The 115,343-nt window shown below is 38.8% G+C and carries 96 protein-coding genes, 4 tRNA genes, 3 rRNA genes and 1 riboswitch (2 of these 104 cut by a window edge); of the genes, 53 read left to right on the top strand and 50 right to left on the bottom strand.

Features of this window, described 5'->3' with window-relative positions; translation table 11 throughout:
• The 3 genes from KG732_RS05055 to KG732_RS05045 all read right to left on the bottom strand — a co-directional run.
• Nucleotides 1-312: the beginning of an SLC13 family permease gene (locus tag KG732_RS05055; RefSeq protein ID WP_292892312.1), read on the bottom strand. The gene continues 1,218 nt to the left of window position 1, outside the view; only the first 312 of its 1,530 coding nucleotides appear in the window; its start codon is at nt 310-312; its stop codon lies off the left edge, out of view.
• Entirely contained in the window at nt 312-1,538 is a 1,227-nt protein-coding gene (locus tag KG732_RS05050) for a Glu/Leu/Phe/Val dehydrogenase dimerization domain-containing protein (RefSeq protein ID WP_213521383.1), read from the bottom strand. The genes KG732_RS05055 and KG732_RS05050 overlap by 1 nt, the downstream gene beginning before the upstream one ends.
• A 65-nt stretch (nt 1,539-1,603) precedes the next feature.
• Nucleotides 1,604-2,659: an anhydro-N-acetylmuramic acid kinase gene (locus KG732_RS05045; protein WP_213521382.1), complete on the bottom strand. Its 1,056-nt coding sequence runs from the start codon at nt 2,657-2,659 to the stop codon at nt 1,604-1,606.
• 78 nt (nt 2,660-2,737) lie between these two features.
• Here KG732_RS05045 and KG732_RS05040 point away from each other — a divergent pair, with 78 nt between their 5' ends.
• Nucleotides 2,738-3,880, top strand: coding sequence for an acyl-CoA dehydrogenase (locus tag KG732_RS05040; RefSeq protein ID WP_213521381.1), 1,143 nt, complete (start codon nt 2,738-2,740; stop codon nt 3,878-3,880).
• A gap of 88 nt (nt 3,881-3,968) precedes the next feature.
• Entirely contained in the window at nt 3,969-4,985 is a 1,017-nt protein-coding gene (galE, locus tag KG732_RS05035) for a UDP-glucose 4-epimerase GalE (protein WP_213521380.1), read from the top strand.
• Nucleotides 4,986-5,609: 624 nt separating this feature from the next.
• Here galE and rrf read toward each other — a convergent pair.
• The 6 genes from rrf to KG732_RS05005 form a co-directional block, all read right to left on the bottom strand.
• Nucleotides 5,610-5,718 (bottom strand): 5S ribosomal RNA (rrf, locus tag KG732_RS05030).
• Between the two features lie 77 nt (nt 5,719-5,795).
• A 23S ribosomal RNA gene (locus KG732_RS05025) occupies nt 5,796-8,620 on the bottom strand.
• A 133-nt stretch (nt 8,621-8,753) separates the two neighbouring features.
• A tRNA-Ala gene (locus KG732_RS05020) sits at nt 8,754-8,827 on the bottom strand.
• A gap of 115 nt (nt 8,828-8,942) precedes the next feature.
• A tRNA-Ile gene (locus KG732_RS05015) sits at nt 8,943-9,016 on the bottom strand.
• 128 nt (nt 9,017-9,144) lie between these two features.
• Nucleotides 9,145-10,670: ribosomal RNA gene (locus tag KG732_RS05010) — 16S ribosomal RNA — on the bottom strand.
• Together the 16S, 23S and 5S rRNA genes with 2 tRNA genes alongside form the textbook arrangement of a ribosomal RNA operon.
• An 829-nt stretch (nt 10,671-11,499) precedes the next feature.
• Nucleotides 11,500-12,762 (bottom strand): multidrug effflux MFS transporter, encoded by a 1,263-nt coding sequence (locus tag KG732_RS05005; RefSeq protein WP_300980324.1) that lies wholly within the window; start codon nt 12,760-12,762, stop codon nt 11,500-11,502.
• Between the two features lie 134 nt (nt 12,763-12,896).
• On the opposite strand from KG732_RS05005, the gene KG732_RS05000 reads away from it, so the two are divergent.
• The 6 genes from KG732_RS05000 to KG732_RS04975 all read left to right on the top strand — a co-directional run bounded on the left by KG732_RS05000 (nt 12,897) and on the right by KG732_RS04975 (nt 19,871).
• Entirely contained in the window at nt 12,897-13,595 is a 699-nt protein-coding gene (locus KG732_RS05000) for a selenophosphate synthetase (RefSeq protein WP_213521378.1), read from the top strand.
• Nucleotides 13,595-14,857: a kynureninase gene (gene kynU, locus KG732_RS04995; protein WP_213521377.1), complete on the top strand. Its 1,263-nt coding sequence runs from the start codon at nt 13,595-13,597 to the stop codon at nt 14,855-14,857. The genes KG732_RS05000 and kynU overlap by 1 nt, the downstream gene beginning before the upstream one ends.
• Before the next feature lie 55 nt (nt 14,858-14,912).
• Entirely contained in the window at nt 14,913-16,307 is a 1,395-nt protein-coding gene (locus KG732_RS04990; protein WP_213521376.1) for an NAD(P)/FAD-dependent oxidoreductase, read from the top strand.
• A gap of 763 nt (nt 16,308-17,070) precedes the next feature.
• Complete coding sequence (locus KG732_RS04985) at nt 17,071-17,475, top strand: RidA family protein (RefSeq protein ID WP_213521375.1); 405 nt, start codon at nt 17,071-17,073, stop codon at nt 17,473-17,475.
• Between the two features lie 56 nt (nt 17,476-17,531).
• Nucleotides 17,532-18,512, top strand: a complete 981-nt coding sequence (locus KG732_RS04980; RefSeq protein ID WP_213521374.1) for an isoaspartyl peptidase/L-asparaginase family protein — start codon at nt 17,532-17,534, stop codon at nt 18,510-18,512.
• Between the two features lie 24 nt (nt 18,513-18,536).
• The gene (locus KG732_RS04975; protein ID WP_213521373.1) at nt 18,537-19,871 is read left to right on the top strand and encodes a sugar MFS transporter; all 1,335 of its coding nucleotides are present in this window, start codon (nt 18,537-18,539) and stop codon (nt 19,869-19,871) included.
• Between the two features lie 767 nt (nt 19,872-20,638).
• Here the strand turns inward: KG732_RS04975 and nqrF are convergent.
• From nqrF to KG732_RS04945, 6 genes are read right to left on the bottom strand one after another with little or no spacing between them, the layout of a single operon-like run.
• Nucleotides 20,639-21,925: an NADH:ubiquinone reductase (Na(+)-transporting) subunit F gene (gene nqrF / locus KG732_RS04970; protein WP_213521696.1), complete on the bottom strand. Its 1,287-nt coding sequence runs from the start codon at nt 21,923-21,925 to the stop codon at nt 20,639-20,641.
• 27 nt (nt 21,926-21,952) lie between these two features.
• On the bottom strand, nt 21,953-22,567 hold the full coding sequence (gene nqrE, locus KG732_RS04965; RefSeq protein ID WP_213521372.1) for an NADH:ubiquinone reductase (Na(+)-transporting) subunit E: 615 nt from the start codon (nt 22,565-22,567) through the stop codon (nt 21,953-21,955).
• Between the two features lie 18 nt (nt 22,568-22,585).
• On the bottom strand, nt 22,586-23,287 hold the full coding sequence (locus KG732_RS04960; protein WP_213521371.1) for an NADH:ubiquinone reductase (Na(+)-transporting) subunit D: 702 nt from the start codon (nt 23,285-23,287) through the stop codon (nt 22,586-22,588).
• 43 nt (nt 23,288-23,330) lie between these two features.
• Nucleotides 23,331-24,056 (bottom strand): NADH:ubiquinone reductase (Na(+)-transporting) subunit C, encoded by a 726-nt coding sequence (gene nqrC, locus KG732_RS04955; RefSeq protein ID WP_213521370.1) that lies wholly within the window; start codon nt 24,054-24,056, stop codon nt 23,331-23,333.
• A gap of 2 nt (nt 24,057-24,058) precedes the next feature.
• Nucleotides 24,059-25,234: an NADH:ubiquinone reductase (Na(+)-transporting) subunit B gene (locus KG732_RS04950; RefSeq protein WP_101013196.1), complete on the bottom strand. Its 1,176-nt coding sequence runs from the start codon at nt 25,232-25,234 to the stop codon at nt 24,059-24,061.
• 3 nt (nt 25,235-25,237) lie between these two features.
• Nucleotides 25,238-26,581, bottom strand: a complete 1,344-nt coding sequence (locus tag KG732_RS04945; RefSeq protein WP_213521369.1) for a Na(+)-translocating NADH-quinone reductase subunit A — start codon at nt 26,579-26,581, stop codon at nt 25,238-25,240.
• 184 nt (nt 26,582-26,765) lie between these two features.
• Here KG732_RS04945 and KG732_RS04940 point away from each other — a divergent pair, with 184 nt between their 5' ends.
• From KG732_RS04940 to pruA, 4 genes are all read left to right on the top strand, one after another.
• Nucleotides 26,766-28,025 carry a DUF5103 domain-containing protein gene (locus KG732_RS04940; protein ID WP_292891389.1) on the top strand — a complete coding sequence of 420 codons (1,260 nt, stop codon included), beginning with the start codon at nt 26,766-26,768 and terminating at the stop codon, nt 28,023-28,025.
• A 29-nt stretch (nt 28,026-28,054) separates the two neighbouring features.
• Nucleotides 28,055-29,254: a DUF3667 domain-containing protein gene (locus KG732_RS04935; RefSeq protein ID WP_213521368.1), complete on the top strand. Its 1,200-nt coding sequence runs from the start codon at nt 28,055-28,057 to the stop codon at nt 29,252-29,254.
• A 3-nt stretch (nt 29,255-29,257) separates the two neighbouring features.
• On the top strand, nt 29,258-29,644 hold the full coding sequence (apaG, locus tag KG732_RS04930; RefSeq protein ID WP_213521367.1) for a Co2+/Mg2+ efflux protein ApaG: 387 nt from the start codon (nt 29,258-29,260) through the stop codon (nt 29,642-29,644).
• Between the two features lie 179 nt (nt 29,645-29,823).
• Nucleotides 29,824-31,452, top strand: coding sequence for an L-glutamate gamma-semialdehyde dehydrogenase (pruA, locus tag KG732_RS04925; protein ID WP_213521366.1), 1,629 nt, complete (start codon nt 29,824-29,826; stop codon nt 31,450-31,452).
• A 196-nt stretch (nt 31,453-31,648) separates the two neighbouring features.
• On the opposite strand, the gene KG732_RS04920 is transcribed toward pruA, so the two are convergent.
• Nucleotides 31,649-32,692, bottom strand: coding sequence for an Omp28-related outer membrane protein (locus KG732_RS04920; protein ID WP_213521365.1), 1,044 nt, complete (start codon nt 32,690-32,692; stop codon nt 31,649-31,651).
• 165 nt (nt 32,693-32,857) lie between these two features.
• Here KG732_RS04920 and KG732_RS04915 point away from each other — a divergent pair, with 165 nt between their 5' ends.
• Entirely contained in the window at nt 32,858-33,337 is a 480-nt protein-coding gene (locus KG732_RS04915; protein ID WP_213521364.1) for a TlpA disulfide reductase family protein, read from the top strand.
• A 31-nt stretch (nt 33,338-33,368) separates the two neighbouring features.
• A complete protein-coding gene (locus KG732_RS04910; RefSeq protein ID WP_213521363.1) occupies nt 33,369-35,015 on the top strand; it encodes a DUF6029 family protein in 1,647 nt (548 codons plus the stop codon).
• A gap of 53 nt (nt 35,016-35,068) precedes the next feature.
• Here KG732_RS04910 and rsmG read toward each other — a convergent pair whose 3' ends face one another.
• Nucleotides 35,069-35,710, bottom strand: coding sequence for a 16S rRNA (guanine(527)-N(7))-methyltransferase RsmG (gene rsmG / locus KG732_RS04905; RefSeq protein ID WP_213521362.1), 642 nt, complete (start codon nt 35,708-35,710; stop codon nt 35,069-35,071).
• Between the two features lie 95 nt (nt 35,711-35,805).
• Between rsmG and KG732_RS04900 the strand changes: the two genes are divergently transcribed.
• Nucleotides 35,806-36,993 carry a pyridoxal phosphate-dependent aminotransferase gene (locus KG732_RS04900; RefSeq protein ID WP_213521361.1) on the top strand — a complete coding sequence of 396 codons (1,188 nt, stop codon included), beginning with the start codon at nt 35,806-35,808 and terminating at the stop codon, nt 36,991-36,993.
• Between the two features lie 216 nt (nt 36,994-37,209).
• Here the strand turns inward: KG732_RS04900 and KG732_RS04895 are convergent, their stop codons facing one another.
• The gene (locus tag KG732_RS04895; protein WP_213521360.1) at nt 37,210-38,706 is read right to left on the bottom strand and encodes a TrkH family potassium uptake protein; all 1,497 of its coding nucleotides are present in this window, start codon (nt 38,704-38,706) and stop codon (nt 37,210-37,212) included.
• Nucleotides 38,706-40,055: a Trk system potassium transporter TrkA gene (gene trkA / locus KG732_RS04890; RefSeq protein ID WP_213521359.1), complete on the bottom strand. Its 1,350-nt coding sequence runs from the start codon at nt 40,053-40,055 to the stop codon at nt 38,706-38,708. Before trkA ends, KG732_RS04895 begins: the two co-directional genes overlap by 1 nt.
• 203 nt (nt 40,056-40,258) lie before the next feature.
• Between trkA and ubiE the strand changes: the two genes are divergently transcribed.
• The gene (gene ubiE / locus KG732_RS04885) at nt 40,259-40,993 is read left to right on the top strand and encodes a bifunctional demethylmenaquinone methyltransferase/2-methoxy-6-polyprenyl-1,4-benzoquinol methylase UbiE (protein ID WP_213521358.1); all 735 of its coding nucleotides are present in this window, start codon (nt 40,259-40,261) and stop codon (nt 40,991-40,993) included.
• Between the two features lies 1 nt (nt 40,994).
• Complete coding sequence (locus KG732_RS04880) at nt 40,995-41,696, top strand: porin family protein (protein WP_213521357.1); 702 nt, start codon at nt 40,995-40,997, stop codon at nt 41,694-41,696.
• 216 nt (nt 41,697-41,912) lie between these two features.
• On the opposite strand, the gene KG732_RS04875 is transcribed toward KG732_RS04880, so the two are convergent.
• Nucleotides 41,913-42,641, bottom strand: coding sequence for an RNA methyltransferase (locus KG732_RS04875; protein WP_213521356.1), 729 nt, complete (start codon nt 42,639-42,641; stop codon nt 41,913-41,915).
• Nucleotides 42,642-42,669: 28 nt separating this feature from the next.
• On the opposite strand from KG732_RS04875, the gene KG732_RS04870 reads away from it, so the two are divergent.
• Genes KG732_RS04870 through KG732_RS04855 form a run of 4 tightly spaced genes read left to right on the top strand, consistent with a single transcriptional unit; the run spans nt 42,670 to nt 47,565 of the window.
• Nucleotides 42,670-45,222 carry a BamA/TamA family outer membrane protein gene (locus KG732_RS04870; RefSeq protein ID WP_213521355.1) on the top strand — a complete coding sequence of 851 codons (2,553 nt, stop codon included), beginning with the start codon at nt 42,670-42,672 and terminating at the stop codon, nt 45,220-45,222.
• A 58-nt stretch (nt 45,223-45,280) separates the two neighbouring features.
• Nucleotides 45,281-46,348 (top strand): class II fructose-bisphosphate aldolase, encoded by a 1,068-nt coding sequence (gene fbaA / locus KG732_RS04865; RefSeq protein ID WP_213521354.1) that lies wholly within the window; start codon nt 45,281-45,283, stop codon nt 46,346-46,348.
• A 56-nt stretch (nt 46,349-46,404) separates the two neighbouring features.
• On the top strand, nt 46,405-47,268 hold the full coding sequence (gene accD / locus KG732_RS04860; RefSeq protein ID WP_213521353.1) for an acetyl-CoA carboxylase, carboxyltransferase subunit beta: 864 nt from the start codon (nt 46,405-46,407) through the stop codon (nt 47,266-47,268).
• Between the two features lie 60 nt (nt 47,269-47,328).
• Nucleotides 47,329-47,565, top strand: coding sequence for a hypothetical protein (locus tag KG732_RS04855; RefSeq protein WP_213521352.1), 237 nt, complete (start codon nt 47,329-47,331; stop codon nt 47,563-47,565).
• A 275-nt stretch (nt 47,566-47,840) separates the two neighbouring features.
• Here the strand turns inward: KG732_RS04855 and KG732_RS04850 are convergent, their stop codons facing one another.
• From KG732_RS04850 to KG732_RS04840, 3 genes are all read right to left on the bottom strand, one after another.
• Nucleotides 47,841-48,026 (bottom strand): hypothetical protein, encoded by a 186-nt coding sequence (locus tag KG732_RS04850; RefSeq protein ID WP_213521351.1) that lies wholly within the window; start codon nt 48,024-48,026, stop codon nt 47,841-47,843.
• A gap of 75 nt (nt 48,027-48,101) precedes the next feature.
• Nucleotides 48,102-49,694 (bottom strand): 4Fe-4S binding protein, encoded by a 1,593-nt coding sequence (locus KG732_RS04845; protein ID WP_213521350.1) that lies wholly within the window; start codon nt 49,692-49,694, stop codon nt 48,102-48,104.
• Between the two features lie 24 nt (nt 49,695-49,718).
• The gene (locus tag KG732_RS04840; RefSeq protein WP_213521349.1) at nt 49,719-51,059 is read right to left on the bottom strand and encodes an FAD/NAD(P)-binding oxidoreductase; all 1,341 of its coding nucleotides are present in this window, start codon (nt 51,057-51,059) and stop codon (nt 49,719-49,721) included.
• A gap of 473 nt (nt 51,060-51,532) precedes the next feature.
• Here KG732_RS04840 and KG732_RS04835 point away from each other — a divergent pair, with 473 nt between their 5' ends.
• From KG732_RS04835 to KG732_RS04810, 6 genes are all read left to right on the top strand, one after another.
• Nucleotides 51,533-52,576, top strand: a complete 1,044-nt coding sequence (locus tag KG732_RS04835) for a glycoside hydrolase (protein WP_213521348.1) — start codon at nt 51,533-51,535, stop codon at nt 52,574-52,576.
• Nucleotides 52,577-53,540: 964 nt separating this feature from the next.
• Complete coding sequence (locus KG732_RS04830) at nt 53,541-55,202, top strand: M1 family metallopeptidase (RefSeq protein WP_213521347.1); 1,662 nt, start codon at nt 53,541-53,543, stop codon at nt 55,200-55,202.
• Between the two features lie 126 nt (nt 55,203-55,328).
• The gene (locus tag KG732_RS04825; RefSeq protein WP_213521346.1) at nt 55,329-55,982 is read left to right on the top strand and encodes an HD domain-containing protein; all 654 of its coding nucleotides are present in this window, start codon (nt 55,329-55,331) and stop codon (nt 55,980-55,982) included.
• Nucleotides 55,983-56,009: 27 nt separating this feature from the next.
• Nucleotides 56,010-56,555: a hypothetical protein gene (locus KG732_RS04820; protein WP_213521345.1), complete on the top strand. Its 546-nt coding sequence runs from the start codon at nt 56,010-56,012 to the stop codon at nt 56,553-56,555.
• Nucleotides 56,552-57,358: a tRNA pseudouridine(38-40) synthase TruA gene (locus KG732_RS04815; protein WP_213521344.1), complete on the top strand. Its 807-nt coding sequence runs from the start codon at nt 56,552-56,554 to the stop codon at nt 57,356-57,358. Before KG732_RS04820 ends, KG732_RS04815 begins: the two co-directional genes overlap by 4 nt.
• 83 nt (nt 57,359-57,441) lie before the next feature.
• Complete coding sequence (locus KG732_RS04810; RefSeq protein ID WP_213521343.1) at nt 57,442-58,026, top strand: DUF2911 domain-containing protein; 585 nt, start codon at nt 57,442-57,444, stop codon at nt 58,024-58,026.
• A 108-nt stretch (nt 58,027-58,134) separates the two neighbouring features.
• Here the strand turns inward: KG732_RS04810 and KG732_RS04805 are convergent, their stop codons facing one another.
• From KG732_RS04805 to KG732_RS04780, 6 genes are all read right to left on the bottom strand, one after another.
• Entirely contained in the window at nt 58,135-58,455 is a 321-nt protein-coding gene (locus tag KG732_RS04805; RefSeq protein WP_213521342.1) for a 2Fe-2S iron-sulfur cluster-binding protein, read from the bottom strand.
• Entirely contained in the window at nt 58,455-59,522 is a 1,068-nt protein-coding gene (locus KG732_RS04800) for an NAD(P)/FAD-dependent oxidoreductase (RefSeq protein ID WP_213521689.1), read from the bottom strand. Before KG732_RS04800 ends, KG732_RS04805 begins: the two co-directional genes overlap by 1 nt.
• Nucleotides 59,523-60,190: 668 nt before the next feature.
• Nucleotides 60,191-60,598 carry an Rrf2 family transcriptional regulator gene (locus tag KG732_RS04795; protein WP_213521688.1) on the bottom strand — a complete coding sequence of 136 codons (408 nt, stop codon included), beginning with the start codon at nt 60,596-60,598 and terminating at the stop codon, nt 60,191-60,193.
• A 299-nt stretch (nt 60,599-60,897) separates the two neighbouring features.
• Entirely contained in the window at nt 60,898-61,983 is a 1,086-nt protein-coding gene (locus tag KG732_RS04790) for an aspartate kinase (protein ID WP_300980321.1), read from the bottom strand.
• Nucleotides 61,984-62,006: 23 nt separating this feature from the next.
• Nucleotides 62,007-63,023, bottom strand: a complete 1,017-nt coding sequence (locus KG732_RS04785) for an alpha/beta fold hydrolase (RefSeq protein ID WP_213521340.1) — start codon at nt 63,021-63,023, stop codon at nt 62,007-62,009.
• Nucleotides 63,024-64,316 carry a PLP-dependent transferase gene (locus KG732_RS04780; RefSeq protein ID WP_213521687.1) on the bottom strand — a complete coding sequence of 431 codons (1,293 nt, stop codon included), beginning with the start codon at nt 64,314-64,316 and terminating at the stop codon, nt 63,024-63,026.
• A 294-nt stretch (nt 64,317-64,610) separates the two neighbouring features.
• A riboswitch (SAM riboswitch) is annotated at nt 64,611-64,732 on the bottom strand.
• Nucleotides 64,733-65,396: 664 nt separating this feature from the next.
• Between KG732_RS04780 and metK the strand changes: the two genes are divergently transcribed.
• Nucleotides 65,397-66,659 (top strand): methionine adenosyltransferase, encoded by a 1,263-nt coding sequence (gene metK, locus KG732_RS04775; protein ID WP_213521339.1) that lies wholly within the window; start codon nt 65,397-65,399, stop codon nt 66,657-66,659.
• Nucleotides 66,660-66,858: 199 nt separating this feature from the next.
• Nucleotides 66,859-67,011: a hypothetical protein gene (locus KG732_RS04770; protein ID WP_213521338.1), complete on the top strand. Its 153-nt coding sequence runs from the start codon at nt 66,859-66,861 to the stop codon at nt 67,009-67,011.
• A gap of 298 nt (nt 67,012-67,309) precedes the next feature.
• Here KG732_RS04770 and KG732_RS04765 read toward each other — a convergent pair whose 3' ends face one another.
• The 3 genes from KG732_RS04765 to KG732_RS04755 all read right to left on the bottom strand — a co-directional run bounded on the left by KG732_RS04765 (nt 67,310) and on the right by KG732_RS04755 (nt 73,878).
• The gene (locus KG732_RS04765) at nt 67,310-69,745 is read right to left on the bottom strand and encodes a sodium-translocating pyrophosphatase (RefSeq protein ID WP_213521337.1); all 2,436 of its coding nucleotides are present in this window, start codon (nt 69,743-69,745) and stop codon (nt 67,310-67,312) included.
• 487 nt (nt 69,746-70,232) lie between these two features.
• On the bottom strand, nt 70,233-72,761 hold the full coding sequence (locus KG732_RS04760) for a DUF5686 family protein (RefSeq protein ID WP_213521336.1): 2,529 nt from the start codon (nt 72,759-72,761) through the stop codon (nt 70,233-70,235).
• A 136-nt stretch (nt 72,762-72,897) separates the two neighbouring features.
• Nucleotides 72,898-73,878 carry a pyruvate dehydrogenase complex E1 component subunit beta gene (locus KG732_RS04755; protein ID WP_213521335.1) on the bottom strand — a complete coding sequence of 327 codons (981 nt, stop codon included), beginning with the start codon at nt 73,876-73,878 and terminating at the stop codon, nt 72,898-72,900.
• Nucleotides 73,879-74,170: 292 nt separating this feature from the next.
• On the opposite strand from KG732_RS04755, the gene KG732_RS04750 reads away from it, so the two are divergent.
• The 9 genes from KG732_RS04750 (at nt 74,171) to KG732_RS04710 (ending at nt 83,215) form a co-directional block, all read left to right on the top strand.
• Nucleotides 74,171-74,917: an electron transfer flavoprotein subunit beta/FixA family protein gene (locus tag KG732_RS04750; protein WP_213521334.1), complete on the top strand. Its 747-nt coding sequence runs from the start codon at nt 74,171-74,173 to the stop codon at nt 74,915-74,917.
• A gap of 177 nt (nt 74,918-75,094) precedes the next feature.
• On the top strand, nt 75,095-76,063 hold the full coding sequence (locus KG732_RS04745; RefSeq protein ID WP_213521333.1) for an electron transfer flavoprotein subunit alpha/FixB family protein: 969 nt from the start codon (nt 75,095-75,097) through the stop codon (nt 76,061-76,063).
• Nucleotides 76,064-76,326: 263 nt separating this feature from the next.
• On the top strand, nt 76,327-76,938 hold the full coding sequence (locus KG732_RS04740) for a bifunctional nuclease family protein (RefSeq protein WP_213521332.1): 612 nt from the start codon (nt 76,327-76,329) through the stop codon (nt 76,936-76,938).
• A complete protein-coding gene (locus tag KG732_RS04735) occupies nt 76,886-78,667 on the top strand; it encodes a nucleoside transporter C-terminal domain-containing protein (protein ID WP_300980318.1) in 1,782 nt (593 codons plus the stop codon). The genes KG732_RS04740 and KG732_RS04735 overlap by 53 nt, the downstream gene beginning before the upstream one ends.
• Before the next feature lie 76 nt (nt 78,668-78,743).
• Nucleotides 78,744-79,145, top strand: a complete 402-nt coding sequence (locus tag KG732_RS04730) for a thymidylate synthase (protein ID WP_292890788.1) — start codon at nt 78,744-78,746, stop codon at nt 79,143-79,145.
• A gap of 105 nt (nt 79,146-79,250) precedes the next feature.
• On the top strand, nt 79,251-80,075 hold the full coding sequence (locus tag KG732_RS04725; RefSeq protein ID WP_213521331.1) for a thymidylate synthase: 825 nt from the start codon (nt 79,251-79,253) through the stop codon (nt 80,073-80,075).
• A 342-nt stretch (nt 80,076-80,417) separates the two neighbouring features.
• Complete coding sequence (egtB, locus tag KG732_RS04720; RefSeq protein WP_213521330.1) at nt 80,418-81,584, top strand: ergothioneine biosynthesis protein EgtB; 1,167 nt, start codon at nt 80,418-80,420, stop codon at nt 81,582-81,584.
• The gene (locus KG732_RS04715) at nt 81,581-82,546 is read left to right on the top strand and encodes an L-histidine N(alpha)-methyltransferase (RefSeq protein WP_213521329.1); all 966 of its coding nucleotides are present in this window, start codon (nt 81,581-81,583) and stop codon (nt 82,544-82,546) included. The genes egtB and KG732_RS04715 overlap by 4 nt, the downstream gene beginning before the upstream one ends.
• A 387-nt stretch (nt 82,547-82,933) precedes the next feature.
• The gene (locus KG732_RS04710) at nt 82,934-83,215 is read left to right on the top strand and encodes a DUF427 domain-containing protein (protein WP_213521328.1); all 282 of its coding nucleotides are present in this window, start codon (nt 82,934-82,936) and stop codon (nt 83,213-83,215) included.
• A gap of 100 nt (nt 83,216-83,315) precedes the next feature.
• Here the strand turns inward: KG732_RS04710 and KG732_RS04705 are convergent, their stop codons facing one another.
• Nucleotides 83,316-83,825: a lipocalin family protein gene (locus tag KG732_RS04705; RefSeq protein ID WP_213521327.1), complete on the bottom strand. Its 510-nt coding sequence runs from the start codon at nt 83,823-83,825 to the stop codon at nt 83,316-83,318.
• Nucleotides 83,826-84,155: 330 nt separating this feature from the next.
• Here KG732_RS04705 and rplM point away from each other — a divergent pair, with 330 nt between their 5' ends.
• The 5 genes from rplM to KG732_RS04680 all read left to right on the top strand — a co-directional run bounded on the left by rplM (nt 84,156) and on the right by KG732_RS04680 (nt 88,044).
• A complete protein-coding gene (gene rplM / locus KG732_RS04700; protein WP_213521326.1) occupies nt 84,156-84,611 on the top strand; it encodes a 50S ribosomal protein L13 in 456 nt (151 codons plus the stop codon).
• A 1-nt stretch (nt 84,612) separates the two neighbouring features.
• Entirely contained in the window at nt 84,613-84,999 is a 387-nt protein-coding gene (gene rpsI / locus KG732_RS04695) for a 30S ribosomal protein S9 (RefSeq protein ID WP_213521325.1), read from the top strand.
• A gap of 189 nt (nt 85,000-85,188) precedes the next feature.
• Nucleotides 85,189-85,989: a 30S ribosomal protein S2 gene (rpsB, locus tag KG732_RS04690; protein ID WP_213521324.1), complete on the top strand. Its 801-nt coding sequence runs from the start codon at nt 85,189-85,191 to the stop codon at nt 85,987-85,989.
• 38 nt (nt 85,990-86,027) lie between these two features.
• Entirely contained in the window at nt 86,028-86,993 is a 966-nt protein-coding gene (gene tsf, locus KG732_RS04685) for a translation elongation factor Ts (RefSeq protein WP_213521323.1), read from the top strand.
• 151 nt (nt 86,994-87,144) lie between these two features.
• The gene (locus tag KG732_RS04680) at nt 87,145-88,044 is read left to right on the top strand and encodes a hypothetical protein (protein ID WP_213521322.1); all 900 of its coding nucleotides are present in this window, start codon (nt 87,145-87,147) and stop codon (nt 88,042-88,044) included.
• A gap of 80 nt (nt 88,045-88,124) precedes the next feature.
• Here KG732_RS04680 and KG732_RS04675 read toward each other — a convergent pair whose 3' ends face one another.
• Both KG732_RS04675 and ruvC read right to left on the bottom strand, forming a co-directional pair.
• Nucleotides 88,125-88,628: a rhodanese-like domain-containing protein gene (locus KG732_RS04675; RefSeq protein WP_213521321.1), complete on the bottom strand. Its 504-nt coding sequence runs from the start codon at nt 88,626-88,628 to the stop codon at nt 88,125-88,127.
• A 3-nt stretch (nt 88,629-88,631) separates the two neighbouring features.
• Nucleotides 88,632-89,186 (bottom strand): crossover junction endodeoxyribonuclease RuvC, encoded by a 555-nt coding sequence (gene ruvC, locus KG732_RS04670; protein ID WP_213521320.1) that lies wholly within the window; start codon nt 89,184-89,186, stop codon nt 88,632-88,634.
• Between the two features lie 18 nt (nt 89,187-89,204).
• On the opposite strand from ruvC, the gene KG732_RS04665 reads away from it, so the two are divergent.
• Nucleotides 89,205-90,119: a lysylphosphatidylglycerol synthase domain-containing protein gene (locus KG732_RS04665; RefSeq protein ID WP_213521319.1), complete on the top strand. Its 915-nt coding sequence runs from the start codon at nt 89,205-89,207 to the stop codon at nt 90,117-90,119.
• Complete coding sequence (locus KG732_RS04660; protein ID WP_213521318.1) at nt 90,116-91,258, top strand: glycosyltransferase; 1,143 nt, start codon at nt 90,116-90,118, stop codon at nt 91,256-91,258. The genes KG732_RS04665 and KG732_RS04660 overlap by 4 nt, the downstream gene beginning before the upstream one ends.
• On the opposite strand, the gene KG732_RS04655 is transcribed toward KG732_RS04660, so the two are convergent.
• Both KG732_RS04655 and KG732_RS04650 read right to left on the bottom strand, forming a co-directional pair.
• On the bottom strand, nt 91,230-91,718 hold the full coding sequence (locus KG732_RS04655) for a hypothetical protein (protein ID WP_213521317.1): 489 nt from the start codon (nt 91,716-91,718) through the stop codon (nt 91,230-91,232). The genes KG732_RS04660 and KG732_RS04655 overlap by 29 nt on opposite strands.
• A 20-nt stretch (nt 91,719-91,738) precedes the next feature.
• On the bottom strand, nt 91,739-92,863 hold the full coding sequence (locus KG732_RS04650) for a tetratricopeptide repeat protein (protein ID WP_213521316.1): 1,125 nt from the start codon (nt 92,861-92,863) through the stop codon (nt 91,739-91,741).
• Between the two features lie 52 nt (nt 92,864-92,915).
• Between KG732_RS04650 and KG732_RS04645 the strand changes: the two genes are divergently transcribed.
• Nucleotides 92,916-93,452: a dihydrolipoamide dehydrogenase gene (locus tag KG732_RS04645; RefSeq protein WP_213521315.1), complete on the top strand. Its 537-nt coding sequence runs from the start codon at nt 92,916-92,918 to the stop codon at nt 93,450-93,452.
• Nucleotides 93,453-93,501: 49 nt separating this feature from the next.
• Here the strand turns inward: KG732_RS04645 and KG732_RS04640 are convergent, their stop codons facing one another.
• Nucleotides 93,502-94,317 carry an HAD family hydrolase gene (locus tag KG732_RS04640; RefSeq protein WP_213521314.1) on the bottom strand — a complete coding sequence of 272 codons (816 nt, stop codon included), beginning with the start codon at nt 94,315-94,317 and terminating at the stop codon, nt 93,502-93,504.
• Nucleotides 94,318-94,579: 262 nt separating this feature from the next.
• Here KG732_RS04640 and KG732_RS04635 point away from each other — a divergent pair.
• The 3 genes from KG732_RS04635 to KG732_RS04625 all read left to right on the top strand — a co-directional run bounded on the left by KG732_RS04635 (nt 94,580) and on the right by KG732_RS04625 (nt 96,695).
• Nucleotides 94,580-94,653 (top strand) — tRNA-Asp (locus tag KG732_RS04635).
• A gap of 154 nt (nt 94,654-94,807) precedes the next feature.
• Nucleotides 94,808-95,890, top strand: a complete 1,083-nt coding sequence (locus KG732_RS04630; protein WP_213521313.1) for a heparan-alpha-glucosaminide N-acetyltransferase domain-containing protein — start codon at nt 94,808-94,810, stop codon at nt 95,888-95,890.
• 217 nt (nt 95,891-96,107) lie between these two features.
• The gene (locus tag KG732_RS04625; protein ID WP_213521312.1) at nt 96,108-96,695 is read left to right on the top strand and encodes a DUF6642 family protein; all 588 of its coding nucleotides are present in this window, start codon (nt 96,108-96,110) and stop codon (nt 96,693-96,695) included.
• 309 nt (nt 96,696-97,004) lie between these two features.
• Here the strand turns inward: KG732_RS04625 and KG732_RS04620 are convergent, their stop codons facing one another.
• The 5 genes from KG732_RS04620 to KG732_RS04600 form a co-directional block, all read right to left on the bottom strand.
• A complete protein-coding gene (locus KG732_RS04620) occupies nt 97,005-97,304 on the bottom strand; it encodes a type II toxin-antitoxin system RelE/ParE family toxin (protein ID WP_213521311.1) in 300 nt (99 codons plus the stop codon).
• Nucleotides 97,297-97,548, bottom strand: a complete 252-nt coding sequence (locus tag KG732_RS04615; RefSeq protein WP_213521310.1) for a type II toxin-antitoxin system ParD family antitoxin — start codon at nt 97,546-97,548, stop codon at nt 97,297-97,299. The genes KG732_RS04620 and KG732_RS04615 overlap by 8 nt, the downstream gene beginning before the upstream one ends.
• A 213-nt stretch (nt 97,549-97,761) precedes the next feature.
• Nucleotides 97,762-98,016, bottom strand: a complete 255-nt coding sequence (locus tag KG732_RS04610; RefSeq protein ID WP_292890819.1) for a GIY-YIG nuclease family protein — start codon at nt 98,014-98,016, stop codon at nt 97,762-97,764.
• A 116-nt stretch (nt 98,017-98,132) separates the two neighbouring features.
• Nucleotides 98,133-98,387 (bottom strand): GIY-YIG nuclease family protein, encoded by a 255-nt coding sequence (locus KG732_RS04605; protein WP_292890819.1) that lies wholly within the window; start codon nt 98,385-98,387, stop codon nt 98,133-98,135.
• Between the two features lie 50 nt (nt 98,388-98,437).
• Nucleotides 98,438-98,519: transfer RNA gene (locus tag KG732_RS04600), tRNA-Leu, on the bottom strand.
• Between the two features lie 111 nt (nt 98,520-98,630).
• Between KG732_RS04600 and KG732_RS04595 the strand changes: the two genes are divergently transcribed.
• The 4 genes from KG732_RS04595 to KG732_RS04580 all read left to right on the top strand — a co-directional run bounded on the left by KG732_RS04595 (nt 98,631) and on the right by KG732_RS04580 (nt 104,186).
• Entirely contained in the window at nt 98,631-100,016 is a 1,386-nt protein-coding gene (locus KG732_RS04595) for a dipeptidase (RefSeq protein WP_213521309.1), read from the top strand.
• 449 nt (nt 100,017-100,465) lie between these two features.
• Nucleotides 100,466-100,831 (top strand): BlaI/MecI/CopY family transcriptional regulator, encoded by a 366-nt coding sequence (locus tag KG732_RS04590; RefSeq protein WP_213521308.1) that lies wholly within the window; start codon nt 100,466-100,468, stop codon nt 100,829-100,831.
• A 2-nt stretch (nt 100,832-100,833) separates the two neighbouring features.
• A complete protein-coding gene (locus KG732_RS04585; protein WP_213521307.1) occupies nt 100,834-102,825 on the top strand; it encodes a M56 family metallopeptidase in 1,992 nt (663 codons plus the stop codon).
• 260 nt (nt 102,826-103,085) lie between these two features.
• On the top strand, nt 103,086-104,186 hold the full coding sequence (locus KG732_RS04580; protein ID WP_213521306.1) for a DUF4407 domain-containing protein: 1,101 nt from the start codon (nt 103,086-103,088) through the stop codon (nt 104,184-104,186).
• Nucleotides 104,187-105,032: 846 nt separating this feature from the next.
• On the opposite strand, the gene KG732_RS04575 is transcribed toward KG732_RS04580, so the two are convergent.
• The 7 genes from KG732_RS04575 to KG732_RS04545 all read right to left on the bottom strand — a co-directional run.
• Complete coding sequence (locus KG732_RS04575) at nt 105,033-106,061, bottom strand: App1 family protein (protein ID WP_213521305.1); 1,029 nt, start codon at nt 106,059-106,061, stop codon at nt 105,033-105,035.
• Between the two features lie 65 nt (nt 106,062-106,126).
• Nucleotides 106,127-106,297, bottom strand: coding sequence for a hypothetical protein (locus KG732_RS04570; protein ID WP_213521304.1), 171 nt, complete (start codon nt 106,295-106,297; stop codon nt 106,127-106,129).
• A 79-nt stretch (nt 106,298-106,376) separates the two neighbouring features.
• Nucleotides 106,377-107,201 (bottom strand): metallophosphoesterase family protein, encoded by an 825-nt coding sequence (locus KG732_RS04565; protein WP_213521303.1) that lies wholly within the window; start codon nt 107,199-107,201, stop codon nt 106,377-106,379.
• Nucleotides 107,183-108,535: a sodium:solute symporter gene (locus tag KG732_RS04560; RefSeq protein ID WP_213521302.1), complete on the bottom strand. Its 1,353-nt coding sequence runs from the start codon at nt 108,533-108,535 to the stop codon at nt 107,183-107,185. The genes KG732_RS04565 and KG732_RS04560 overlap by 19 nt, the downstream gene beginning before the upstream one ends.
• 216 nt (nt 108,536-108,751) lie before the next feature.
• Nucleotides 108,752-110,203, bottom strand: a complete 1,452-nt coding sequence (locus tag KG732_RS04555; RefSeq protein WP_213521301.1) for a SusD/RagB family nutrient-binding outer membrane lipoprotein — start codon at nt 110,201-110,203, stop codon at nt 108,752-108,754.
• Nucleotides 110,204-111,838: 1,635 nt separating this feature from the next.
• Complete coding sequence (locus KG732_RS04550; RefSeq protein ID WP_213521300.1) at nt 111,839-115,048, bottom strand: SusC/RagA family TonB-linked outer membrane protein; 3,210 nt, start codon at nt 115,046-115,048, stop codon at nt 111,839-111,841.
• 51 nt (nt 115,049-115,099) lie between these two features.
• A protein-coding gene (locus tag KG732_RS04545; RefSeq protein WP_300980317.1) for a DUF2064 domain-containing protein crosses the window boundary here: on the bottom strand, nt 115,100-115,343 show its final stretch. Its footprint extends 377 nt past the window's final position; 244 of the gene's 621 nt are visible here — the last part of the coding sequence; its start codon lies beyond the right edge, outside the window; the stop codon is at nt 115,100-115,102.

The following is a 115,343-nucleotide window of genomic DNA, read 5'->3' as shown; positions in this document are numbered from 1 at the left end:
TTGAGACACTTCTGCATATACACCACCCATGATATGTTTTCCTAATTCATCAAGAACAGGTTCATGTGTATTTTCGTCGATTTTGTACATGGGATGTGTTAACCCCAATACCAGTACTTGTATGGCTAGTAATCCACCAGATTGTAATGGATAACACTTTAGAGCCATGGCAAGACAGAAGATAAATTCTGCTATAAAAATCCATCCCATCACCGTACCACTCAAAGTAAAGTAACCTAAGACGTTAAAGATTAAAAAAGAGATCATGGTCAACTTGAACCATTTAGGGCTGTTACCTAAGAAATATTTCATCAAACTAGTTGTTTAAGAGCGATTTCAAATGCAGTAGAACTGATTTGTTTTTTAGAGCTATTGTTATTACGTATATGTTGAATGGCATTGCGTATGGTAGTGCTGGTATCGTTAAATATCGCCTCATCTGTCATTTGCACTCTACGTTCCATAAAATAGGCAAAAACTCTTGCCATACCGCAATTAGATATAAAATCAGGTATCAGACTTACCTGCTCATCGGTATGTTCCATGATCGAGCCGAAAAAGATTTCTTTATCTGCAAAAGGCACATTGGCACCACAAGAAATAACTTCTAAACCAGAGAAGATCATTTGATCAATCTGTTCTCGAGAAATCAATCTAGAGGAGGCACATGGCGCAAAAATTTCTGTTTTTATTGTCCAAATGCGATCATTCACTTTTTCAAAAGGAATGAGTTCTTTGGCTCTTAAGTTGTTTCCCTCTTTATGGAGAAACAATTCTGTAATTTCTTCAAAACTAAAGCCGTCTTCATTGATAAGTCCTCCAGCTTGGTCGATTATTCCCACTACCTTTGCTCCCATTTGCGAGAGATAAAAAGCAGCGGCACTTCCTACATTACCAAATCCTTGCACGACAGCGCGTTTTCCTTTTACATCTCCACCGTAAATATCGTAGAAGTGTTTTACCGCTTCTGCTACTCCATATCCAGTGATCATATCGGCCACTGTGTATTTTTTAGAAACATCTGGAGAAAATAACGGGTTTTCAATCACTTTTATTACGCCTTGACGCAACTGTCCAATTCGGTTGATTTTATCGGCCTCTGTAGGTGAAAAATGCCCGTTAAACACGCCTTCTTGTGGGTGCCATACCCCGCAATCTTCTGTCATAGGAATGACTTCGTGGATCTCGTCTACATTGAGGTCTCCACCAGTGCCGTAGTAACTTTTTAGCAAAGGGGAGACTGCTTTATACCAGCGCTCTAAAACACCTTTTTTACGAGAGTCTTTTGGGTCAAAGTTGATTCCAGATTTAGCACCACCTATTGCTGGGCCAGAAACAGTAAACTTAATTTCCATGGTTTTAGCAAGGGAGAGTACTTCATTTTTATCAAGTCCTTTTCTCATCCGAGTACCACCGCCGGCGGCACCACCGCGTAAACTATTGATAACCGTCCATCCTTCAGCATCCGTCTCTGGATCATTCCAGTGAAAAACGATTTCGGGATTGGCGTTTTCATAACGTTTAAGAAGCTCCTTCATAAAAATGGATTAGTTCGCACAAATATAACGCAGCTGCGAGTGGAAAGCTACATTTTTAGAATTTCTTAAGGTACATAAATCTCACCGCTGCAATGATCCCGATTTGCTCCTGTAACACTGGAAAGGCAATTATTCTCATTACGCAGTTTCAAAACTCCCAAAAGCGCAAAAATTAACGCCTCTTTATTTTCTATAATTTCTGGCTCCGGAATTATTATTTTGGCAGTGGTGTGCCTTCTTAAAGAGCATAGTAAATAAGTGTTGAATGCTCCACCTCCGGTAATGAACAAGGTTTTTTCTGGTGGTAACTGTTTTGCAATTTGCACCGCGATATGTTCTGTATAGGTGGCTATGATATCGCAAGTACCTTCTATTTGGTCTAAGATTTGAAAAACATGTGCGTTTACCCATTCCTTTCCTAAAGATTTAGGGGCGCTTTGATGGTAATACGCTAAGGAGTTCAACTCCTCTAACACGCAGGTTTGTATAGTTCCCGCTTTCGCGAAAGCGCCACCTGTATCATACTCCTTACCCAATTTCAAAGCATAATGATTGAGGACAATGTTTACTGGACAAATATCGTAGGCAATACGTTGTGCATTTTGCTCAAAACTCAAGTTGGCAAAACCCCCTAAATTCAAACAATAATCATAACTCCCAAATAACAGTCGATCACCTATAGGAACTAAAGGGGCTCCTTGACCATTTAGAGCAACATCTTGTACCCTGAAATCACAAACTACTCGCTGATTGATAAGTTGGGCAAGCTCGGGAAGATTCCCTATTTGCAAGGTGTAATTTTCTTGAGGTCGATGGAAAATAGTATGTCCATGAGAGCAAACTGCTACTAGGTTATCGATTTTAAAAGAATCTATGAAATAGCGCACTTTTTCTGCAAGGTACCTGGTATATTTTCGATTAAGCTGATCAACCTCTCTTTTATTATAGGTAATAGCGTTGGCAAGCTCTTGCTTCATTCCGGTAGCATATGGGATCGTTAGTGCCTTGTGAATTTGAAAGCTCCAGTTCTCTTTACGTACTAATGTGACGTGCGCTATATCGATGCCGTCTAGAGAGGTGCCTGACATTATTCCTAAAACGTTATAGTACTGGTGATTCATTAGTTAAAGGTGTTGAAAATGGATAAGAATAGCATTAGATTTGCAAAGCGGAAAAATAACTAAAAAATAAAAGAATAAATGGATTTTGGCTTAACAGAAGAGCATCTGATGATAAGAGATGCAGCGAGAGATTTTGCAAAAACAGAACTTTTACCTGGCGTTATAGAAAGAGATACCCATCAACGATTCCCAACCGAGCAGGTTAAAAAAATGGGAGCGCTAGGTTTTCTGGGTATGATGGCATCTCCTCAGTACGGTGGTGGCGGAATGGATACTATTTCCTATGTACTGGTTATGGAAGAACTTTCCAAGATAGACGCTAGTGCTTCTGTAATAGTTTCTGTCAACAATTCCTTGGTATGTTGGGGTCTTGACACCTATGCTAATGAAGCTCAAAAGGAAAAATACCTTACTAAATTAACTACAGGAGAATCTATAGGCGCTTTTTGCCTTTCTGAGCCAGAAGCAGGTAGTGATGCCACTTCTCAAAAAACTACAGCTATAGATAAGGGAGACCATTATGTATTGAACGGTACCAAAAACTGGATCACAAACGGCAACAGCGCAGACTTTTACTTAGTTATTGCTCAAACTGACAAAGAGAAGAAACACAAAGGAATCAATGCCTTTATTGTAGAAAAAGGATGGGACGGATTTGAAGTAGGTGTCAAAGAAGACAAGTTAGGAATACGCGGTAGTGATACCCACTCTTTGATCTTTAATGATGTAAAAGTTCCAAAAGAAAACAGAATAGGCGAAGATGGTTTTGGATTTAAATTTGCGATGAAAACACTTTCTGGTGGTCGTATAGGTATTGCTGCACAAGCATTAGGAATTGCTTCTGGCGCTTATGAATTAGCCAGAGATTATTCTAAAGTGAGAAAGGCCTTTGGTACAGAAATCTGTAACCATCAAGCTATTGCTTTTAAATTAGCCGACATGCATACTAATATTGCTGCTGCACGTCACTTAGTAATGCAAAGCGCCTGGGATAAAGACCAAGGCCGTAACTATGATATGAGCGGTGCGATGGCCAAACTTTTTGCTTCTCAAACAGCAATGGACACCACGATTGAAGCCGTACAAGTTTTTGGTGGTAATGGTTATGTAAAAGAATATCATGTAGAGCGCTTAATGAGAGATGCTAAAATCACTCAGATCTATGAAGGAACTAGTGAAATTCAAAAAATAGTGATCTCTAGAGGCTTACTCAGAGATTAATTAAAACATTAAATAGATCGAAAAGAGCTGCAATTTTGCAGCTCTTTTTGTTTAGCTCCTGTCATAATAAAGTTTATTTTTACTTTCTATGAAAATATTAGTTACAGGTGGTTTAGGGTATATAGGTTCTCACGTTGTTGTAGAACTTCAAGAGCAAGGATATGAAGTCCTAATAATAGATAATTTATCCAATACTTCTTTAAATGTTCTAGATAAGATTACCGCTATAACGACTATCCCACCCGTTTTTGAAAAGGTGGATGTCAGAGATAAAGAGTCACTTGCCACTTTTTTTACCAAACATACTGATATCAAAGGAATCATTCATTTTGCCGCTTCCAAAGCCGTAGGAGAAAGTGTGGAAAACCCATTGTTATATTACGAAAACAATATCAATGCCCTAGTTTATATGCTTCAAAACATCCAAGATCAAGAAACCAGCTTTATTTTTAGCTCTTCCTGTACGGTCTATGGCCAGGCTGATGAATTACCAGTTACCGAAAATGCTCCCATTCAACCAGCTGAATCTCCTTACGGAAACACAAAGCAAATCGGAGAAGAAATTATTAGAGACACTTGTAAAGTAACCCCGCATTTAAATGCGATCGCTTTAAGATATTTTAACCCTATAGGAGCACATAAGAGTGCAAAAATTGGTGAGTTGCCTTTGGGAATTCCGCAAAACCTAGTCCCTTATATTACCCAAACTGCGATAGGATTAAGAGAACAACTCTCTGTTTACGGAAACGACTACCCTACTCGTGATGGAACTGCAGTAAGAGATTACATACATGTAGTAGATCTTGCCAAAGCACATGTGGCAGCTCTTTCTCGATTGATCGAGAAAAAAGGGACAGAAAATTTTGAAGTATTTAATGTGGGAACTGGAACAGGCTCTACCGTATTAGAAGTAATCACTGCTTTTGAAAAAGCAACCGGAAAACCACTGAACTATAAAATAGTAGGGCGCCGTGCTGGAGATGTGGTAGAAGCCTATGCACAAACTGATAAGGCACATCAAGTTCTTGGGTGGAAATCTACTTATTCATTGAAAGAAGCTCTTGCAAGTTCTTGGAAATGGGAACAAGCAGTAAGAGGAAAATAACCTAAAAGCCGTCATTTGCGTTAAAAGACTTCAACAACATAGATCTAAAAATCTCTTGTTTCATATTACGCATCACCGAGCTCTTTTTAAAACACCCCCCATTTGGCCGAATAAGCAGATGACCTATAGAATTCGTGCAACCATGGGTGAATCAGCTCTATCCTGTGCGTATTGTCTGTTAGCTTTAACCTTTGGCTCTTACATTTAAGGACTCTTACATCCTTCATAGAGTCATGAGGCAAGGCCTTCAATTAATTGTTCCCTTGATTTTAAATCGGCTAAAGGGAATGCTTTCTTAAATCCAACAAAAACTTATAACCCTGCTTACTATTTATCACAACACCCATAATTCATAGGCCCAGTTCGTTAAAGTAAAAGCGCTCTCGCTTCCAGATGGTTCTATAACTGCATACAAGTTCTGAAGGCAGATAAATTTTAGGATAACGATTCAAACTGTTATTGTAGAGCAGGTAAACCTGCTAAGGTCATTGCTAATATAAGGTATCGTTGTACCATTTAAGTAGGTGGTTCCTTTTACAGCCTCATTTACAGCAATTCATTTTTGGTTGATGCTTTGATTTATGGCATAAAAAAACCCTCATCCGTTAGGACAAGGGTTTAAAAAGAAGGCGGCGACATACTCTCCCACAAATAGCAGTACCATCTGCGCAAATGGGCTTAACTTCTCTGTTCGGAAAGGTAAGAGGTGAGCCCCATCGCTATAACCACCTTAATGGTTCAGCTGACATAACGTCAACTGTATAAGTTGACATATTGAAAATATAAACAAGTAAATAAAAAAAGGAATGAATACCTAAGCTTACGGGTAATTAGTATCACTCGGCTATGACATTACTGCCTTTACACCTGTGACCTATCAACGTGGTAGTCTCCCACGACCCTTTAAAGAAATCTCATCTTGTGATGGGTTTCGCGCTTATATGCTTTCAGCGCTTATCCCTTCCCGACGTAGCTACCCAGCAATGCTCCTGGCGGAACAACTGGTAGACCAGCGGTCAGTCCAACTCGGTCCTCTCGTACTAAAGTCAGATTCACTCAAATTTCTTGCGCCCACTACAGATAGAGACCGAACTGTCTCACGACGTTCTGAACCCAGCTCGCGTGCCACTTTAATGGGCGAACAGCCCAACCCTTGGGACCTTCTCCAGCCCCAGGATGTGACGAGCCGACATCGAGGTGCCAAACCCCCCCGTCGATGTGAGCTCTTGGGGGAGATCAGCCTGTTATCCCCGGCGTACCTTTTATCCTTTGAGCGATGGCCCTTCCATGCGGAACCACCGGATCACTATGCTCTTGTTTCCAACCTGATCGACCTGTATGTCTCTCAGTCAAGCACCCTTATGCCATTGCACTCTACGCACGGTTACCAAGCGTGCTGAGGGTACCTTTAGAAGCCTCCGTTACTCTTTTGGAGGCGACCACCCCAGTCAAACTACCCACCAAGCAATGTCCCTTGTGAAAGGTTAGATTTCAAATAAGCAAAGGGTGGTATTTCAACAATGACTCCATACTACCTAGCGATAATACTTCGATGTCTCCCACCTATCCTACACATTACTTATCCAAAATCAATACTAAGCTATAGTAAAGGTGCACGGGGTCTTTTCGTCCCGTAGCGGGTAATCGGCATCTTCACCGATACTACAATTTCACCGAGCTCATGGCTGAGACAGTATCCAAATCGTTACACCATTCGTGCAGGTCGGAACTTACCCGACAAGGAATTTCGCTACCTTAGGACCGTTATAGTTACGGCCGCCGTTTACCGGGGCTTCAATTGAGATCTTCGCCGAAGCTAAACCCTCCTCTTAACCTTCCGGCACCGGGCAGGTGTCAGGCCCTATACATCATCTTTCGATTTAGCAGAGCCCTGTGTTTTTGATAAACAGTCGCTTGGATCTTTTCACTGCGCCCTATATAAATATAGGGGACCTTTCTCCCGAAGTTACAGGTCAATTTTGCCTAATTCCTTAGCCATGAATCACTCGAGCACCTTAGAATTCTCATCCCAACCACCTGTGTCGGTTTGCGGTACGGGCTGCTTCACTTGTTTTTCTTGGAAGTTGCTCCTCTAGATTATCCAATCAGTCGTAACCTCATGGTACTATCTCAATCTTAAAAATTGATTCAACGTACTATTCCGTCAGTACGCACTAGATTTACACCTCCGTCACTTTTATTGTGAGCAGGTACAGGAATATTAACCTGTTGTCCATCCACTTCCCCCTTCGGGTACGCGTTAGGACCCGACTAACCCTCAGCTGATTAGCATAGCTGAGGAAACCTTGGTCTTTCGGTGAGGGAGTTTCTCGCTCCCTTTATCGTTACTTATGCCTACATTTTCGTTTCTATACACTCCAACAACTCTCACGAATCATCTTCAACGTACATAGAATGCTCCCCTACCACTCTTTCGAATTCATAGCTTCGGTAGTATGTTTATGCCCGATTATTATCCATGCCGTACCGCTCGACTAGTGAGCTGTTACGCACTCTTTAAATGAATGGCTGCTTCCAAGCCAACATCCTAGCTGTCTATGCAGTACAACCTCGTTTATTCAACTTAACATACATTTTGGGACCTTAGCTGATGATCTGGGTTCTTTCCCTTTCGGACATGGACCTTAGCACCCATGCCCTCACTGCTAACCACTATTTTATAGCATTCGGAGTTTGTCAGGAATTGGTAGGCGGTGAAGCCCCCGCATCCAATCAGTAGCTCTACCTCTATAAAACTTAGTTAACGCTGCACCTAAATGCATTTCGGGGAGTACGAGCTATTTCCGAGTTTGATTGGCCTTTCACCCCTACCCACAGGTCATCCGAAGACTTTTCAACGTCAACCGGTTCGGGCCTCCACTGTATGTTACTACAGCTTCACCCTGCCCATGGGTAGATCACACGGTTTCGCGTCTACCACTGCTAACTATACGCCCTATTCAGACTCGCTTTCGCTACGGCTGCGGATCTGAAATCCTTAACCTTGCTAACAACGGTAACTCGTAGGCTCATTATGCAAAAGGCACGCCGTCACCCCGACTTAACGTCGGGGCTCCGACCGCTTGTAAGCGTATGGTTTCAGGATCTATTTCACTCCCTTATTCAGGGTTCTTTTCACCTTTCCCTCACGGTACTAGTTCACTATCGGTCTCTCAGGAGTATTTAGCCTTAGCGGATGGTCCCGCTTGATTCATACAGGGTTTCACGTGCCCCGCACTACTCAGGATACCGCTATCAATAATGCAACTTACCAGTACAGGACTATCACCCTCTTTGGTTCTTTTTTCCAAAAGATTCCTATTCATTGCACATCAAATATTACGGTCCTACAACCCCAACAATGCCGTAACATCATTGGTTTGGGCTATTCCGCGTTCGCTCGCCACTACTAGCGGAATCACTATTGTTTTCTCTTCCTCTGGCTACTTAGATGTTTCAGTTCACCAGGTTTGCTTCCTTGCGGATGATATATCTTCAATATACCGGGTTGCCCCATTCGGAAATTTGCGGATCAATTCACATGTGCTGATCCCCGCAACTTATCGCAGCTTATCACGTCCTTCATCGCCTCTGAGAGCCTAGGCATTCCCCATACGCCCTTAATTTGCTTATGATATTCAATTTTACCCCCCAACGATAGGGAGTAAAAACCTATTTTATTTTACTATTATAATGTAGAAATTAATCTACGTTACTCGTTTAATCTTTTCAATATGTCAATGAACGTTTGTGTATAAAATACACCTGTGGAGAATATCGGAGTCGAACCGATGACCTCCTGCGTGCAAGGCAGGCGCTCTAGCCAGCTGAGCTAATCCCCCATTTCAGAAATTTAGAAAGTAAATCCAAAATTATGAATATGGAATATCATCCTCAACATCTAAAGTTTCCTAATTATTTTAAATGAACAAATATGGTAAACAACCACATAAAAAGTAGTCTCAGGCAGACTCGAACTGCCGACCTCTACATTATCAGTGTAGCGCTCTAACCAGCTGAGCTATGAGACTCTAAATCATTGAACAAAACCTCGCGGTCTCTCTTAATTGACAATTCTTAATATAAAATAAATAAACACACTAATTAAGTAACTCTTTAAAACATCACTCTTGTAGTTTCATTATTTCAGAAACTCCAGAAAGGAGGTGTTCCAGCCGCACCTTCCGGTACGGCTACCTTGTTACGACTTAGCCCCAGTTACCGGTTTTACCCTAGGCAGCTCCTTGCGGTCACCGACTTCAGGCACCCCCAGCTTCCATGGCTTGACGGGCGGTGTGTACAAGGCCCGGGAACGTATTCACCGCATCATGGCTGATATGCGATTACTAGCGATTCCAGCTTCACGTAGTCGAGTTGCAGACTACGATCCGAACTGAGATAGGGTTTGAAGATTCGCTCCTTCTCACGAAGTGGCTGCTCTCTGTCCCTACCATTGTAGCACGTGTGTGGCCCAGGACGTAAGGGCCGTGATGATTTGACGTCATCCCCACCTTCCTCACGGTTTGCACCGGCAGTCTCACTAGAGTCCCCGACATGACTCGCTGGCAACTAGCAACAGGGGTTGCGCTCGTTATAGGACTTAACCTGACACCTCACGGCACGAGCTGACGACAACCATGCAGCACCTTGCAAATTGTCCGAAGAAAAGTCTATTTCTAAACCTGTCAACCTGCATTTAAGCCCTGGTAAGGTTCCTCGCGTATCATCGAATTAAACCACATGCTCCACCGCTTGTGCGGGCCCCCGTCAATTCCTTTGAGTTTCATTCTTGCGAACGTACTCCCCAGGTGGGTTACTTATCACTTTCGCTTGGCCACTCAGTACTCAATCGTACCGAACAGCTAGTAACCATCGTTTACGGCGTGGACTACCAGGGTATCTAATCCTGTTCGCTACCCACGCTTTCGTCCATCAGCGTCAATATATTGTTAGTGATCTGCCTTCGCAATCGGTATTCTATGTAATATCTAAGCATTTCACCGCTACACTACATATTCTAACCACTTCACAATAATTCAAGACTAACAGTATCAATGGCAGTGCCGGAGTTAAGCCCCTGCATTTCACCACTGACTTATCAGCCCGCCTACGGACCCTTTAAACCCAATGATTCCGGATAACGCTTGCACCCTCCGTATTACCGCGGCTGCTGGCACGGAGTTAGCCGGTGCTTATTCTTACAGTACCGTCAACTCTCTACACGTAAAGAGGTTTCTTCCTGTACAAAAGTAGTTTACAACCCATAGGGCCGTCTTCCTACACGCGGCATGGCTGGATCAGGCTCTCGCCCATTGTCCAATATTCCTCACTGCTGCCTCCCGTAGGAGTCTGGTCCGTGTCTCAGTACCAGTGTGGGGGATCTCCCTCTCAGGACCCCTACCTATCGTAGCCATGGTGAGCCTTTACCTCACCATCTAGCTAATAGGACGCATACTCATCTATTACCGTAACCTTTAATTATCAAATCATGCGACTCAATAATACTATGAGGTGTTAATCCAAATTTCTTCGGGCTATCCCTCAGTAATAGGTAGATTGTATACGCGTTACGCACCCGTGCGCCGGTCGCCATCATCTAGCAAGCTAGATATGCTGCCCCTCGACTTGCATGTGTTAAGCCTGCCGCTAGCGTTCATCCTGAGCCAGGATCAAACTCTTCATCGTCGAATCTTTTTAAAGATCATTTAATATATGATGCTTTTCCAGAAACTACTTAATTAGCATTGTGCTTATCTAAATTTATTATATAACTATCGTTATCACTTAAAGCGATAACTTTAAATTTGTGCTGTCAATCAATATCTCAATGAACATCTTCAAAATCTAAAAACCAAAATCCTACAACAAATCTTCACGATTTGATTGTTGATTTTTCAGCTTTTTTTGAAGAACATTTGCCTCGTTAAACATCTACTTGTTTTCCTAAGCGGGTGCAAATATACAGACACTTTCTCTTACCAACCAAACTTTTTAATGATAAAAAATCAAAATAATTTGAAATAAAAAACAATAAGCTCATTTACAGGTAACTAATTATAAAAAATGTAAAAATGAAACCGATGAAAACCTTCTGAACTAAGATTGTCACGTATCCTTACTTCTTTGTGACTTCATAAGTGTTCCATAAATACCTGTATCTTAAATACATTAAAACAGCCGAAAGCGATAAAAAGTAAGTTATATGTTACCCTTAATTATAGTGATTCCTATTTCTGAAAGCTACTACCCATTTATTCAACCTCATTTATTTATGAATTAAAAGGGTATTGATGCCATTCCAAAATTTAATTTAAGACCGATCTAATCTGTAGGAATGGCCATCTCTATGTATTGAAACTGATTGAATCAATTAAAATTGCTGGTTTTAGGATTTGTAGCGATCATTTCTTAAATGAAAACAATTGTAATAAACCAACTATGAAGAAACTTTACTTCGAGGTTAAAAGGTCTTTAATTAATGCACCTACTAGGAAATGAAAGTAACTCTTTATAACTAGAGGTCTGATAATTGGTCTTCTCTTTTTTTAAACTTGTAAGGGTGCCTTAAGTAGGCTTTCGCGAAAGCGTACCCTTGAGCATAATTTATCCTAAAATATTCTACTGCGATATGAGCTAGCAGCGCACCACCTGAAAGCATGGCAAACAAAGGAACTAAAGAAATGGTTACAAATCGAGAGACATACCAACTGGCAATCGAACCAAAGATCATACTTACCGCACCTACAAAGGCACTAGCACTGCCAGCGCGTTTGGTAAACGGATTCAAAGCAAGAGCCGTAACATTGGGGTTTTGAAAACCTATACACATCATCATCGTAAATAAAATAGGATACACCACCCAAAATACAGGGGTAAAATTCCAAACATAGAACAAGCCAAAACCAGTAATCAACACCAATAACATACTGACCACATAGGTTATTTGAAAGGTAGTAAATCGGGTAAGGGCGAGTCGATTCAACTGACTACCCGCAATGAGTCCAGCTGCATTACTACCAAAGATATAAGCAAAGTTCTCTTGACTCATCTCAAAATAATCCATAAAGATAAAGGGTGCCGCTGCCACATAACCCAACAACATTCCTATTACAAAACCACGAGCGGTAGCAAACACAAAAAAGTCTCTGTGTTTATAGATACCTATATATTCCCGCAACACAGGAATAGGATGTAAACTGGTCGCTCGATTAGGTTTAGCGCTTTCGGGAAGTACAAAAATAACATTGAGCAACATCAACGTAGCAAAACCTGCTAATCCATAAAAAATCATTTCCCAATGATAATGCTCGATCACAAAACCGCCAATGGTGGGCGCTATAATAGGAGCAACTCCCATTATAAGCATTAAAGTAGAGAGCACATCTGCCACCTTTTCTTCATCAAATAAGTCCCTAACTATGGCTTTACTAGCGACCATTCCCGCGCAAGCGCCAAGTGCAGTAAAAAACCTCAAAGTAGCTAGAGAAGTCACATCCCAAGCATAAGCGCTTAAAAGACTAGTGACTATATATAACACCAGTCCAAACATCAAAGGCTTTCTTCTACCGAATCTATCCATTAACGGGCCATAAGCCAACTGTCCTAAACCTATACCTATAAAGTAAGTAGTAAGGGTAATACCTATCGCACTGGTGTCCACATTAAAGTCACCGGCAATTTGTTTAAAAGCGGGTAAGTAGGCGTCTATAGAAAATGGACCTACCGCAATTAAAGTACCTAAAACGAGAATAACACTTACTCTACGCCCTTTACTCATTTTATTTTTTTCCACCCACTTCACTCTCATGCTGCAAAGCTACGTTTTAGCATAATCTTTATTCAGATTATTCACAAAGCTTTACCATTTAATAACCCCTTATAATTTGTATTTTTAAGCCCAATAAATTCTACATGAAAAATATTTTTTTAATTGTTTGTGGCATTGTTATAACGAGTAGCTGTAAAAATGAACCCTCCACTAGTATGAGTAAGGAAATAAGAACTCCTAAAACAACAACCCTTACAAGCGCAGAACGTTTGGCAAATACTGCTGGTATCAAGAACTGGAATGAAATAGAACAAATTAAATTTAGTTTTAACGTAGGCAAGACAGGTAAAACAGTGTTGACCAGAAACTGGACTTGGAACCCTAAGACCAACGATGTACAGTTGATCGCTTTAGAAGACACCATTAAGTACAACCGCAATTCAAAATTAGACAGTCTTCAAATCAGCTCTGATCGTGCTTTTATCAATGATGTGTATTGGTTGATTCCTGAATTTAAATTGGTGTGGGATCAAGGAACAACTTTAACTGAAAAGAAATCTCAAATCGCGCCTATCTCAAAAGACACATTAGACCTGATTACCATAGTTTATGACAATGAACGCGGCTATACTCCAGGAGATGCTTACGATATCTATTATGACGCCAATCACAAATTTAAAGAATGGGTCTACCGCAGAGGGAATGACAGCTCTCCTTCTATGATGACTAGTTTTGAAAAGTTTACAACTATCGAGGGTATTACTTTTGCAACAGATCACCGCTCTCCAGATGGTGCTACTAGCATTAATTTTACTGGCATAGAAATTACTAAAACCAACTAATGATTTTTAAAATAGGCCGTGATTTTGCTTTAGAGTTAGATCGAGAAGATTCCTTGTCTCGCTTTCGCGAAAGCTTCTTTATTCCAAAACATACAGACGGAACCGAATCCATCTATTTATGCGGTAATTCCTTAGGACTGCAACCGCGTCAGACAAAAGCTTATCTCAATCAAGAACTAGATGACTGGGCGAGACTGGGTGTAGAAGGACATTTTCATGCCGCAAATCCGTGGATGCCTTATCATGAGATTTTAACCGAAACTACTGCTCATGTGGTAGGTGCAAAAGCTCACGAAGTAGTTATCATGAATACCTTGACGACTAACCTACATTTAATGATGGTTAGTTTTTATCAACCTAAGGGCAAACGCACTAAAATCATTATCGAGGCCGATGCCTTTCCTAGTGACCGCTATGCGGTAGCTTCTCAGGTACAGTTTCATGGTTATGATGATAAGGAACACCTTATAGAATGGACCCCTAGAGCTGGAGAGCACACTCCAAGAATAGAAGACCTGGAAAAGCTGTTAAAAGAACAAGGCGATAGTATTGCTTTGATCATGGTAGGTGCTGTAAACTATTATACAGGACAGTTTTTTGATCTTAAAAAAATTGCCTCTATAGGACATGCTGCGGGAGCCATGGTAGGCTTTGACTGTGCGCACGGAGCTGGAAATGTAGATTTAGAATTGCACGACTCTGGGGCCGACTTTGCCGTATGGTGTACCTATAAATATATGAACTCTGGACCAGGTAGTTTAGGAGGTTGTTTTGTTCATGAACGTCATGCTAACAATAAAGACTTGCCGCGATTCACCGGTTGGTGGGGTCATAATAAAGACACCCGTTTTAAAATGCGGGACGACTTTGAACCTATATACGGTGCCGAAGGCTGGCAACTATCCAACCCTCCTATATTAAGTATGGTGGCGATAAGGGCTAGTTTAGACTTATTTGCACAAGCAGGTTTTAAAAATTTAAGAGAGAAATCCATACAACTCACCAGCTACTTGGAATATCTAGTAGGCGAATTAGATGGTGATCGCATTTCTGTTATCACCCCTAGCACTCCTAAAGACCGTGGTTGTCAATTATCCCTAGCCGTTAAAAATGCTGATAAATCTCTTTTTGATGCCATCACCGCAAAAGGGGTTATTGCCGACTGGCGAGAACCAGATGTGATTAGAGTAGCACCTGTTCCTTTATATAACAACTATGAAGATTGCTGGAGATTTGTGGATGTGTTGAAAAGCGAGTTGTAAGAGGCTGCTTTTAAAACGTCCTAATACCTAATACTAATTTCTTAGTAATTACAACATGAAAACAACGAATAAAAAAACTAAAGTACTCATCACAGGAGCTGGACTTTGCGGCTCTCTTTTAGGACTGCGACTAGCGCAAAAAGGATATCACGTAGATATACTAGAAAAACGATCCGATATGCGCAAAGCAACTGTAGCTGGTGGTCGTTCTATCAACCTGGCCCTTTCTGATCGCGGTCTGGCTGGATTAAAATTAGTTGGACTTGAAGAAAAAGTACGCAAGCTGTGCATCCCCATGAACGGAAGATTGGTTCACGATATAGAGGGAACTACATTCGCCTCTAATTACAGCGGGCGTGAAGGAGAATATATCAATTCGATCTCCCGAGAAGAGCTCAACAAACTTCTGCTGGACGAAGCTGATCAATACGAGGATGTACAAATAGACTTTGATGATAAGGTCACTTCCGTAGATTTAAAAAATGCCTCCGTCACCTATCAAGATTCAGAAACAAACACAGAGAAAGAATGGAAAGCTGATATCCTTCTAGGAACTGATGGAGCTGGATCTGTGGTGCGCAAAGCGATGATGAAACAACGCGACTTTTTGTTTTCTCAAAGTATGAATTGGTTGCCTCATGGCTATAAAGAGCTCAGCATCCCACCTACTGCAGATGGAAAATGGCGTATAGAAAAAAACTTTTTACACATCTGGCCACGTGGTGGTTTTATGTTGATCGCTTTGCCTAACCTAGACGGTAGCTTTACACTGACGTTATTCATGCAATATGAAGGGGATGGGCCTGCTTTTAATAGCATTACCACGGACCAAGAAATAAAAGACTTTTTCAATACCTACTTTAAGGATGTGGTAGAACACATTCCAGATGTAGTGGAGCAATACCATACCAATCCTGCACCACCATTAGGAACTGTGCGTTGCTCTCCTTGGACAGCTTATGGAACCAGTTTGATAATAGGGGATTCGGCACATGCGATTGTACCCTTTTACGGTCAAGGAATGAATGCTAGTTTTGAAGATGTAGTGGTTTTTGACCAGATGCTCGACCAAAACGAATCTTGGGCCGATGCCTTTACTGCTTTCTCCAAAAAGAGAAAACCAGATGCTGATGCTATAGCAGATCTTGCTCTAGACAATTTTGTAGAGATGAGAGATAGCGTGGCTAATCCTAACTTCCAGTTGAAGCGACAGATTGAAATGCGATTAGAGTCCGCTTTCGCGAAAGCGGAATACCAATCTAAATACTCCTTAGTCACCTTTCCGCAAGAAGGAGTCAGCTACCGAGATGCAATGCTTAAAGGACGTGCACAAGACAAAGCTATATTGTGGTTGCTAGAAAACAAGGAGATCACAACAACCGATGAGTTGGATGTTTTGTTGAGTAAAATTCAAGAAAAGACAAGAGAAGTGCTTTGGCTGAGAGGATAAATGTTAAGGAATATACTCCAAAGGTTTTAAAAACCTTTGAAGTCTGCTGAATCTAATAAAGTAAAAATAGGAAAAATACGACCTTTTAGAACCTGATCAATTTTATCATATTTACAACCAAGGTAATGATGGTATCAACTTGTTCTTAAATGCAGGAAACTATTTATTCCTTTTACAACGATTTGAAAAGTATATTGTTCCAGTCGCTGATATTTATGCATTTGCATTAATGCCTAATCATTTTCATTTTCTAGTTCAAATAAAATCGAATTGTAATTAAAAGAGAGCTTCTCAAGCGTTTGGAAATTTATTTAATAGTTACGCGAAAGCTTTTAATCAGCAACAAAGACGTAGTGGTAGCTTGTTCAGAAGAAAATTTAGAAGAAAGAAAATTGAAAATAAACAATATTTAGAAAACACCTTAATTTACATTCATAATAACCCCGTAAAACATGGTTATTTCGATGACTCTATAGAATACTCATGGACTTCTTATCATGACTATTTATCTAACAAACCAACTTTTATTAACAAGGAAGTTGCTTTGAAGTGGTTTGATGGAGTTGAAGAGTTTAGGGAGGCTCATTGCTAATTAAATTTTAAAAACCTTTGGGGTGTTAACTTTAGGGTGTTAAAACGCAAGCCGAATTAAAAATTATCAACTATTTTCATCGAGAAAAGATTTAGAATGAAATAAACTGCCAAACCCCAAAGGTTTTGGAAATCTTTGGGGTTTGGCTAGTTAAAAGATAAAACAACAACAATGGCAGTATTAAAAGATAAAGCAACACCTAGAGGCAACTACCCACATATCAAACGTGTAGGTGATTTTTTATTTGTTTCAGGAACCAGTAGTCGTAGAGCAGACAATACTTTTGCAGGTGTGGAAGTGGACGAAATGGGAACAACCAATCTAGATATCAAAGCGCAAACCGCAGCGGTTCTGGAAAATATAGATGGGATTTTACAAACGGAAGGCGCCTCCTTAAAAGATGTTGTTGATGTGACTACCTTCTTAGTAAACATGAATGATTTTGGTGGTTACAATACTACCTACGGTGAGTTTTTTGACTATGACGGACCTACCAGAACTACTGTTGCTGTCCACCAATTACCACATCCTCACTTATTGATTGAAATTAAAGCAATGGCTTTTAAGCCACTTTAATATTCCTTTTATAGAGTTTCGAGTTTTTAATTGCTAAAATCGTATTTTTCGAGCTCGTGAACAGACGTAATTTTATAATAAAAAGTACTAAAGCTGGTGTTGCCCTTTCCTTAGGAGCGACATTACTAGCTTGTGTAGACAAATCTCCTTCCACTATGGCCTATAAAAAACAACCCATTGCTATATGCACTTGGGCCTTTACAAAAGCTAATGAAGCTGCTGGAAAAGCCTTAGATAAAGGAGTTACTGCTCTAGACGCTGCCATAATAGGTGTTGCTGTTGAAGAAGAAAACATTAAAAATACAACGGTAGGTAAAGGCGGTGCACCAGATCGCGAAGGCAATGTTACTCTAGACGCTTGTGTCATGGATGCTAATGGCGATTGCGGCGCTGTAGTTTGTGTAGAAAATATCACTAATGTTGCGGCACTTGCAAAAATTGTGATGGAAGAAACGCCCCACGTCATGCTCGCTTCTCAAGGTGCAGAAGAACTGGCATATAAATACGGTTTTCAAAAAGAACAACTGCTTACAGAGTCTTCTGAAAAAGCCTATCGAGCATGGCTCAAAGACAGCGAGTATAAACCTATCATCAATATAGAAAACCACGATACCATAGGCATGTTGTGTATGGATCAAAATGGCGATATAGCTGGTGCTTGTACCACATCTGGCCTTTCTTATAAAATGAAAGGTCGTGTAGGAGACTCACCTATTATAGGAGCTGGATTATTTATAGATAATGAAATAGGCGGCGCAGCAGCTACAGGTATGGGTGAAGAGATCATGAAAAATGTGGGTAGCTTTTTAATTGTCGAGCTCATGCGTCAAGGTAAAAGTCCTCAAGAAGCCTGTGAAGAGGCATTAAATAGAATCGTATCAAAAAATGATCAAATAGAGCACTTTCAAGTAGCCTACATTGCCATGAATAAAGCTGGAGAAACCGGCAGTTATTGCATACATCCTGGGTTTGCTCGAATGGAATATAAAAACTCTGTAAATACTAGAATAGAATCAAAGGCCTATTTAACGTCTTAACATATTTAATTGCACCCCATTTATATGAGTACTAAAAAAGATTATACGTCTGCCTTTGCTTTCTTAACCACCCTTTTCTTTATGTGGGGTTTTATAACGGTATTAGTAGATGCGCTGGTCCCTAGGTTAAAAGATGTGTTTGAATTGAGTTACGGGCAATCTATCATGGTTCAGTTTGCATTTTTTGGTGCGTTTTTTTGCTTTGCCATTCCCTCTAGTTTTTTATTGGAGAAAATAGGCTATCAAAGAGGTATTGTTACCGGTCTGATCGTTATGGGAGTTGCTTGTTGCTTATTCTACCCCGCAGCAAGTTACCGACAGTTTTGGATTTTTATCACGGCCTTCTTCACATTAGCCGCTGGAATTACCTTATTGCAGGTTGCTGCAAACCCTTATGTAACACTTTTGGGTGATGAAAAAACAGCTTCTAGCAGGTTGAACCTATCACAGGCATTTAATAGCTTTGGAACGCTCCTCGCTCCTATAGCTGGCGCATTATTTTTACTGAGTGATAGCGTCATGTCTAGTGAAGGTATTTCAAAATTATCAGAGGCAAATAAAATCACTTATTACGCTGGGGAGGCTTTAACAGTGCAGGAACCCTTTCTTATTATTGCTGGGGTACTCTTTACACTTGCCGCCATATTTGGCTTTACAAAACTACCTTCTCTCTTACAAAAAGCTCCTAAAGACGGCTATTCTAAATTGCTATCTAACAAAAGGTTTTTACTAGGTGTCTTAGGTATATTCATGTATGTAGGAGCAGAAGTCTCTATAGGTAGCTTCTTAGTCAACTATTTTCAGGAGCTGGACGTGATAACGACCATAAAAAATAGTGACTTTTTAAGTAGCTTATCTTCTTTCCTTCTTATAGGGAAAGACATTAGCGAGGTAGATGCTAATGCTATTCTAGGTTCTTTTGTAACCCTTTATTGGGGTGGAGCAATGATAGGAAGGTTTATCGGAGCCTTTTTAATGAGGTTTATAAGCAGTGGTAAACTATTGACGATTTTTGGTATACTCGCTATCACTATGATTTTGATTTCTATAAGCAGTAGTGGCACTACAGCCATGTTTACTATACTGGCAGTAGGTCTATTCAATTCTATCATGTTCCCAACTATATTTAGCCTTGCCTTAGATGGCTTAGACAACTTAAAAGCTCAAGCCTCAGGTCTTCTGGTGATGGGAATAGTTGGTGGTGCGTTTATTCCAAAGTTAGTTGGCACCATAGCAGATGCTTTTGGTACAGACGTTGATGGAAAGGCTACTGGCACAGGTTTAAGCATTGCTTTTCTTGTTCTTTTATTGTGCTACGCCTACATTGCTTACTACGGCTCCACTAAAAGAAATGTGTAACTTAAAACTTAGAAATACTATAAAGTCATTGTACATGCGATGGATTTTTTTGCCCGTTACCCAAGTAGTTGGTTAAAGTATCTAAGTCTATGACACCACTATAGAGACCCTCAATAAGTAGTATTCCTATAAGTTCATGATGCTGTGGCCACGATTTAAACAACAAATGTTAGGTAACTTAAAAAAGTCAATCACCAACAGATGGGTAACATAATTCTTTAAAAGATAATAAGGGATGACTATTACCTAACACCATGGAAAAAGTACATTCCACGCAAAACCCTACATCCTACCGAACATTTATCGAAAATCAAAAAATGGATGCGTATTGAACCAATCGTCTCATAAAATAATGTGGTATAATTTAACGCTAATTGTTAAATAAAAAATCATATAGGTAAGAATATCATTTTAGATCGGTTATCTAGACTGTAGTCGATGATACACGTATTCAACATTAATAAGAGCATGGCCCAATTTAAGCTATCTGAAATCAAACAGCGTGGATATAATAGAGCAGAACATAGAGATATTGTAAGTAGAACAGGGTTGGTGTAGAAGCTATATGCGAAGCTAAAAAAGCCTGATCTTACTAGATCAGGCTTTTCTTATACAACACAGCAGATGCACGAACAGAATAAACTTAAAATGAAACAGTAAAAACAAAAAATCTCATTGAAGCTAGCTTCAATGAGATTTAAATAATAAATTTAATCTTTAATAATCTGTATCGTTTATTTAGGACTACACACAGGATGACGCTCTATCTATCCTCCAAAGTCATCAAAACGTATGTTCTCAGGATCAACTCCAAAGTCCTCTGCCATTTTACCTACAGCATTGTTCATCAAAGGTGGTCCACAAAAATACACTTCTAAGTCTTCAGGAGACTCGTGTTTGTTTAGATATTGATCAATAACCACTTGGTGAATGAATCCAACGAATCCATCACCTTCGGCATCAAGATCTTCTTTTACCTTCCAATTATCATTTTCTGCTGGCTCTGAAAGGGCCAAATAGAATTTAAAGTTAGGAAATTCGCGTTCTAAAGAACGAAAATGCTCAATGTAAAACAATTCTGCCTTGGAACGACCACCATACCAATAAGTCACCTTACGGTTGGTTTTCAATGTTCTAAAAAGCTCGTACAAGTGAGATCGCATAGGTGCCATTCCAGCTCCACCACCTACATATAGCATTTCTGCTTCTGAGTGATTGATGAAAAACTCCCCGTAAGGTCCTGAGACTATTACTTTATCTCCCTTCTTTTGATTAAAAATATAGGAACTGGCAATACCTGGATTAACGTCCATCCATCCGTTCTTTGCTCTATCCCATGGCGGCGTAGCAATACGTACGTTTAACATGATCTCGCGACCTTCTGCAGGGAAAGAAGCCATAGAGTATGCTCTTTCTACTGTTTCAGGATTTTTCATTACTAGTGGCCACAAATTGAACTTCTCCCACTCTGCTTTAAACTTATCTGGAGTATCGTGCTCTTCTGGGTGAGCGGTAATGTCCATATCTTCAAATTTCACTTCGCACTTAGGGATTTCAATTTGAATATATCCACCAGCTTCATAATGCATATCTTCTGGAAGACGAACTACAAACTCTTTAATAAAGGAAGCAACATTGTAATTACGAACTACTTCAGCTTCCCATTTTTTAATACCAAAAACTTCTTCTGGAATTTCAATCTTCATGTCCTGCTTTACTTTCACTTGACAACCAAGTCTCCATCCAGCAGCAATTTCTTTTCTTGTAAAGTGAGGTACTTCAGTAGGCAAAATAGAACCACCACCTTCTGTAACGATACATTTACATTGAACGCATGTTCCACCTCCACCACAAGCAGATGGCAAGAATAATTTGTTATCTCCCAGAGTTCCTAAAAGCGTACTTCCAGAACCTGTAGTAATATCTTTTTCTCCGTTAACGTTAATAGTAACCGGTCCAGAAGGAAGCAATTTAGATTTTGCTCCTAATAAAAGAGATACTAATAATAAAATAAGTGTCAAGAAAATTGCAACACTTGCTAAAACTGTAATCATGTTAGAATCCATAACGATGTTTTCTTTTTAAATTTCTATTCCCATAAAACTCATGAAACCTAAAGCCATAAGTCCGGTGATGATAAATGTTATTCCTAGTCCGCGCAGTGGCGCTGGTACATTAGAGTAAGTAATCTTCTCGCGTATTGCTGCAATAGCAAGTATTGCAAGAAAGAAACCTATACCACTTCCTATACCATAAGTCGCAGCTTCTGAGATTCCTGAAAAATCTTTCTGTTGCATAAATAATGATCCTCCTAAAATAGCACAGTTAACAGCGATCAATGGCAAGAAAATACCCAATGCACCGTACAATGCTGGAGCAAAACGCTCTACTACCATCTCCACCAGCTGCACCATACTAGCTATTACCGCTATAAACATGATAAAACTAAGAAAGGATAGGTCGATACTTGCATACTCTGCATCCAACCATATTAAAGCTCCTGGCTTTAATAAATAGGTGTCCAGCAACCAGTTAATAGGCACTGTGATACCTAATACAAACACTACTGCGGCACCAAGACCTACAGCTGTCTTCACCGACTTTGAAACGGCTAAGTAAGAACACATACCTAAGAAATAGGCGAAAACCATGTTCTCTATAAAAATACTTTTTACAAAAATGTTAATTAAGTCCATTTAGTTCTATTTCTTAAATTAGTTTTGTTCAATTAATGTCCTACTACGACTGCGTTGCACCCATATAATAAGACCTACTGTAATCAAAGCCATAGGAGATAACAACATTAAACCGTTGTTAGAATAACCAGCTTCATACCAAGAGTCTGGGATGATTTGAACACCTAACAATTTTCCAAAACCTAAGAGCTCTCTAAAGAAAGCTACAAGTATGAGTATAAAGGCGTATCCCGCTGCATTTCCTATTCCATCTAAAAAGGATTTGTAAACTCCATTACCCAAAGCAAATGCTTCTAAACGTCCCATTACGATACAATTAGTAATAATCAGTCCTACAAAGACCGATAGTTGTTTAGAGACATCATATGCGTAGGCTCTCAACACTTGATCTACAAGAATTACTAAGGCTGCCACTATTACTAGCTGCACGATAATTCTAATACGAGACGGGATGGAATTACGCAACATAGAAATAATCATGTTACTAAAAGCCATTACCGCCATCACTGCTAGGGACATTACAATTGCAGGTTCTAATTTAACCGTAATTGCCAATGCACTACAGATACCCAAAACTTGTACCGTTATAGGGTTATTATCTGTAAGTGGATCAGTGAGTAATTTCCTGTTTTTCTTACCTAGAAGTCCTTCTCTCTCATCAGTATCTGATAGAAAAAGAATCAAATCTTCTTTTTTTGTTAATTTTTTGTTTTCAGCCATTATGGTTGTTTTTAAATCGCTTTCGCGAAAGCGGAACTATCAACTAGTTAGATGCCACTTTAACGTTCGTGTTATTTTGAAAATAAGGAAGGTAATTCTGGAGGCGTTCGGTAATCATTTTGGTTACGCCGTCACCTGTGATGGTTGCACCAGAAATAGCATCTACTGCATTGTCAGCTTTGTTATCGCCACCTTGATATCCTTTTTGCACGTCAACTCCTACAAAGTTTCCAGAGCTGTCTAAGATTTTTTCATCATCAAAACTTTTCTTGAACCACATTTGAGTGATCTCAGCACCTAAGCCGGGAGTTTCTCCCTTGTGATCAAAAACAGCACCTTTAATAGTGTTCACATCATCTTTAAGAGCTACATAACCCCATATGGCATCCCAAAGACCCTTACCTCTAAGTGGAACTATATAATATTTAGCCCCATCAATATCAGCAACGTATAAAGGAAATGATTGCTCTTCAACATCTTTTTTTAGTTCTTTCTTAAGATCCACGCTAAAAGCATCTACATCACTACGCTCTTGACCTTTACTATCCAGTGCGATACGTTCCACTATATATTTGTCAAATGGTATCTGAGCACTATCTCTTGCCACCTCAATACCTACGGTACCGAGTATATTTTGCATTTTTTCGTTCGTTACATTCTCTGCTTGTGCTGGCTGTAAGGAAGTAGCTGTTAAAGCTAAAGCACTTGCCACTATCGCAATAAGCAGTATCACAAATAAGAAGGTATAAGCGTTTGAATTTCTATCCATTTCTAAGCTGTTTGAAGTTGAGCCTTTGCTTTTGCAAGGCGTTTTTTACGTTTGGACACATTTCCTTGAATCACATAATGGTCTATGGTAGGAGCAAATACATTCATCAATAATATGGCTAGCATGATTCCTTCTGGATATGCTGGATTAAATACACGTATCATGACACCGAAGAATCCACAAAGGAATCCATAAATCCATTTTCCTTTCATGGTCTGAGCAGCACTAACTGGATCGGTCGCCATAAACACAAGACCAAAGGCTAATCCGCCAACGACTAGGTGCATGTACCAATCAAATTGCATTAAGGCATTAAGACCAAAAGCATTGAAAATTAATCCCATCACTGCCGCACCAGCAAAACCACTTAAAATGATTCTCCAGCTACCAACTTTAGTAAGTATCAATATTGCTGCTCCTAAAAGAACTGCGATCGTTGATGTTTCCGATACAGATCCAGGTATAAAACCCGCAGCGGCATCAAAGAAACTATAAGCTACAGATTTACCTTGTGCTAGTGTCCCTAATATGGTTTCTCCAGAAATACTATCCGTCGCCCCTTGGTGAACCCAAATAGCATTACCTGACATGTATAACGGATAGGCAAAAAACGCAAAAGCACGAGCAGTTAGTGCTGGGTTCAATATATTCATCCCCGTACCTCCAAAAGCTTCTTTACCTATCAAAACAGCAAAAGCTACAGAGATAGCCAGCATCCATAATGGAATATCCACTGGAAAAATCATAGGAATTAACAATCCGGTTACTAAATAACCTTCATTCACCTCGTGACCTCTATAGATCGCAAAAATAAATTCAATGGTTAATCCTACCACATAACTCACAATAATTAATGGAGTCACTAGTATCGCACCTTCTATAAAAGCATCCCAAAATGGCACATCGGTAACGTTTGCTAGACCTAAGTCTTGATACAGGTATTGAGCACCTGTATTCCACATACCAAAAAGAAGTGCTGGTATTAAAGCAAATACAACAGTAATCATCGTGCGCTTTAAATCCACCACATCACGTATATGTGCTCCTTTTTTAGTGGTGTGATTAGGAGTGTATAAAAACGTGTCAAAAGCATTGATCGCTGGTGCAAATTTTTCAAATTTTTGCCCAGGTTCAAACGGCTTTCTTGCTTGGTCTAATTTGTTTCTAACCCATTTCATAATTTATCCTACTTCTGTTATCATTAAATCTAATCCCAGACGAATCACTTCTTGAGCCTCTAGTTTAGACGTATTTGTAAAATCAATTAACGCAAAATCCTCTGGAGCTACTTCATAGATTCCTAAATTTTCCATTTGTTCGATATTTCCAGCCATACAGGCTTTTATAAGCTGCAATGGATAGATATCCATAGGCAACATTTCTTCCATTTCTCCGGTCACCACTAATGCGCGTTCTTCACCATTAAGATTGGTATCTACAGTGCGCTTTCCCCCTAATAATTTAGAAAAAGAAGTACCTGCATTAGAAGGCACATTATTACGGGTAAATGGCATCCAACCAAAGAAAGCGTATTCATTACCTTCTGGGATTAAAGTGAGCGTATTGTGATAATAATTTAAAAACTGATCATTACTCAAACGGTCTCCAGTTAACACATCGCCTGAAATAATACGGGTATGATCTGTATCTACTGTTCCAATTATACTATTGACTTGCGCGCCTACTATAGTGTTATAATATTTACGATCTGATTCTTTTGCATCAGTACCAACTAATGCAACTGTTCTTTCTGGCTTAAATTCGCCTGTCAGAAAAAGATGACCTATTGTAGCTACATCTTCTGGACCTACTGTCCAAACGCGTTCTCCCATATTAATGGGATCCAGCTTATGAATTTGCACCCCTACGTTACCTGCAGGATGAGGTCCTGTAACTGTATGCACCTCAGCATTCTCAACTCCTTGAAGAGAAGAGCCTTTACCTACACTTAGATGCACTTTACCACTGGTCAATTTGCTTAACGCAGTGATACCGGCTTGAAAATCACCCATCTTATCTGCGAGATATACTTCTGGATCTCCAGCAAGTGGAGCCGTCGCATAGGCAGATATAAAAATAGACTTAGGCGTGTCTCCAGAGTTTGCTATGACGCTATAAGGACGCTGTATAATAAATGGCCAGCAGCCACTTTCTAACAATAAGTCCCGCACTTGATCTGCACTTGCAGTAGCCAGGTCCATATTCTCGTGATGCACAGCTTCATTGCTCGTGTTAGGAGAAATTCTAACTTCGAGAATGCGCCTTTTTGCACCGCGCAAGATTTCAGTAATAGTACCACTTACTGGAGCAGCAAACTTTACCTTCTCATCATACTTGGAATAAAAAATAGGTTCACCAGCTTTAACTATTGCTCCTTCCTTAAGTAGTAACTTGGGAACCATCGCATGAAAATCAGCCGGTTTTATCGCATAAATGGAAGACTGTGGAGCTGCGACAATATTCTTGTCAGCCTCGCCTTTGAGCTTTAAATCAAGCCCCTTTTTTACTCTAATGTCCTTTGACATAGGATGTTATATTTAATCTTTTTTAAAAGTGTGCAAATTTACGCAATAAAGCCTTTATAATATACTCTTAATATTATTTAGAAATGTTCTAAATAGATCGTTTTATTTAATAAAGCATCGCTTTCGCGAAAGCATTTACATTAACAGCAATTCTACTATATTTATACCTTACTAACGCTCCAATATGAAGTCGTACATTTTATTCTATATTACAGTTTTTTTAATCTTTTTCCACGCAAATTCTCAGACCGAAAAAGAACTGGTCCAAGATCCTGATTATATCAAATCGGTGACCTTTAATAAACCACCAGAAAACATGCTGCCTGTATTTCAATTAGGAGAGGCGTTTGAAATGAGTTTTGACGATGTCATAGGAGACGAGGCTGATTATTATTATCGCTTTGAGCATTATGATTACGACTGGAAACCTAGTCAGCTTTTTAAAAATGAGTTTCTTAAAGGAATCGATGACATGCGCATTTTTAATTACCGCAATTCCTTTACCACCATACAGCCTTATTCTCATTATGATTTAAGAATACCCAATCAGTTCACCCAAGGCTTTAAAGTGAGTGGGAATTACATGATCCATATTTATAATTCTGATCAAGAACTTGTTTTCTCTAGAAAATTTATGGTCTTGGATCAAAAATCTGTAGTAGGTGTAGAAATCAAACGCGCCCGTGATTTAAACTATGTGTTGACTCAACAGCGGGTGCAGTTCTTTATAGATTCTAAAGAGATCAATTTTATCAACCCCAACGACCAACTCAAAATTGCTATCATACAAAACAGCGACTTAAATACCATCATCACCGACATAAAACCTCAATTTAATCTAGGAAATAAGCAAGTTTACCGATATGACGAACAAACCTCTTTCTGGGCTGGTAATGAATTTCTCAACTTTGAAAATAGAGATTTTAGATCTCCTAATGTGAACATAGATTTTGTACGTAAAGGAGACTTGTACAATGCCTACCTATTTGTAGATGGCCCTCGTAAAAACCTAGAATACACCTTTAATCCAGACATTAATGGTAACTACCTGGTTACAACCCTTACTAATGAGGATAACGCCGTACAGGCAGAGTATGTCAATATTCATTTTGCCCTAGATACACAAGACATACAATTGCCCCCAGATGCTAAAATATATATCATGGGTAATTACAACGCCTTCCAACTCCAACCAGAAAACGAAGCGGTTTACAATTCCAAAACAGGAAAATATGAAGCCACTATATTGTTAAAGCAAGGATTCTACAATTATAGATATATGGTTGTTTATGAAGATGGAACACAAGACCCTGGTTTTATAAGTGGGAACAAATGGCAAACAGAAAACCAATATTCTGTGTTGGCATATTACAGAGAATTAGGCGGTCGTTACGATCAATTAATAGGAATAGGGGAGGCTAATTCTCAAAATATAACGAATTGATTACCTTTATAAGTGATTAAGCATGATTCATGAAACCTACCACCAGATCGCTTATTAAATACAGAGGTGAAGAATGCCTCAACTGCTCTACACCACTTGATGTAGAAGATAAATACTGCCATCAATGTGGACAACTCAATTCTAAAAAGCAACTGGCACTCCAAGATTTCTTTGGCGAGTTCTTTTCCAATATCTTTTCTTACGACAGCCGCATCTGGCGTACGATCAAGCACCTGTTGTTTAAACCTGGTTATGTAAGCAGGCAATTTATACATGGTAAAAGATTGAGTTATGCCAATCCATTTCGCTTCTTTCTTAGCGTATGTATTATTTTCTTTTTAATGATACAATTACAAAATTTTGTAAAAATTTTTACAGAAGATCAAATAGAGAGGGCAGTCGCAGAGGTCAAAAATAACGATGCTGCTACAGATTTTAGTGGCGGCAACATTTCAGTTGATCTTGATGATGACAATAATAAAGTACAACTCACAGAGGAAGAGCTACAAGAAATTGAGGGAAAACCTATTGTGGGTAAGTATATAGCTAAGAAAATACGCAAAGGGCAAGCAACAGTTGTGGCCGCAGATAGCCTAGCGGTAGAAGAATCAAAAAAAGAAAAAGACTTCTCTACAGACGTTCTGACACAAAAAGACATGGACAGCCTAGGTGCTTTCAGTTCCTTATTTAAACAAATAGAATTTTACAGCGACTTCTACAAAGCGCATAAAATAGCAGACCCTGCAACGGCGTTGGCACAAATGGAGCACGACAATTCGCCTTATAATCAATCCGTTTATGAAAAAAATGTGTTGATCCATCGCATAAGTACTGACCCTACCATTCTAGTTGATATTATTTTACCTAAACTCCCTGTGTTTCTTTTTCTATTCACCCCATTGTTAACCCTATTTCTATGGCTGCTTTATACCCGCAGGGATTTTACTTACATGGAGCACTTGATTTTTACATTTAACACCTTTACGTTTACCTTTCTGTGCATGATTCTTATTACGTTGATCCAGTGGCTCAGTTGGAATTATATCGACCTCACTGCATTCTTTTTTTGGTTTATAGGGCCTTTTTACCTGTATAAATCCTTGCGCCATTTTTATGGACAAAAACGCTTGAAAACCATTATTAAATTTTTTGTGATAAGCTTTATATTTGTAGCAGGACTATTATTTGGAGGGATTTTATTACTTTTGATAGGAATTATTCTATATTAATATATGATACAACAGGTTACAAGAGGTATTAAAATCTCGGTACAGACGAGTTTTGAAGGTACATTTTATAAAAATTATAAGATGCACTTTGCCTTTGCCTATATCATTACCATAGAAAATCAAAGTAAAGATTCTGTACAACTCAACACTCGACACTGGCGTATTAAGGACAGCCTAAGTCGCACAGAGCACCTCGATGGAGAAGGGGTCATAGGTAAAAAGCCAGTTCTTAAACCAGGGCAGTCGCATAGCTACCAAAGTGGTTGCTTACTGACTTCTCCTTTTGGCAACATGAGTGGTTTTTACAATATGGTTAATTTCACTACTTCTAACCAATTCAGCGTTATTATTCCTGCCTTTAAACTAAGCGCCCCGTTTGCACTAAATTAGGGCTCCATAATTTTCAGCATTTATTTTTACAACAGTTAATTACCAACTCACTCTCCTGTAAAAAGGCAGCTGCCTTTTTACCTATACTTCTAGATTAAGATTACTTTACCCTTATCGAGTGGGGAGAAACGCTAGATTATTCGTAATTTCACCCACAAATTTAAAACACACTATAGATCATGGGAAAAGGATTTTTCAACGTCCCAGTTGCTGTAAACGAGCCTATTAAAACATATGCTCCAGGAACTGCAGAAAGAGACCAAGTGCTAGCAGCTTACAGAGAATTGTGGAATACCAACACAGAAGTACCTTTATACATCAATGGAAAAGAGGTGAAAACTGGAGATACTGCACCTATAAGACCCCCACATGACCACCAACATATAGTAGGAAACTACCACAGAGGAGGCAAAAAAGAAGTTCAAGATGCCATCGCTTCTTCCTTAGAAGCACGTAAAAAGTGGTCTCAAATGCCATGGGAACAAAGAGCTGGTATTTTTTTAAAAGCAGCAGAGCTAGTTGCGGGTCCTTACAGAGCGCGTATTAATGCGGCAACCATGATCAATCAGTCCAAAACGATTTACCAGGCTGAAATAGATGCTGCTTGTGAATTGGTAGATTTCTTGAGGTTCAACGTGCAGTACATGACAGAAATTTATGCAGAGCAACCTGAATCTACTTCTGGAGCTTGGAATAGATTAGAATACCGCCCTTTAGAAGGTTTTGTATACTGTATTTCTCCATTTAACTTTACCGCTATTGCGGGCAACCTTCCTTCTAGCGCTGCATTAATGGGTAATGTGTGTGTCTGGAAGCCTAGTGACCATCAAATGTTAAGCGCACAAGTCATTGTAGAAGTATTTAAAGAAGCTGGTGTTCCTGACGGTGTGATCAATATGGTCAATGCGGATCCGGTTATGATGACTAACGAGGTCATGACACATGCAGATTTTGCAGGTGTTCACTTCACCGGTTCTACAACAGTATTTAAAAGCCTATGGTCCAAAATAGGTGAAAACATCACTACCTATAAGACCTATCCCAGAATAGTAGGTGAAACAGGTGGTAAAGACTTTATCGTTGCTCATAAAAGCGCTGTCCCTGCTCAAGTTGCTACAGCAATAGTGAGAGGTGCTTTTGAATTTCAAGGTCAGAAATGTAGTGCCGCTTCCCGTGCTTATGTACCTAAAAGTATGTGGCCAGAAGTGGAAAAATACATTCGTAAAGATGTAGAGAGTTTTAAAATAGGATCTCCAGAAGACATGAGTAATTTTATTACTGCTGTGATTCATGAGGGCTCGTTTGACAACTTAGCATCCTATATTGATGGTGCAAAAAAAGACTCTAATGCTGATGTGATCATAGGAGGAACCTACGATAAGTCTAAAGGATGGTTTGTAGATCCAACAGTTATTTTAACCACAGACCCTAAATATGTAACCATGGAGACGGAATTATTCGGTCCAGTAATTACTGTTTATGTGTATGAAGATGAGGAGTATGCAGCGATGTTGAAACTTGTTGATGAAACTAGTGAATACGCTCTTACTGGCGCCATACTAGGATCTGATCGTTATGCTGTCACTCAAGCCACTCAGGCCCTCGAGAATTGTGCAGGTAACTTTTACATCAATGATAAGTGCACCGGTGCGGTAGTTGGACAACAACCATTTGGTGGAGCTCGTGCCTCTGGAACCAATGATAAAGCAGGTTCTAAATTGAACTTACTCCGATGGGTTTCTGCCCGTATGATTAAAGAAACATTTGTAACACCTACAGATTACAGATATCCTTTCATGGGAGAGTAAGAACAACCATATCATAACCAAAACAGCAGCTCTTATTCTAAGAAAAAGAGCTGCTGTTTTGGTTTCTGTTCATCTTCTACACAGTGTTAACCTTTTCCCACTACCTAATAAAAGTCTTAAGTTATTTCTAAAGAATAGGTTCCATAAAAAAAGCGCCCTGTACGGGCGCTTTTCTAAAAACAGACTATTTAGTGTTTTAGTCAAAATCAACAGTTGCACCTACCGCTGCATGCTGTACGTTTACCACTTTACCGGAACCGTCTACAACAAAAGCAACAATATCCATATCTGCAGTATTTGTTCCAGAAGGAATATTAGCAGATAAAGTTACCGAATACTCACCACCACCTACTTGTTGATCAGCTGGAATTGCATCTCCAAAAATGTCTGTAAATGCAGCTCTCAAAATGTCATTATGAACAAAATTTGAAATAGTGCTCACACCACCCCAATTATTAGTATAGTTAGTTTGCGGGGCTACTTTACCATTTTCTAATAACATAGCCACTAATTTCATATCGCTGGTATCAAAGTCAAAACCAACCTTAATAGTAGCAGAAACTGAATTTCCACTCATCGTAGAATTAATTGCTAATCCTAGAGGTCTAGTACCATTAAGTAAAGCCATAGGTTGTGAAACATTCATCGTGCTTCCTGTAACCGCTTGCCACTCGGCATCTCTATTTAGTATTCCCGTCGGAAAACCAGTAACCCCAAACTGTGATCTCATTTGAGCTTCTAATGGAAACTGCATAGAGTCACCATTATGAACTGCAACTGCAATTACATTTTCACCATTTGTAGCATTGTGAACATCAATAATTCCTTGAGATATACGCGGGCACCACCCACACCATGCACCAGTGTAATCTTCAATTAAAGCTTTAGTGGTAAAACTAGGCTGAATCACCTCTACAGTGAGAGAATTTGCATTATCAGAACCTACCACAGCCGTAACTGTTTTAGTTCCTATTCCCACCATATTAAAAATATTGCCTCCTATATCATTCCCATCTACTGAGATGGTGGCATTGGAAGTAACATTTGCTCCAGCAGCATCAGTTACTGTAAAAGTTACGATAGTATTTTCATAAACCCTGCTCTCGTCTGCAGATAAAATAAGTTCACCATTGCCATTGTTGTTGCCTCCTTCATTTTGATCGGTAGGCTCAGTGGTACAAGAAGTTATGCCAATTGCAAGAAATAAGGCAAACATCTTTAAAAAATTAGCTGTTTTCATAAATTGTGTTTTAACTTTTATTTAAGGATTTTTCAAATGTAACCCTTTTTCAATATTTTAATTATTATTTGAGGAAGTTTTGCGAAAAAAATTGATTTTGATGCTTTCTCCTTATTATTAGATTGAAATAATTATCATTGCATATCTTAAACCTTATTCCTACTTATGAAACAATTAATATTCTTAACCGCTTTTTTAAGTTTCGCTTTCGCGAAAGCACAAACAGAATTACCAGAATTAATCTTAAGAAACATTTCAGGAAAAAAAGTCAACATACAACAACTATCTGAAGGGACCCCTATCGTCTTTTCATTTTGGGCAACTTGGTGCACTCCTTGTATGCGGGAATTGGACGCTATTAAAGAGCACTATTCATATCAACAGAAAGAATTTGGCTTTGAGGTAGTTGCTATTGCGACAGATGATGCTCGCACAAAACAAAGAGTAAAAACAGAATCGATGGGACGCAACTGGCCTTACGAGATTCTATTGGATACTAAAAATGTGTTGATCAGATCTTTAGGAAACCCCCAAATTCCATTGACCTTGATTGTAAAAAACAATAAAATAGTTTACCGCCATTCCAGTTTTACGCCAGGTGCAGAACTTGAATTATTTGAAGAATTCAAAAAACATCTTGATTAATAGAATTCCGAATCCAAACCACCCTAACTTTATGAAAAAATTACTTTTTACCGCTGCAGCAATTTGTTGTCTAAATATTTCAAAAGCACAGAATGGAAACTTCACTGGAGGCTTTGAATCCAACTCACAATGGTATCAAAATGATCCCGGACTTGATAATGACGGTGATGGAATAGGTATTACAGCACCTCAAGACCAATTAAGATCTAATAATTACTTTAAATTAAATTACAACTACGGCAAGTTTACCGCAGGTGCACAATATGAAATGTACCAACCCTCTCCGTTATTAGGTTATTTTCCTGGCTATGCCGATAATGCAATAGCAACTTTCTTTGCCAACTTTAGACATAAAAAACTAGATGTAACTGCAGGAAACTTTTACGATCAATTCGGTAGCGGATTGATTTATAGATCATGGGAGGACCATACCCTGGGTGTTGATAATTCCATAAGGGGTATAAGAGTAAATTATCAGTTTACTGATTATCTTGAGGCTACAGGCTTTTCAGGAAACCAAAGAGCTGCTTTTGAGCTATCTGAGGGAACTGTCCAAGGTGTAAATACCGAATTAGATCTAGGAAGCGCATTAAACCTAGAGACTTCTATACGTGTAGGGGCAAGTTATGTAGGCCGTTACCAGCCGTCTACCAGTCCGGATCCAAATTTTCCAGCTACCGTAAATGCCTACAGTATCCGATCTGATGTTTTTATGAAAGCCTTAAATTTTGGTTTTGAATACGTTTATAAAGAGCCTGATGCATTTATTTTAGGTGGTACTGCTCAAAATGGAACTTATAGCGATGGAAGAGCATTTCTTTTTACCGCAGGTTATGCGGTGCCCGGACTAGGGGTAAACGCAGTAGTTAGATCTCTTGAAAATATGGGTTTTTATTCTGATCGTGAACAACAAGGAAATGCATTTTTACAGCAAACTATTAACTTCATACCTGGCTATACCAAACAGAGCAGCTATGCGGTAAGCAATATATATGTATATGCCCCACAGGCCTTACTCTCACCTGCTGAAAACAAAGCTGGTGAAATAGGGGGCCAATTAGACGTCGTTTACACCGCTAAAAAAGGAAGCTTGTTAGGAGGTGAAAAAGGAACAACTTTTTCATTCAACTACTCTAATTGGAGTGGCCTAGAGGCAAGTTTTGACCTTGCCAACAACACCTATGAAGCTTCTCTTTTCTCCAGAGGGGAGCGTTACTTTGAAGAATACAGCCTTGAAGTTTATAAAAAAATAAACGATCGCTTTTCGGTAAAGTTAACTGGAACACAAACCTATTACGATGGAATCATTATTGAAGGAGCTACTTTTAGACTTAATGGTACCGCCATAGTAGGTGATTTTCTTTATGAATTAGAAGATGGCAAAAGTATGCGCCTGGATTTACAACATCTAGCAGCAGATGCTGATCGAGGCAATTGGGCTGCCGCTACATTAGAATATGCATTTAGCTCCTCCCTATCCATTTATGCACTTGATCTATATAATTATAGTGAAACAGATATTCACTATTATTCATTAGGAGGCAGCTATACCAAAGGAAGAAGTAGGATCGCTCTTAACTTTGGTCGCCAGCGTGGTGGTCTTATTTGTGTGGGAGGTGTTTGCAGGTTTGTTCCAGAAAATACTGGGTTTACGTTAAACTTAAGCACTAATTTCTAGAAAAAAATAGCTCTCTATAGAAAAAGGAGCTTCCTTCGAACTCCTTTTTTTTACTATAATTCCAAGTGCACTACTTTTTTTGTTTGAAAAAATGGGTCTTCAAAAACTTCTTCTAACTCGTATACACGAGCTTTAGGAAATTGTTTTAACTCTTCTGTAAGATCGCCCCCTTTTAAATAAAGAATCCCATTTTTCAAGGTGTGAAAACTATCCTTCCTGACTTTATTCTTTACCCAAGTTACAAAATCGGGCATGTTAGTAACTGCTCTTGATACGATAAAATCAAAACGCCCTTTCACTGTTTCTGCTCTTCCATGCTCGGTAGTTACGTTCTCTAATCCCAAAGCCTCCACAACAGCGTCGACTACTTTAATTTTTTTACCTATTGCGTCAATAAGATGAAAACTTGTTTTAGGAAACATAATGGCCAGTGGTATCCCAGGAAAGCCCCCACCTGTTCCTACATCCAACACTCTAGTCCCGCCTGATGTATTGGGTAAGCTTTCGCGAAAGCGAACTACAGAAACAATCCCTAAAGAATGTAACACATGTCTGGTATATAACTGATCGATATCTTTTCTAGAAATCACATTGATCTGCGCGTTCCACTCTGTATATAAATCTCCCAGTTTTGAAAATTGTTCTAACTGATGAGCTGTAAGGTGTGGGAAGTATTCTTTTATAATTTGATGCACTATTTATATTTTGTGCAAAAATAAAATATTAATTGTCGCCATATGCGATTGTTAATTCAAGTGTTGTGATATTTTTGTGTTATAATTAAAAGACTATGAACTCTCAACTTTCTGATCGCATTAACAATTTACCTGTAAGTGCAACACTAGCAATGGCCGCGAAAGCTCGCGAATTAAAAGAACAAGGTAAAGACATCATAGGTTTAAGCCTAGGTGAGCCTGATTTTAATACTCCAGATTTTGTAAAGGATGCCGCCATAAGAGCCATCAACGAGAATTACAACAGTTATTCTCCTGTAGACGGCTACAACGAACTCAAAGATGCGATCATACTCAAATTTAAAAGAGACAACCACTTGACTTATGACCGCAGTCAGATCGTAGTCTCTACGGGAGCAAAACAATCTATTGCCAACGTTGCTATGGTATTGCTCAATAAAGGAGATGAGTGTATTCTTCCTGCTCCTTACTGGGTGAGTTATGCCGCCATAGTGGAACTTGCTGAAGGCACCCCTGTGGAAGTAAGCGCTGGTGTAGAGCAAAACTTTAAAATTACCGCAGCACAATTGAGAGCTGCCATTACTCCTAAAACTAAAATGATGTTGTTTTCTTCCCCTAACAACCCAAGCGGTAGTTTGTACACAGAAGAAGAACTACAAGCATTTGCAGAGGTACTTGTTGACTATCCTAATATCATCGTAGTAAGCGATGAAATCTATGAACATATTAACTACACAGGAAAGCATGCAAGCATGGCAGCTATTCCAAGCATGTATGATCGTACTGTCACTATAAACGGTGTGAGTAAGGCATTTGCGATGACTGGATGGAGGGTAGGTTATATAGGCGCACCAACATGGATTGCTAGGGCATGTAACAAGATGCAAGGTCAAATTACCAGCGGCACGAACTGCATCGCACAACGAGCTGTAATCACCGCACTAGAAGCTCCTGTTTCAAAAATCCAATACATGATCGATGCATTTGCAGAACGCCGTGACTTAATTTTAAACCTGCTTTCTGAGCTTAAAGGGGTTATCACAGATGTTCCTGATGGTGCATTTTATGTGTTTCCAGATATTTCAGAATGGTTTGGAAAAACAGTAAAAGGACATCAAATTAAAACCTCAAGCGACTTCTCTTTAATGTTATTGGAAGAAGCAAATGTAGCTACCGTTTCTGGAGAAGATTTTGGCGCTCCTAATTGTATTCGCATTTCTTATGCGGCTAGTTCAGAACAAATAACAGAGGCTATTAGAAGGATTAAAGAAGTGCTTTCATAAAATTAATTGATCTGATAAGAATATATCAAACAGGCTATCCCCAATTTGGCCTCTCCTCTATAGAGGAAACTTCTCTTATCATAAAAAAATCTTGAACAGCACCGCTTAAAGGATGTAAGAAATCAGACGATCCATAAACTCAAGGCACAACCACGAGTTTATGGATTCTTTATTTTACCCCAATAGCGATTTGGATTGTGAATGGGTAATTAAAAACTACCTATTCCTCCAGAAAAAAGGGGTCAATAGGATTAACACAGTAAACAACTCCAGTCTACCTATCAACATTAAAAAACAACACCACCATTTTCCTAACTGAGGTAATCCAGCAAAATTAGCTACAGGAGATAGGTCACCAAAAGCTGGTCCAACGTTCCCTAGACTACTTAAAGCACCACCAATAGCTGTTTCAAAATCTAATCCTAAAGCGGCTAGCACAGTGGCTCCTATTATAAAAGAAAGCATGTAAAGAATAAAGAATCCCAGTACATTGAAAACAATACCACTTTGTAAAGCGCTACCATTATAGCGTATAGGTAAAATAGCATTTGGATGCAGTGTTCTTTTAAATTCCATAATACCGTTGCGTATTAAAATAATATGACGCATCACTTTAATTCCGCCAGCAGTGGAACCCGCACTACCGCCTAAAAAGAACAAACCAAAAAACATGATGGTTAAAAAAGGGGTCCACATGGTATAGTCTGCCGAAACAAATCCAGTAGTTGTAATGACGGCTAAAACTTGAAAAGTACTGTGTCTAATGGCACTTTCAGCTTCTCCCAACACCATTGGATGTGCAATAGAGGAGGACAATGGGTCTGCCTGAAAGTAAATCAGGATTCCTCCTAAAATAGAAAAACCCACTACAAAAAAAGTATACCATTTGAACTCTGTATCATTTAAAATTTTGCTCAACCTTCCTTTAATAGCAAAGTAACTTAAAACAAAGTTGGCTCCAGCAATAAACATAAAGGTAATGATGATCCATTGTATAGCTGGATGGTCATTCCAGAAAGCTATACTCGCATTTTTTGTTGAAAAACCTCCCGTAGAAAGTGTACTTAAGGAATGATTCACTGCATCAAACCAGCCCATTCCAGCAATTCTAAGTAACAAGGTTTCTATTGTAGTAAAACCTACATAAATCAACCAAAGCCTTTTTGCTGTATCTGTGATGCGTGGATGCAACTTATCGGCACTTGGACCAGGAGCCTCTGCAGCAAAAAGCTGCATACCTCCAATTCCCAATAAAGGTAAGATAGCGACAGCGAGAACAATAATACCCATACCCCCTATCCAGTGAGTGAGGCTGCGCCAAAATAGAATCCCTTTGGGCATGATTTCTATATCGTTCATGATACTAGCACCCGTAGTGGTAAAACCACTCATGGTCTCAAAAAAGGCATCGGTATAATTAGTGATCGCGCCTGTAAACATATAAGGCATAGTACCGGCAAATGCCATGATCAACCAGCCTAAAGTTACAATGAGATAACCATCCTTTTTATTCAGCACTTTTATATGATTACGGGTCAGGAACATCACTAAGCCTCCTAGAGTTACAGCCACACCTGCAGCGGCAAGAATATCAAAACCTTCACTCTCTGCATAAATAGCGCTAACTAATGCAGATAGTAACATGAACCCGCCGTTAAAAACTAAAAGCAGTCCCATGATAAAAACAATGATCTTATAATTAAGTTGTGTCATTATAAGAAAAGTTTTTCCACCTTTGAAATGGAACGTGGTAAACAACAAACGACCACTCGATCTCCTGCCTCGATAACAAAACTTCCCAAAACTATATTACCTATCCCTTCTCTTATCACTCCACCTATGATTGCGCTTCTAGGCACCCCTGCATTTGCTATCCTTTTTCCACATACTGCACTATCTGGTTGTACGATAAACTCTAGCAACTCGGCATTCATGTTGTTGAGTTTTGTCATCGCAACTACTTCTCCTTTGCGCACATATCGAAAGATATTATTAGCTGCAAGTAATTTTTTATTAATCAGTGTGTCTATTCCAATACTATGAGACAATTGAAAATAATCCATATTCTCTACAAGTGATATAGTTTTCTTGACGCTTTTACTTTTTGCCATCAAACAGGAAATGATATTGGTCTCACTATTTCCTGTAACTGCGATAAAAGCGTCCATTTCATGAATATTTTCTTCTTGAAGCAGTTCCACATTGCGGCCATCGCCGTTGAGAACCAGCACCTCTGGTAATGCATCCGCCAGATCAAATGCTTTTTTGGCATCCTTTTCTATCAATTTCACATTGACACCGGCCTTAGCCAGCTGCATGGCACTTTGTTTACCTATGTTACTACCTCCTAATATCATAACATTACGCATGACGTGTTTTGTTTTCCCAGTAAGCTTATACAATTCCTCCACTCCACCAGTGGTGGTTATAAAATACACTTGATCACCTTCTTTAAACTGGGTATCCCCTCTAGGGATTAAGGTATATTGAGTACCAAAACGCTGTATAGCAATAGGCATAAAATGGATTTCAGGAAAAATTTCTCCTGCCTGTTGCACTGTTTTACCAACAAATTGTGCGGTGCGCTGCAGGTTCACCCCTACCATAGTAAGTGCTCCTTGCTCAAACTCATAACTATCGTTAAAAGCACTTTGATTGAGGAGTAGTTCAATTTCCTTACTCGCCAAAGCTTCAGGAGAGATCAACTCATCAATCCCAAATCCTGCAAACCCAATAGAATCTTGATGTTCTAGAAATTCTGTATTGGTGATACGTGCAATAGTACGTTTTGCGCCCAGTTGTTTTGCCAGCACACAAATAGTGATATTGGTAGTTTCACTACTGGTCACCGCTATCACTAAATCTGCTTGATCTATTCGTGCATCTTGAAGAATTTTAATCGATGTAGAATCACCTCGCATCACTCGTATATCTAAATGAGTATCTGCGTAATGCAAACTTTCCTGAACAGGATCAATTAATGTAATATCTTGTGACTCATAAGAGAGTAGTTTTGCTAAATGAAAACCTACCTCGCCAGCCCCTGCAATAATGATTTTCATAGAATCGTATCTGTAACAAGTCAAAGATACTAGAATGTAATCTAAAATTTAAAAAAACTGAGTTTTTAATGATCCATTGAATAATACACCGCTTTCGCATTGAGCTGTCCTTACTTCAACCTCCCTCCAAGAAATAGATTAGAAAGCAGCATAGCAATAAGCTCAACACTCTGCATTATATTTGCTCCTTTAAATTGAAAATTGTGTCAAAAGAAGTAAAGCCTTACCAAAAAGAAGATTCTGGAAAAAAAGAACAAGTCACTAAGATGTTTGACACCATAAGTAAAGAGTATGATGGTCTCAACCGAATGATCTCTCTTGGTCTTGACCAAAAATGGCGTGATAATGTCGTGAAAATAGTTGCAGCACAGCATCCAGAAGTGATCATGGATATCGCTACTGGAACTGGTGATTTGGTTATTAAAATGGCACAACAAACTGACGCAAAAAAGCTAATTGGTTTAGATATTTCTTCCGGTATGCTAGAGGTAGGCAAGGTAAAAGTAACAGAAGCGCATTTAGATGAGCGTGTTAAAATGGTATTGGGGGATTCTGAAAATTTGCAATTTGAAGATGCCTCTATAGACGCCGTAACCGTTTCTTACGGAGTGCGTAATTTTGAAGATCTTGAAAAAGGATTGACTGAGATTTTAAGAGTTTTAAAACCTGGTGGAATTTTAGTGATTTTAGAAACCAGTGTACCTACAACGTTTCCTTTTAAGCAAGGTTATTATTTTTATTCTGGTGTGATCGTACCTACACTTGGGAAATTATTTTCAAAGGATAAAATCGCTTACCGTTATTTATCCAATAGTGCTTCTAAATTTCCTTATGGAGAGAAGTTCAACAATATTTTAAAGAAAGTAGGGTTTAAAGAAGTACAAAACGAATTGCAATTTCATGGTGCATCCACCATTTATAAAGCAGTAAAATCATAATATGAGACACCTACTGGTTATCATAGTTGTAGCAATAGGCATTCAAACCGCAAGTGCTCAATTATTTTCAAAAGAAAAAATTAAAAACTTAGAAAACTTTGATCAGAAGACTTTGTCTTGGGGTTATTATTTAGGTTTCAATTCTTATGATTACAAATTTGATTATAATGAAATCACAGAGGATATCATCACTGAATCCAGTGCTGGTTTTAATGTAGGCCTTTTGGGTGATTTACGTCTTAATGATTACTTCAATTTAAGACTAGAACCTGGAATTGTTTTTGCCACTAGAAATTTAACTTTTCAAAACCCTTCACTTACCACCGCAGCAGAAATAGAGCGCGAGGTGACTTCCACCTACATCCACGTTCCGCTGTTAATAAAATTCTCCACAAAAAGGGCCAACAATTGGAAACCATTTATTGTGGCTGGAGCTTCTTGGTCCAATAACTTGAGTAGTAATCAAGATAATCCAGACGACAATAGTGCAGGACAATTCAGACAAACTACCAGTGTTTTTAATTATGAATTGGGAATAGGTGTAGATCTTTATTTGTATTATTTCAAATTCTCTCCTTCCATAAGAGGGGTGTTTGCCATGGGAGACGAACTCGTGCGTGACGCCGACCCTAATAGTCCTTGGACTGGAAATATCACAAGCATGCAGTCTCGGGGCCTTTTTATCAACTTCACATTTCAGTAACACGTGTATAGTGTAACCTATCCTGTGCTTAATTTGGAACATTTTCAGATCCGAAGAATTATAGCCTCTAAGCATACCTGTAGTGTAACTACCCTGCTGTTCATTTAGAGCATTTTTAAAATAGGAGGTATAAGACTGCTATTGTACCGCTTTCGCGAAAGCGCCAATGAACTATTGTTTATGCCACATTTGAGTTATGATATTTTCTCATATGATCTATATAGATGAAGAGCGCAGCCATTCTCCTAAAATTACAGATGTCGCCATAGCTACATTAAGACTTTCTGTGTTTTGTAACTTTCCATATGGAGGTATACTTATTGGAGTCCCCATGGCTACTAATTCTTCCCGTATTCCGTGGGATTCATTGCCCATGACAAGGATCCCTTGTTCTGGCAATTTTTCTGTATAAATACTTGTTCCACCCATTACGGCAGGAAAAATAGGAAGTGCAGCATTACTGAGGTACTCCTTAAGATTCGTATAGTGAATTTGAACTCTTGCTAGAGATGCCATAGTTGCCTGGACCGACTTTGAATTATAAACATCTACTGTTTCATGACTACAAACAATATGTTCTATACCAAACCAATCTGCCAATCGTATAATCGTTCCTAAATTACCAGGGTCTTTTACGTCATCCAGGGCTATTATTTTACCTGTAGTAGGGAGCTCTTGATTTTGAATCATGTTAAAAACTGCTAGGTAGCCTGGTGCAGTTTTAAGGTTGGAAAGAATATTCATATCCTTCGCAGATATAATTTTAGGTTCTAAATCATCCAGTTGATGGTTCCCAGAAACAATAAGAATATCTTCTGCAATAAGACCAGCATCAAGGAGTTCTCTAATAGATTTGTATCCTTCTACAATGAAAAGTTGGTGTTCCTCTCTTATTTTTTTCCTTTTAAGAGATTTGATGAGCTTCAACTTGCTTTTAGTAACCATTTATAATCGTATTTTTGAATATTGTATTATGGAAAAGACAGGACTTCATGCAAAAATAGGCTTAATTATAGTGCTTATTACCTTATTAGTTTCCTGTAACGCTGTCCAACGCGTTCCTGAAGGAAAAAAACTACTTACCAAAAGTATTGTTTTAGTTGATAGTGTTGCCCCCAAGGATCTTAGAGTGAACACACTTCCTGTAGTGCAACCTAATCAAAAAATACTCGGTATACCTCTAGGACTGCACATTTATAACCTTGCAAGACCTCATCGGGATTCTATATATTTCAAATGGATGCAAGAGCATCCCAAAGGTTTAAAAAGACGCAATGCCATACTTTCGGAGAAACAAACTGTGAGATTAGGGCAAAGCCTTGTCGACTTTAATAATTGGTTAAAAAAAACAGGAGAAGCACCAGTGATCATTGATGAACTGGCAATTGAAAAATCTAAAGAAAGATTAAGAGCTTGGCATTGGAATCAAGGGTGGTTTAACACAGAGGTCGATCACAAAGTGAAGGAGAATAAGAGCAAAAAACGAGCCTGGATAGAATATTACGTTACCAAGAACCAACCTTACAAAATAGATAGCATTATTACTCAAATAGCTGCTCCTGTAATTGATTCCCTATATCAAATCGTTAAATCAGAAAGTATTATTAAAAAAGGAGAGCAATATTTTACACCGGATATCAATGCAGAAAGAGATCGACTTAACTCCTATTTTAGAGATCACGGTGCTTTTCATATGGAAAAAGAAAACATAAGGTTTGAAGGAGATACGGTGAATACCAATCAAAAAGCAACTATCACTTTAATCATTAAAGATCGTGAGGTAAAAGATGGAGACTCTACCATTACGGTTCCTTACAAAGTACATAAGATTAGTGAAGTCAACATCATTCCTGATTATCAAAATGCCACAAACGACAAAGCGGCCGACACTTTGAAATACGAGGATTACAATATCCTGCGTTTTGGAAAACGCAAGTACAAAAACGCTACACTAACTAATGCGATCTTTTTTCATAAAGGAGATATCTATAGGGACCTTGATCGAGACAGAACCTACAGAAGAATTACAGAACTTCAGAGCTTTTTATACCCTGCCATTAGATACGATGCTGATCCTAGAGATTCTACTGGGACCGATCTTATTGCAAATGTATTGTTGACTTCAAAAAAGAAATTTGAATTCACCTATGGAGTTGAGGCTACACATAGCAACATACAAGCCATAGGAGTAGGTCTCAACACCTCGTTATTGATAAGAAATCTTTTTAGAGGTAACGAGCTGCTAGACATCTCTTTTAGAGGTAACATTGGCGCCAGTACCAATGCTGCAAATGGAGATTCTAGATTTTTTGATCTACAAGAATTGGGTGCAGATGCACGTTTGAGTTTTCCACGTCTTTTCCTACCTTTTAGTCTCGATAGTTTCATTCCTAAATACATGTCTCCAACTACCAATTTTTCAGTTGGTTTCTTTAGTCAGACAAATATTGGACTGGATAAACAAAGTCTTAATGGAGCACTTACTTATAATTGGAGACAGACGCCTATAAAAAGCACTAGGTTGGACTTAGTCAACGCGCAATATGTACGTAATCTAGATCCAGGCAATTTTTTTAATGTCTATCAAAGCAGTTATGGAAGCATTAATGATCTGGCAAACAACCTGAACATCAATGATCCCACTTATGTCAACGATAGCGGTAACTTGACCATTCCAGAAGGTACTACAGCATTTATAAACGATGCGATAGCTGGAGATTTGGGCGCAGATGATGCTCAAAGAGAAGTCCTAAGAAATATTAGGGAACGCAGGGATCGATTATCCCAAAACAACTTGATTATATCTTCTAGTTACAGCTGGACCCGAAACAATAGAGTAGGTATTTATGACGAAGATTTTTCTAGGTTAAATTTAAGAATAGAAGCAGCTGGAAATGTACTTTCTGGAATATCAAGCCTGGCTGGAATTAATAAAAATGACAATAACAGAAGACGTGTTTTTGGAGTAGAATACAGTCAATACGTAAAAACAGAAATAGACTACATCAAACATTGGCAATATATCAATAATCACGTTCTTGCTATCAGAGCCTTTGGCGGTGTTGCCATTCCTTATGGCAACTCCGACAACATTCCATTTATAAGATCTTTTTTTGCTGGCGGTCCTAATGATAACAGAGCCTGGCAGGCCTACGAATTAGGCCCAGGGAAGACCGGGGGGCTTAATGATTTTAATGAAGCAAACATGAAACTGGCCTTCAATATAGAGTATAGATTTCCTATTGCGGGAGCTTTTAAAGGTGCTTTTTTTGCAGATGCCGGTACTATTTTTAACGTACTCGATAGTGAAGTTGATCCAGATGCTATGTTCAATAATCTCAGTGACTTACAATACCTAGCACTTGGAACTGGTGCTGGTTTGCGTTATGATTTTGGCTTTTTTGTATTGAGATTTGATATGGGCTTTAAAACCTACAACCCTGCTCTAGAAGAAAATAGAAGGTGGCTGAAGGAATTTAAAATTTCTAGATCAGTCCTTAACGTCGGGATTAATTATCCTTTCTAATAAGATGTAAAATAGGCGTTTATTTTTGCTTATTTTTGCTATTCAATACATTATATATATGAGTCATAAAATTAAACCTGGAGTTGCCACTGGCGACCAAGTTCAAGAAATATTCAATCACGCAAAAGCAAACGGATACGCACTGCCTGCTGTAAACGTTGTAGGTTCTAATACTGTAAACGCAGTTATGGAAACTGCTGCAGAGTTAAACTCCCCAGTAATCATACAGTATTCCAATGGAGGTTCTATTTTTAATGCTGGAAAAGGATTGAATAATGATAACCAAAGAGCAGCAATTTTAGGCGGTATCGCTGGTGCAGAGCATGTGCACCGACTTGCTGAAGCCTATGGAGCAAGCGTTATTTTACATACAGATCACTGTTCAAAAAATTTATTGCCTTGGATTGATGGTTTGCTTGACGCTAGTGAGGCACGCTTTCGCGAAAGCGGGAAAAGTTTATACTCCTCTCACATGATCGATCTTAGTGAAGAACCATTAGAGGAAAATATAGAGATTTGTAAACGATACCTAGAAAGAATGTCTAAAATGGACATGACTCTCGAAATAGAATTGGGTATTACAGGTGGTGAAGAAGATGGTGTGGATAATAGCGATGTAGATGAATCCAAGCTATACACACAGCCTGAAGAAGTGGCTTATGCCTATGAAGAGCTTAAAAAGGTGAGTGATAAATTTACTATTGCAGCAGCATTCGGTAACGTTCACGGCGTTTATAAGCCTGGTAATGTAAAGTTAACGCCTAAAATTCTTAAAAACTCTCAAGAATATATTTCCAAAAAATACAATGTAGCGCATAATCACATTGATTTTGTATTCCACGGTGGTTCTGGTTCTACCCTAGAAGAAATAAGAGAAGCTATAGGTTACGGAGTTATAAAAATGAACATAGATACCGACTTGCAATGGGCATTTGCTGAAGGTATTAAGAAGTATATGGATAGTAACGATGACTTTTTACATTCTCAAATAGGCAACTCGTCTGGTGCCGATTCTCCTAATAAGAAATATTACGACCCACGTAAGTGGTTGCGTGTAGGAGAAGAGTCTTTTAAAGCGCGATTAAAGCAAGCTTTTGAAGACCTTAATAATATTAATACATTATAAACAAACCCTAGCATTTGAATCCTTATTGATTTTAATGTTTTTTTATTGAAAAAGATATGGCTTGGTTTAAAAGAGACAAAAAAGGAATTACTACTCCTACAGAGGCAAAAAAAGATACCCCTAAGGGATTGTGGTACAAATCGCCTACCGGGAAGATAGTAGATACTGATCAACTTAAAAACAATTTTTATGTGAGCCCAGAAGATGGATACCACGTAAGAATAGGTAGTAATGAATACTTTGAAATATTGTTTGACGACAATAAATACAAAGAACTCAACCCTAATATCGTTTCTAAAGATCCGTTACATTTTGAGGATACTAAGAAATACTCCGATCGTATTGAGGCAGCTCAAAAGAAAACAGGACTTAAAGATGCCATACGCACAGCAGTAGGTAAATCTGAAGGCAATGATCTTGTAGTGGCATGTATGGACTTTGCATTTATAGGTGGTTCTATGGGTAGTGTTGTAGGAGAAAAAATTGCTCGCGCAGCAGACTATTCCCTTAAGAACAACATTCCATTTATGATCATTTCTAAATCTGGTGGTGCACGTATGATGGAAGCTGCATTATCATTAATGCAGCTGGCAAAAACAAGTGCAAAACTTGCTCAATTGAGCGATGCAGGAATTCCTTATATTTCTTTGTGTACCGACCCCACTACAGGTGGGACAACTGCTTCATTTGCCATGTTAGGAGATATCAATATAGGAGAACCTGGAGCATTAATTGCCTTTGCAGGACCTCGGGTGGTTAGAGATACCACAGGAAAAGAACTTCCAGAAGGATTCCAAACAGCAGAGTTCCTTCTAGAAAAAGGGTTCTTAGACTTTATATGCCCTAGAAATCAACTCAAGAAGAAAGTGAATCAATACCTCAACCTTATTCTTAATAGAACGGTAAAAGTAGTAGCTTAAGCTTAAGTTAATTAGTTGCAAATCACATTAAAGAAGGCTCCATAAAGGCTAGCTATAACTGTGAAATTAAAAAAATCAACTGACAAAATAGTTGTCCCTGAATCAGGTAATGATATTTCTATACCTAAAGATTTTGTGGCAGCCTTAACTGATTACCGACCTGGTTTTACAGTTTTAAAAGTATTGCATATAGAGCTGGAGGTTGAAAAACAGATTCCATCCTATAATGAAGACTCTAAAGAAACCCACCTAAAAGGGAACGTTCTAACTGGGGTTATTGTGTTGGTCAAAAGATAGCGACATTCTAAATTAATTCAGAGTAATGTTCTTTGTTGGTACTTATACTTTCAGAAAGTATAATTTCTTTATTTATTTCACTCCATTTGTTGATGTAAATACCAGATTTTATAAATTTTACGTTATCTGAATCGGCCTTTTTCTTATCTAGTTCTTCATTGTAAGCTGTTGTATAAATACTAATGTTTTTAGACCTTGCCGCAAAACCTATAATAAAAAAATCCCCTTCTCTTCCTGTGTTATATTAAAAATGGTACGTCCCTGCATTTATCACGTTACCCCAAAAGCTTAGCTTTCTCTCCTACGAGCTTTTCCATTAAATGAAGAAATTGAAAACAATCCTCTTCCTTTTGCAAGGGTTCCTCAGTATTCAAATAATCTGCTACAGAATCTTTACTAGGTTGAGTTTTGTTTGCCATTTCTTTACTTAGATCTATACCTATTCTAAGGAGTCTCGTCATTAGCTTCAATCAATGTATAGGTCTCGCTTCCCGAAGCTAGTTCGGGACAAGTTTCGCGAAAGCGGAACACTTATTCTATTTATTCTTATTCAATAACTCCATCAAGTTCACATCATTTCCTAACAATACTTCTGTAGGATTGATACGACCAGATTCTGGACCGTTCTCCAGCTTTAACACCCCTCTCGGGCATACAGCACTACAAATACCACATCCTACACAACTGGACCTAACGATGTTTTCTCCTTTTTGAGCATAAGCTCGTACATCTATTCCCTGTTCACAATAAGTAGAGCAATTCCCACAAGAAATGCACTGGCCACCATTAGTGGTAATCCTAAAACGAGATTTAAAACGCTGTACAAATCCTAAATAAGCCGCCAGTGGGCAACCAAAACGACACCACACCCGATTACCAAAAATAGGATAGAATCCAGTCCCGATCACTCCGGCAAAAATAGCTCCTATTAAAAAGCTGTAGATATTCATAATACTTTGCACCTCAATTCCTAGAACAACATGAGCCTCGGTAAAAAAGCCATAAAGAGTAAAGCCAGTCATTACTAATGCAAAAACCAGTACGCCGTGAATCAACCAGCGTTCTACTTTCCAAGAGAAAAGCGATTTACTAGAATGCTGACGGTAAGGATCACCTAAAGTTTCGGCCAGTCCGCCACAACCACAAACCCATGAACAATACCACCTTTTTCCAAAGAAATAAACCATGACTGGAACAATCACCACGGTGAGTAGAATTCCCCATACGAGAATAAACAACCCTAGTCCACCACTGGAGATCAACTCCTTTAAGTTCCAGCTAAAAAAGAAATCATAATCTAATGGGAATGCATTCTTAAAGTCATACCCTTTTGAATAGGACAATTGTAGTCGCACCATGATTTCAGGAATCAAAAAAGCAAAGACAATTTGAAAGAACCATACTGAGGTGGTTCTCAACACTTGGTATTTATTATGCCTGTATTTGATATACATTCTAACGGCCATAACGGTCATTACGGTACAATACATAAAACCATATACAAACCAGTGCCCTGCGGGATTGCCATTCAAGCTTTTACTTAATGGATCTACTAAATACGTCCAGTTCACCGCATATTCTGACTGAAAATAGAGCACTAAGTAAAAACTAACTAAAAAGATAAAAACCAGCCAAGCGATCCAGCCTCTATTCGTAGAACTTTGGTGATAAATACCATTGTTTTTAATTCCTTTTCTACCTAAAGTAACCACTTGTGGTACAATAAACATCAAAGCGCCTAAAATCCCAAGTCCAAAGGTGAGGAACCACATCAAAACTTTATTTTCAGGAATAAAGCCGTAACCAGCCTCTTTTCTTATAGCCGTGGCTAGATCATCATCACTGGCATAGACTTTTTTATCCCATTCCTTATTCTTGGTATGAATGGCATTTGCCTTTTCAGTAGCCTCTGCCACTATAGAGGATAAGGGAGTGATACCAGAAAAATCTTTGCCCACTATTTTGGCTTGTAGGTCTTGTATAAAAACTTCGCTTTTTATTCCTTGATTGACCATCAACTCGTCAAAGCTTTTTTGATCGAGTTTAAAGTTGCCTAAAAAAGGAAGGCTGATAAAGATTCCAAAGCCCACTAAAAAAATAGCGATGCCTATATGTTGTATTGCTTTCATAAAGCGTAATTTGTCAAGTGTTGTTTAAGCAAAAATGCGTTTCCAGCTTTTCTTTACCGGCTTGATTTGTTTTTCTCTTTGTTGATTGTAGTGCTTTACAATGGCATCCTCATGCAGCTTATAAAATTCTGGATCAAAGTTAGCATCCTTTAAAAACATGATGACCTCATCTACCTTACGACCTTCATGGAGCCAGCGATCAAAAATCTCGTGACGCATTCTAATTCCAAAAGTATTAATACCTAAAAACACATCAGTATCTTTATGATAAGCGATAGTCACGCAAATCATCTCTTTAGCATGCCTCCAATGAAATTGCTCTTCAAATTCCGGCTGATGCGCCCCACTTACCCATCCATAAGTCTGGTATTCTATGTCTATGAATTTGGCGCTATTGAACCAGTGTCCCGGCTTGTATTCCATAGGGTTCCCGCAAATGGTTTGTGCAATAGCCTCACCCATCATACGCCCCGTATACCATACCGCTTCTACAGGTCTTCTCCTGCCTATTGCTTCTCGTTGCTCTGCACAATCACCTATGGCATAAATGTCTTTTACACTAGTTTCCAGCAGCCTATTCACTAAGACCCCACGACCTAGTTCTATATCAGAATCTTTTAAAAAACTCACATTAGGAGAGACTCCTGCGGTAAGCCCTACCACATCACAAGCTATGATTTCTCCTGTTCCTTTTATTTTGATTGCTTTGCACGTTCCACTACCATCATCGATGATTTCTTCCAGCTCAACTCCTAAGCGCAAATCAATTCCATTTGCCAAAATTTCTTCATTGACCATCGCACTCTCTCCAGCTGGCAACACAGCATTCCAAAAGCTATCTTCTCGCACCAAAAAAGTAACTGGAATATGACGGGAGTGCAGCATCTCAGCCATTTCAATTCCTATAAGACCGCCACCTACGATTACAGCACGTTTACACACCTTATTATCAGGAGCATTTTTTTCAAGTTGTTCCAGATCTTGTTTGTGGTACAAGCCTTGAACCCCATCGAGATCTTGACCAGGCCAGCCAAATTTATTAGGAACACTACCCGTAGCTAGAATCAATTTGTCAAAACTCATGACCTCTCCTGTAGTGAACCGGATGGTTTTTTCAGTACCAAATACCTTTTCTACCCAAGCAGTTTTTAATTCTATTCGGTTTTTCTTCCAAAACCAATTTTCATAGGGTTGCGTGTGTTCCAATTTCATATGCCCCATATAGACATACATAAGCGCCGTACGAGAGAAAAAATAATCGGTCTCCCCAGATATAATCGTAATGCGGTGATCAGAATTTTTCCTAATGTGACGTGCAGCGGTAACTCCAGCGATACCATTTCCTATAATGACGATGTGGTCCATGAGTAGTAAATTATTAGACAAACAAATCAACTGATATATCAAAGGTAAAAACAACTAGCAACTTCCTTTGAAATGACTCTTGTTCCCTAAATATAGTTTTTCAGCTATTTAAAAGTGTAAGTTATACATTTATGAGTAATCGAGATCACCTTTTTATAAAGATGGGTTATTCTTTAACCTCCAATATGCTGAGGCAACACTCAGATCAACTAAGTTCTTGTAAATAAAGCATCTCCTATTTGTGTTTCGCTTTCGCGAAACTTGTCCCGGCTAGCTTCGGGAAGCGAGATCAGTTCCAACATATAACCACTACTATAAACTGACAAGAAGATTGCTAAGCAGTTACTATTCTAATAATTAGAATTAAAATCGTTCAAATTTGATTAATTTTATAAGGCGTTACTGAAATGACAGTTTCTTTGATGATTAGACAAGCTGAAGCGTTCCTCTTAAATTCTGATTTCTAAATATTTATGAAAAAAACACTCTATTTTCTTTTAATAGTAAGCGTAATTTCCTGCAACTCTCCAAACAATAAGCATCTGCAGCATCAAACAGGTAGTCATATTAAAACTCTTTCTAAAATCAACGGTATCTCATTTGTTGCTACACGAGATTCTATTGATCATACTGCGATTACACCAGTTAAAAACTATAATGCTAACTATGCCGCTATAATTCCCTATGCATGGATGAAAAGTCTGGAACAACCTCAAGTTAATTATGAGGAAGATCGGGGTTGGTGGGGCGAGAAACCTCATGGGGTGGCATCCACCGCAAATCAGATGAAAGATCAAGGTATTGAGGTGCTTTTAAAACCACAACTATGGATAGGTCGTGGGGACTATACAGGGAATATTAAACTGGAATCTGAAGAAGCTTGGAAGGTTTTAGAAGACAGCTATACCGATTATATCATGAGATTTGTCCATATTGCTGCAAAAGAAAACGTGGGCATGTTTTGCATAGGTACAGAATTAGATTCCTTTGTAAAAGAACGACCAGCATACTGGCTGCAGCTTATCAAAAACATACGTGAGGTGTACTCCGGAAAACTGACCTATGCTGCCAATTGGGATAACTATAAGCACGTGACTTTTTGGAATGATTTGGACTATGTAGGAGTGGATGCTTATTTCCCATTGAGTGACGAGAAAACTCCAAATGCTGCCACTCTTCAACAGAACTGGCAAAAGTGGAAAAACGAAATGAAAGGAGTTTCTGAAAAATACGGTAAGAAAATCCTATTTTCAGAATACGGCTACATCAGCGCTGATTATGCTGGTAAAGAGCCTTGGAAAAATGCAGGAGAAGATCGAGCCGTAAATGAAGAAGCACAACAGGTATTGCTTCAAGGTCTTTATGATAACGTTTGGCAAGAAGAATGGATGGCTGGTGGCTTTATTTGGAAACATCACGCTGAAAAAAGCAGACGCCGAGGCTATGAAAAACGTTTTACTCCTCAAGGAAAAAAAGCACAAGCAACGGTTACGGAGGCGTATCGGGTGAGTCTGTGAGTCTTTTGAACTTGAACTTGAACTCGAAATTGAAAACAGAGTTGATGGTTCCGCAGCCTATAGGTATGAGGTATGAGGTATGAGGTATGAGGTATGAGGTATGAGGTATGAGGTATGAGGTAAAATGAAAATTATAGTCCACAAAACAAAGAAAAAACCGAATTCATTCGGTAAAAAAAAGTACGCCGAAGGCGACAACATAAATTCCTAGCGGCGGACTTCAGTCCGCTGGGGGGAATGAAAATGAATAAAAAAAAACCAAGTTCATTCGGTAAATAAAAAGAACGCCGAAGGCGACAACATAAATTCCTAGCGGCTGACTTCAGTCCGCTGGTGGGAATGAAAATGAATAAAAAAAACCAAGTTCATTCGGTAAAAAAAGTACGCCATAGGCGACAACACAAATTCCTAGCGGCGGACTTCAGTCCGCTGGAAAGAATGAGAATGAATAAAAAAAACCGAATTCATTCGGTAAAAAAAAGTACGCCGTAGGCGACAACACAAATTCCTAGCGGCGGACTTCAGTCCGCTGGAAAGAATGAGAATGAATAAGGAAACCGAATTCATTCGGTAAATAAAAAGTACGCCGAAAGCGACAACGCAAATTCCTAGCGGCGGACTTCAGTCCGCTGGTGGGAAAATGAATAAAAAAAACCAAGTTCATTCGGTAAAAAAAAGAACGCCGAAGGCAACAACATAAATTCCTAGCGGCGGACTTCAGTCCGCTGGCGGGAATGAGAATGAATAAAAAAACCGAATTCATTCGGTAAAAAAAAGAACGCCGAAGGCAACAACATAAATTCCTAGCGGCGGACTTCAGTCCGCTGGTGGGAATGAAAATGAATAAAAAAAACCGAATTCATTCGGTAAATAAAAAGAACGCCGTAGGCGACAACATAAATTCCTAGCGGCGGACTTCAGTCCGCTGGTGGGGGAATGTTAATAAAGAAAATAAATTACGAGAATGAAAAGAATACATATGATCATAGCGGCACTGATCCTTTTAGGGACCAGCCAGCTCGCAACAGCTCAGTTGCTCACCAATAAAAAGCAATTTACCCGACAAGATTCTTTACGAGGTTCTATAACGCCAGAGCGCGCTTGGTGGGATTTGAGATATTATGATCTAGACGTGAAGGTTCTACCGGAAGATAAATTCATAAGCGGCTCTAATACTATTACTTATGAGGTCTTAGAACCCTATCAAGTCATGCAAATCGATCTTCAAGAACCCATGAAAATCCTTAGCGTTACTCAAAATAACAAAGAACTTGAAGTAACAAATGAAGGAAATGCGCATTTTATTAGATTGGAAGAAAAGCAACCTGTTGGTGCTAGCAAGGCTATAATAGTAACTTTTGAAGGCCAGCCTCGTGAGGCCAGAAACGCTCCTTGGGATGGAGGTTTTTCATGGAAAAAAGACGCTAATGGAAAGCATTTTATTGCCACATCTAATCAAGGTCTAGGAGCTAGTGTATGGTGGCCTAACAAAGACCACATGTATCAAGAAGTCGATGGAATGACCATGTCTATAAACGTGCCAGCAGGCTTAATGAACATTTCTAACGGTAGGTTAATTGATACAGAAATACAAGAAGACGGCAGCTCGACTTATACTTGGGAAGTAAAAAATCCGATCAACAATTATGGCGTCAACATCAACATAGGTGATTATGTAAATTTCTCTGAAGTCTACGAAGGCGAAAAAGGACCGCTAGATATGAATTATTACGTGCTAAGAGACCACCTAGAAAAAGCCAAAACACATTTCAAAGATGCGCCTAAAATGATGAAGGCTTTTGAGCACTGGTTTGGGCCTTATCCATTTTATGAAGACAGTTATAAATTAGTCGAAGTTCCCTATTTAGGTATGGAACATCAAAGCTCTGTTACTTATGGTAACCAATATGGGAATGGTTATCTAGGTCGCGATCTTTCGGGAAGCGGCTGGGGAATGAAATTTGACTTTATCATCATCCATGAATCAGGACATGAATGGTTTGCCAACAATATTACTGACAAAGACATTGCAGACATGTGGATACATGAAAGTTTCACTGCTTATTCAGAAAGTCTTTTTCTAGATTATTACTACGGTAAAAAAGCCAGCTCTGAATATGTGATCGGTACAAGACGCAGTATTAATAACGACCGGCCTATTATAGGAGATTATGATGTAAATCATGAAGGGTCTGGAGACATGTATTACAAAGGAGCTAACCTCTTGCACACGCTGAGACAAATCACAAACGATGATAAAAAATGGAGGCAAATTCTACGTGGCCTCAATTCCGAATTTTATCATGAAACGGTTACTACAGCACAAATCGAAAACTATATTTCTGATCAAATGGGACTAGATCTGGATCCCGTATTTGATCAATATTTGCGGGATATTCGTATTCCTAAATTAGAGTACTCCATTAGCAAGAACAAAATGTACTACCGCTGGAACAATGTGGTAGATGGCTTTGAGATGCCCTTCCAAATTTTGATAGACGGAGAAAAAACTTGGATCACGCCTACTACCAAGATTCAAAAACTAAAATTGCCGTCTAAAACTTCTGAATTTGATATTGTTGAAGATTTTTATGTGAATTATAAGAAGAAAGAGAAGTTAAAATAATTAAAATTTAACACTTGTGCAATTCTTGAAATGATCTGTTACGTTGGTTATAATTTCGCTTTCGCGAAACTTGTCCTGAACTAGCTTTGAGAAACTCAACAACAAAAAGCACAGTACCTTTACCACATGACCCAACAACAAATCATAGATCAAACCGTACAATTCGTAAAAACACAATTACAAAATGCTGAAGGTGGACACGACTGGTTCCATATAGAACGCGTTTGGAAGAATGCAAAACTGATCGCGCAAGACGAAAAATGTGATCGAGGAATTGTGGAATTAGGTGCCCTATTACACGACATCGCCGATTCTAAATTTCACGACGGAGATGAAACTGTGGGACCTCGAGTAGCAAAAGAGTTTCTTGAATCTCTTGAAGTCCCAAAAGATGTGATGGAACATGTAGCAAACATTATTAAATACATTTCCTATAAAGGCGGTCATCAAAGTAAAGATTTTAGCAGTATAGAATTGCACATCGTTCAAGATGCTGATAGACTGGACGCTATAGGTGCGATAGGAATCGCGCGTACGTTTAATTATGGCGGTTTTAAGAATAGAGCTATTTATGACCCTAACATCCCTGCAGATTTAGACATGACCTCAGCGCAATACAAAAAGAGTACTGCTCCTACGATCAATCACTTTTATGAAAAACTGTTGCTTTTAAAAGACCTCATGAATACCGAAACTGGAAGAAAGGTCGCACAACAACGTCACGATTATATGCAAAGTTTTCTAGACCAATTCTATGCAGAGTGGAATGGTGAGAAATGATTATTTTTACTTGATAAAACTGCAACCATGTTCGAAGACGATGATGATTATGATCTAAGGAGCCACGAGAAACTTCCTGTTTTCATTAAAGCAATAGAGCTGTATAATCTAGTTGACAGCTTACTCAAAGGTAGTAATAAAGAAGACCGCGTCGAGACCCAAGAAACAAAAGAACATGAAGAATACATGGAACATTTCTTTGAAAGCAGCAAAGACATGATGATGGCAAATGCAATGTTGATCCCAGCAAAAATAGCTGGAGCAGAAGGTGGTGATATCTATGATTTGAGAATGGAAAACGCTGCGATTATTAGAAAAGCAGCAAGAGAAATTATTACAGACGCTCGTGGTTTGCAAATGAGCGGTTTTCCAGATATTGAATATTTAGATCTATTACGTAATGAAGTAGATCAGTTTAGAGTTCTTTTTGCAAAATGGGTAAAGACATTTGATCAAGAGAATTACATCATTGATCGCTGGGGACTTTTTAATCCGCCGGGCGTGAATTATGATGACCATGACCCAGATGATGATATCCCTTTTAATGCTGATGACTTTTTAGGAGATTTATGAATCCAGGACCCTTTGCTCAAAACAACCGACAGTTTTTTCTGATCAAAATGCAGTACCTGGGGTTTAGGTTTCACGGCTGGCAAAAACAACCTAATAACCTACCAACAGTAGAACGCATGGTCTTAAGAACCTTGAGGTATGTATTTGACCATTCTAACTTTAAAGTACTTGCTGCCGGTAGAACAGATGCTAAAGTTTCTGTGAACGAGACGTGGATCGAACTCTTTCTAGATGATGCTGAAGAATTAGATATAGGCCCCTTCTTGATAGACTTCAATCAAAATCTACCCAGTGACATTAGAGCTTTAGAAGTCCAGGCTACTTATAAGGATTTTAATATTATTCAGGCTCCCAAAATCAAGGAGTACATCTATCTCTTTTCCCATGGAGAGAAGTTCCATCCTTTTTGCGCTTCTATGATGGTGTATATGAAGAGTGAACTCGATATAGCAATCATGAAAACAGCTGCACAACTCTTTGAAGGGACACATGATTTCTGGTCCTACACCTATAAACCTTCTGACAACACAGAAACTACCTCTACCATACAAAGTTGTATGATTGAAAAGAATGAGCTCTTTACAGCAAGCTTCTTTCCAGAACAAAGTTTTGTTTTTAGAGTAAAAGGAGCCGGTTTTAAACGCCATCAAGTGCGACTTATGATGGGCATGTTATTTGACTTGGGAATGCACAAATTCACTCTAGATGAATTTAAAGAAACCCTAAATGGAAGTCTTAAAATTCATCTTTCACACATTGCTCCATCTAGCGGTTTGATGCTATACACCACTGAATTCAGGTAAACCTCAACTCTTATAGATTTGTTAAAGTGACTCTTTACTGATAGGATGTCTTTATTTTTAAAGCCTTATAAAAAATCACAATCATGAAAACATATATGTTATTACTCGCTGTAATTCTATCTACCTCATCCCTTTTTGCACAAGACTTCGTCAAAACAGACAATAGCCCAATGGATGCTGCTTTCTTTCCTGCAGATGCAGCAAAACGCGCTTTTAGAGAAGGTATAAGTGCACCTAAAATTAGAGTTCTTTACAGTCGTCCTTCTTTAAAAGGTCGCAACATTTTCACCACAGAAGACAAGAAGAAAGAAGGCATTACCGTTTATGGCGCATCTTGGAGACTCGGTGCTAATGAGAGTACCGAACTTCTTTTAATGCAAGACGCGATGATTGGTAGGAAATTGATTAAAGCTGGACGTTATTCTGTAGTGGTAACCCCTACTGAAAACGAATGGACCTTTCACATCAATTCAGAAAATGATGGGTGGGGAAATTATTCTCATCAAACTGAAATGGACGTAGTAACCGTAAGTGTTCCTGTTACCATGAATGAAGAAAGTCTTGAACATCTAAGCATCACACTTTACTCTCCTAATAATGACAACACCGTTCATTTAAAAACTGGTTGGGGCACTTACAGAACAGAGCTTCCTATAGTGTTGAAGTAATTATTTAGGAATAATCAACCTGCGTTGCCATGTTTCTTGAACATTAACGCTGGTAGGACGTTCCTCTATGGAAAATCTGTGCGTTCTGTATCACTAGATCTCTAGCGATTAATCCTCTGGTGCCAGTTCGACAATTAAACCTTCGAGATTTTCGGTAATGGGAATTTGACAACCCAATCTAGAGTTATCCTTTACATGTTCTGCCTCCCAGAGCATCGCTTGCTCGTCATCATTGCGCTCTCCTAAGTCGTGATCGCTCATGATATAGCACTGACAAGTGGCACACATTGCCATGCCACCACAAACCGCTTGTACCGGCAGCTCGTAAGCTTTACAAACTTCCATCAGGTTCATGTTCATATCTGTTGGAGCGAGTACTTGGTGTGCTACTCCTTCTCTATCAATGATCGTAATAGTTACATCAGACATTAGTGGTTTCCTATTTTCTTAACAACCGCTTTTTCTGCCTCTTTACGAGAACCGTCAAAACCATCGATACCACCTACCGTTGTATACTTCATAACATAACGCTTTTCCGGAAAAATACGTTGGTAAGCACTTTGACACATCAAAGTCGCTTCATGAAAACCACAGAGAATTAATTTTAATTTACCTGGATACGTATTGACATCTCCTATGGCATAGATTCCAGGAATGTTCGTTTGATAGTCCAATGTATTATCAACTTTGATCGCATTTTTCTCAATTTCAAGTCCCCATTTTGCTATAGGGCCCAATTTAGGAGCCAATCCAAATAAAGGTATAAACGCATCACACTCGATAACTTCCATACGCTTAGCTTCATCATTATGCTGTAGTACAACAGATTCTACTTGATCTGCTCCCTTGATATCTAAAATTTCAGCAGGAGTGATCAACCTTATTTTATTTTGGTCTACTAGTTTTTGTACTTTCTCCACACTATCCAGTGCCCCTCTAAATTCTTCCCTTCTGTGCACCAGCGTTACCTCAGACGCCACCTCAGCAAGAAAAATTGACCAATCTAGCGCAGAATCTCCTCCGCCAGCGATAATCACTTTTTGATCTCTGTAAACTTCCGGGTCTTTAATGATGTAGGAAAGACCTTTATCTTCATACTTGGCAATTCCTTCTATAGCAGGCTTACGAGGTTCAAAAGATCCTAATCCGCCAGCGATAGCGACTATTTTTGCATGGTGCTTGGTTCCTTTACTGGTGGTCACTATAAAAGTCCCGTCCTCGAGTTGATCTATAGTTTCTGCTCGCTCCCCTAAGGTAAAACCAGGCTGAAAAGGCTCAATCTGTTTCATCAAATTAGTCACTAAATCACCTGCAAGAATTTCTGGAAAGCCTGGAATATCGTAAATAGGCTTTTTAGGATACAATTCTGAACACTGACCCCCTGGTTGCGCTAGCGCATCAATTAAATGACATTTGAGCTTTAATAATCCAGCTTCAAAAACAGCAAACAGACCTGTAGGTCCAGCACCTATTATTAATATATCTGTCGTAATCATATCTTGTTTCATAGCAACTTTAACGCTAACATTTTAGCGACGCAAAGGTCGTCATCATTCCCTAGTTAAGCAAATGATTAACGGAATTCTATGATTGTGGAAAGAAGGGAGGAAACTGCTGTTTTTTCAAAAACTTATAACAACAAAAAAACCGTCAGAATTGACGGAGTATTGATTTTTTGAACGGTCAACCACGAGAGTTTAAAATAAAAAAACAGCCCATCTTAATATTAGAAGCAACTCGCGGTATTTGACCTATCCAAAACAATTTGTTAAAACTTAACCCCACGAATATACCGCATTATTTAAACCCTACAAGTCAGATAGGGTAAAATCATATAGTTATTTTAAAAGCTTCTTATTAAAGTTAATTCAATAAAGGCAGGTATAATTTACAAAATCGCCATTTTACCTTAAAAACTAATCTTGCAGACCCTATACCATACCCATGAAAGTCTTGATGCCGCTGGGATTGATAAAAAGTTTGATAGCCACTAGGGTTTTTAAGAGCAAGGCTATTAAAATAAATTGATCCACCACGTTGCCCGAGTACTATTTACAAACACAGGATAGAGCTGCGCAAATTTCATCGGTCAACTGCATAAAAGCATTAAAATGTACTACTAAATAGCATAGAGGTGCTCTTTAAAAAAAGCTTGTTTGTGAAATTAAATCAAATCTTGTAACGTTTGATTTTCTAAAACAGCAAGGGTATTATCTCTTACTTGAATCATGAGCCTGTTCACCGAGCAAGCATCTTCATCCACACAGTCCTCACATTTTTCATAAAAATTGAGACTCACGCAAGGAAGCATTGCAATGGGGCCTTCTAAAATACGGTGAACCGTAGACATTCTGATTTTTTCTGGACTTTGCATCAAATAATATCCACCACCTTTCCCTTTACGACTAGCCAAAATGCTATTCTTTCGCAATTCCAAAAGAATTGCTTCTAGAAATTTATGAGGAATATTCTCAGCCTCTGCTACAGATGCAATTGCTATGGGAGAGCGGCTTTCCTGTTTTGCAAGATAAGCGAGGGCCTTTATACCGTATTTAGTTTTTCTTGAGAGCATCATCAAATCTAATGCTTTCTGTTATTCTATGCTATGTCTGAAATACGATTCTTAACTTTCCATCAACATACGCTACAAATTGCACAACATAAGTCAAGTAGATACAATAGCGACGGCCAAAAGGGACATGGAATAGGGCTTGCTGCTCTAAAAAAAAGTGCATCAATGGAGTGGAGTGATTTCAGTACATCCAGAATTATGCCACAGCAGCACATTTGCCTTTAGTATAGCACAATAGATTAATAGTTATTTCGCTTTCGCGAAAGCGAAATTATGACCCATCACTTGATACATTTAAATTATCTAAACACTAAAACTTCCTGAGACGCTTTACTCACCTTGATAATATCAGCTAACAAACCTCGAGCGGTAACCGCCTTTCCAGCACCAGCACCTTTGATCACTAAGGGATTTGCCGCATAGCTTTCTGAATAAATTTCAAAAAAACCATCACTGCCTTTTAACTGACCCGCAGGACGTTCTTTTTTTACAGCCTTAAGCGATACCTTAAGTTTTTTATGAAGAACGTCCAATTCGCCTAAATGCCTTAGGACCTCCCCTTCTTTTAAAGACTCCTTCTTTTCTTGCAAAACAGGGTCTAGTTGCTTTACCTCTTCCAAAAATTGATATAGCGAAGCTGTTCTCAGTGATGGAATCACCAAGTTCTGTATCTCTATATCATCAAACTCTAGTTTTAATCCTGCTTCACGAGCTAGAACCAATAACTTTCTTGCCACATCATTCCCAGAAAGATCTTCTCTAGGGTCTGGCTCGGTATAACCGCCTTTTAAGGCATCGATAACAATCTCAGAAAATGGTATTTGTTCCTCACTAAAACGATTAAAGATGTAACTCAAAGAACCAGAGAACACCCCGTTTACCGCAAATAATTGCTCCCCGCTACTATACAAATCATGAATCGATTGCACAATAGGTAATCCTGCACCCACGTTCGTTTCATATTCAAAGCATAAGTTCTTTTTGATCAATAATACCCGTATCAAATCGTAAAAATCTTGTGACAACGAATTGGCAATTTTATTTGCCGTTACTATATTAAAGTTATTTTCTAGAAGCTCTGGGTAGCACTGAGCAACCTCTTTACTCGCGGTTGCATCTACAGCAATTTTAGTGGCGTCACAAAGACTGGAAACCTTATAAAAACTATCTGCTTCTCGAGCTTCAGATAAATTGTCAAAGTCATCTTTCCAGTTTTTAGAAATTCCTTCTAAATCCAATAAAACTCGTTTGGAATTGGCAAGACCTACGATACTTAGATCTATACCATGTTGCTGTCTAAAAAAGGTATGTGACTGTAGTACTTGATCAATCAAGGTACTCCCCACATTACCTATTCCAAATATATATAAGTGTATGTTTTTCAAATTATTAAGTTTTACATAGGTCACTAGGCATTTTGAAGTGAGCTGATGTTATTACAAATGCTTTTTGAAGTTTTAGACAATCGGTTTTTTATGACCTTGCAAAGTACCTCCTTAAGTTGATCGTGCTCGATTAAAAAGGCATCGTGGCCGTGAATAGAAGAAATTTCATGATAATTGATATCCCGTTCTTCTTTCAGCAAAACATAAGTCCTGCGATCTTCATCAGCAACAAAAAACCCGTCTGTATCTATAGCAACTATCTCGATGGCCGTTTGAGATGCAGCGATCGCCTTGAAAATGCTTTCATTGCTATGAATAGCAGCATTGGCGCTACATAACAATTGGTTTAACAATCTATAAGCAGGTAATGAAAATCGCTTTTTTAATTCGACACCATGGAAATCCAACCATTCTTGGACCTTAAAAGCGGTGTTTTCCTTACTCCTTTTAAATTTATAGCGCAATCCTTGCGGCGACCTATAAAAAGTCATCGCGTGTTGTCTAGCTACTTCTACAGGTTTGCTTGAGGTCGCAAGAATAGATTCTTGAATATGACAACAAGCTACGACCCAGTCGGTTGCTTTCCAGTCTGCGGCTATTGGCACTATGGTCCCAAATAATTCGGGTTGTTGCGCTAGCATTTCCCATAATAAGGCACCTCCTATGCTTCCTCCCAGTCCTAGGTCTATAAACGAGATATGTAATACTTGAAGCGCTTTCGCGAAAGCGGAACCCACATCAAACAAGGTCCAATCTTGATAATTAAAGATCAAATGATCTATAGATCCATCAAAACCATTCCCGGGTATATCAAAAGCCACTACAGTAAACTGGGTGGTATCAATTACTTTTTCCTCACCTATCAGGTCGCTCCACCAGTCTATCACAGAAGAATTCCCTGTAAGCGCATGGTTGACCAGAATAATGGGCGCCGTATGCAACGCACGCCCAAAAATCTGATAGGAAACACTAATATCTTGTACTTTTCCCGACTTTAATTTAAAATCTGGAAGCTCGATATATTTTAGACCACCAGTCATTTAAACCAAGATTTTTTTATCAATAGCGGCAAATGCCTGTTCTAAATCGGCTGTGAGATCCGTAAGATCTTCTAGACCTACAGAAAGTCTGATCAAGTCTTTAGTCACCTCAGTACTTAATTGATCTTCTTCTTTTAACTGCTGGTGTGTGGTACTCGCCGGATGGATGATCAATGATTTGCTGTCTCCTATATTAGCCAGTAAAGAAAAGACTTTGGTACTGTCTACTACTTTTTTTGCAACTTCATAACCCCCTTTAACTCCAAAAGTTACAATACCGCTTTGCCCTTTAGGCAAATACTCTTTGGCTAGATCGTAGTAATCACTAGTTGCTAAACCTGGATAATTCACCCATTCTACTTCTTCTTTAGATTGTAACCATTGAGCCAATTCCAGTGCATTTTGAGAATGTTTATCGATTCTTAAAGCCAAGGTTTCTAGGCCTTGAATAATTTGCCAAGCATTGAAAGGGGAGATCGCTCCACCTAGATCACGTAGTCCTTCGATGCGCACTTTGGCAATAAAAGCTGCTGCCTCTAGAGCCTCACTATAGATCAACCCGTGGTACCCTGCACTAGGTTCTGTAAATTCTGGAAACTTGCCATTGGTCCAGTCAAAGGTTCCTGAGTCGATGATAATACCCCCTAGCGCTGTTCCATTACCATTGATGTATTTAGTAAGTGAATGGATCACAATAGTTGCTCCATACTCAATTGGATTTAATAAGTAAGGCGTTGCCACGGTGTTATCAACGATAAACGGAACACGAGCTGTTTTTGCTTGCGCACTGATTTTCTTAAGATCGAGTACGTCTAGTTTTGGATTTCCAAGAGACTCCACAAAAATAGCACGGGTGTTTTCTTGTATTGCCTTTGTAAAGGCATCCTCTTCATTAGGATTCACAAATGTGGTAGTAATTCCAAAACGAGGTAAAGTCACCGACAGCAAGTTGAACGTACCTCCATATAGAGAATTGCTCGCCACTATGTGATCACCAGCACGTAAAAGCGTTAATAAAGTGGTAGAAATAGCACTGGTTCCCGAAGCCGTTGCCACTGCAGCTATTCCTCCTTCTAGCGCAGCAAGACGTTGCTCAAGCACATCTACTGTAGGGTTATTAATTCTAGTGTAAATGTATCCAGGTTCTGCCAGTGCAAAAAGATGTGCAGCATGATCGCTATTGTTAAACACATAACTAGTGGATTGATACAATGGAACTGCTCTGGTACCCCCATTATTCTTTACATCATGACCTGCATGAAGTGCATTTGTTGAAAATTTTTGAGACATAATAAGTTTCTTTTATAAATTAAAAATTAAAATCTTATCATTTTAACAATGGGATGGCGTAAATAAAACCATGTTGCTTTTTTGTTTTAGGTAACTAGAATCCATTTATATAGAAGTAGCTATGAAAATTGAACACCATACCATAAAACGAAAACGAGCAACTTGAAACACCCCATATCGTTGTTAAACTGATATAAAGCTCAAAACCAATTAGAAATACAGATTTAGTTTCCGAGCAATGGCTCAGAAATAAAAATCAAAAAAGAAACTTGTGGTCGTATGAACCTACTATTGTTTGCATCATCTATTCTCACAAAAGCTGTGAGCAGAATTTAGCACCTTCTCTATTTATGGTATCCATAAATAAAGGGTTGCTAAGGAGTCGATGGGTCTGATCCCTCGTCCTTTCTTGATAATTTCAGTAAGGCTATGAACGTGATGGCAAAGATGGACAAAACTAATTCTTATTTCCAAATTTTTAAGAGTTTATTATCCTATTTATTTTGTAGGGTTTTTTGGGTTAACATGGTATCCATTGATTTTAAGATCATTAATAGCCTGTGTTTTTATTTCTTTTGTTGCTCTGATAGCAGTATAGATAGCCGTTAACGAGGTAAAAAAAGCTTCTGGCTGCTCTATTTAATTTATAAGTTAATGATAAGAGCTGCTCTAGCTGTGTCTTTGATCAAACATAAGTCCAAGATCTTTTCCTCGTCTACTTGTAATCAAAGACCCTTTGGATTTTAGCAGCTTATTAAAAATGCAGCTAGTGCGTTTTAGCCATAAGATCTGATTATAGCAGTTGTTAATAATCTTATACCATTGGTATTATTAAAGAATGACATGTAGTACCTTTGCGTTTCATTATAGAGGAAAGATTTGGCTGCTTGCGACCTCGTCCCGAAATTAGATTCGAGACATAAAACGCTAAAACAGTGTACTGCGCAAAACAATACAGCCACATCTACCTATTTTTATTATTAATCACGCGAGGTATTACGATTCAAGCGAGTTTTACAAAGATGGTTCATCTTAAAAAATTAGTTTGTTTTTGTTTCGCTTTCGCGAAAGAGCAACTATTCAATGCCTTACTTATTTACTTCAGAGTCCGTTAGTGAAGGACATCCAGACAAAGTCGCTGACCAAATCAGTGATGCTTTATTAGATAATTTTTTGGCTTTTGATCCAGAATCAAAGGTGGCTTGTGAGACACTTGTAACCACTGGACAGGTGGTACTTGCGGGCGAAGTGAAATCTGATACCTATATAGACGCCGCGCAGATTGCTCGGGACGTCATCAACAAAATTGGTTATACCAAAGGTGCTTATCAGTTTTCTGGCGACTCTTGTGGGGTTATTTCATTGATTCATGAACAGTCTCAGGACATCAACCAAGGTGTAGATCGCGCTACTAAAGAAGAGCAAGGTGCTGGAGACCAAGGGATGATGTTCGGTTATGCAACTAACGAGACCGAGAACTACATGCCACTTGCATTAGATATTTCCCATAAAATCCTTATTGAATTAGCGGCATTAAGACGTGAAATGAAAGACATTACCTATTTGCGCCCAGATGCCAAATCGCAGGTGACTATTGAATACAGTGATGACAATGTACCTCAGCGTATCGAGGCCATCGTTATTTCTACACAACACGACGATTTTAATGATGATGACCAAGCGATGCTGGCACAAATCAAAAAAGATCTTTTGGAGATCTTGATCCCCCGTGTCAAGGAATTGCTTCCTGCATACGCACAAAAATTGTTTAATGATGACATTACCTACCATATTAATCCTACTGGTAAATTTGTCATCGGTGGCCCACACGGGGATACTGGACTTACGGGTCGTAAGATCATTGTAGACACTTATGGTGGTAAAGGTGCTCACGGTGGTGGTGCTTTTTCTGGAAAAGACCCTTCAAAAGTAGACAGAAGTGCTGCTTATGCCTCTCGTCACGTTGCTAAAAACCTAGTAGCTGCAGGCCTTGCAACAGAAGTATTGGTGCAGGTTTCTTATGCTATAGGCGTTGTAGAACCTACTTCTATTAATGTGGATACTTATGGAACTGCGACAGTAAATCTTACCGATGGAGAGATTTCTAAAAAAGTTGCCCAAATCTTTGACATGCGTCCCGCAGCTATAGAGTCTCGATTAAAATTGAGAAATCCTATCTATTCTGAAACAGCGGCTTATGGTCATATGGGCAGGACCCCTCGAATAGAAAAATTAGTATTTGAATCTCCCTATAACGGAAGAGTCGAATGTGAAGTGGAGTTGTTTACTTGGGAAAAATTGGATTATGTAGATGTAGTAAAAAAAGCATTTAGTATAGCTGATTAGATATTTAAGTCGTCCATAAGATTACAAACTCTATTGGAAACCAAGGGCTTCAATAGAGTTTTTTTAGTAATTATTTTTAAAGTCATTACAGCTCATACCCCTTGAAAAATATACTGATCGCATTTTTATTATGTTGTTTTGGAGGTCAACGAAACGCACAAACAACCCATTAAAACCTGAAGCAGAATTAAAAAGGAAGATGGAATTAATGTCTACGCCTATTGATATGGTCATCGCCTCAGACGTCTTTAGACTAGTTTCAACAAATACCTATGCCTCTGATAGCCCACAAAACGGTTACATGACCACGCTTTTTCCAGAATCTTTTGAAGCTTCCTGTAAAGACATCTAGCAACTTATTCCCTTGAGGATATTTGCTGCGATTGTCGCAGTGAAAGATAAGAGATGGGTATTAACCATACTAAAAACCTTTGCGTGTTAACGCTATGGCAACCTCATTTTTTTAGCCGTATTGTGCATTTCTCTTGCCGTACTATGTCGAGTTAGCTTTATGCAAGAAACAGAAAACCTATGGTTCTAATCATAGAAAATGCATCATTTAAAAAGTTGTAAGACCCTAGCATTTGAGCCATAAAAAAATCCCATTGCGACTGTATCACAATGGGATTTAATTTTAAAAAAGTGTTGCTCTAGTTGAAGTTACTTACTTTCTTATCAATTTTTGCAATTTTTGCATCTACCTCAGTTTTTGTACCGGTTAAATTATGAGTTTTGCTCACTGTTGCACCGTTTACTTTGGTTTTTACAGTAACCTTAGCCGTAACGATTCCGGTTGCTTCATCTACTGTTTTTTGAATATCAACATTTTGAATCGTATTGTTGGCATTGCTATTTACTACTACTTCTTGTACTACCGGTTTAGGCGTTGATAATGCTGCCTGACCTTCTTCTGTATGCCCACCTAATATAGGAGCAACAACAAGACCTATTAAACAAGTTAATTTGATTAAAATATTCATAGAAGGACCAGAAGTATCCTTAAAAGGATCTCCAACCGTGTCTCCAGTTACCGCAGCTTTATGAGCCTCAGAGCCTTTATAAGTCATCTCCCCATTGATTTCTACGCCTGCTTCAAAAGATTTCTTTGCGTTATCCCATGCGCCACCTGCGTTGTTTTGAAAAATTGCCCACAAGACACCACTTACCGTAACTCCAGCCATATAGCCTCCTAACATCTCTGCAATGGCAAGATGATCCATACCAAAAATCATCGGTACAAAAGCAATGACCAATGGAAAACCAATGGTCAATAACCCTGGTAACATCATTTCTTTTAGAGAAGCTTTTGTAGAAATATCCACGCATTTATCGTATTGAGGTTTGCCAGTACCTTCCATAATTCCTGGAATCTCTCTAAACTGACGTCTTACTTCTTCTACCATTTCCATGGCTGCTTTTCCTACTGCATTCATTGCTAGTGCGCTAAACACAACAGGCACCATACCCCCTACGAATAACATCGCAAGAACTGGAGCTTTATAAATATTAATTCCGTCTATTCCTGTAAAAGTTACATAAGCTGCAAATAAGGCTAAAGAGGTCAAGGCTGCCGAAGCAATAGCAAACCCTTTGCCGGTTGCCGCCGTTGTATTTCCTACAGCGTCTAAAATATCAGTACGCTCTCGTACGATAGGTTCTTGTTCACTCATCTCTGCAATACCACCGGCATTATCAGATATAGGACCAAAGGCATCAATTGCTAATTGCATAGCTGTAGTGGCCATCATCGCACTTGCTGCCAGCGCCACTCCGTAGAAACCTGCAAAAGCATAAGACGACCAGATGGCAGCTGCAAAGAGTAAAACGGATGGAAAAGTTGAAATCATACCCGTCGCAAGACCCGCAATGATATTTGTTCCTGCACCAGTAGAAGATTGTTGTACAATTTTAAGTATAGGTTTTTTTCCTAAACCGGTATAATATTCGGTTACTGATGAGATCACTGCGCCAACCACTAGTCCAACTAATGTCGCATAAAAAACATTCATAGAAGAGATTTCCATCACCCCTTCACCAAAAAATTCCATTTGCATGGTTTCAGGAAGCATCCACATACAAAGAACGTAACAAGCAACTGCAACTAAAACTATAGACGTCCAGTTACCCACATTCAGCGCACTCATAACCTGAGCTTCTTTAGCATCGTTGCTTTTAATCTTTACTAACATCATTCCAATCATAGAAATAATAATCCCTACACCAGCGATGGACATTGGCAATAAGATAGGTCCTATTCCGCCAAAGCCTTCATTGACGATATCACCGCCCATATCTCTGATCACATAATTACCGAGAACCATTGCCGCTAGAACTGTGGCTACATAAGAACCAAATAAATCTGCTCCCATTCCAGCTACATCACCTACGTTATCTCCTACATTATCAGCAATTGTTGCAGGATTACGAGGATCGTCTTCAGGGATTCCTGCTTCTACTTTACCTACAAGGTCAGCACCTACATCAGCTGCTTTGGTATAAATACCTCCACCTACACGAGCAAAAAGCGCGATAGATTCTGCACCTAATGAAAATCCTGCAAGTGTTTCAAGTACAACGGTCATGGCATCATTATCAGTCCATTCTCCACCCATAAAGAAATGATAGAACAATAAAAAGAATCCTGTTAAACCTAAAACGGCAAGACCAGCAACGCCTAGTCCCATTACCATGCCTCCTCCAAAAGAGATGCTTAGGGCTTTGGGCAAACTCGTACGAGCGGCCTGTGTGGTTCTTACGTTGGTTTTGGTAGCGATTTTCATCCCTATATTCCCTGCAAAAGCGGAAAATATTGCTCCAAAAATAAATGCGATAACAATCATCCAGTGCGTAGAAGGAACAACCATGGAAACAATGACCAGTAATACACTTACCACTGCCACAAAAATGGCCAGTAATCGATATTCTGCTTTTAAAAAGGCCAAAGCGCCTTCATAGATGTAATCTGAAATTTCTTTCATTTTGCCGTCGCCAGCATCCTGTTTCATCACCCAGGATTTTTTAATGAGCATGTAAACTAGCCCCAAAACTGCCAAAAGAATTGGCAAATAAATCATATACGATTCCATAAATAAAATTGGTATTTGGTTTTTTAAATCTCGCTAAAGTAGTAAAATAATGCTAAGAAAACGATTCCGATAGTTCGAACCAGAAAAATAGGTGTTATGGAAGGTATGCATCCAACAACTACCATCAGCATAAACTGCGATTTGATTAATTATAAGTGTGTTTAAAAATTGATGTGATTCCGCTTTCGCGAAAGCGGATAACCTTTAAAACAGATGATCAATCACGATTTCTAGATTCATCTGTACCAACTCAACATGCCGAGACCACAACTTGACCTGTTGGTTTTTGAAATTATTTTGATAAAAACAACTGAGTTTCGACATGCCTATTATTTGTGTTGGCATCGTCTGGAACTAATTGAGAGGCTAGATTTAAACTATAAAAAATAGCTATAAGGAAGTAAATGTGCTTTTGAAATAGTTTCCAGCCGATACCGCTCTGCAGAGGCATGACCTATCCATGTATAGATGCTGTTTGAATGCGTTTCTAAAAATAAAAACCAAAACTACCCGTCACCGCAATTTGTCTGGCATCTGGCAAGTAATTATAGCACCCTCTAAAATTGACATCTAATCGCAATACTTTAAATATATTTCCTACGCCAACGCTGTATTCCCAAAAAATATCTTCTGGTGCGAGGTAATTGAGACCGCTTGCATTTAATGCTATATTCTCATCACTGATGCGACCGTAGGCGGCTTTCACCCCTACTAATTCTCTTAAATTTAAATCTCTTAAGCCCGGTATACGTGAAAAAAGACGTCCATTAAAATTATGATTTAAGTTCACCATAAGGTACTCATCGGTGACAAACTCGTAAAAATTCATGGTATTAAAGGAGCCGGGAATATTGAAATAAGTCTGGTTTCCTGGAATGACGTCTAGCAACGCCAGCGGCACTTCTCCAAAAGTTTTCCCTGCTTCTATACGGGCTGTCAATCTTCCAAAAACCCCGATCTGAAATGGATGGCTGTAATAAAATTGGGCTTTATCATAATCAAAATTACTGCTAAAAAGATCTTTAAAACCTCTGGCATAATTCAAGAAAAGTATTGGGTAATCACCATCATTAATGATGGTACGATCTACACCATAATTAGTTGTTTTACGACCTGGCTTATAGGTAATAGAAAAATCTATCTCCGCTTGATTGGTTTCTGAACCTATGCCTCCTGGAGCATCTACATCAAAGTAATCTAAACTAAAAAAGCCTGGGTTTGCCGTTTCAATTTTTCTATAACTGGCACCTAATCTAAATTCTAGATTGTACAAAGGTTCAAAACTTATAGCTGCTACTCCTAATTTAATTTTAGAGAGCCTGCCGTTGTTTCCAGCACTTACTAAAGCGCTTGAAGCAAGACTGCGTCCTAAAACATCATTTGTTCTGGTAAGACTGGCAGCGAGCTGTTCTACATCATCACGATACCCCGCGCTTACGATCAATCTACTTTTTTTATCTAATAGGTATTTACCCCCTATTCCAAATTTGAATTTTTGATCGCTAAAACCATAGGCCCCGTAACCTTCTATTCTCCATGGATCATTAGCTGTAAAGAAAGTTCTTCCTCCAGCACGCAAACGCACCCCTTCTACATCATTAAATCCGAAAGTGGAAAAAATGGGACCAAAATCAAAGCCGTCAAACTCATAATATCCAGATGCGAGAACTGTACCTATATTATAAAGACGCTTGAATTTCTTATTCTTTTTAAGCGTGTCCAGCATGGTGTACACTTGCTTCTCATCTTTATTGAGTTGTTCTAACCTGTTTTTGTCCCAGTATGCCTCATCTCTATCATAGATTTCTGGGTTGTAATCGTTTACTCTACGCCTATAAAAATCTGGTTCTTTTGCAATGTCAAATTGATAATTATCAAATAAAGTAGTGCGCTTTCCATAAATACCTTTTGATTTCTCCTTTTTATTCAAAGCAAAATCACTTAAAAAGTAATCTCGAGTTATTAAAAATAAGCTGTCATTCAAGACATCATACTCTTGCTCAATATAAATTTCTTTTACCCAGTTAATGTTGGCGCTTTTGGTAGCCTGCATGTTGATTTCCTTGATCGCATAGGAATCTGTAGCTACCCAAAAATCTCCTTTAAAAGTGAGCTCCCCCTTACGACGTGGATAATACACAATGTTGTATGCCTCTACTCCATCGACTATCGCAGTATCTCTTAATACATAGTTATAGGTATCAATACCACTTTTACCCACTGGACTGGTAAAGCTCTTATCAAAGAATTTTAAATAACGATCATACACATCAATATCGTTATACAAGTCTTTTACAAAAGCAATCAATGTTTGGTTGTTGGAAAAACCAGAGTTTTTGTTTGCGTTGACATCGTCTAATTCTGTATTGATCTCATTATCTCCATAGACTTTAGAAAGAGATTCGTTTATAAAAATGGGCAAATAGGTTTTGCCTGTAACACGACTGGTATCGGCATAATTAAAAACAAACTCCATACCTTTAAACAACTTGGAGTTGATCATGGAACTGTCTATGGTATTCATGTCAAATTCCAGCTTCTCGTATTTATCGTACTGATACTGTCTAAATTGAGAAAGTCCGTTTTTACGTCTATTTTCCCATACCTTACGCAGAATATCGATCGCAGGATTGTTCTTTTTTGAAGTTTTACCTGCATAGACCATTACAGCATCTAATTCCGCCGTATCGGTTTGCAAGATAATTTTCAGGTCTAGATGTATCTTTGCATCCAATGTTAAGATTTGTGTTTTATATCCTACAAAGGAGAATTCCACTTCCTGGTAGGTGTTTTCAGATTGCAAATAGAACCTTCCGTTATCGTTAGAGATGGTTCCTTCGCTAGAACCTGGAAAGACTACGTTTGCAAAGGGTACCGTAGCGCCAAAATTGTCATAGATCACTCCCCCTACTTTAGTCTGAGCCTTCCCTATTAAAGTAAAAATAAGAATACCTGTAAATAGGACTTGTTGAAGTCTCGCTTTCGCGAAAGGGTGCGTATTTGTGTTTTTTTTCATGAGCAAATTAAAAATCAAAAATAAAACTACTATTAATAAAGAGAAGTGTTTAAAGCATAAAAGTATCTTTACTCGTTTCGAACAAAAAAACCCATTTCATTGAGAAATGGGTTTAAATTAGGTTAAATAAAAATAATTACTTCTTGTACATTACTTTCTTTACTCCATCTATTACATCTTGATAGTTAGGCAACCACTCTGCAAATAGGGCCGGAGAATAAGGCGCTGGAGTATCTTGAGTATTGATTTTATAAATAGGAGCATCAAGGTAATCAAAGGCCTCTGCCTGTACCATGTGAGAAATTTCAGTAGATACGTTACCAAATGGCCATGCCTCTTCAAGAATTACCAATCGATTGGTTTTCTTAACCGACTTCAAGATCGCTTCCTTATCATAAGGACGCACCGTTCTTAAATCGATAATTTCACAGGAAATCCCTTCTTTCTCTAATTCTTCGGCAGCTTTGTAGGCTTCTTTGATAATCTTTCCAAAAGAGACTATAGTGACATCTGTCCCTTCTCTCTTGATCTCTGCAACTCCTATAGGCAAAACGTATTCCCCTTCTGGAACCTCCCCTTTATCACCGTACATTTGTTCGGATTCCATAAAAATAACTGGATCATCGTCTCGTATTGCGGCTTTGAGAAGCCCTTTAGCGTCATATGGATTAGAAGGTACGATTACTTTAAGACCCGGAGTGTTAGCAAACCAGTTTTCAAAAGCTTGGGAATGCGTCGCTGCAAGTTGTCCAGCACTTGCTGTAGGACCTCGGAAAACGATAGGACATTTAAATTGGCCACCAGACATCTGACGTATTTTTGCAGCGTTATTAATGATCTGGTCAATACCTACTAGAGAAAAGTTAAAAGTCATGTATTCTACTATAGGTCGGTTACCTGTCATCGTAGAGCCAATGGCTACACCAGCAAATCCAAGCTCGGCAATAGGCGTGTCAATAACTCGTTTAGCGCCAAACTCTTCTAACATTCCTTTAGAAGCTTTATAGGCTCCGTTATATTCTGCAACTTCTTCACCCATCAGGTAAATAGTCTCGTCGCGTCTCATTTCTTCACTCATCGCTTCGCAAATTGCCTCGCGGAATTGTATTGTCTTCATATTTATGGGATATGGATGTGATCAAATTTCAAGAAAACAAAAATAACTTACCTAAGCTTAGTATGCGATAATTTTAGGCTAAAAAATATCTTTATTACCTACTAGGAACATGTAAATTTAAAGCTATCACTTTAAAACCCAAGAAACACTGAGGTTTCAACGCTTATAAAAATTACTAAAAAGCATTAAGACCTAAAAGATGAAACAAAATTTTATTATGCATGCATAGTTGATTAGTTGTTTTTTATGTAATTTCGCAAACGATTGAATAAGACATTAAACACTATAAAATATGAAGATATTAGTATGTATCAGCCATGTGCCAGATACCACTTCAAAAATCAATTTTACAGATAACGATACACAATTCGACACCAGTGGTGTTCAATTTGTGATCAATCCAAATGATGAATTTGGTCTCACTCGCGCTATGTGGTTCCAAGAAAAGCAAGGAGCAAGTGTGGATGTAGTTTCTGTAGGAGGCGCTGAAGTAGAGCCTACCTTGAGAAAAGCATTAGCGATAGGAGCCGATGCGGCTATTAGGGTGGACGCTGTAGCTACCGACGGTTATCAAGTTGCCAGGCAATTAAGTGCTGTTGTAAAAGATGGCGGCTATGACCTGATCATTGCTGGTCGAGAATCCATAGATTATAATGGTGGAATGGTTCCAGGAATGATCGCAGCAATGACTGGTGCTAGTTTTGTAAACACTTGTATCTCTCTTGAAATAGATGGCTCTAAGGCCACTGCCATACGTGAAATCGACGGAGGTAAAGAAACGGTAACAGTAAATCTTCCTCTTGTCATAGGCGGTCAAAAAGGTCTTGTTGAAGAAAGTGATTTGAGAATTCCTAATATGCGTGGAATTATGATGGCACGTAAAAAACCTTTAACCGTAGTACCTTCAACAGATGCTACTACCGAAACGAATAGCATTTCTTTTACGAAACCAGTTCCTAAAGGGCAGGTGACTCTTGTAGATGCAGGAGACCTTGACAGATTAATCGATTTGCTTCACAACGAAGCAAAAGCGATTTAATAACTAAAGATTAAAAATACAGTATGATTCCATTCTGTAGGATATCATGTGATGTATTTCGCTTTCGCGAAAGCGAAATCAACCACGCTATTAACATTTAAATGCAGTAAAAAAGTCAACTAATAACAAATCAAGTAAGCATACATTCCTTATGGATGCTACATAAAAACAAAATATATGTCCGTACTCGTATACACAGAATCAGAAAACGGTAGTTTTAAAAAAACTACTTATGAAGTAGCCAGTTATGCAAAAGGTGTGGCAGATATGATGGGAACAGATGTTGCCGCTATATCTTTTCATGCAAATGATGCTGGAGATTTAGGAACTTATGGAGTGAGTAGGTTGCACAATATAAGTGATTCCAAATTAGAACAATTTAATGCTGCCGCATATGCCAACGCTATTGCACAAGCTGCAAAAGCTGAAAATGCAAAAGTAGTTGTGATCAGTTCTAGTGCAAATTCTAAGTATTTAGGATCTCTAGTAAGCGTACATTTACAAGCGGGATACGTTTCTAATGTAACCGAACTGCCTTCTTCCACAGAACCTTTTACCGTAAAAAGAACTGTTTTTACCAATAAAGCATTTGCCGATACTGCTATTACTACAGCGGTAAAGTTAGTAGGAATATCAAAAAACGCTTATGGCCTTAAAGAAAATGCAACTGATTGTACTATTCAAGAATTTGCTCCTACTTTAAATGATACTGATTTTAATGTTCAGGTTCAATCTGTAGATAAAGCTATTGATAAAGTCACTATAGCCGATGCTGAAGTAGTAGTGAGCGCAGGTCGCGGTATGAAAGGGCCTGAAAACTGGGGAATGATTGAAGAGCTTGCAGAGGTTTTAGGAGCGGCAACCGCTTGTTCAAAACCAGTTAGCGACTTGGGATGGAGGCCTCATGGAGAACACGTAGGACAGACTGGTAAGCCAGTTGCTTCTAACTTATACATCGCTATAGGTATTTCTGGAGCGATACAGCACCTTGCAGGAATCAACTCTTCAAAGATTAAAGTAGTCATCAATACCGACCCAGAAGCACCTTTCTTTAAGGCGGCCGATTATGGTGTAGTTGGAGATGCTTTTGAAGTAGTTCCTGTGTTAATTGAAAAATTAAAAGCCTTTAAAGCATTAAACGCATAAAATTCTTTACAAGTTAATTAAGAATTTCCTAAATTTAAAGCTGTGCAATTGGAGAAAATCCTCATTTTTGCACAGCTTTTTTTTTATAAACTTGCATAGGTTTTTTAAAGTCAAAAAAAAAATAGAGCATTTCAGGTTCAACCTATGTTTTTGCTTTGCAAGGTACCCCCACAAGAGTGACTACTAAAGGTTCCCTTGAAAAACTATTTTTTAAGTAAATAGTAAAGAGCCTAATGATATCTATTTCTAGCAATTAACTAATCATGAGTCTAAAACGACTTAACATACGCGGCATCTCATACAGCCAAACACAGAATGGTGCTTATGCACTAGTTCTCAAAGAAGTTGACGGTTCTAGGCAATTACCTATTGTCATTGGAGCCTTTGAAGCGCAAAGCATCGCCATAGCACTAGAAAAAGAGCTGAGTCCGCCGCGACCTCTCACCCACGATTTATTTAAAAGTTTTGCACAACGATTTTCCATAACGGTAAAACAAGTGATCATTCACAAGTTAGTAGATGGTGTTTTTTACAGCAGCCTTATCTGTGAAAGAGATAAGATTGAAGAAATTATTGATGCCCGAACTAGTGACGCCATCGCTTTGGCAGTCAGGTTCAAAGCTCCTGTTTTTACCTATGAGAATATTCTAGAAGAAGCAGGAATCCAACAACACATCAAACCAGACAAAGAACTGGAAATGGGGGAATTAGATAGTGAAGAAATGATGGATGAGCTCATCAGCACAGCCACTAAAGAAGCAAATGATTACGGAAAATTCTCCTTAACCGAGCTTAAAAAGATGCTGAGCGATGCTGTTTCTAATGAAAACTACGAACTGGCAGCACAAATCAGAGATGAAATCTCTAAACGATAACCCTTTTCAAAAACATATGAATCCTTTTCTGTCCAGACTTTTTATTGCCTTAACTTTTATCGGCTTTTCATTTTTGGCAAAAGCTCAAGATAATACACTTATAGAAGGATCCTGGGTGCTCCACTCAGCTAAGGCAGATGATCTTTCCGAAATAACAGCACACCAGCTAGACAGTATTTCCTTTAATAAACAGAATTACAAGTACTACACTGGAGTAGATAGCCTCAATTCTAAGGGAAGGTTTATTTTACAGGGAGACTTTATCGCTCTTTATCCAAGTGAACCAGAAATAGAACTGAAACAGTTTGATCTCGAAAAGGTAAATGGGGATAGCTTGATCTTAAAAAACAATAGAGTTGCCTACACTTTTTTAATCAAGAAAAAGATGATCTCTTCTAACGTGGAAATATCTAACGAGTTAGGCTTCAGCTTTCAAAGCTTTTATAGAGGATTACTAGGGATCCTTTTTATATTAGGACTTTGTTTTATATTGAGTAAGAATAAAAGGAAGATCGACTGGCGTTTGGTTTTAGTAGGCATTACGTTACAAGTTGTTTTTGCTGTTTCTGTTCTTAAATTTGAGAGTGTCGCTTATATTTTTGATGCCATTTCAACTGGTGTAGTCAGGTTCCTTGCTGTCAGTGAAGCTGGAGCAGAGTTTGTTTTTGGTAATTTTATAGACACTAGTGGAAATTGGGGTTATGTATTTGCTTTTAAAGTACTCCCAACTATTGTTTTCTTTTCAGCTTTTACTTCTGTATTATACTACCTAGGAATCCTTCAAAAGGTAGTTTATGTTCTGGCGTGGATCATGAGTAAAACCATGCGATTAAGTGGTGCAGAATCACTTGCTGCTGCGGCAAACATTTTTATTGGACAGACAGAAGCGCCTCTAGTGGTCAAGCCTTATCTAGAAAAAATGACAAAATCAGAAATGCTATGTCTTATGGTAGGCGGAATGGCGACTATTGCTGGTGGTGTACTCGCTGCATTTATAGGGTTTTTAGGAGGCGAAAGCGAAGCTCAGCAAATATTGTTTACCAAACACTTACTTACCGCATCAATAATGAGTGCTCCTGCAGCAATCGTGATAGCAAAAATGCTTTATCCAGAAGAAAACAAAACTAAAATTGACAGATCTCTTAAAGTTTCTAAGGATAAAATAGGGAGTAATCTGTTAGATGCCATTTCGCGTGGTACCACAGATGGATTGAAACTGGCTGTAAATGTAGGCGCCATGCTACTTGTTTTTACGGCATTAATCGCTGTATTGAATTTTGGATTAAAGGATGTAATAGGCGAATATACTGGCTTAAACAACATCATAGAATCTTATAGTAATGGCAGGTACGACGGTTTTTCTATGCAATACATTTTAGGGAACCTCTTTGCACCTGTTGCATGGGTGATAGGTGTTCACACAGATGATATTGTTTTAGTGGGACAACTTTTAGGAGAGAAAACCATCCTCAATGAATTCATTGCATACGGATCTCTTAAGGACCTTAAGGAAGCGGGTAAAATAATGCATCCTAAATCGATTATTATAGCCACTTATGCTCTTTGCGGATTTGCAAACTTTGCCTCAATTGGAATACAAATAGGTGGGATAGGTGTCCTAGCTCCAGGACAACGTAAAACCTTAGCTGCTTTTGGTATTAAGGCACTTATCGGAGGAACTTGCGCATCACTGCTTACAGCCGCGATAGCAGGAATGCTATTTGGATAAACTTGTAAAACCTAAGTTTTTGTTAAAAAAATGATTAAATTTGTGTCAGTTCTTATCCTTAAAACAGTAGCACCTTTTGAAAATCATTCCTTACAAGCATAAGTTTGATTACTCTTTTGGCTCCATGACATGCTATGAGCATTATGTGATAGGCCTGTTAGATTCTAGCGTAATCGTCAACAACGAAATTGCCATGCGCATGCTTACTGATATCAACAACTATTACGGCAAAGAAAAAATAGTGTTCATCTCTAATCGCGAATTTGGCCATGACGTAGACGCCAAGGTATACCAACTTGTGAATGCTAAGACTATGGTAGGAATTGCTATAGTTGGAACTACTCTAGAACAAAAAATGCAAGCCGTTTCAGAGCAATCTTTATATTCTGGTTCTTTTAGCTTTTTTAATAATATAGAAAGTGCTATCGCTTGGGCAAATTCATTTTCTCCTAATGAAGACGAGCATCAAACTGGTTAATAAAAGCTCATATCTTCCGTAACTTTAATTCGTTTTTAATTATAGATTTCAAGTAATTTGTGTTGTTTAGTTGGAACAAGTATCAACAAAGCCATTGTATATATTATGAAACAATACCAAGATTTACTTCAAGATATTTTAGAAAACGGAATCGACAAAGGTGATCGCACTGGAACAGGAACTCGCAGCCTTTTCGGTTATCAAATGCGTTTTAATCTTCAAAAAGGCTTCCCTTTAGTAACAACAAAAAAGGTGCATTTAAAATCTATTATTCACGAATTGCTGTGGTTGCTATCTGGAGACACTAACATACAGTACTTGAAAGATCATAACGTAAGAATATGGAATGAATGGGCTGATGAAAACGGCGATCTTGGACCAGTTTATGGACACCAATGGCGCAATTGGAATGATGAAGGAATAGATCAAATCAAAGAGGTGATTAACACATTAAAGACCAACCCCGATAGTCGCCGCATGATCGTTAGTGCTTGGAATCCTAGCGTACTGCCAGATACGAGTAAAAGTTTTTCAGAAAATGTGGAAAATGGCAAAGCAGCTTTGCCACCCTGCCATGCCTTTTTCCAATTCTATGTTGCCCATAACAAACTAAGCTGTCAATTGTACCAAAGAAGCGCAGATGTATTTTTAGGTGTTCCTTTTAATATCGCAAGCTATGCCTTATTAACAATGATGGTAGCACAGGTATGCGATTTAGAATACGGAGATTTTATCCACAGCTTTGGAGATGTACATATTTACAACAACTTAAGAGAACAGGTAGAGCTCCAATTGACTAGAGAGCCCAGAGCATTGCCACAAATGAAACTCAATCCTGAAATCAAAGATATATTTGATTTTAAATATGAAGATTTTGCTTTAGAAAATTACGATCCGCATCCTGCTATTAAAGGGGTAGTTGCTGTGTAAACAAGTCTCTAAGTGGCTATGGCTAGAAGTTATAAACCTATCTGCCCAGGTAGTTATCCCCAAAGCTTTTGTGTTGATTGTCATTGTTTTGGTGGCAGCAGTACGTATTGTTTTTGGCATTTAGCTCTCAAGCTATCTTGCCAAACCCAAAGGGCTGCTACCTACTCGATGTCGCAACGATAATAATGTATGGAATTATGGCCTTTCTTTTGTTCCACCTGCCTTTCTTTTTGAAATAGTACAACAATATTTAATGAAAGAATGTATCTTCAAAATCCATTTAACGGGAGCTTAACGCTTTCGCGAAAGCGAAATAAGTAAAAACACCTTAAATTTGAGTACATGATTTCTACAAAGCAACTTCTTCAACTTTTTATTGAAACACGAACCGCAACAGAAGGTATTTGTCAACCCTTAGAAACAGAAGATTATGTAGTACAGCCTATCGTAGATGTGTCGCCGCCCAAGTGGCATCTAGGCCATACCACTTGGTTTTTTGAAGAATTCTTACTCGATGCACACCTACCCCATTACAAAAGATATCATAAAAATTACGCCTTTGTATTCAATAGCTATTATGAAAGTATAGGGAAACGCGTGGTGCGTACTGATCGTGGTAATCTTTCCAGGCCTAGTGTTCAAGAAGTTTACGATTATCGCTCCTATGTGACTTCTCACATGCAAGAGTTGATAGAAAATCACCTGACAGAAGAGCTTATCCCAATTGTAGAAATAGGCATTCATCATGAAAAACAACATCAAGAATTACTGCTCACCGATATCAAGTATATTTTAGGAAACAATCCGTTACAACCGAAATATGGCAGCGCTTTCGATGAAGAGCTTCTTGAAAACACCAGCGTTGGCTTTACAGAAGTAAAAGAGGGCGTTTATGAAATAGGTCATAACTCTAAGGGATTTTGTTATGATAATGAACAACCCAAACACCGGGTGTTTTTAGAGCCGTATTCCATAAGTAACTCATTAGTAACTAATCAAGAATGGATCGCATTCATAAATGACGGTGGTTATTCTAACCCGATGCTATGGCATACCGAGGGATGGGATTGGGTACAAAAAAACTCCATTATTGCACCTATGTATTGGCATTTTGAAAATGCTAAGTGGATGCAGTATTTGTTAAGCGGTTCCAAAGAAGTGAATCTAGCTGCGGCAGTCACACATATCTCCTATTATGAAGCATATGCTTTTGCACAATGGAAAGGAATGCGTTTACCTACCGAGTTTGAATGGGAAGTTGCTCAGTCCCATTTCAACCATGGCAACCGCTGGGAATGGACAGAAAGTGCCTACCTTCCCTATCCTAACTATCAAAAACCCGAGGGTGCTCTAGGAGAGTATAACGGTAAATTTATGGTCAACCAGAAAGTGCTGCGAGGAAGCTCTATCGCTACGCCCGCGAATCATGCACGACCTACTTATAGAAACTTTTTTCATGCGCCACTTAGATGGCAATTTACTAGCTTGAGACTTGCCCAATCATTATGACAAAAAAAGAATCGTTCCAGCAAGAATTTGAACAACACGTAAAAATAGGACTGAGCAAATTCCCTAAGTTTTTAAGCTCTAAATATATTTATGACGATCGTGGTGATAAGCTATTCCAGCAAATTATGGACTTGCCAGAATACTACTTAACCACAGCAGAATTTAATATCATTGAACAAAACAAAAGTGATTTGAGAATGCTTTTTGAACAGGATAAAGGATTTGATTTGATAGAGTTGGGCGCAGGAGACGGAAAGAAAACTAAAGTGCTTCTTGAAGAACTAGATCGTCATGACTCTAACTTCACTTACATCCCTATAGACATAAGTCAACATGCTATAGATGAGTTGACAGTATCTATTAAAAAAGTTTGGCCTGAGATGGAGGTACAAGGAGCACAAGGTACTTATTTTAAGATCCTTAAAAATCTGGTCAACTACAACCAAAGACCAAAAGTGATTCTGGTATTAGGGTCCAATATTGGAAATTTATCCCATGTAGAAGCCATAGGTTTTTTGAAAAATATTCAAGAAATCATGGCTTCAGAGGATACGTTATTAATGGGTTTCGACCAAAAAAAAGATCCACTGACCATTCAAACTGCCTATGCCGATTCTTCTGGGGTTACACAAGAGTTTAACCGGAATTTACTTCATCGAATAAATCGTGAAATGGATGCTGACTTTAAAGTCAACAACTTTGAACATTGGGAAGCTTATGATCCAGAAACTGGAACGGCAAAAAGCTACTTGATAGCTACTGAAAAATGCGAGGTACACATTAAAAAGTTACATCTAAGGATCTGTTTCAATAAATGGGAAACCATACATACCGAAATATCTCAAAAATACGACGACTTGATAGTGGAATGGCTCGCCAAAGAAGCTGGGCTTGAAATCTATCAGGTTTTTGAAGATGAAAAGAAACTTTTTAAAGACTACCTATTTAAAAAAAAGAAATAAATGCTATCCTGTATGACACCTGCATGTGTTCATCGCGTTTGAAGAACCTACAGCATCTACACCAACAATAGCAGTACTTTTCATAATACCATTAGTTCTGCATTCGATACGGGTTGAAGGAGTTCTGATAAGACCAACAAATTAAATTGGGTCCTGAACCACGAACGCTAATATAGTTTCCTAAGCCTTCATTATTAGCATCTTACGATTCTTCATTAGCATCAGTGCTGCTATGACCGTTGCAATAAAGAACAAAACTAGTAGTACTATTATATTCCTGGAAGCTGCATTTAAATCAAAAAACAAAACGACCCGTTAGACTTTTAACATAGATTTCTAAAGAAACAAGACTTATTTACAGAGCTTTATCAACTAAATCAACTACTTATGAAAGCTATATGGAACAATCAAATAATTGCTGAGAGCGACACCACCATAATAATCGAAAACAATCACTATTTCCCAGCAAATAGTATTAATAAAAAATACTTCGAAGACAGTAATACAACATCAAAATGTCCATGGAAAGGCACTGCTAGCTACTATTCTCTTGAAGTGAATGGTAAAAAAAATGTAGATGCTGCCTGGTATTATGCAGAAACCAAGCATGCTGCAAAAGAAATTGAAGGCCATGTAGCTTTCTGGAAAGGCGTACAGATGGAAGAATGAGAAAACCCCTCTTATAGCTAACCAATTAATAACCTACAATCTAAATCTGTAGAAAGTGTACTAATTCTAGGATGTAAAAAAACTACTTACTTACCAAACACTATATTTTAGTATAGACCGCATCAAGAGACGTAATAGATGATGCAGGAGTTCCAGTGCGACCACCTACATATTGATCCAGTTCTTGTCCTGTCAATGAAACTTCAAAGGTAGTTGGTGTAAAAGTTACTGCCTTATTGTGAGTAATGGAACCACCATTAACTTGCGCAACAATTGTTAAAACCGAGTTAGCGCTTAAAGAATAAGTTCCATTTTGGGAGCTTATAAGACAAGTAAAATTGTTATTCAGATCAAAATTTGGTTCGGCAACCGTGGCAAAGAAATCACCATTTACCAAAAAGTCAATATCCATACTAGCAAAGCAAGCCGCCTCATTAAGAAGCTCTGTGTGACTCACTCCGTCTTGATTAAAGTCAACTGGAGTATTTGCTGTAAGCGACGTAAGAATATAAGTGCCGGCAATATTCATATTTACTGCGCTACTACTTGTAGATTCTGTTTGACAACCTATACCTATCAAAATAATTAGTATGCCTAAAAGCTTTTTCATCTTTATAATTTTTAATAAATATACAAAATTCACTGAGTAATTTTTTGAAACAGATTTCTATTTTAACTAAAGCATTTAACAAATTTTATTACAAGCACAGCAATCCCGGGTTACCTTATCTGTATTTAATCAAAAGCAAAGAGGAATAAAACTAAACAAATAAAAAAGCTACTTAAGTAAAACAAAGAACTAATATTGCAAAAAATATTTCTACGTTTCAAATTTATAAATAAAATTAAAAAAAGCGGCTTGTGATTCTAAATTAAAAGATTACATTTGCAGCCCGATTTTAGTTAGTAAAATCAGACAAAGAATTAAAACTATTTCAAGGTGAATACTTTAAGTTACAAAACAGTTTCAGCGAACAGCGCTACAGTAAACAAAGAATGGGTACTGATAGATGCTGCTGAACAGCCACTAGGTCGTATGTCTTCAATAGCTGCAAAGTTTTTGAGAGGTAAATACAAGACAAATTTTACTCCCCACGTAGACTGTGGTGATAATGTTATCATTATCAACGCTGACAAGATCACTCTAAGTGGCAACAAATGGAGCGAGAAAACATACATCAGACATACCGGTTATCCTGGTGGACAGCGCAGTCTTACTGCAAATGAATTATTTGCAAAAGATCCAACTCGTGTTGTAGAACGTGCTGTAAAAGGCATGTTGCCCAAAAATAAATTAGGAAGCGCCATCTATCGCAACCTAAAAGTGTATTCTGGTGCTGAGCACGGTCATGAAGCACAACAACCTAAAACCATTAATCTTAACGAGGTAAAGTAATATGGAAACATTACACAAAATAGGTAGAAGAAAAACTGCCGTTGCGCGTGTTTACCTTACAGAAGGTAAAGGTGACGTAACAATTAACAAAAAAGATCTTACCGACTATTTTACGACAGGAATGTTGCAGTACAAAGTAAAACAAGCTTTTACCCTTACCAATACAACTGATCTTTACGATGTAAAGGCTAGTGTGCGCGGTGGTGGAATTACTGGACAAGCTGAGGCTATACGTCTTGCTATCGCTAGAGCTCTTGTAGCTATCGACGAAGAAAACCGCATCGCTTTAAAGCCAGAAGGTTTGATGACTCGTGATCCAAGAATGGTAGAACGTAAAAAATTCGGTCAAAAGAAAGCAAGAAAAAAATTCCAATTTTCAAAGCGTTAATACAACACTATTATTACTCCCCTTTGGTGTTATCATCAAACGGGATTTGTTCTTTTTTTATTCATATTAATTTGCTGTCACGCCTGGTTGCCTCCAGAGCTCAGTTTAGCATCTAAATAATGAGGGCAATTACGCTTCGGCTTATGACCACTTCATTATTGCTATCGACAGAACGTAAACTATTTAATTATGGCAAATAACACAGATGTCAAGTCTTTACTTGACGCAGGGGTCCATTTTGGTCACCTTACTCGTAAATGGGATCCTAACATGGCTCCTTATATATACATGGAACGTAACGGGATCCATATCATCAATCTTTACAAAACAACTGCAAAGTTAACAGAAGCTACTGACGCACTTCGCAAGATTGCTGCATCTGGACGTAAGGTTCTTTTTGTAGCTACTAAGAAGCAGGCAAAAGACATCGTTGCACAACACGCTAGTGATGCTAACATGCCTTACATCACAGAAAGATGGCCTGGTGGAATGCTTACTAACTTTGTAACGATCCGTAAAGCTGTTAAAAAAATGGCTACTGTAGATCGTATGAAAAAAGATGGCCGTTATGAAACTCTTTCTAAGAAAGAACGTCTTCAAGTTGACCGTATGCGTGCAAAATTAGAAAAGAACTTAGGTTCTATTACTGAAATGACTCGCATGCCAGCTGCACTTTTTATCGTTGACACGGTACGTGAACACATCGCAGTAAAAGAAGCTTTGAAATTAGGTATCCCTATTTTTGCAATGGTTGATACCAATGCCAATCCACGCGATATCGATTATGTAATCCCTTCTAATGATGATGCCTCTAAATCTATAGACATTATTGTAAAACAAGCTACTGACGCTATCCAAGCTGGTCTTGAAGATCGCAAGTCTGATAAAAACGCTGAAGAGCAAGAAAATGAAGCTCCTAAAGCCGAGAAAAAAGTCGCTAAGAAGGAAAAAGCTAAAGCAGCAACTACTGCAAAAGACGAAGAAGAATAAACTTATAACGCTAGGTAACTAGTACAAAACTTATTAAAATGGCTAAAATATCTGCTGCTGAAGTAGGAAAATTAAGAAAGACAACTGGAGCTGGAATGATGGACTGTAAAAAGGCCCTTGTTGAAGCTGAAGGTGATTTTGATAAAGCAATAGAAATCCTTAGAAAAAAAGGTCAAAAAGTAGCTGCAAAGCGCGCTGATCGTGATTCTTCAGAAGGAGTTGTAGTTTCAAATATCAATGATGCTAACACGAGAGGGATTCTTTTATCCCTTAACTGTGAGACTGACTTCGTTGCAAAAAACGATACCTACGTAGAGTTAGCAACTAAAATTGCTGCTATTGCACAACCCTGTAACTCAAAAGAAGAAATTCTCGCATCAAAATTTGATGACAGCATGACTGTAGAAGAAAAACTTATTGAGCAAACTGGTGTTATTGGTGAGAAAATCGAAATCGGAGGTTTTGAAGCTTTTGAAGCTCCTTATGTTGGTGGTTATGTACACGGTAATAAGATTGGTGCATTAACAGGTCTTTCTACTAGTAGTGATCACGCTGCAGAAGTTGCAAAATCAGTATCTATGCAAGTAGCTTCTATGGGAGCCACTACACTTTCTTATAAAGATTTTGATGATGCATTTGTACAGTCTGAAACAGAATCAAGAATCGCTGCTATTGAAAAGGATAACATCGAGCGTGGACGTTTAGGTAAAACCCTATTAAACATTCCTTTGTTCATTTCTAGATCTCAGTTAACTGATGAAGCTCTTGCTACCGCAAAAGCAACTTATGAAGCTGAACTTCAAGCAGAAGGGAAACCAGAAGCTATCTGGGAAAGAATTATACCTGGTAAAATGGAACGCTTTATTGCTGACAATACTTCTCTTGATAAAGAGCAAGCATTATTAGATCAAGACTATATCATGGACGACAAGCAAACTGTCGCTCAGTTTGTAGCTTCTAAAGATGCACAAGTAGTAGGATTCAAAAGAGTTTCTATCGCTTAATAACGCATTTTATAAATTGTAACATCCGACTCATTAAAATGAGTCGGATTTTTTTTGATACTTATGATCACTTCCTCTACTCTTGCTTTCAAATTTATAATATCTTGCCCCATACATTTCTAATGAAGAGGTGCTTAGCGAAATTTATACCATGAAGAAACTAGTTTTTATTAGCTTGATCGTTCTCACTTGTTTATCCTGTAAAACTCAGACGAATAGGGCAACAAGGGTTTTCAAAGAAACTGATTTGGAGTTCCAGCTTATCAAAAACCTAGATAATGACCTGACAGAAACCTCTGGACTAGAATACTACAATAACCTCATCATCACTCATAACGATAGTGGTGATCAACCTACCTTATACTTTTTAGATCAAAAAGGAACCCTGCTCTACAGCAAGACTTATAAGAATATGAAGGCGGTAGACTGGGAGGATATTACAAAAGACGACACCCACCTCTATATAGCAGATACCGGTAACAATCGTGGAAACCGTAAAGATCTTAGCATTTATAAAATTGCCCTAAAGGAACTTAATAATGAAGACGCCTTGGTTGAAAAATTACACCTCTCTTATCCAGATCAAAAGAGCTTTGAAAAAGGAGATCAAGATCATCCTTATGATGCTGAATCTCTAGTAGCTATTGAAAAAGACCTCTACCTCTTTTCTAAAGACTGGAAAGATCAAACCACGGTGATCTACAAAATCAATAAAAATCAAAAAGATCAAAAAGCTGAAAAAGTAAGTTCGTATAATATTAAGGGTCTTGTTACTGGGGCTACCTTTAATGGAAAAAACACCGTACTCCTTTGCGGTTATAACAGCAGCCTTACTCCTTTTGTTTTCAAAGTACATTATGAAAATGGCACTTTTGAATTTCTTGAAAAACAAGAACTAAGTATCAATGGTGGTGCACAAGTAGAAGCGATTTCTTATTTGACCACAAAGAATACTAAAGAAGTCTATTACTTCTCTTGTGAAGCGACAAATATCCAACTGGGAGAAGATGAAGCGCTCTCACAAGCACAGCTTTACGAGCTGAGGTGGTAAGCACCCCTTTTTATAGATCACCTTTTGAAAATATCAGCGCCTATGACTCCTTTCTAATCTAGTAAGGTCACTAAACAGTTCTATGGCTGATACACTTTTTCTCCAGTCTTCAGGTATTTGGCCCATTTTTTTCCATATACATGAACATTCTCAGTAGGTCGTTGGTTTTGATCTACTATCTGGTAACCGGCATCCTTCCAGGAAAAGATACTCCCATAAAGGTTATACACTTTTGAAAATCCGTCTTCCAACAGGTCCTCACCGTAATCTTCTGACCGTATTCCAACACTGCAATACACGACAATTTTAGTGTCTTTAGAGATTCCGTGAAAATTTTTTCCATCGTATTTCTCTCCTACCCAAATCGCCTTTGGTAAATGGCTTACTTGGTATTCTTCTTTTTTACGAGTATCTACCACCGTATACTCTTGGTAATTCATTTGAAGCATCTGCACACTGATATAAGGTACCGTAAGCTTATTATTTTCCCTCAACAAACTAGGGATATCCTTTTCTTGAGACACTGATGCAAGCGGCAGCATGATAATGATCCATAATAATAAAGCAGAACAACTATCCTTCATCAGCTACTTTTTGATTCGTTCCCCATTTTGCTTAACAAAAGCTTCCCATCCCGTATAGCTTTTACCAATTTCTATGCTACCACTATTATAAAAATGGCAAACGGCAGCAGCAAGCCCATCAGTCATGTCTAGATTTTTAGGCAACTCTTTTAATCCTAAAAGGCTTTGTAACATCTTTGCCACTTGTTCTTTACTGGCACTTCCTTTTCCAGTAATGGACTGTTTTATTTTTAGAGGAGCGTATTCAAAAACAGGAATGTCTCGAGACAGTCCTGCCGCCATAGCCACTCCTTGAGCTCGACCTAATTTGAGCATGGACTGAACATTTTTACCAAAAAACGGAGCTTCTAATGCTATTTCATCTGGATGATAGGTATCTATCAACTCTATAGTACGTTCAAAAATACGTCGTAGTTTTACGTAAGGATCTTTTAATTTACGCATGTCCAGCTCATTCATCTGTATAAAACTCATAGCATTCCCTTGTACCTTTATGATCCCAAAACCCATGATTGCCGTACCGGGATCTATCCCAAGAATGATTTTTTCTGTTGCCAATTGTTGTATTTTTCGCACATGTCTATCGCGCTTCACAAATCTAAGCAATTCCTAGCTCCGTTGATAAAAATCATTGTGATCTTGATTTGCGCGTACGTAATTTATATCCAGTGGATGGAGCGGCCTTTGCAACTTAATGAGCTTTGGATCGCTCTTCAAAAATTACAAGGATTCACTTTGGTAGCTATGATCGCTGTAAGCCTCGCAAGCTGGCTGGTGGAAAGTAAAAAATGGCAGTATTTAGTGAGTGATTTTTATGAGTTAAGCTTTCGCGAAAGCGTCCTACAAAACCTCACCGCACAAGCAGCAAGTTTTATAACCCCATTCAGAGCTGGAGAATTTGCAATGAAATCGCTATTTTTCAAAAAATCCTTACGGAAAAAAGTCCTGAGCAGTATTCTCGCTGGTACCATTTCCCAGATGCTAATCACCGTCTTGCTAGGGATTACTGGGGTCCTGTTTTATTTAAAAGAAAGTCTTGAATTAGACACGGCATTTTACCTGATTGGTGCCGGAATTCTATTGCTCGTACTCCTGGCAGGCCTCTCTTTATGGCTCATCAAAAAATGGAATTATAAGATCCCGACCACAAAAAAATGGTGCCGTACTATTTTATTTTCACTACTGAGGTATCTGCTATTTGCTAGTAACTGGCTGCTCCTGTTATGGCTACTCGATTATGAATCTCCTATCTTGATCACGATGAGAAATGTCAGCATATTTTATCTTGTAGTTTCTATCATCCCCGTTTTTCAAATCTTTGATATAGCTTTAAAATGGACCGCTGCCACTTATATTTTTGAAGGTGCCTTTTTCAATTCCGAACTTATTATCGCAGCGACAAGCATCATCTGGTTGACCAATTCTATAGCACCTACCTTATTAGGCTGCGCGTTACTTCCCTTTCAACGACTCAAAACTTTAGAAGAATGAGTGGGCTGTTTTTTATCATTGTCTTTGGTTATGCACTGGTCATACTTCTACTATCTAAGGAACTATTGACCTATCCAGCAACAAAAATAGACCCCTCCATAGAACAACTTCCCTTTAGCATCATCATTAACTATAGGAATGAAGAAAGCCGCCTGCCTGCCTTATTAGATTCAATAAAGAAACAGGCCTACCGCTTTGAAAAAACCCAGTGGATTTTTGTAAACGACAAGACGACAGATCATAGCCTAGAGATCCTTCAATCCTTTACAGCACAACATTCAGAAATTCCAATAGTGCTCTTGAACCGAATACCAAAATCTGCTAGTGCTAAAAAAGACGGCATTACTCAGGCCTTAGGACTGGCTATACACCCTCACATCCTTACTACCGATGCCGACTGTATCTTACCAGCAGACTGGGTTGCCTCCTATAACGCCATCTACCACAAGCATACAGAAGCTCACTTTATTGCAGCTCCAGTGGTCATCCAACAGGAAAACAGCTTGCTCACCGCTTTACAACATCAAGAAATGATGGCCTTGCAATTGATTACCGCTGGGAGTTTTTCTTACCGTCAGCCTTTTATGTGCAACGGTGCCAACATGAGCTTTACTAAAGAAGCGTTCTACGAGGTAGATGGATATGAGGGCAACCGCCATATTTCTAGTGGCGATGATATTTTCTTATTAGAGAAACTCGCTGCAGAAGATGTGATGAAGTGCCATTACCTCAAATCTATGACTGCGATAGTCACCACCTTTCCAAAACTCGATCTGAAAAGCATGATTGACCAACGAGCTCGATGGGCTCAAAAAGGCAGTACAACTAAAAGCATGCTGAATAAGCTGCTCAGTTTTCAGGTGTTACTAATGAGCATCTTGTTTATATCGAGCCCTTTATTATGGTACTTTTCACTCATCAGCAGTCAGATGTTTATAGGGGTACTCGCTGTCAAAGCCTTTACCGACATGATTGTGCTGGTAATAGGAGATCAATTTTTTGAAGGCGTAAAATGGAAGTTTGCCGTTGTCAACTTTTTGATCTATCCGTTTCTGGTAGTGGTGATAGCCTTCAGTAGTTTGTCAAAACCACAATGGCAGGGAAGAGCTGTTAATGCTCCAAGGAGTCCACAGGATTAAAAACAATAGGTAATCTATAGGTTGTAGCCACTGGTATAGATTTTTTTTGAGCACTTTTAATAACAGGGAAGTTATTCAATCTCTTTTGCAGCAATTCATGCATATAGTCTTTATCGATGCTGGGAGCAGATTTATATAGACTATCGTATGTGATACGACCTTCTTTACTTACTGTAATCGATAAGTACATGCTATCTTTCCTAGCTAAATGTATAAGAATTTCTCCATTACTTAATTTTTGCTGGACTAAAGCGTGCAATTGTTCGTAAAAGCAGTCTGCCGTAGTCAGCATCTCCTCGCAGTTATCAAATAATGGATAGCGGTCTATAGAAGTCATATCCAGTTGCTCCAGCTTCTTTATCGCCTGCTCATCTGCCTGTACTTTTTTTTGCTGGTCAGAAAGGCAAGAAAAGCAAAGCGCTACGAGCAGCATTATTATTACAACAGAACCTTTATTCATAAAGCTAATGTACAACCTTTCTATTTTTTGGCAGCTAGAAAAAGTTCCTTGCGCAAATCTTCTGCTCGAGCCTTAGCAATATCTTGATATGTACTCTGAGGATAGGATCTTATAAACTCTTCATAGAACTCCAGTTTCTTACTTTTATCTGTATAATATTGATCTGCAGCAAGTGCGTATTGATAGCCGATCACATCGTCCTCTGGCTTTTCTCTTTTTGCTCTTTTGGTTGCATAAAAAGCATTTTTATAATCGCCTTGTCTCACATAAACTGTTGCTAGCTGTAAGAATTCCTGATCTAACTCTGGAGTCTTAAAAGCTATGGCGCGTTCTATATAATCTTGTGCCAATTCCAAGTTACCCAATTTTAAATAGGCTTGGGACATGATAAAGTGAACCAGTGCATCTTCTTTTTCATAATCACTAGTGTAACGCTCATAATTATCTATAGCAAGCTGCCATTGCCGATCGTTAAAGTAGGACCATGCCAAATGTTTACGATTGAACTCGGTATCATTTCCAAGATTAAAAAGCAGTTCAAAATGCTCAATCGCCTTATCGTATCTCTTTGCTCCAAGATAGGACTGCGCGATTAAACTATTCATTTTTATGTCGTTGGGATACCATTCTAATGCGGGTTGCACATGGAGAATTGCTTCTCGAAACCTTCGCTTTTTGATCAATAATTTTACCCACTCCATTCTAGCTGCTCGGTAGGATGTGTTTAAGGATACCGCTTTCGCGAAAGCGGAAATAGCATCATCATCATGGCTCAATTCCTCATGAGTCTTACCCATATAATACTGATAAGTGGCATTATTTGGTTCTTCAGCACTAAGGGACAATAAGGTATTAAATGCGGTTACTGGATCGTTATTACCCAATGCCAGACGCGCATATTCCAATCGTGGTTGTAGACTAAGACTATCTCTCTTAAAACCTTCTTGATAGGAGTCCAATGCCGCATAAATAGCTCCCATTTGTGTATATACCCGAGCCAATTTGAATTCGCTTTCTGGCTCGGCCTTATAGATTTCCATCGCCTCTTGATAGTTTCCTAATTGCACGAGACTGTCTGCTACGGCAAGTTGTGCCATCAATTTAAAGGAGCTAATAAAGAGGGTTAAAACAACAAATTTTTTCATTTTATAAATTTAGGCACACTTATTGAAAAAAAGAAAGTCTAAACTACTAATTATGAAATATAGTATACTCCTTTTTGTTCTCGCTATCACCTTAACCGCTTGTGAAGGACCACAGGGACCTCCAGGATTTGATGGCTTTGATGGTGTAGATGGTGTCAACATTACCGCAACATCTATTGAAAGAACTGTAGATTTCTTTGCTCCAGACTATGAGGTATTAATTGATTACCCACCAACCGTAACTGTTTTTCCTAATGACATGACCTTAGTGTATCTCTTATGGGATGTAGTCCCAGGTAATAATGGAGGTACCGTAGATGTATGGAGGTTATTACCACAGACTATTTATACCAACTTTGGCGAATTTCAATACAATTTTGATGCAACTAATGGGGACGCGCGAATTTTTATAGATGCTCCAGCAACTACAGACCTGAGCCAACTTGCTCCTGCTGATATTTCTAATCAGACCTTTAGAATTGTGATTCTACCCGTAGATCTTTTAAACTCTGGTGTGGATGTGAACAATTACAATGAAGTAATGAGCGCAGCAGGCTTAACCATTGAAGACATCATCGTTATTGAATAATAACTACAACCTTTTTTGAAGAAGGCGGTTCGTTGAGGGGCTGCCTTTTTTATGAGTTTTTATGCGCATTTTGCTCCAGCCATAGCGCGACTCCATCTTCTTTATGATGGCCGGTTATAAATCTAGCGGCTTTCTTAACTTCTTCTCGAGCATTTTCTACAGCAACCCCATAACCTACGGCAGCCAGCATAGCTGTATCATTGTAATTATCTCCAAAAGCTACTACATTCTTCATACCCACTTCTGGATACCTCAATTCTAGTAATTTTCTAAGTGCTAGTTCTTTAGAGGTTCCTCTGGGAGTAATCTCTGTATAGGTATTTTTTGATCTGTACAAATGGACGTTAGGACCGAGTAGCTGTTCCGCTTTCGCGAAAGCGGCATCCATTTTTACCTCCTCACCCATAAACATGATCTTGTGAGCACCACCTTGATCTTGGGTCTGTTTAAAATAAGCTAAGGTAACCGAAGTCTCTTCTATGCTAGGCGTAACTCTCGTATTGTGTTCCTCTCGCTTTGCCCACTGATCCATAGCTGGAACAAACCACTCTTGATTGCGGTAGAGTGCCACATGCAGGCCGTATTCCTGCCCTATTTCGGTTAACTTTTCAATCTCTTCATAAGGAATACTCAATTCATATAAAATATCAGAACCGTGCAGTACTAAGGCGCCGTTATAACAAATTAATGGGGAATCAACGATATCTAGTGCCTCCTGTAAATAATACATGGCTTGAGGCATTCTGGCAGATATTAGAATTTTAGGCACTAGAAGTTTTCCTAATTCTTGGCAGGTACGATCAGATAAAAACCTGTTGGCATCTAATAAAGTCCCGTCTATGTCTGTAGCAAAAAGTTGTATCATATTTCAAAGATAAATACTAAGCCCTTGGCTTGTAGAATTCCCTTCAAGTATTATCAACAGCTTCAAAATTTAAGTCATACAAAAACCAATAAAACAGCTTAATCACTGATTTTTAGAAGGTAGGTGGTTGATAAATTTACTAGAAGAAAATGAATGCTATATTTCGGAAAAAAAAGATAAAAAAGACTTGCCTATTCATAAATGAAAAGTATATTTGCATCCGCTAACGCAGAAATGTGAAAGCATCGTTCTATAAGAACACGGTCTGGTAGTTCAGCTGGTTAGAATACATGCCTGTCACGCATGGGGTCGCGGGTTCGAATCCCGTCCAGACCGCAATCTCGATTTAACGAGATGCAATTCAAGTTGTGTGTCCTCAGAAATACTTGAGGATTTTGAAGGTGTCATCAGACACTTTTTGAGAAGCTTTTCCAAACGGAGAGGCTTTTTTGTTTTAAATAAACCTTAGTTTTACGCCAACTCAACAACTTTGAAAACTGACCGCCTTTTCTTTATAGACGCCGTACGTGCTTTTGCTATCGTTATGATGATGCAAGGACACTTTGTAGACACCCTACTCGCGCCAGAATACAGAGACATGGACAGCTCCATTTTTCAGGTTTGGAGCTATTTTAGAGGAATAACGGCTCCTACGTTTTTCACTATTTCTGGAATCGTCTTTACCTATCTTTTAATGAAGTCCAAAAAAAAGGGACTGGCACCAGAGCGCATACGCAAGGGCTTGATGCGAGGCTTATTGCTTATCGCTATAGGCTATGGGCTTAGAGTCCCTATTTGGGACTGGCTTACGGGCACCTTCAACAATTCCTTTTTAATTGTTGATGTATTGCATTGTATAGGGCTTTCTATCATTATCACTGTAGGTATTTATTACCTGACTTTTAAGAAATCCTTGATCTTCTCTATACTCATGCTCGTGTTAGGCATTTCTATATTTATCATGGAACCTTGGTATAGAGATCTCGACACCAGTGGTATCCCCTTAGTATTTGCCAATTATTTAACCCAATCAAAGGGTTCTGTTTTCACCATTATACCTTGGTTAGGATATATGTCTATAGGAGCCTTTATCGCTTCCTTATTTTATCGCTATTTCGGAAGAGAAAAGTTCAAGCCTATTATTGTTTCTGCATTTATAATTGTGGGAACGGTATTGATCTATAATTCCTCTTATTTATTGATGAAACTTTATTATTGGAGCGATATACTACTTTTTAAGCAAGTAGCTTATTATAATTACTTATTCATCAGATTAGGTAATGTATTGATTTTACTAGGAATATTTTTTGCTTTAGAAAGGTTTTTAAAAAACCAACTGATTTTTAAAATAGGACAGAAAACACTTTCTATTTATATTATTCACTTTGTTCTTATTTATGGCAGCCTTACTGGATTTGGCTTATCCATCCTCTTAAGCAAATCGCTCAATCCCTACCAAGCGACTATAGGAGCTGTTTTTTTTGTAATTATCGTTTGTTTGATTTCCTTGTACGGTATTAAAACCAATGCTTTTATTTACAAAAAACTCAGAGGCTTCTTTAAGAGGTCCTAAAGAACTACTAGGAACATGTTAGGTTTTTTAGCCAAAGCCAATGTACTTAAGTATCCCTGAACTATAAATTTCCAGTTCATTACCTGCTCCTGCTTTATCGGATTACAAATACTGGTATTGCTTAGCACGAAGGAGACGCTCGAGCCAGCTGGGTGTAATGAATGTGATCTTACTCGTCCAATATTAAGATACCTACATCGAAAAAATAACGAAGTAAATGAGTAAGTTAGCATTGCCTATAACAGATGTCGAAAATTTTATCTACTGCCTAGAGGTAGTTCCTAATGCTGATGCTTCAGAAATAACAGAAGTAGTAAAAATACTTGAGGACATTGCTTTCAACCAAAACATAACCAGCATCTACAAAGCATGCGATACTATAGAGGGTCTAGAAGAAAGCCTAAGTTATTTACTTTACGACGATCATAATTTTAAAGATTATGAGATCATATATCTCGTTTTGCCAGGAGAAGCAAATAATGTCTTGATCAATGATTATTACTATAGTATGGAAGAGATCGCTGAGCTTTTTGAAGGGAAGTTAGAGGGTAAAGTCATCCATTTTGCTAATAAAAAGGTTTTAGACCTGTCTGATGAAGAGTCTCAATACTTTATTGATGTAACAGGTGCTCGAGCCGTTTCTGGATATGGATATCCTTCAGAAAGTATGTCCAGTGCCTTTACCATAGATCGCTTGTTTTTTAGCGAGTTTTATAAAAATGACGACCTTAAAGAAGTCGTCAAGCACATGTACGATCAACACAGTAAATTGTGTAGGTTGCTAGGTTTTAGATTGTATTATTAGCTACGATGGAATATTTATAGCTACCATTAATTATGTCAAGCTGTACAAGCTTGTCAACAAAAAAGCCCTTCATTTCTGAAGAGCTTTTAAGAATATGTGCGGATGACTCCTTAAAATCATTGATACCATGCTTACTTAAAAGAAGTTCAAAGACTTCTTTAATAAATAGTTCGCCTCGCTTTAATTCTGTAGCATAAAAAAAGGAAAGCTAAATATAACTTTCCTTTTCTCATAATACTACTCGCATTACAAATGCTTAACTTAATTCAAACGCGATGCAATCGCGCGCGACGTGGGTGTGTGGAGATTTTATTCGGTTATTCTTTTCTTCAAATCCATTCTTTCGTGTAATATTCGCGTTATCTCAACAAAATTTTTATTCAGAGCTCTGTAGAATATGATGTGTCGATTTGTTTTCATTCCTAGAAGTTGTTTTGAAATTCCATCATAGTTTTTTCCTAATTCTGGATGTTCAGCGATTTCTTCACAATTGGAAATTAATCCATCGTAGTATTTATCCGCTTGTTGTTCAGACCAAACCTCAAACGTGTAATCCCAAATCTTTGATAAATCCTCGACAGCTTTGTTGGTCAGTTTATATTCAGCCATTCAAGTGCTTTTTCGCTTTTAGAGATTCAAGATGTTTTTTTGGGTCAAAGCCGTGAGCTATTCCACTGTCAATTCCTTCTTGTATTGACATTTTTAAAGCAATAACTTTACTTTCTTCTTCCTCTAAAAGTCTCAATCCAGCACGAATTACTTCGCTAACGTTTTTAAACCTCCCTTCACTTATTCGACTTTGAATGAATTGGTCAAAATAATTTCCGAGTGATATTGATGTGTTTTTGTTCATTTAATTATAAATTTTATCAAAAATACCAAAAACTGGTATAAATGCAAAATTTTTATCAAATTGCAAATAACTCCTAATATGGAGCACTCACAGCGAGTGGCTATCATAAAAAAAGCCCTTCATTTCTGAAGAGCTTTTAAGAATATGTGCGGATGACAGGAACCTGCCTGCCAGAGGCACGACAGGCAGGTCGAACCTGCACGCCGTGAAATATTAATCTAATTCATCTCTTAGAATCCTAAGTTTTCTTTTACCTGTACCACTTTTCCAATACTTTTCTCTAAGTCGTGCTTCCTCTCTTGATGTTCCTACTACTTCTGAGTAAATTAATCGGAAAGGAGCATATGGAGCCGTAGTTTTATTGAGACCTTTATTATGTCTATTTAATCTTACTTCGAGTTCAGTAGAAAAACCCACATATATATAGTTTTTAGTAAGACTGGAAATTGCATAAACTTCATATATCATAACCCAATATAAAAAAAGCCCTTCATTTCTGAAGAGCTTTTAAGAATATGTGCGGATGACAGGAACCTGCCTGCCAGAGGCACGACAGGCAGGTCGAACCTGCACGCCGTGAAATATTAATCTAATTCATCTCTTAGAATCCTAAGTTTTCTTTTACCTGTACCACTTTTCCAATACTTTTCTCTAAGTCGTGCTTCCTCTCTTGATGTTCCTACTACTTCTGAGTAAATTAATCGGAAAGGAGCATATGGAGCCGTAGTTTTATTGAGACCTTTATTATGTCTATTTAATCTTACTTCGAGTTCAGTAGAAAAACCCACATATATATAGTTTTTAGTAAGACTGGAAATTGCATAAACTTCATATATCATAACCCAATATAAAAAAAGCCCTTCATTTCTGAAGAGCTTTTAAGAATATGTGCGGATGACAGGAATCGAACCTGCACGCCGTGAAGCACTAGATCCTAAGTCTAGCATGTCTACCAGTTCCATCACATCCGCTTACTAATAACCCCTATTTGGGACGGCAAATATACATACTTTTGACATATTACAAATTCTTTATCAAATAAAAATTACTCCTTTCTTATCTTTACCTCAAATACTATTTAAATGAATACGAAAGCTTATGTTGATCAACACAAAGATCGATTTATAAACGAACTCATAGACTTACTCAAAATTCCATCCATTAGTGCCGATCCTGCTTATAAAAATGACGTGATCAAAACTAGCGCTCTCATAAAAACTTCTCTTGAAAAAGCCGGTTGTGATCATGTAGAAATATGTGAAACACCAGGCTACCCTATTGTTTACGGGGAGAAGATCATTGACCCTAACTTACCTACAGTTCTTGTTTATGGCCATTACGATGTACAACCACCAGATCCTATCAATTTATGGGACAGCCCACCTTTTGAGCCGGTGATTAAAAAAACAGCCCTTCATCCAGACGGAGCCATATTTGCTCGTGGTGCTTGTGATGACAAAGGACAAATGTACATGCACGTAAAAGCTATGGAATACATGACGGCAAATAACGAGCTGCCTTGTAATGTTAAGTTCATGATTGAAGGGGAAGAAGAAGTGGGAAGCGAGTCCTTAGGCTGGTTTCTAGAACGCAATAGAGAAAAACTAGCTAACGACGTGATCTTGATTTCTGATACAGGCATGATCTCTAAAGACGTCCCTAGCATCACCACAGGACTGCGTGGTTTAAGCTATGTAGAAGTGGAAGTAACTGGACCTAATCGCGACTTGCACTCCGGACTTTATGGAGGTGCGGTAGCAAATCCTATCAATGTATTGTGCGACATGATCGCGCAACTGCATGATGATAATCATCACATCACTATTCCAGGGTTCTATGATAAAGTAGAAGAACTCAGTAAAGAAGAACGTGCCGAAATGGCCAAAGCGCCATTCTCTCAAGAAGCCTACAACAAAGCCCTAGACATCGCTGAAGAACATGGTGAAAAAGGGTATACCACTAACGAACGCAATAGCATTAGGCCTACCCTAGACGTGAATGGGATTTGGGGCGGCTATACCGGTGAAGGTGCCAAAACCGTAATCGCCAGTAAAGCTTATGCAAAAATATCCATGCGACTGGTTCCCGACCAAAACTGGCATGAGATCACCGAGTTGTTCCAGAAACACTTTGAAAACATCGCACCAGCAAGCGTCACCGTTAAAGTAACACCTCATCATGGTGGAACGGCTTATGTGACGCCTATTGATAGTCTGGGCTATAAAGCGGCAAGCGCAGCCTATGAAGATACCTTTGGCAAGACGCCTATCCCACAGCGCAGTGGTGGCTCAATTCCTATCGTAGCATTATTTGAAAAAGAACTGGATTCTAAGTCTATACTTATGGGATTTGGGCTGGATAGCGATGCCATCCACTCGCCTAACGAGCATTTCGGAATCTGGAATTACTTGAAAGGAATTGAAACGATTCCTCATTTTTACAAGCATTTTACCGAGATGAGTAAGTAATTTTTTTAGCAATGGAGCAGCTGTATGATAGCGTTTAATTTACAGGCTCCACTATAAATTTAGAAAGTTCCATTCAATAAAGAATGGAACTTTTTTTTGGGCAGTTCACTAGAGAATTCATTTCGCTACCTCTCCAAGAATTCTCTAATGACCGTGCTTTCCGCTCTATCTTTTATTCCGCTTTGGCTTCATAAAAGGATGCCGCTGCAATCACTACTGCTGAGCAACATGTTATATGTTGTGATTTATTTTAAAGTTCTGGTTTTTTTACCAAATCGCTTTCGCGAAAGCGAAAAAAAACTTAAAAACATCATATCCAGCAGTTTAAAATATTATACAATAGCAGTTCCTAATCTTCATTTTACTTTTATGTTGACTTTTTAATGCTCTACACTTGTAGAATTGAAATATTGTTCTACATTTGTAGATGTAGTTCTAAATTTATAGAGATGAAATTATCCAAATCAGAGGAAGAATTGATGAATGTGCTGTGGGAACAAAAAAAAGCATTTATGAAAGATTTGCTGGACGCCTATCCAGAACCTAAACCAGCAAACACCACCATCGCCACCATGCTTAAACGCATGACAGATAAAGGTTTTGTAGGTTATGAACTCTTCGGTAAAAGCCGAGAGTATTACCCACTAGTAGAAAAGAGCGTGTATTTTTCAAAACATGTCAATGGTCTGATTAAAAATTTCTTCAATGACAGCTCTGCACAATTTGCTTCTTTCTTTACTAAAGAAACCGATTTAAGTAAAGAAGAACTGGAAGAATTGAGAAAGATCATAGACCGTCAAATTGAAAATAAGTAATCATGGAACATTTCTTAATCAATTCTTCTGTTTGTCTTTTTGTTCTCTGGCTGGCGTATAAGTTATTGCTAGAAAATACGTCCTGGCATGCCTTTAAAAGATGGTATTTACTTGGTGCGTTAATGGGTTCCATATGTATTCCTTTTATAGTGGTAGAAACGATTGTGATTCCTATTCAAGAAACGCCTTTTGCAGCTTATGAGTTAAATATGGCAGAGACTGGGATGCAAGAACCTGCTTTGGAAGTAAATTGGTGGTATGTCCTACTTGGCGTTTATGCCATAGGTCTTGCGATCATGATATGGAGATTTGGTAACAACTTGAACTCCTTTAGAATCCAACAAGAAGACGAAATCAGTTCCTACAAATCCTACCAGCTTATACTGCGCCATCAACTTACCATACCTCATTCCTTTCTTAAACGCATTTTTGTCTCTAAAAAAGACCATGAATCTAGCAAAATTCCTACTGTAATTCTAGAGCATGAAAAAGCACATCTAGATCAAAAGCACTCGCTGGACATCTTGTTTATTGAACTGCTTATGATTTTGTTTTGGTTCAATCCGCTGTTATATCTCATTAGGTATTCTATGAAATTGAATCATGAATTCCTTGCAGATCGATCTGTTTTAAATCAAGGTATTTCTACTACAGCCTACCAACAACTATTATTAGACCACGCCACGATCAGTTACCAACAAGCCATGGCCAACACCTTTACTTTTCCCATCATTAAAAAAAGATTTCAAATTATGAAAACACATACCTCACCTGTAAGCCTGGTCTTAAGAAGCCTAGCACTTATTCCTGTTCTTGCATTACTCGTTATGAGTTGTGGTAAAGAAGAAACAGAATTTCAAGAAATAGAGGAAATCATTGAAGTTGTTGAAGAAGAACAAACAGCTAACCGTAAAATAATTGCTGTGGACCCATCAGATCCAGAAGGTCGTATTATGATCAAAGGTGAACCACATACCTATAAGATCAACGGCGATCAAATAGACATTTATAACCAAAATGGTGAATTACAAGATTTTGAAAGTCAAGGATACGATGTTGTAAAAGCAGAGGAGATCATTGAAGTGGTTGAAGTACTCGAGAATCTGACCTCAAAAGATATTGAGGAGTATAATTTTCTAGCTAGGCGACACCAAGAGTTTATTAAAGAGAAGGGGCATATCGTACTTTATAATGAAGACACAAAACGCATGCAACTCATTATTAATTCTATGAATGAAAAACAACGTGCTGAAAATGAACCATGGCCGTATTTAAACTGGGAAAATGATATTAGAGCAGGTCAAATCCCACCGCCACTGCCACCAGCAGCTCCGTCTAGCGATTTTGGATACATCAAAGTAGATGGAAAGATCCAGTATTATACTGTAAAAGGAAATGATAAAGTCTTTTATGATCAATGGGGAAGTAAAATTGACGTTAAAGGAAAGACTTTAGAATATATTAAAGAAGAAGACCTTCCGCCGCCACCGCCACCGGCGAGTCCTTTAGATTATATTGAAAATGCGGGTGATAACATCCACTACTACATTGATGGTGTAAAAGTTAATGCTGCAAAAGCAAAGGCGTTTATCCAAAAGAACGGAAACAATGGCGTGCAAATCATGCCGGTAAATGGAGTGAATTCGTTGAAAATGTACACCAAGTCCAATGATAAAAGAGTAGGCTTGCAAAGTGGATCGCAGAAAGATATAGCGAAGACTTTAGCATATGCTCCTACAGGAAGTGCCGAAACAGTGAATCCTACTAGAACTAATTTTGTCGGTGACCCCATCGATGTCATTAACATCAACAGAGAAAAATATGTGTATTACGTAGATGGACATATTTTGAATTACCAAGAAGCCTTATTAATAGTCGCAAAAAATGAACATTGGAATGTCTATTTAGACAACATAAATAACAAAGCTGCTATGATGATCAACACCTATGATGTGATCGTAGGTCCAGAGGAAATTCAAAAACGCGGCTGTTAATTCCAATGCATCCCAAAGGCTAAAATACCTCATCCTTTATCATTTTTCAACAAAAGCCGTGTAACCATGGCTTTTGTTCGTTCCAACCCTATCGACCAGCTACGAGAATGTCTAAAGCCGACTCCGCTTTGCAGCGGAATGAACGTATGGATTTGAACTCGAAATCGAATTCAAATTTAAGTTGAAGTTGAAGTTGAAAACTGTAACAATTCTATGCATTTGACGTTTATTAAGTTACAATCCCTTTCTAAACCATTCTTATGCAATCTTTTTTTATCTTTTGCAGCGGCGCTGATGCTCCAATGCTTGACGAGTGCAATGCTGGCGAGCGTAATAAGTATGCTGGAATAGGCGCCACCGTTTTCTTTACCGCATTAATGGCATTTTTTGCTGCGAGTTATGCCTTATATACCGTTTTTGACAACTACTGGATGGCTATTGCTTTTGGCCTTGTATGGGGATTATTGATCTTTAATCTGGATCGCTATATTGTTTCTACACTGAAGAAAAGCGATCGTAAAATCAACGAGTTTTGGCAAGCGCTCCCACGTATTGTTTTGGCAATTATTATTGCTGTGGTGATTTCAAAACCTTTGGAATTGAAGATTTTTGAAAAAGAGATCGATCAGGTGTTACTGGAAGAGAAAAATGCGATGACCTTAGAAAATCAAGAGCAAGTAGGTGCGTTATTTGCTGTTGAGGAGTCCGCTTTCGCGAAAGCGATACAAGAATTAAAATCTGAAATCAACACAAAAAAAGCCGAAGTAGACGCCCTGTACACCACCTACATTACAGAAGCTGAAGGAACATCGGGAACCAATAAATTAGGAAAAGGGCCTGTCTATAAAGAAAAACGAGAAAAACACGACGCCGCACTGGCCGATTTTAAAGAATTGACAAGCATTAATACGGAGAAAATAGCAGCCATAGAACTCCAACTAGCCGACTTAAAGACTCGTGAGACCACACAGCTTGCAGCATCCCAACCCATTATCGAAGATTTTGACGGATTGATGGCCCGCATTGAGGCATTGAACCAATTGCCTTTTATCACCTCATTCTTTATCTTCTTGCTCTTTCTAGCCATAGAGACCTCCCCTATAATTGCCAAATTAATAGCACCACGAGGAGCATATGATTACAAATTTGCAGAACGCGAGGACCGGATTCTATCTTGGGTCCTCCAGCAAAAACAACAGCAAAGCATACTCGTGCAAACCGACAAAGAGCTCAACAACCGAGTCTATAAAGACATCGCAGATGAGGACGAGCTCTACGCCTACAAAAAGAAAATAGCCAGAGACCTCCTACAAAAACAAGCCGATGCTTTTTACAACAAGCAAAAAGGGGTTTTGGGGTAAAGGATTTCAGATGAACGATTGAAGATTTTTGATTTTTCCGCTTCTTTCCCCAACCCTAAAGGGTGGAAGCTACTTCTATTCCATCGTCATGCCGCACTTGATGCAAAACCTGTTGGTCTCTTGTCATTCCGCACTTGATGCGCCATCTATTTGTTTCTTGTCATTCCGCTGCAGAGCGGAATCGGATGTTACTATCTCTATTTCTTCAACACCGCGACACCCATCTCACAAACACCACAACACCCATCCCAACCTTCCCTCGAGGGAAGGAGTTTTCGAGTTCGAGTTCGATTTGATTTTGATTTTGATTTTGATTTTAGTTTTGTTTTCCGCTTCTTTCCCCAACCCTAAAGGGTGGAAAGCTACTTCTATTCCATCGTCATTCCGCACTTGATGCGCAATCTGTTTGTTTCTTGTCATTCCGCTGCAGAGCGGAATCGGATGTTACTATCTCTATTTCTTCAACACCGCGACACCCATCTCACAAACACCACAACACCCATCCCAACCTTCCCTCAAGGGAAGGAGTTTTCAAGTTCGAGTTCGAGTTCAATTTCGAGTTCATTTTACCGCTTCTTTCCCCAACCCTAAAGGGTGGAAGCTACTTCTATTCCATCGTCATGCCGCACTTGATGAAAAACCTGTTGGTCTCTTGCCATTCCGCACTTAATGCGCCATCTATTTGTTTCTTGTCATTCCGCTGCAGAGCGGAATCGGATGTTACTATCTCTATTTCTTCAACACCGCGACACCCATCTCACAAACACCACAACACCCATCCCAACCTTCCCTCGAGGGAAGGAGTTTTCGAGTTCGAGGTCGAGTTCAAGTTCGAGTTCAATTTCTTTAAACGATCCACCCATTTTCTCTGGCATGAGCAACGGCTTCAGCCGACTCTTTAATAAGCAACATAGGGCAAATAGTAAAAGAATCTGCTATAGATTGTACACGTTTCATTTTCTTTTTGTGGTCTACAGACCTCAAATAAATAGCCATAATGCGCTCTGGAAATTGCTGTGCCACCTTTTTGTAATACACCACATCATGTTCACCACTATCCCCTATAAGTATAAACCTCATTTGTGGGTAATGTTTAAGAATATTGATGAGCTCATTCTCCTTATGTGGCGTTTTTAGTTTAGGCGTTCGATCCCATGGAGTAGGGAAATCTCGAAGCAAAATAGGACCTTTAGGAAAACCGTGAAAGTCTAGAAATTTCTCTAAATACTTATATAAATTCCAAGGACTATTGCTTAAATAGAACATGGGGTTTTGACCTTTAGAAGAAGGGCCGCAATGCAACAACTGGTAAAAGCTGGCAGCTCCATGTAAAGGCAGCCTGCGATCATAATTTTTAAAAAAAGTATTAAAGGCTACTCGTAATTTCAGAAAACTGGTCACACCTGTATGCATGATGGTGTCGTCTATATCGCTTATAACACCATAAGCCACATCTTTTAAGGGTACTAAAGTCTCTCCTATAAACCTGTTTACTTTCAGGCGCTTTTGTTGTTTTGCTTTGGCAAAAGCGGCATTATCCTCATCAAAACTTACTTTAACGGGCAAATAGCCTTCTTTATCAGTGAGCTCGTGCAAATCAAAATCAGTTTTAAGATCAAAGAGAAAATAGCCTTCGTGATCTGCTCTTACCTCAAATAATTTCCCGTTAGAAAGGCGAAGTTTTACATGAGCATTTCTAATCTCGTCTGTGGCAAAAGTACGCCAAGTGTTGCGCAAGGTTTGGTAAAGTGTTTGCTGCTCATAATGTTTTAAAGGCTGGTCTTCCAAGGCACGACCACGTATGTACAAGTGATTTCCAGCACTATACGTGCGATAAATATCAAGAATCCACGGATCGCGTTTAAAGATTGCCATAACGTGAAAATAATGGATTTTAACGAACTGTTTTCAGGAATCCATGTTAATAAATTTCTAGGTATTTAATCTTTAGACCGCATTTGCCTTAAGGCATACCAAATGGCCATTAAAAACAAAAAGCCAAACCATATAAAACTACGGTCCTGCTCGCCATCGGCTATTTTATAACCTATGATAGAAAGACTGATCATGCACATGGCGATCAGAAATTTATAAAACCATTTTGGGATCATGTGAATAGGTGATTAGGTGATTAGGTGGATAATAGAATTTGTGCTGTAGTAACACAACTTTATTTAAAAATTTATGATTTCAAAGAAAAACTTGTAACCCTTTCAACAACTTCTCCTCAGGTGGAAGAATCTCCATATTATCCCAGATACCAGTTTCTAAAGTTAGCGCATATTCTTGTGGGAGGTGGTGCTTCTTCATCTCCTCTATAGCAGTAAGGTAATCGTAAGACACTGGAATATGCTCGTATTCAAAACCATTTGCATCATCTAAAATCATGGCCCAAGTATCGCTATTTCCATCATTTGCCGGCATACCTATTACGCCTGGATTGAGCCAAAGGTGATCCTTTTGTTGATCTATAAATGGCAAACCACAGTGTCCTGCTATAATAACATCTGCCTCTAATGATGCTAGACTGGCTTGTTTTTCTTTCCAGTCGGTAGATTTAAATACTAATTGAGCAACCTGATCGTAGCTTCCATGAACCACGCCTATTTTTTTCCCAGCGTACTCCAATATGATATGATCTGGTAGGGACTTGAAAAAGTCTCTGGTGTTGGTGTGTAAGTTCGCTTTCGCGAAAGCGTACCAAATCTCACTAAATCCATCACAACGAGAGCCCGTGGTAAAATCACAACCACAGTCGTCTTCATCATCTCGCAATTGGATCTCTACATTCCCTAAAATACTGTGTACTCTCCATTTTTTAAACGTATCCAACGTCTCTTGCGGCTGTCCGCAATAACCGATGATATCACCCGTACAAATACAATTTTCTGGCGGAATACCCTTTTCTTGCGCAATTTGTATCAGACTGGAAAGCGCCTGTAAATTGCTGTAAATCCCTCCAAAAAGAAGCATTTTCCCCGATTTTTCACCTAAATCTATGATTTTTTTATCCATATTGGTATTAAGTATAATAGGAAACTCGTAAGTATTCCATAAACATTGATCCATAAAAGGGACGCATATTTTCCTGTGGTGAATAGCAAACTTTGTGGGAAGTATTCAAAAATGAGCAATCCGCCAAAAATCAACCCGCAAAATACGGACAAAAAATAACTGATTTGTGGCGCTTTCATTTTCCATAATATAAATACTGGGGTAAGTCCTATCACCATGGTGCCGCTTATAGTAGTAGCACTTAAAATCTCGGCATTTAAAAATACAGGGATGGTACCTAAAACAGCAATAAAAACCATCATGAGTCTACCAAATCTAACTGTTTTTCCCCATCTTAAATCCAGAGTCAGTAATTTTGAAAAACTAGAAAAGGTGCTGTCTAGCGTACTTGCCGCACTGGTAATCATTATAAAGTTGATGATCAGTAATAAAACAACGCCTAGTTTTTTAGCTACCTCAACAGCGGCTTGCCCTTTTAATCCTGCTTGTTGCGCGTATACCCCTACCAAACTAAAAAGAACAATACAAACACCTCCTAAAACAGCGGCCCATAAAAAGCTTTTACGAGTCACTTTAGGACTTGTAATAAATCCTCTGTCGGTCAATACCGGATCGTGAAAAGGATAACTAAAACTTTGTAAAATAGCGGCAAAAAACAAGTTCAACCCCAGTTCCATAGACCAAGTTCCAGAGCTGATCATTTCAGCAGCTTGTACCTCAGGCTCTGCAAAGATCACGGCTAGAATGATGATCAGTAACACAGAGAACAACACCATTTGAATCAGATCTGTAAAAATAGAACTGCTTAACCCTCCTTTTAACGCATAGGCAAGAGTCAATAATGTAAAAACTACAATAGCTGCATAATAAGCCGTACTTCCCATCTCGCCAAAATAGGTTCCGATCACCATCGTATTGGACCAGACTTCATTGAACAATCTGAAACTGATTAAAATAGAGAACAAACCAACAGCTCTTCTACCGTATTTATCGGTTAAAAAATGATGGATGCTCGTATAACCACCTTGAGTACGCAGCTGATAAATAATAACTCCAGCAACAGCAAAGGACAAATAATAACCTGCATAAGCCACCCCGCCTACAAGACCAAACTCTAATCCTAAATTTGCCGCATTGGTAATGCTTTTGGCAAATATCCAAGAGATGATCAAGCTTCCAGTAAGCATGACCATAGAAGGCTGCTTCCCTCGATGCTGCGCCTTAAAAAAAGTGGCTGCATCTTTAGCATAGGGCGACAGTATGAAAAAGATCACACTACTAGCAATGATGAGCAACCATTGTAAAGTTGCTATTTGGGTTAAAAATTCTAACATTCTGTTCGTTTAATTCTTGTCATTCCGCTCTTGATGCGCTATCTATTTGTTTCTTGTCATTCCGCTGCAGAGCGGAATCGGATGTTACTATCTCTATTTCTTCAACACCGCGACACCCATATCACAAACACCACAACACCCATCCCTACCTTCCCTCAAGGGAAGGGGTTTTACTCCTTTTTTCAAGTTCGAGTTCGAGTTCGAGTTCATCTTCACCTATTCATCCCACCATACTGGTACATTGATATCGTTGTCATTGGTAGCAGCTGCGGCGACATTATAATTATCGGCATTAAGAGATGCTTCCTCTGCAGGATAAGGCATTCTTACGGGAATCAGGTCGTTATTAAAACTGGCGGATACGGTTTTTAATGCTGGGAAACCGGTACGTCGGTACTCGATCCATCCTTCATAGCCATTGATCACACTAGCAATCCATTTTTGAGTGATGATTTGCTCTATAGGGTCGTTAGCGTTTGCTGCGTAAGCGGCATCAGTGGTTAAATAGTTTGCTGGCAGGGGCGTGTTCCAGTATTCGTAAGCTTGGGTCACTCCTGTTTCATAAAGCGTTTGCGCTGGAGCTGTGATCAATCCTTTTTCGGCAGCTTCAGCAAGAATAAAGTTGGTTTCCCATGCTGTCATATAATTGGCGTCTAAAATCCCTGTGTTTTCTCTAAAAATAGTTCCCGCAAGAGAGTAATCGGCTAAAGTTACTGAAGTAGAAGAAGCATCGATACCGTTTATTAGTCCATTAAAATCTTCCCCATTTGCATTGTTCCCTCTAGCTCTAAAAAGCACCTCAATACGTTGGTCGTTTAATGCTTCTAGCACTTCTTCCATGGTTTCGCTCATGACAAAGTTGTTAAAATCTCCAGCCCTCAATCGCGCCATACGAAAGTTGTTGGGCTCTGAATCCGAGAAATGAAATACCGCATTTTGACTGTTTGAACTGATGTAATTTTGGTGGTCATACAATGCCTGTAAACGTGCGCTCACATTCTCTTTTGCAGAGATGCGCATCAAGGCTTTAATCTTTAAACTATTTGCAAACCGCACCCATGCATCCAGATCTCCTTGGAATAACACATCTCCTTGGAGAGCAATAGAACTGCTGTAATTCTCAATGGCAGCGATTCCTTGATCTAGGTTATCTAGAATTCCACCTGGTTGTAAATAGATATCTTCTTGAAGATCGTATGCAGGCTCTACAATTCCTTCTAGTCCTCTGAAGGCTTCAGAATAAGGTACATCCCCAAAAATATCTGTCAATCCAGCAGTCATATAAGCTTTAAAGATCAAGGCTGGACCTTCATAAACGGCAAAGGCAGGTGTTGCTCTGGATTGATTGATGATGATCTGATTGTCTCTTAAATTTCTATAGAAAATAGGCCAAGGATTTCCACCCAATTGCGGACTTTTCAACGCATGTCTATCAAATAAGTTAAAGTCTAATGCGGTCATGTGCTGACTTAACAAGCTCCCTGCGACAAAACCTTCATAGGACATCTCTTCTCCGTAATTATAGATCACCTGTCGCAACAAAAGACCAGGCTGCACACTAACAGGAGCATTAGGATTGGTGTTGATTTCTTCAAAATCGTTGGTACAGGAACTAATTCCTATGGCGAATACAATAGATAGTATTGTAAATATTATTATTATTTTCATTTTGTAATTTTTATTTTCCGCTTCTTTCCCCAGCCCTAAAGGGTGGAAGCTATTCTTTTAATTGTCATTCCACACTTGATGCGGAATCTATTTGTTTCTTGTCATTCCGCTGCAGAGCGGAATCGGATGTTACTATCTCTATTTCTTCAACACCGCGACACCCATCTCACAAACATCCCAACACCCATCCCTACCTTCCCTCAAGGGAAGGGGTTTTCAAGTTCAAATTCGATTTGGTTTTGATTTTGATTTTGATTTTGATTTTAGTTTTATTTTTTTTTATTTACCACTTCTTTCCCCAGCCCTAAAGGGTGGAAGCTATTCTTTTAATTGTCATTCCACACTTGATGCGCCATCTATTTGTTTGTTGTCATTCCGCTGCAGAGCGGAATCGGATGTTACTATCTCTATTTCTTCAACACCGCGACACCCATCTCACAAACACCACAACACCCATCCCAACCTTCCCTAGAGGGAAGGGGTTTTCAAGTTCAAATTCGATTTGGTTTTGATTTTGATTTTGATTTTGATTTTAGTTTTATTTTTATTTTTATTTACCACTTCTTTCCCCAACCCTAAAGGGTGGAAGCTTGTTTTATTCAATCGTCATTCCGCTCTTGATGCGGAATCTGTTTGTTTCTTGTCATTCCGCTGCAGAGCGGAATCGGATGTTACTATCTCTATTTCTTCAACACCACAACACCCATCTCATCAAAACCGCAACACCCATCCCAGCCTTCCCTCAAGGGAAGGAGTTTTCAAGTTCAAATTCGATTTGGTTTTGATTTTGATTTTGATTTTAGTTTTATTTTTTTTATTTACCGCTTCTTTCCCCAGCCCTAAAGGGTGGAAGCTATTCTTTTAATTGTCATTCCGCTCTTGATGCGGAATCTGTTTGTTTCTTGTCATTCCGCTGCAGAGCGGAATCGGATGTTACTATCTCTATTTCTTCAACACCACAACACCCATCTCATCAAAACCGCAACACCCATCCCAGCCTTCCCTCAAGGGAAGGAGTTTCACTCCTTTTTTCAAGTTCAAGTTCAAGTTCGAATTCGAGTTCATTTTTATTTTACCGCTTCTTTCCCCAGCCCTAAAGGGTGGAAGCTATTCTTTTAATTGTCATTCCACACTTGATGCGGAATCTATTTGTTTCTTGTCATTCCGCTGCAGAGCAGAATCGGATGTTACTATCTCTATTTCTTCAACACCGCGACACCCATCTCACAAACACCACAACACCCATCCCAACCTTCCCTCAAGGGAAGGGGTTTTCAAGTTCAAATTCGATTTGGTTTTGATTTTGATTTTGATTTTGATTTTAGTTTTATTTTTTTTTATTTACCGCTTCTTTCCCCAGCCCTAAAGGGTGGAAGCTATTCTTTTAATCGTCATTCCGCACTTGATGCGCCATCTATTTGTTTCTTGTCATTCCGCTGCAGAGCGGAATCGGATGTTACTATCTCTATTTCTTCAACACCGCGACACCCATCTCACAAACATCCCAACACCCATCCCAACCTTCCCTAGAGGGAAGGAGTTTTCAAATTCGAATTCATTTTCGAGTTCAAGTTCGAGTTCGAATTTGAGTTCGAATTCGAGTTCGAGTTCGAGTTCAAGTTCAAATTCAAGTTCTCAAAACTGTATCCCGGCTTTAACCCCTATACTTCTTGTTGACGCATAGGACATATCTTCCACGCCGTTGATAAATCCTTGTCCTTGCACAGCCAGCTGCTCTGGATCAAAATGTGGAATCTCACTGAAAGCAAACAGGTTCCTACCTATCAATGAAACTCTCATTTGCGCTCCATCATCAAACAGTCCCAACGCCCCTTTATTCAGATCAAAACTATAACCTACGGAGAACTGACGTAATTTTAAATAACTCGCATCATACACATTATTCTCTTCGTGGTTGCGGTCGTAAAACTGGCGGTAATAGCTCTCTGCACTAACTGCGGTAGTATTTGAAACATAAGTAGGATTTGCTGAGCTTCCCGTATTGATCACACCGTTTGCAACGATTCCTCCATCTGGTCTGTAAGCTGTCTCAGCAAGCTGTCCCCCTACAGCTCCCAGAGCGAGCGTTCTTGAAACGATAATCCCTCCTTGCCTCCAGTCCAATAAGAAAGAAGCATCCCAATTTTTATAGGTAAATGAATTATTGAAACCCATGGTAAAATCGGCATTGTAGTTTCCTAATTTCCTCAAATCAGGATCGGCTATAAAACGTCCTTCTGATGTGAGTACAAAATCTCCATTTTCATTTCGCAAATAACCAGTTCCATAAAGATCTCCTATTCGGCCACCTTCTTCTACTTGATGCCATACGGTTTGGTCCTGACTGTCATATACTCTGGAATAAGCTAGTGTTAATCGTCCCTCGTCTTGAGGCAAGTCTTCTACGACAGCACGGTTAGTAGCAAAGTTGACGGTAGCACTCCACTCAAAATCAGTGGTTCTTATAGGAATGGCATTGAAGACCACTTCAAAACCTTTGTTTCTTACCGCACCTGCATTGACAACTTGCTGACTAAAGCCTGAAGCGATACCTATAGGTAATGAAAGAATTTGATCTTTAGTTAAGGCGTTGTAATAGGTAACATCTAGATGAAGGCGTTGTTTCAAAAACCTTATATCAAATCCCAGCTCCACACTTGATGTCAACTCTGGTCTTAAATTTTGATTGGGAATAAAGTCTTGATTGCTAAAAGTAGGTTGCGAGTTCACATTTGTTTGTGCAATAAAAGTTCCTTGAGTTTGGTATGGGTTGGTATCATTACCCACTTGCGCATAACTGGCTCTGATCTTGGCAAAGTCAATCGCATTAGGCAAATTCACTACATTGCTCAAAATAAAACTTGTAGAAACGGAAGGGTAGAAAAAGGATGTATTAGCAGCACTAAAAGGTGTCGCTAGTGCGCTGGACCAATCGTTACGAGCGGTTGCCTCTAGATAAAGGAAATTTTTATAGCCTGCTTTGGCAAAGACATATAAGCTATTGATACGCTTCTCACTTCTAAAGCCAAAACTCTCTATAGGACTGGCCGCATTATTCAAAGAAAAAATACCAGGTTGCGCCAGACTGGTGGTTTGCACTTGTGTGGTGGACCCGGTTTGTGATAATCGATTACCTCCTAAACTTGCATCAAAATTGATCGCTCCCAACTGCTTTTTATAGTTCAATAGGAAGTCGGTATTGATCTCTCTATAAAATACATCGTGCTCTGCATAGGCTCCGTTTCTAAACCTATTAGTAGAAAAATTACGGATCAACCTTCGTTTTTCATTACTGTAATCCATTCCTGTTCGTAGCGTTGCGGTTAGCTCTGGGGTTAGCTTTCGCGAAAGCGAGACATTTCCAAACAATCGATCACGACCAAAACTATTGCGGTTTTCCTGCAGTATAAAATACGGGTTATCAAAAAAGGTGTAATTAAAAGAATACTGCTGCACGCCTTCCAACCCTGGCTGCCAGTAATTTCTCAAATTGTCCATATTTAAAGATCGCGGACCCCAAGCGACCAGTGAATAATTTACATTTTCACTTCCATATCCGTTTGATGGACGGTTTCCAGAAGCACTATTGACATAGTTGACACTGGACCGGATTTTGGTTTTATCGTTAGGCGTAAAGTTCAATTTTGCAGCTACCGTTTGTCGATCCAAATCCACACCAGGAATGATGCTCTCACTGCGCAAATCGGTAAAGCTCAAACGGTAATTTCCAGTTTCAAAACCATCTGTAATCGCTATATTATTGATTGCTGTATAACCCGTATGGTAAAAATTCTTAAGGTTGTCAGGATTGCTGTTAAAAGGGGTCGCTGTAATGGGCAAACCACTGTATAAGGACGTATCTCCACCACGTACCGTCGATCCATCGGGTAAGGTCACCGGACTATCAAATTGGGGGATCAAAATTCCTTGATCCAGTCGTGGACCCCAAGAATAGCTGATGTTGTCGTTGACACCACCGCCTAGACCGTCTACATATTCAAACTGACCGCTGTTTCCTTGGCCGTATTCATTTTGAAATTCTGGTAATTGAAACGCACTATCCACAAAGAAGCTCGTGTTATAGGAAATACCCATTCCCCTAGTTCTACCTCCATTTTTAGTTTCTATAATGATCGCACCATTTGCTGCACGAGTTCCATAAAGAGCAGCAGCGGCTGGACCTTTAAGAACAGAAACACTTTCAATATCGTCTTGATTCACTTCTCCTGCACCATTTCCAAAATCGACTTCTTGAAAACCAGCTGCTGCCTCATTAGAAAAGTTGAAAACAGTATTGTTATTTATAGGGGTGCCATCCACAATAAACAGCGGATTGTTATTAGAAAAACTGGCTTCACCTCTTATGGTAATTTTTGAAGAAGATCCCACCCCTGTTGCACCAGGAGTTACTGTGATTCCAGCAATTTTACCTTGTAGATTATCGACCAGGTTGACTGATTTTACTTCTTGAATTTGTTCAGAACCTATCGTTTGAACTGCATATCCTAATTCTCGCTCTTTACGTTTAACCCCTAGTGCGGTAACAACTACAGCTTCTAGTTGATCTCCTTCTTCAAGAGTCAGGTTAATAATCACCTCATCTCCAACAGGAATTACAGCCGTTTGATACCCTATATAAGAACATACCAGTACGGCATCATTTGCAACTGTTAAGCTATAAAAACCATTAACATCTGTGGTAGTTCCGTTTGAAGTACCCCGCTCCGTCACATTTGCAAAAGCGATGGGATGGCCAGCAGTATCGCTAACTGTTCCCGTAATAGAAATTTGAGCTGCTCCTATACAACTGCATAGAAGTAGCATGAATAGAGTAATTCTCTTCATGTAAAAGTTTAAAAAAATGATTGAAATACCAGTAAAGGCTTAAGCTTTAGATCAAGCTGCCTTTGGGGATCCTTTGTTTAATGGCTTTGAAAAAAGAATATAAGATGCTGATTCTTTCAGGTGTTTGTAAGTATTCCGCTTTCGCGAAAGCCCTATTAAAAGCAGTCTTATAATCGCATCACGGGCATCTTTACCGGATAGGAAATCTTGCAAATCTTGCTCCGTGTCTATATCGGCTAGGGGTTCTAAAACGAGTACGTTTTGGTTTTGTGAAGCTTGGTAGTTGTGAAAAGCA

Origin of the sequence: Nonlabens sp., from assembly GCF_018401815.1 — a bacterium.
In the GTDB taxonomy this organism is placed as follows: Bacteria; Bacteroidota; Bacteroidia; order Flavobacteriales; family Flavobacteriaceae; genus Nonlabens.
Note: the sequence above shows the minus strand (reverse complement) of the source record. Positions and strands in the feature narration are given on the sequence as shown.

What these genes read in the sequence shown, in the direction of transcription:
- KG732_RS04950 (WP_101013196.1), bottom strand. Translation starts at nt 25,234, where the DNA reads ATGAAATGGGTTAGAAACAAATTAGACCAAGCAAGAAAGCCGTTTGAA.
- KG732_RS04900 (WP_213521361.1), top strand. Translation starts at nt 35,806, where the DNA reads ATGAACTCTCAACTTTCTGATCGCATTAACAATTTACCTGTAAGTGCA.
- tsf (WP_213521323.1), top strand. Translation starts at nt 86,028, where the DNA reads ATGGCTAAAATATCTGCTGCTGAAGTAGGAAAATTAAGAAAGACAACT.
- KG732_RS04580 (WP_213521306.1), top strand. Translation starts at nt 103,086, where the DNA reads ATGCAATCTTTTTTTATCTTTTGCAGCGGCGCTGATGCTCCAATGCTT.
- apaG (WP_213521367.1), top strand. Translation starts at nt 29,258, where the DNA reads ATGATACAACAGGTTACAAGAGGTATTAAAATCTCGGTACAGACGAGT.
- KG732_RS04830 (WP_213521347.1), top strand. Translation starts at nt 53,541, where the DNA reads ATGAAAAGAATACATATGATCATAGCGGCACTGATCCTTTTAGGGACC.
- KG732_RS04675 (WP_213521321.1), bottom strand. Translation starts at nt 88,628, where the DNA reads ATGAAGGATAGTTGTTCTGCTTTATTATTATGGATCATTATCATGCTG.
- KG732_RS04935 (WP_213521368.1), top strand. Translation starts at nt 28,055, where the DNA reads ATGAAACCTACCACCAGATCGCTTATTAAATACAGAGGTGAAGAATGC.
- KG732_RS04750 (WP_213521334.1), top strand. Translation starts at nt 74,171, where the DNA reads ATGAAGATATTAGTATGTATCAGCCATGTGCCAGATACCACTTCAAAA.
- KG732_RS04795 (WP_213521688.1), bottom strand. Translation starts at nt 60,598, where the DNA reads ATGCTCTCAAGAAAAACTAAATACGGTATAAAGGCCCTCGCTTATCTT.
- KG732_RS04985 (WP_213521375.1), top strand. Translation starts at nt 17,071, where the DNA reads ATGGCAGTATTAAAAGATAAAGCAACACCTAGAGGCAACTACCCACAT.
- KG732_RS05040 (WP_213521381.1), top strand. Translation starts at nt 2,738, where the DNA reads ATGGATTTTGGCTTAACAGAAGAGCATCTGATGATAAGAGATGCAGCG.
- KG732_RS04585 (WP_213521307.1), top strand. Translation starts at nt 100,834, where the DNA reads ATGGAACATTTCTTAATCAATTCTTCTGTTTGTCTTTTTGTTCTCTGG.
- KG732_RS04710 (WP_213521328.1), top strand. Translation starts at nt 82,934, where the DNA reads ATGAAAGCTATATGGAACAATCAAATAATTGCTGAGAGCGACACCACC.
- KG732_RS04740 (WP_213521332.1), top strand. Translation starts at nt 76,327, where the DNA reads ATGAGTCTAAAACGACTTAACATACGCGGCATCTCATACAGCCAAACA.
- KG732_RS04615 (WP_213521310.1), bottom strand. Translation starts at nt 97,548, where the DNA reads ATGAACAAAAACACATCAATATCACTCGGAAATTATTTTGACCAATTC.
- KG732_RS04845 (WP_213521350.1), bottom strand. Translation starts at nt 49,694, where the DNA reads ATGAAAGCAATACAACATATAGGCATCGCTATTTTTTTAGTGGGCTTT.
- KG732_RS04660 (WP_213521318.1), top strand. Translation starts at nt 90,116, where the DNA reads ATGAGTGGGCTGTTTTTTATCATTGTCTTTGGTTATGCACTGGTCATA.
- KG732_RS04665 (WP_213521319.1), top strand. Translation starts at nt 89,205, where the DNA reads ATGTCTATCGCGCTTCACAAATCTAAGCAATTCCTAGCTCCGTTGATA.
- KG732_RS04870 (WP_213521355.1), top strand. Translation starts at nt 42,670, where the DNA reads ATGGAAAAGACAGGACTTCATGCAAAAATAGGCTTAATTATAGTGCTT.
- KG732_RS04610 (WP_292890819.1), bottom strand. Translation starts at nt 98,016, where the DNA reads ATGATATATGAAGTTTATGCAATTTCCAGTCTTACTAAAAACTATATA.
- KG732_RS04575 (WP_213521305.1), bottom strand. Translation starts at nt 106,061, where the DNA reads ATGGCAATCTTTAAACGCGATCCGTGGATTCTTGATATTTATCGCACG.
- KG732_RS04725 (WP_213521331.1), top strand. Translation starts at nt 79,251, where the DNA reads ATGAAACAATACCAAGATTTACTTCAAGATATTTTAGAAAACGGAATC.
- KG732_RS04565 (WP_213521303.1), bottom strand. Translation starts at nt 107,201, where the DNA reads ATGGATAAAAAAATCATAGATTTAGGTGAAAAATCGGGGAAAATGCTT.
- fbaA (WP_213521354.1), top strand. Translation starts at nt 45,281, where the DNA reads ATGAGTCATAAAATTAAACCTGGAGTTGCCACTGGCGACCAAGTTCAA.
- KG732_RS04550 (WP_213521300.1), bottom strand. Translation starts at nt 115,048, where the DNA reads ATGAAGAGAATTACTCTATTCATGCTACTTCTATGCAGTTGTATAGGA.
- KG732_RS04840 (WP_213521349.1), bottom strand. Translation starts at nt 51,059, where the DNA reads ATGGACCACATCGTCATTATAGGAAATGGTATCGCTGGAGTTACCGCT.
- KG732_RS04920 (WP_213521365.1), bottom strand. Translation starts at nt 32,692, where the DNA reads ATGAAAACAGCTAATTTTTTAAAGATGTTTGCCTTATTTCTTGCAATT.
- KG732_RS04835 (WP_213521348.1), top strand. Translation starts at nt 51,533, where the DNA reads ATGAAAAAAACACTCTATTTTCTTTTAATAGTAAGCGTAATTTCCTGC.
- KG732_RS04590 (WP_213521308.1), top strand. Translation starts at nt 100,466, where the DNA reads ATGAAATTATCCAAATCAGAGGAAGAATTGATGAATGTGCTGTGGGAA.
- KG732_RS04800 (WP_213521689.1), bottom strand. Translation starts at nt 59,522, where the DNA reads ATGATTACGACAGATATATTAATAATAGGTGCTGGACCTACAGGTCTG.
- kynU (WP_213521377.1), top strand. Translation starts at nt 13,595, where the DNA reads ATGATTTTTAAAATAGGCCGTGATTTTGCTTTAGAGTTAGATCGAGAA.
- KG732_RS04810 (WP_213521343.1), top strand. Translation starts at nt 57,442, where the DNA reads ATGAAAACATATATGTTATTACTCGCTGTAATTCTATCTACCTCATCC.
- KG732_RS05050 (WP_213521383.1), bottom strand. Translation starts at nt 1,538, where the DNA reads ATGAAGGAGCTTCTTAAACGTTATGAAAACGCCAATCCCGAAATCGTT.
- KG732_RS04820 (WP_213521345.1), top strand. Translation starts at nt 56,010, where the DNA reads ATGTTCGAAGACGATGATGATTATGATCTAAGGAGCCACGAGAAACTT.
- KG732_RS04715 (WP_213521329.1), top strand. Translation starts at nt 81,581, where the DNA reads ATGACAAAAAAAGAATCGTTCCAGCAAGAATTTGAACAACACGTAAAA.
- nqrF (WP_213521696.1), bottom strand. Translation starts at nt 21,925, where the DNA reads ATGATTACAGTTTTAGCAAGTGTTGCAATTTTCTTGACACTTATTTTA.
- rpsI (WP_213521325.1), top strand. Translation starts at nt 84,613, where the DNA reads ATGGAAACATTACACAAAATAGGTAGAAGAAAAACTGCCGTTGCGCGT.
- pruA (WP_213521366.1), top strand. Translation starts at nt 29,824, where the DNA reads ATGGGAAAAGGATTTTTCAACGTCCCAGTTGCTGTAAACGAGCCTATT.
- KG732_RS04910 (WP_213521363.1), top strand. Translation starts at nt 33,369, where the DNA reads ATGAAAAAATTACTTTTTACCGCTGCAGCAATTTGTTGTCTAAATATT.
- KG732_RS04875 (WP_213521356.1), bottom strand. Translation starts at nt 42,641, where the DNA reads ATGGTTACTAAAAGCAAGTTGAAGCTCATCAAATCTCTTAAAAGGAAA.
- rpsB (WP_213521324.1), top strand. Translation starts at nt 85,189, where the DNA reads ATGGCAAATAACACAGATGTCAAGTCTTTACTTGACGCAGGGGTCCAT.
- KG732_RS04945 (WP_213521369.1), bottom strand. Translation starts at nt 26,581, where the DNA reads ATGTCAAAGGACATTAGAGTAAAAAAGGGGCTTGATTTAAAGCTCAAA.
- KG732_RS04745 (WP_213521333.1), top strand. Translation starts at nt 75,095, where the DNA reads ATGTCCGTACTCGTATACACAGAATCAGAAAACGGTAGTTTTAAAAAA.
- KG732_RS04570 (WP_213521304.1), bottom strand. Translation starts at nt 106,297, where the DNA reads ATGATCCCAAAATGGTTTTATAAATTTCTGATCGCCATGTGCATGATC.
- KG732_RS04705 (WP_213521327.1), bottom strand. Translation starts at nt 83,825, where the DNA reads ATGAAAAAGCTTTTAGGCATACTAATTATTTTGATAGGTATAGGTTGT.
- accD (WP_213521353.1), top strand. Translation starts at nt 46,405, where the DNA reads ATGGCTTGGTTTAAAAGAGACAAAAAAGGAATTACTACTCCTACAGAG.
- KG732_RS04735 (WP_300980318.1), top strand. Translation starts at nt 76,886, where the DNA reads ATGAAAACTACGAACTGGCAGCACAAATCAGAGATGAAATCTCTAAAC.
- KG732_RS04620 (WP_213521311.1), bottom strand. Translation starts at nt 97,304, where the DNA reads ATGGCTGAATATAAACTGACCAACAAAGCTGTCGAGGATTTATCAAAG.
- KG732_RS04595 (WP_213521309.1), top strand. Translation starts at nt 98,631, where the DNA reads ATGAATACGAAAGCTTATGTTGATCAACACAAAGATCGATTTATAAAC.
- KG732_RS05005 (WP_300980324.1), bottom strand. Translation starts at nt 12,762, where the DNA reads ATGAGTAAAGGGCGTAGAGTAAGTGTTATTCTCGTTTTAGGTACTTTA.
- KG732_RS04805 (WP_213521342.1), bottom strand. Translation starts at nt 58,455, where the DNA reads ATGTCTGATGTAACTATTACGATCATTGATAGAGAAGGAGTAGCACAC.
- KG732_RS04645 (WP_213521315.1), top strand. Translation starts at nt 92,916, where the DNA reads ATGAAATATAGTATACTCCTTTTTGTTCTCGCTATCACCTTAACCGCT.
- KG732_RS04555 (WP_213521301.1), bottom strand. Translation starts at nt 110,203, where the DNA reads ATGAAAATAATAATAATATTTACAATACTATCTATTGTATTCGCCATA.
- KG732_RS05045 (WP_213521382.1), bottom strand. Translation starts at nt 2,659, where the DNA reads ATGAATCACCAGTACTATAACGTTTTAGGAATAATGTCAGGCACCTCT.
- KG732_RS04640 (WP_213521314.1), bottom strand. Translation starts at nt 94,317, where the DNA reads ATGATACAACTTTTTGCTACAGACATAGACGGGACTTTATTAGATGCC.
- KG732_RS04940 (WP_292891389.1), top strand. Translation starts at nt 26,766, where the DNA reads ATGAAGTCGTACATTTTATTCTATATTACAGTTTTTTTAATCTTTTTC.
- KG732_RS04760 (WP_213521336.1), bottom strand. Translation starts at nt 72,761, where the DNA reads ATGAAAAAAAACACAAATACGCACCCTTTCGCGAAAGCGAGACTTCAA.
- KG732_RS04960 (WP_213521371.1), bottom strand. Translation starts at nt 23,287, where the DNA reads ATGGCTGAAAACAAAAAATTAACAAAAAAAGAAGATTTGATTCTTTTT.
- nqrE (WP_213521372.1), bottom strand. Translation starts at nt 22,567, where the DNA reads ATGGACTTAATTAACATTTTTGTAAAAAGTATTTTTATAGAGAACATG.
- egtB (WP_213521330.1), top strand. Translation starts at nt 80,418, where the DNA reads ATGATTTCTACAAAGCAACTTCTTCAACTTTTTATTGAAACACGAACC.
- KG732_RS04990 (WP_213521376.1), top strand. Translation starts at nt 14,913, where the DNA reads ATGAAAACAACGAATAAAAAAACTAAAGTACTCATCACAGGAGCTGGA.
- KG732_RS04975 (WP_213521373.1), top strand. Translation starts at nt 18,537, where the DNA reads ATGAGTACTAAAAAAGATTATACGTCTGCCTTTGCTTTCTTAACCACC.
- KG732_RS04770 (WP_213521338.1), top strand. Translation starts at nt 66,859, where the DNA reads ATGGAATTAATGTCTACGCCTATTGATATGGTCATCGCCTCAGACGTC.
- KG732_RS04655 (WP_213521317.1), bottom strand. Translation starts at nt 91,718, where the DNA reads ATGAATAAAGGTTCTGTTGTAATAATAATGCTGCTCGTAGCGCTTTGC.
- trkA (WP_213521359.1), bottom strand. Translation starts at nt 40,055, where the DNA reads ATGAAAATCATTATTGCAGGGGCTGGCGAGGTAGGTTTTCATTTAGCA.
- KG732_RS04785 (WP_213521340.1), bottom strand. Translation starts at nt 63,023, where the DNA reads ATGACTGGTGGTCTAAAATATATCGAGCTTCCAGATTTTAAATTAAAG.
- KG732_RS04680 (WP_213521322.1), top strand. Translation starts at nt 87,145, where the DNA reads ATGAAGAAACTAGTTTTTATTAGCTTGATCGTTCTCACTTGTTTATCC.
- KG732_RS04850 (WP_213521351.1), bottom strand. Translation starts at nt 48,026, where the DNA reads ATGACGAGACTCCTTAGAATAGGTATAGATCTAAGTAAAGAAATGGCA.
- KG732_RS04815 (WP_213521344.1), top strand. Translation starts at nt 56,552, where the DNA reads ATGAATCCAGGACCCTTTGCTCAAAACAACCGACAGTTTTTTCTGATC.
- KG732_RS04825 (WP_213521346.1), top strand. Translation starts at nt 55,329, where the DNA reads ATGACCCAACAACAAATCATAGATCAAACCGTACAATTCGTAAAAACA.
- KG732_RS04765 (WP_213521337.1), bottom strand. Translation starts at nt 69,745, where the DNA reads ATGGAATCGTATATGATTTATTTGCCAATTCTTTTGGCAGTTTTGGGG.
- KG732_RS04755 (WP_213521335.1), bottom strand. Translation starts at nt 73,878, where the DNA reads ATGAAGACAATACAATTCCGCGAGGCAATTTGCGAAGCGATGAGTGAA.
- KG732_RS04895 (WP_213521360.1), bottom strand. Translation starts at nt 38,706, where the DNA reads ATGACACAACTTAATTATAAGATCATTGTTTTTATCATGGGACTGCTT.
- nqrC (WP_213521370.1), bottom strand. Translation starts at nt 24,056, where the DNA reads ATGGATAGAAATTCAAACGCTTATACCTTCTTATTTGTGATACTGCTT.
- KG732_RS05000 (WP_213521378.1), top strand. Translation starts at nt 12,897, where the DNA reads ATGAAAAATATTTTTTTAATTGTTTGTGGCATTGTTATAACGAGTAGC.
- KG732_RS04650 (WP_213521316.1), bottom strand. Translation starts at nt 92,863, where the DNA reads ATGAAAAAATTTGTTGTTTTAACCCTCTTTATTAGCTCCTTTAAATTG.
- KG732_RS04915 (WP_213521364.1), top strand. Translation starts at nt 32,858, where the DNA reads ATGAAACAATTAATATTCTTAACCGCTTTTTTAAGTTTCGCTTTCGCG.
- galE (WP_213521380.1), top strand. Translation starts at nt 3,969, where the DNA reads ATGAAAATATTAGTTACAGGTGGTTTAGGGTATATAGGTTCTCACGTT.
- KG732_RS04560 (WP_213521302.1), bottom strand. Translation starts at nt 108,535, where the DNA reads ATGTTAGAATTTTTAACCCAAATAGCAACTTTACAATGGTTGCTCATC.
- KG732_RS04625 (WP_213521312.1), top strand. Translation starts at nt 96,108, where the DNA reads ATGAGTAAGTTAGCATTGCCTATAACAGATGTCGAAAATTTTATCTAC.
- KG732_RS04880 (WP_213521357.1), top strand. Translation starts at nt 40,995, where the DNA reads ATGAGACACCTACTGGTTATCATAGTTGTAGCAATAGGCATTCAAACC.
- metK (WP_213521339.1), top strand. Translation starts at nt 65,397, where the DNA reads ATGCCTTACTTATTTACTTCAGAGTCCGTTAGTGAAGGACATCCAGAC.
- KG732_RS04605 (WP_292890819.1), bottom strand. Translation starts at nt 98,387, where the DNA reads ATGATATATGAAGTTTATGCAATTTCCAGTCTTACTAAAAACTATATA.